The organism is Hymenobacter endophyticus (genome assembly GCF_032464715.1).
GTDB classification, from domain to species: Bacteria; Bacteroidota; Bacteroidia; order Cytophagales; family Hymenobacteraceae; genus Hymenobacter; species Hymenobacter endophyticus.
Genome location: NZ_JAWDJT010000002.1, coordinates 516456 through 631798, shown reverse-complemented (window position 1 = coordinate 631798; position 115343 = coordinate 516456). Strand labels below are relative to the sequence as shown.

The following is a 115343-nucleotide window of genomic DNA, read 5'->3' as shown; positions in this document are numbered from 1 at the left end:
GGGCCAGGTTACTTCCACCTCTTCGGGCTGGGCTACCTGGCGCACGTCGCGGCCCAGCACTTTGCTGAACACGGCCACAATGTCCTGCACGTCCTCGGCTTCGGTGTTCTGGTGCAGGCTGATGCCCACCCGGGCCGAGCCGTGCTCCTCGAAGTAGCGGAAGTTGATGCCGGCCGCTTCGGCCTCCTTGCGGATGGCGTTCTGCAACTCCTGGCTTTCCAGCTTGATGTCGAGGGTATCGAAGTAGAACTGGTTGCGCTGGTCGAGGCCCAGGGCGTGCAGCTCCATTTCCAGGGTGCGGGCCAGGGCGTGGATGTTGCTGGCAATCTGCTTGAGGCGCTTCGGGCCGTGGTACACGGCGTACATGCCGGCCAGCACGCTCAGCAGCACCTGCGCAGTGCAGATGTTACTGGTGGCCTTCTCGCGGCGGATGTGCTGCTCCCGGGTCTGCAGGGCCATGCGGTAGGCCTTGTTACCGGCCGCGTCAATGCTCTGACCAATAATGCGGCCCGGAATTACGCGTTTGAAGGCATCTTTGGTAGCCAGGAAGCCGGCGTGCGGTCCGCCATAACCCATGGGTACGCCAAAGCGCTGGGAGTTGCCCACCACGGCGTCGGCACCCATTTCGCCGGGAGGCGTAAGTAGGGCCAGGGACAGCAAATCGGCGGCCACGGTCACAAACAGGTTGTTGTCGTGGGCTTTGCTGATGAAGTCGGTGTAGTCGTACACGGCACCATCGGCGGCGGGGTACTGCAGCAGGGCCCCGAAGAGGGTTTCGTCGGTGAGGTCGAAGCTGCGGTGGTCCCCGATAACTACCTCAATGCCCAGGGGCTCGGCGCGGGTGCGCACCACGTCGATGGTCTGGGGCAGTACCTGCTCGGAAATGAAGTAGCGGTTGGCGTTTTTCTTCTTGCTCAGGGAGTGGAACATGTGCAGCGTTTCGGCGGCGGCAGTTCCTTCATCGAGCAACGAGGCGTTGGCAATTTCCAGGCCCGTCAGGTCAATTACCATCGTCTGGTAGTTGATGAGGGCTTCGAGACGACCTTGGGCAATTTCGGCCTGGTAGGGCGTGTAGGCAGTGTACCAGCCCGGATTTTCCAGGATGTTGCGCTGAATCACGGCCGGCAGCAGCGTGTCGTGGTAGCCCAGGCCGATGTAGTTCTTGAATAGCTTATTCTGGCCAGCAATGCCCTTGAACTTCGCCAAAAAAGCCCGCTCCGTGAGGGCAGCGGGCAGGTTCAGCGGCTTTTTCAGGCGGATGGCGGCCGGCACAGTTTCGTCGATGAGCTGGTCAATCGACTCCACGCCGATAACGCGTAGCATATCGGCTACGGCAGCTTCGTCGGGGCCGTTGTGACGGTCCACAAACACATCGGCGGGCTTGGTCTTCAGCAACATAAAGGGAAGGGTGAGGGTGGCAATGCAAGCGGCCCCAACGGAGCCCCTACAAAGGTAGCGCGAAAAGGCTTCACCCTTAAACCGATAAGCAGGCAAATGTTTCACCCAAGCCGTTGAAACCTGAACTCAACAATTTTCCGCAGCTTTAGCCCCCGAAACCCACCCGTTCCCACCGCATGCGTCCCATCACCATTGGCCTGATCCGAGAAGGTAAAACTCCGCCCGATAAGCGCGTCCCGCTCACCCCCAAAAAATGCGCTGAGGCTGAAGCCCGCTTCCCTGGCCTGAAAATAGTGGCGCAGGAAAGCTCCATCCGCTGCTTCTCCGACCAGGAATACCGCAACCTAGGCATTGACGTGCGCCCCGATGTGTCGGATTGCGACATTCTGATGGGGGTAAAGGAAGTGCCCGCGCAGCAGCTTATTCCTAACAAAACGTATCTGTTCTTCTCCCACACCGTGAAAAAGCAGCCTGCTAACCGGGAGCTGCTGCGCCAGGTGCTGGCCAAGAACATCACCCTCATCGACTACGAACTACTCACTAACGAACAAGGCGAGCGAATTGTAGCCTTCGGGCGCTGGGCTGGCATTGTGGGTGCCTACAACGGCCTGCTCACCTACGGCCGCAAGCACGGCCTCTACGAGCTAAAGCCGGCCTACGAGTGCGTGGATATGGAGGATATGCAGGAGGAGTTTTTCAAGGTGAAGCGCCTGCCACCCATTAAAATTGCCGTGACCGGCACCGGCCGCGTGGGGCAGGGGGCAGTGGAAGTGCTGGACATGATGGGCATCCGGCGGGTAAGTGTGTACGACTACTTGTACCACGACTTCACGGAGCCCGTGTACACCCAGCTGCGCAGTTCCGACTACAACCGCCGCCGCGACGGCCGCGTGTGGGACACCCCCGATTTCCACCGCAACCCCCACGAGTATGAAAGCACGTTCCAGAACTTTCTGCCCGTAACCAATCTGCTCATTGCCTGCGCCTACTGGCACCCACAAGGCCCCAGGCTGTTCTCGGAACACGATACCCGCCGCTCCCACTTCCGTCTTGATACCATTGCCGACGTGACTTGCGACGTGGACGGCTCCATCCCGACCACCAAGCGCAGCAGCAGCATTCAAGAACCCGCCTTCGATTACAACCCCACTTCCAGTGAGCTGGAGCCCGCCTACGCCCGGCCTGATAACATTACTATTATGGCCGTGGATAACCTGCCCTGCGAACTGCCCCGCAACGCCAGCCGTGACTTTGGCCGTCAGCTCATCGACAACGTGTTGCCCCACCTAATGCACGAGGGCGGCGACGCCGTGATTGAGCGCGCCACCATTGCCCGCAACGGCCAGCTCACCGAGCGGTACCAGTACCTGCAGGATTACGTGGCGTAGATCTGGCCTTTTATCATTAATGGCTCGAAAGCAAACAGCGCGTCCTTCCGCATAAAACTGCGAAAGGACGCGCTGTTTGTTGCTATAAGTGAGCCTATACGCGGGGCAAAACGGGGTATTTAGCTTGCACCAGCATATACAGGCCGTAGCACATTAGCCCCAGAGCTACTATGCCAAGCACTGCCGGGCCCATGGTAGCCAGTAGGTCGAAGGCCTCATCGGTGGTGCCTACGGCGGCGGCCTGATGCTTGCGGCCCGCTTGCAGCAGGAAATAGCCAAGAATAGCCATTACAATACCCCGGGCCGTGTACCCGAGCTGCCCAATACGATACACCGTGTTTTGCTGGCCTGCCGGAATATCGGCGCTGTTCACGTGCTTGTGGAAGGAGCCGGAGTAAGCCTTTACAATCTGATAGATGCCGACGCCGATAGTGATCAGTCCGGCCAGCATAATAATCCATTCGCCGGCGGGCCAGTTGAGGATGCGGGCAACCAGGGTTTGTTGGCTGTTACCTCCCTGGCTGGCGGAGCCATCCAGGGCAAGGTTGGCCGCGTACCAGGCCAAGCTGGCATACAGCAGGCCGCTACCGGCGTAGGCCAGGCGCCGCCCAATGCCTTTAGCTCCGGAGCCTTTATTTTCGGTGTCGCGCAGGGCCTGAGTGAAACGCCACACAATGTAGCCCAGCAGCCCAAAGGCAATAAGGCCCAGCAGAACGGTGCCACCAGGTAAGCTCTGCAGGGTTTGGACAGCTTGCTTTTTATCGGCGGTTTGACCACCCTGCTGGCCGGTAGCTGCCAGCAAGGCCAGCAAGCCCATCAGCAGATATACAATGCCTTTGGCCGCGAAGCCAAAGCGGGCTAGTGCCCGGATACCCGAGGAAGGCGAAGTAGGCAGCGCTGCCTGAACAGAGGAAGAAACAGACATAGTAAGACAGAGTTAGGGGAGAGGAGTTTCTGCCTTACGAAGTTTGGACGCTAAAGGCTGAAGCGTGCCCCACCCAGCAAGCCCGGCGGCCGGTATAAACGGGCTCCCCGACGAATAAATGGCTGATTTTCGGGTAAGTTCAGCATGAGCAGCGGCTTGTTGCGCATGGTGGCATCATCCAGCAACAGCTGCTCCAGGTTGCCGCCGGGGCGCACATAGGGTACGAAAAATCGGTCAGCCAAATCGGCGATAAGCTGGTTGCGGATGTTGGCCGTTTCCTGTGTCACGGTCATAACGTTAGGCTCGAAAGGGGTAATGAAGAGCAGGCGGCCCAACTGTATATCCCGCTCATAGTCCAAGGGCATGGAGGGTTGAATTCCCCGGCCCAGCGCATACACAATGGGCTGCTGCACATCGCGCCGCAGAAACCGGAAAATACTTTGTTCCAGCCGCGAATGAAAACCTGACAGCACGCAGTAGCCCAGCTGCCGCTGTTCCATCGCCCACAGATAGGCTACGCGCTCAATACTAAGCGGGTAGTCCCGGGAGCACAGAAAAGCCGTTTTAGGCAGCCGCAGCAAGGCAGTATTCCCCAATGTGCGAATATCTTCCACTAGAGTAGTCATGACAAACTGAAGTAGCCAAAGCTATAGATAATGCGGAGTGGTGTGCCGGTGGGGGCTGCTAGAGTTGTCATCACTCAGAAAAGGCCTGATACCATGCGGTACCAGGCCTTTTCTGAGTTTTTTTGGACCACTACTTTCTCAAGTAGCGCCTGCGCTTAGAAGGTGCGCTGGAACCAGTGTTTGATATCATCAATGGTTTCGCCAGTCTTCTGCTGCAGGCGACCGAACCACTCGTCCTGCTGGCCTTCCTGATAATCCAGGTCGTCGTCGGTGAGGTTGCCCCACTTCTGCTTGGCTTGGCCTTTAATTTCGTTCCAATTGCCCCGAGCGCGCAGCTCGGTGGCGTCGTTGATGCCGTTGTTGTTAGCGTCCATGGTGGGTAGGGTTTGGTTGAAAGTATACCCCTGTACGGTGCAGCTTAGCGGCAGGTTACCAAAGGCTAATGAAAGTTACATGTGATTCACTCCGCCGTTGATGAAGAATAATGCTACCACTAATGCTACCACGGTACCAACCCCTGCTCCGTATCCACCCGCTGCATTACCAAATTTCTTATTTCTTGCCTGATGCTGGTAGCCCGCTACATAGTTGGGGCTTTTAAGCAGCGCCGGGTCCGGTACCCGCATGTTCTGTTTCTTGGGCGGCGTCAGGCTAATGCCCATTCCTGTGGCAACTCCCCCTATTCCGCCATACGCAATGGTAACTATGGTAGCCCCATACGTGCCCCAGAAAGCCCCCGGCGCTTTAAAATAAGCGCGGGCATCGCGCCGGCCCTGGTCATACGTGGCCTCCTGGGCGAGGCCGGGCAAAGCTGGGGCCGCAGTGGCCTGGCGCTGAAAAACATCCTTGGTGCCGTTGGGGTAGCGGATCAGAAACACCTGCGTGGCGGCTACCCGGAGCGTGTCGGCCGAGGAATTGATATAGGTAACCAGCTCGGGCGTGATGGTCAGCACCTTGCCGGTTAGCTCTTCCCCGTTGCTTAGCAGAATCACGTCCTGGGCGGTGGCGCGCAGGGTTAACAGCAGCCCGCAGAGTACAAGTAGAAGGTGGCGCATAAGATGAAAAATGAGGTGAGAATTGTAGAAAACGCGGCTGCTAACGGGTGCGGGAATTGAAGCCGAACAGCAGACTAAACCGGGCGCCCCCGTCGCCGGGCACCACCGCAAAGTTGACCGGGAAGTTGATGCCGTTGCTGCGGAAGGAAGTGCCCACGGCCAGCGCAATGTGCGCCCCGGCCGGCGACACGTTCGGCCCCAGGCCAAACTCCAGGCCTTTGGGCCCCCGAATACCAATGAGGGCGTTCAGGCTGGGCAGAAATTGGCCCTGCTCCAAGCCCCCGATGAGCGGCACAATCTCCAGCAAGCCCGAGGTGCCGTTGGGCATCCGGAAAATGCGGGTTTCAAACTGCCAGCCGAACTGCGTCAGAAAAGGATTCACATTCAGCTCCCGGTTGGCTTTGTCGGCCACCCCGCCCGCCAGCAGCGTAAAGCCCAGGCGCGGGCCGCTGAGGTGAATATCCTCGTAAGCCGGGGCCTCGTCGCCGGGCACGCTAGCGCCCGTGGCCACACCCGTGCCGGCCGCGGGGCCGGCCGCCGGTGCCGTGGCGGGCACGCCGGAAGGGAGGCTGCCGCCCAGCATTTCCTTGGTGCCATTAGCATAGCGAATCATAAACACGTCGGTGCGGCGCATGGTAATCAGGGGGCCGTCGGGGTTATCGGTGCGCTTGTAGCGTACCTCCGTGGGCGTGATTTCGAGCACTTTCACCTGCACCTCTTCGCCGGTGGTTTTGGTAAGTAAATCCTGGGCATGCGCCGCGAAGCCAGCCAGCAGCAAAATCAGGGACAGGAGTAAACGATTCATATGCATAAAAAGCCGAGTGTTGAAGATGCTCCGAAGGTTGCACGTTCAGCGGCATTACCCTAACCATTTTCTATATAGCTCAGACTATATGGGTGCGGTTATGATAGGTGTAAATAGTTGATTTGTAAAGTAATATAGGATATTATTCAGACTTATGGAGCGCTTGACTTGGGTTCTACAAACAGCCCTTCTATATTACCGCTATGGATGACCTGCGGACTACGCTCAGCACTTTCTCGGCCGATGACCGCAAGGATTTCCGGCAGTTTATTCAGCGGCAGCGCCGCAAGCAGAAGGGCCGCATGGATGTGCGCCTCTGCGACCTGCTGCTGCACCAGAAAGAGTATGCTACCGAGGAGCTACTGGCCCGCCTCTACCCCGAGGAGCCCAATGCTGTGGCCTACTACGCCCTGCGCAAGCGCTTGATGCGCCACCTCACCGATTTTCTGCTGTTGCGCCAGCGCCAGCAAGACCCCACGGCGGCTTCCTCGGTACGGGGGCTACTCACCCTGGCCCAATATCTGTTTGAGGCCGGGGTGGGCCGCTTGGCTTGGAATATGCTGCGCAAAGCCGAGAAGCTGGCCCAGCAGAACGAGCAGTACGAGCTGCTGAACACGGTGTACAACCTGCAGATTGCCCAGGCCGGCAGCAAGCACGCCGACGACCTGCCGGACATTATTCGGCGGCGCAACCTCAACAAGAAAGCCGCCGATGAGGAGGAGCGTGCCAACATTGCCGATAGTCTCATCCGCCAGCGCCTGCGCGAGGCCCGGGTGAAAGGCCGGGCCGGCGAGTCGTTTGATGGGATTCTGGGGGAAGTGCTGCGCGAATACGATTTGCAGGAAGCCTTTGCCCGCCGGCCTGCGTTGCTCTACAGGCTCATGTCCATTGCCCGCGCGGCCATGCTGGTGCGGCGCGACTACCTCACCTTCGCGCCCTTCGTGATACGGTGCTACCGCCTTATGGAAAAGCGCCATGGCTTCTCACCCGCTCACCGGGAGGCGCAACTAGGCCTGCTCTACATGATTGCCCACGCCCTGTACCGAACCCGCCGGTTTCAGGAATCAACGGAGTACCTGGAGCAACTGCGGGTGCTGCTCGATGAGGGTTCCCGACTGCGGGGAGCGGCTTACCGGGCCCGCTACACCTTTCTGCTGGCCGCCAACTACGCCTTCTTGCGCCGCAACGCCGAAAGCATCCGGCTACTGGAAGAAGTGTTGAAAACCACGCTGCCGCCCCGTGAGCAGCTGACGGCCCGGTTGGGCCTGGGCTTCCACTATTTCGCCGAAGGACAATTTCAGAAGGCTAACCAGGTGCTGCTGGCCATTGGCCGCACCGACCATTGGTGTGAGCAGGAAATGGGCGTAGAGTGGGTACTGAACCGCAACATGGGCGAAATGCTGATTCAGTTGGAGCTGGGCAACCCCGATTTGGCCCTGAACCGCCTGCGCGCCATTGAGCGTCTCGTGAAGGAGCGTTTCGGGCCCGATGGGGGCGGCTACGCGGCCGTGCTGGGCTACCTGCAACTGGTACGCGACATCATTGAAAACCCCGATGCGGCCCGCTCCCCGGAGTTGGCAACCCGCGCTACCCAGCTACCCGCCTTCGTGCCGCTGGAGCAGGAAGACTTGCAGGCGCTGAGTTTCTACAGTTGGTTGAAGGCCCGCATTGAGCGGCGGCCCTATTATCAAGTTCTGTTGGAGCTGGCTGGAGCAACCGAAACGCCGGGAGTTGCCTTGGCCTGAGAACACACTACTGCGGCATGAAAAAGCCCCGCCTGTGACCAAGCGGGGCTTTCCTGTGGCCTTGATTTAAGGCCGGATACTTTGCTTACTGCTTTTGAGCAGCATTGATTTCGGCTTTGGCGTCGCCAGCGGCTTCCTCGGTGGCGGCAGCGGCTTTATTAGCGGCCTCTTTGGTTTCGGCGGCAGCCTTGTCGGCGGCGGCTTCGGTGGTGGCGGCGGCCTGCTCACCAGCAGCTTCCATCTTCTGACCGGCGTTTTCTACGGCATTATCGGTAGCCGTGGCAGCGTTGTTGGCCTCAGCAGCAGCGGCATCGGCCGTATTTTCGGCGGCAGCTTCAGCGTTTTGTTTGCCGGGCTCAGTGCAGGAGGCAACCGAGAAGGTGACGGCCACGGCCACGAAGAAGGATTTAAACAGCGTTTTCATGAAACAGCAAAAAAGTAGGTTGTAGATGTGCCACGCTAGCAAGTGGTTCAGAGTTTAATAACCGTTGTGTTTCGAAGGTAACCCGGCCGGATATACAGGATTTTGGCCTGCTTTGGGCGGCTAACTTTGCCGGCCAGCCAGCGTATGCTTGGCTACATTTCTCTGCTTGCTTTCCACTTATTCATGCTGTGTATTCTGCGCCTGGCGCTGTTTTTCCTAACGCTACTGCTCCCTCTAGCCGGATGGGCTCAGGCCAACGACGGCTTCCAGCGCCGCGACGGTGCCATGTATCTGCTGCGCAACGGCCAGGTTCGGCCCATGCCGCAGGATGTGCGCCTGCCCAACGGCCGCTTGGTTACCCGCGACGGATTTGTGGTGCAGCGGGACGGCCGCCGCACTGAGCTGCGCGACGGGCAAGGCTGCACGTTACTGGGTGAGCCCACTGCAGTAAGCCGCACCCCGGCGGGGCAGTTCCAGCTAGTGGGAGCCGCCCCGCCCGTGTCGGCGCGGCAGGTCGTAATGCAATCCAACGGGAGCTGGAAAAGCTGGTGGCGGGGCCGGGGCAAGGGGCATGGCAAGCGCAAAAAGCACAAATAAGCCCGCGACACAGTACGTTAAAGCGTGACTTGGGCACGGTAGAGCACACTACTCTTTTACTTCTTCACCATTACGGTCCAGCCAGAAGGTCCGCCCATTTTGCACTACTCTGGCCCGCCCTTGCTCGTCAAAGTCGGTGGCGCTGGTGTAGCGGCCAAAAGGGGAAGTGCCCTCCGTTGTGTCGGCCAGGTAAGCTGGGGTGATGAAGGTGAACTGGCCGCCGGTTTTCACCCGGGCCAGCTCCTGCTGGAAGGAGTAAGCCTCCTGAAAGATAACTGGTTGCGCCGGCTCCTCGGGCCCGCTGATGTAATGCCAGCCCCGATGGTCGAGCACGGCTGCCCGCCCCTCCGCAAAGTCGCGGGCGGCGTAGTAGTAACTGCTGAACTCCGCTCCTTCCTTGGTTAGAAACGTGTAGAGGCCGCCCATTCGGGCTCGGGCATACCCATCGGCGTAAGGATAGAGGGCATCATAAGCCGGGGGTATTACCTCCGTGCCATCTGCCTGTACAAATCCGAAAACGCCTTCCTTTTCCACTACCGCCCGCTCCTCCTGAAATGCGCCGATGCTGGTGTACCGGGCTGGCAGCAACGTGTCGCCATCGGCGGCCAACAAGCCGGTGAGGCCGTTTTCGGTGAAGGCAACCGGGGCCTCTGAGCGGTTGCAGCGCCATAAAACCAGCATGAGCAGTACCGCAGCGGCAACTCCGCCGGCCAGCACACCCGCACGGGGGCGACCTGCCGCAAAAGCCGGCAGCTTGGTCAGCTGCTGCGAAACCCGCCGCCACAGCACCGGCCACCACCGCAGCCAGCCGGCGAAACTACCAGCCACGGCACTGCTCGGCCGGCCAACCTGGTCGCGCGTTCCGGTACCCTTGGGCCCTGCCGTTGTCGGCTTGGCGGCGGGCGGTGGTGTAGCTGGTTGCCAGGGTGCAGCAAGTGACGCCCTGGGCTGGGGCGGAACACTGGGCTGCACAGCGGGCATGGGTGGAGCCGGCGGAGTAGTAGAAGTTGCCGCCGCCGCCGCAGGATCGGGGATTGTGGTAGCCGCCGCAGGGGGGGCAACTGGTGCGGCAGCCAACCGCTCAATCAGGTTTTCGAGCTGTTGAATTTTCTGTCCCAACTCCTGGTTGCGGGTTTCCAGCTCCTGGCGGTATGTGTGCATGGAAGACTCCAACACATCTTTTTCGCGCTTCTCGGCGGCCAGCTGCGCCTGAATATCGGGGGCTTCGGGGGCTACGGGTGCGGCACTGAGCTGCTGCTGCAGCTGGGTGATGCGCCGCTCCCGCTCCGCTTCCCGCGTAGCTAGGGCACTAAGCTGCTGCTGCAGATCCTGCTGCATCTGAGTCCGCAGGTTTTCCAGCTCCTGCTTTTCCTGATTCCGGGCATCTAAATCAATTTCGTAGCCTGAGGAGGTGCGGTCTAGGTGGTCGAGGTCCTCGGCCCCCAGCCAGCGCCACAGCTGCCCCGCTTTCTGCCGCAGCAATCCACTGGCTCCGGGCTGTTCCGGGGTGCTGGCCGCTGCGGCCGCACCGTCGGCGGGCAGCCATTCCACCTCATGCAGCAAAGGCTCCAGGTCAGCTTCGGTCAGCTCAATTTCCGGGGTGGTCAGGCGGGCCAGGCGGCGGGTAAACTGGGTGGGGTCGGGCAGCAAATGAAACTGGGAAGCAGTAGGCACCGTGGCCATATGATTCTCCACTTCGGGCCCAAACCGGACCGGCGCCCCAAACAGTGCCAGGCCACTGATAAACTGCAGGTTGGCAGCGTCGGCTGGCAAGTACTGGGCAAGCCAGTCGGCCAGAGCGACGCGCTGCCGCTCAAACCGCCCAAACGGGTTTATTGCCCCGTTCGGTAGCTCCAGCGGCGTGCCATCCAGGTACCACATGCCGGCGCGCAGGTCGGTCATGGTCAGCAGGCCTCCTTGCGGTATCAGTTGCACCAGGGTAATGCTGCGCGGCCGCAGAATAAGGGCATCCAGAAAGTCGGGGGTACCCACGTCAACGTTACCAAGCAGCACGGTAAAGGGCGCCGCAGTATCCGTTTGCAGGGCGGCGGCTACGGCTTCAAACTGCTGCCGACGAGTGGGGGAGGTGAACGGTGCCGAAAGGTAGGTGTGTAACATAAGGAGCGGCCCGGGCGGGCAGAAACTGGCCCGGCTGGAATGGACGGGGTTGTACGGAACGCACCGGCACAGGATGTGCCAACTTTTCCGCGCCCAGACAAGTATAGCCGTTTGCGCCTAGTCGTACCTTTTTCGTTACTCCTTGCCTTCATACTCATGGATTCTACTGCCTCCACCCCGCAGCCTACCCCCACCCCCACCATACCGCTTGATGTCACGGATCAGCAAAATTCTGCCCTCCTCGAGGACACGCTGAACCTGCTCAATGCCGGTGCTCCCGACAAAGCTGGGCAGCACGGCCTGGCCGAAATAGACCGGTGGACGGAAGTATTGCGTGCTTCTGAGCGGCCCGGATTGGCCAAAATTATTCAGGAGCTTGTTACCCTGCGCCGTCAGCTCGATGCTGCTGATACTCAATCTCATGATCTGGCGGAAACTCTGGCCACCCTAGGAGCTGAAACCTCGAAAGTAGCCGACGAAACCTCCGATGATTACCGGGGGCCTCTCACGCAACTGGGCAAGCTGCTCATCAAGCTGGGTTCTTCTCTTTCCCGGTAACGTCTCCTGCGGTTCGCACAGCAAGGCCCCGGCTACCAAGCGTAGTCGGGGCCTTGCTGTGCGGGCCAAAAACAAGTAGCGGGTGGTTGAGTATTTATGGCCAGGTTGCGTCGGGCGTTGCTACACGCGCTGCCAGCCCCCTACTTTTGCAGTTCCAGCCCAGCTAGTATGTCCGAAATCCAGCCCCGCGCCGCGCTTACCCTCTACGACCCATTCGAAGGCATGCAGTTCAGTATGCACCGGTGCTTTTTGTGCGGCAACCCCACTACCCCCCCCCAGGACACCGTGCCCGTATTCGCCGATTGGCTGATGACGCGCTACGGCCTGCAGGAGCGGCAGATTAAGCTGCTGGATATGAGTATTGTGCAGTATCAACACCTGCGCATTGCCTGCTGCCCTACCTGTCGTACGCAGCACGTAGAGCCGCTGGAAGCCCGGGTGGAAGCCGCCGCCCAAGAGGGGATCCGGGGTTTCCGGCAACTGGATGATCAGACGCTGTTTCTGTGGCTAGGTAAGATGTTCTATGGCGTGCTGGTAACGGAGCTGCTCACCGAAATGGACCCCCTGGCCAAGCCCCAGTACCCGCTGGCCGAAAATGCCCAGCTGCTTCGGCGCTTCCAGGCATTCTATCAGCCGCTGCAAGCCCTGCGCGTACCTATGGAATACGAAGATTTCGTGCCCGGCTCCCTCTTTATTCTGGAAGCCGACCCCGCCCAGGACGAGATGCCCTTCGAGTACGACGACGACCTGAGCACTATTGCCTTCAGCATTAAGCTTGATGAAACGGTGCTGGTGGCCTGTCTGGTCGATAATGGCATTATCCGGCAAGCCATGGGGCGAGTGTACCAAGATGCCTATCGGCCTTTGCACCCGGTGCAGGTAGCCGAGTTCAAGGCCCGAGTGTACTACGCGGCCTATCTGCTCAATGTGGTGCCCGATTACTACCCCCGCCCGGTAAAGCCCGGCGACGTGGAAGTCATCATGGATACCCTAATTGATGATGTTACCGGGGATATTTTCAACCCCTGGGAAAATAGCGCTTACGCCCAGTCGTTGCTGGAAATGTGGAAGCGGTGGCAAATTCCGCTGGAGGAAATTGTGCGCAATCCGGCCGAGCCCCTCACCTTCCTATATGATGCGGGGGGACAACCACGGGTAATAAAGCATTACCCGGAGGCCAACAAAGCCGGAAATAAGTAAGAAAGCCGCTTGGGTTAACCGGCTTGCCAAACGGGCTCAGGAGCAAGCTTGCTGATCCGGATATCGGGCCAGCGGCCTTCGAGGCCATTTTTGCATTCCCGCTCATTCACCAGCACATCCACGCAGTGGCGGTGGCGGCGGTTCATGGTGTCATGAATAATATAGACACCGTCGAGGTCGTCTGAAATACCGCGTACCTGCACCTTCTCGCCGTAGCGAAAGGGGCCGCCCCACTTATCAAGTAGGTCGCGGGAAACAGCCAGCCAGCGGGTTTTGCTGGAGTGGCGGGTCGGAATGATGGAACCATCGGCGGTTTCCATCGGGGCGTCGTCCGTCTGGCCGACTTCAGGCCAGTAGGTAGTTGCGGTTACCCGGTACGACAGGGTTTTGGGAGCCTTTTTCAGGGCTACTACCGGAATAGCAACGGATACCGGGCGGGGGCTCAGGCTGGCTACCGTGGAAGGTAAGGCCAGGGCGGGAACAGAAATAGTGCGGGGTGGGAAGAGGAAGGTCAGTAAGAATAACGCAATGGACATGACGTTTGGGTTCGTGGACTCTCGCTGATTGTCCGGAGAGAATGGACAGCCGGCCCGACTCGGCTAGTGGGTGTGGGCGCCATCCGCGTTAGCAGACTATTGAGGCCCTTTTAAGTATGGTCAGCGGCGAGAATAGCCGAAAACAGGCGTGAAAAGCAATAAACAATGCTTGAATATAGACATATTATATAATTTATTGCACTTGTAAAATAATGTCGCTTTGAAGGGCTCAAAGGTACAGCTTTTTTTTAAACTGAGTTTTCACGCAATTGCTAATAATTTTAGTTGAATTAGGCGTAGTAATGGCAATAGTTTGGCCCCATACGCAAAGACTGGCTGGGAGGTTTTGGAGGCAGCAATGAGTGGTCAGAACTCTGCATCCGGGTACTCGTATGTCAAGCAAGCAATGCCCGACCGGCTACGCCGTAGTGTTCTGTTTCTCTTGACCGACTCCCCTAATGACTTTTCCTTTCATCAGTCGCAATCTGCCCGCCACTTTGCGCAACTCAGGTTTTGTAGCCACTGTTTTGCTCGCCCAAGCCTGCAACTCGCCCTCTTCCCAGACGGCTTCAACTTCTGAAACCCCGACCGACTCAACTCGGACTGCCGCACCCGTAGCTCCGGCCAACTCGCCGCTGCAGGTAGTAGCCCAGTTTCGGGAGCCGCAGATGGTGGGTGTGGCCGTGCTGCCCGACGGCCGCGTGTTTGCCGACTTTCCGCGCTGGGACAACAACCCAGTGAACCCCGTGGCGGAGGTGATGCCCGACGGCTCGGTGAAAGGCTACCCTGACGCTAATTGGTGCGTCTGGAACGAAACCGTGAAAAACGAGCCCCAGAAGCACTGGATCTGCCCCCAGAGCGTGCACGCCGACAAAACCGGTATGCTGTGGGTGCTGGACCCCGCTTCGCCCGGCATTAAAGGCACCGTGCCCGGCGGCCCCAAGCTGGTCAAGATTGACCCCAAAACCGATAAGGTGGTGCAGAACATCAGCATCCCGGAAAGCGTAGCCGCCCGCAAATCCTACCTCAACGACGTCCGCATCGATACCCAAAACCAGTACGCCTACATCACCGAGTCGGGCGTGGGCAGCTTGGTGGTAGTAGATTTGAAGTCGGGGAAGGCACGGAAGCTACTGGCGGGCCACTCGTCGATGATGGGCGACACCACGCTTAACATCAAGGCCGACGGCAAGGAGCTTATTGATGCTACCGGCAAACGCGCCCAGTTCAACGCCGACGGCATTGCCCTGAGCCAGGATATGCAGTACCTGTACTGGAAGCCCCTGACCAGCTACACCCTGTTCCGCATCAAGACGGAAGCTCTGCGCAACCCGGCCTTGTCGGATACGCAACTGGCCCAGCAGATTGAGGACCTAGGCAAAGTGCCCGCCTCCGACGGCATGGAAATCGACGCGGATAACAACCTGTACCTGAGTGCTTTCGAGGATCATTCCATCAAGCGCCGCACGCGGGCCGGCAAAATCGAAACGGTGGTGCAGGACCCGCGCTTGGAGTGGCCCGACACGTTTGCCTTCTCCGGCGACGGTAAGACGCTGTACGTGACCACCTCAGCCATCCATAAGACGCCTACCTGGAACAAAGGCTTGGGCAAGCAGGATCAGCCCTACTACATCTTCAAGATGGCATTGAAGTAGCACCGCAGGCAGTAGCGCGAACTTTGTAGTTCGCGTCCCCGCGCCGTAACAACGGTAGCCGTTTGGGGGCGCGAACTACAAAGTTCGCGCTACTATTTCACTGAATCCCTTTCTTTTCAACGCGGACGGCCTTTGTATTTATTTGATAGATTGGATATCGGTATCATCTAAAGAAACTTATGATGAGTTATACTGTTGATTAACAAGTTTATTTGCATATGCGCATATCAGTTTTTACTTCCTGATCAGGCTATTTACTTTTACCCCCTGACACTACCAGCTCCCACCGCATGGACGCCAACTCTTATATCGCCAACGCCCACGGCGACTACCTCGACAACCTGTACCAGTCTTATAAGGCCGACCCGCAGTCGGTGGATGCGAGCTGGCAGAAATTCTTTGAAGGCTTCGACTTCGCCCAGCAGTATCCCGAAGGTGGTATTCCGCAGGCCGACGGTGAGGGTGTGCTGACTACGCCCGCCAGCACCAACCAAGCCGGCGCTATCCGGGCCGTGGACACGGTGGCTGCCGACAAGGAAACGCAGGTGCGCAACCTCATTCACGCTTATCGCAGCCGCGGCCACTTGGTGGCTAAAACCAACCCGGTGCGGGAGCGGAAGGACCGTAAGGCCCGCCTGAGCATTGCCGACTTCGGGTTGAGCGACGCTGACCTCAATACCAAGTTTAAGAACGGCGAAGTGCTGGGTCTGGGCTCGGAAGCCACGCTGCGCGAGATTGTGGCCGCCTTGCAAAAGGTGTACACCCGCACCATCGGCTTCGAGTACATGTACATCCGCGACCCGCAGGTGCTCGACTGGTTCCGCGAAAAGGTGGAGAAAGACTCGCTGAGCTTCAACCCCAGCATCGACTACAAAAAGCGCATCCTCAGCAAGCTAAACGAGGCCGTGGTGTTCGAGAACTTCCTGCACACGAAGTTCCTGGGCCAAAAGCGCTTCTCCTTGGAAGGCGGCGAAACCACCATCCCGGCCCTTGACGCTATTATTAATAAGGCCTCGGAGCTGGGCGTGCAGGAGGTGATGATTGGCATGGCCCACCGCGGCCGCCTGAACGTGCTGGCCAACATCATGGGCAAGACCTATGAGCAGATTTTCTCGGAATTCGAGGGAACGGCCGTGCCGGATCTGACTATGGGCGACGGCGACGTGAAGTACCACATGGGCTACTCGTCGGAGGTGGAAACCGAAGGCGGTAAGAAAGTCAACCTGAAGCTGGCCCCCAACCCCTCTCACCTGGAGGCGGTGAACCCCGTGGTGGAAGGCTTCGTGCGCGCCAAGATTGAGCACCAGTACGGCGGCGACTACCACCAGATTCTGCCCATTCTCATCCACGGCGACGCAGCGTTGGCCGGCCAGGGCATCGGCTACGAGCTGACCCAGATGTCGCTGCTGGAAGGCTACCGCACCGGCGGCACGCTGCACTTCGTGATTAACAACCAAGTGGGCTTCACCACCGATTTCGAGGACGCCCGCTCTTCGATTTACAGTACCGACCTCGCCAAGATCATCGACGCGCCGGTGCTGCACGTGAACGGCGACGACCCCGAGGCAGTGGTGTTTGCCGTGCGCCTCGCCACCGAGTACCGCCAGCAGTTCCACGCCGATATCTTCATTGATATGGTGTGCTACCGCCGCCACGGCCACAACGAGTCGGACGAGCCCAAGTTCACCCAGCCCACGCTCTACAACCTCATCAGCAAGCACCAGAACCCCCGCGAGGTGTACAACGCCATGCTGGTGCAGCGCGGCGACGTGGACGCGCAGCTGGCCCAGCAGATGGACAAGGAATTCCGCGACACCTTACAGGCCCGCCTGGATATGGTGAAACAGAAGCCGCTGCCCTACAACTACCAGCCCCTCGAAAACGAGTGGCGCACCCTGCGCCGCAGTAAGCCCGAGGATTTCGAGAAGTCGCCGGAGACGGGCATCAGTGAGGAAGTGGTAGCCAAAGTAGGCAAGGCCCTGACCACGCTGCCCGAAGGCTTCCGCCCCCTGAAGCAGATTGAAAAGCTGATGGAGGAGCGCAAGAAGATGTTCTTCGAGACGCGCGTGCTGAACTGGGCCGCCGGCGAGCTGCTGGCCTACGGTTCCCTGCTCGACGAGAAGCATATTGTGCGCGTGAGCGGCCAGGACGTGCAGCGCGGCACGTTCTCGCACCGCCACGCCGTGTTGCACGACGCCGAAACCTCGGCCCCGTACAACTCGCTGAACTATATCGGCGAAGGCCAGGAGAAGCTGAGCATCTACAACTCGCTGCTGAGCGAGTACGCAGTGCTGGGCTTTGAATTCGGCTACGCCATGGCCAACCCCACGGCCCTGGTGATTTGGGAAGCCCAGTTCGGCGACTTCGCCAACGGTGCCCAGACCATGATTGACCAGTTCATCGTAAGCAGTGAAAGCAAGTGGCAGCGCATGAACGGCGTGGTGCTGCAGCTACCCCACGGTTACGAAGGCCAGGGCCCGGAGCACTCCAACGCCCGCCCTGAGCGGTTCCTGCAGCTGGCCGCCGAAAACAATATCATCGTGGCCAACATGACCACGCCGGCCAACTTCTTCCACGCGCTGCGCCGCCAGCTAACCTGGGAGTTCCGCAAGCCGCTGGTGGTGATGTCGCCCAAGTCGATGCTGCGCCACCCGCTGTGCGTGTCGCCGGTGGAGGAGTTCACCTCCGGCCACTTCCGCGAGGTGCTCGGCGACGTGTACGCCGACGCTAAGAAGGTGAAGCGTGTGCTGCTGTGCTCGGGCAAGGTGTACTTTGATTTGCTGGACGAGCAGCAGCAGTCGGGCCGCACCGACGTGGCCCTGGTGCGCCTGGAGCAGCTGCACCCTTTCCCCAAAAAGCAGCTCGACGCCGAGCTAGCCAAGTACCCCAAGGCCAAGCTGTACTGGGTACAGGAAGAGCCCGAGAACATGGGCTACTGGAACTACCTGCTGCGCTTCATGCGCCGCGAGCTGGAAGATGTTATTTCGCGCAAGCCCTCGGCCTCGCCGGCTACCGGCTACAACAAGGTGCACGTGAAGGAGCAGAAGGACCTCGTGGCCCGCGCCTTCGACAAACCCCGTGAAGCCGTGGCTGACGACAACATCAAAGCTACCAATGAGGTAGCCAAGAAGCAGGACTAGCTTTTGAGTAGCTGTTAGCTAATGGCTGTTGGCTATTAGTTTCACGCAACGGAAAGCTAACAGCCAGTAGCCAACAGCCATCAGCTAAAAAACCACCCTTCAAAACTCCCACCTATGGGTCTGGAAATTAAAATCCCCGCCGTCGGCGAGTCCATCACCGAAGTAACCATTGCCAAGTGGCTCAAAGCCGACGGTGACACCGTGAAGCGCGACGAGATTCTGGCCGAGCTGGAATCCGACAAAGCCACGTTCGAGTTGCCCGCCGAGGCCGACGGCGTGCTGAAAATCCGCGTTGCCGAGGGCGAAACCATCGGCATCGGCACCACCATTGCTGAAATTGACGGCGACGGTGCTGCTGCTGCGCCAGCTGCTTCGGCTCCGGCCGCCGATACCCAAGCTGCTCCCGCTGCCGACCCCGTAAGCAAAGGCGAGGAAAACCCCAAAGCCAGCGACCAAGCCGGCTACGGCGGGCAGCCGGAAGGCGGTGCCGCCTCAGGGGCGCCCGCAGATGCTGCGGCCGCTCCGGCTGCCGGCAACGGCGGTGGTGGAACCGTGGAAATGACCATTCCGGCCGTAGGTGAAAGCATCACGGAAGTAACGGTAGCCAAGTGGCTGAAGGAAGACGGTGCTCAAGTGCAGCGCGACGAAATTATTGCTGAGCTGGAATCCGACAAAGCCACGTTTGAGTTGCCCGCCGAAGGTACCGGCATCCTGCGCCACGCCGCCAAGGAAGGCGAAACCATCGGCATCGGCGCTATTATTGCCCGCATCGAAGGCGGCAGCGGTGCCGCTGCTCCGGCTCCGGCCGCCGAACCAGTTGCTACGCAAGCTGCCCCGGCCGCTGCTGCTCCGGCGGCTTCGGCAACCACCAGCTACGCCACCGGCACGCCTTCGCCGGCTGCCGGCAAAATCCTCGGTGAAAAAGGCATCGACCCCGCCGACGTGCAGGGCTCGGGCCGCGACGGCCGCATCACGAAAGAAGATGCCCAGAACGCCCAGGCTAAGCCCGCCGCGCCGGCTCCGGCCGCAGCTCCTGCTGCCGCTAAACCGGCCGCTGCTCCTGCCACTGGCAACTCGCAACCGGCAACTGGCAACCGCAACCAGCGCCGTGAGCGGATGAGCAATCTGCGCAAGACTATCGCCCGCCGTCTGGTGTCAGTGAAGAACGAAACGGCCATGCTCACCACCTTCAATGAGGTGAACATGCAGCCCATCATGGACCTGCGCAACAAGTTCAAGGACAAGTTCAAGGAGAAGCACAGCGTGGGCCTCGGCTTCATGTCGTTCTTCACCAAGGCCGTGTGCGTGGCTCTGAAAGAGTGGCCCGCCGTGAATGCCCAGATTGATGGTACCGACATCGTATACAACGACTTCTGCGACATCAGCATTGCCGTATCGGCCCCGAAAGGCCTCGTGGTGCCGGTAATCCGCAACGCCGAGGAGCTGTCGTTCGATGGCATCGAGAAGGAAATTCAGCGCCTCGCCGGCCTGGCCCGCGACAACAAGCTCACCATCGAGCAGATGACCGGCGGCACGTTCACCATCACCAACGGCGGCGTGTTCGGCTCCATGATGAGTACCCCAATTATCAACGCGCCACAGTCGGCCATTCTGGGCATGCACAACATCGTGCAGCGCCCGATTGCTGAGAACGGCCAAGTGGTGATTCGCCCCATGATGTACCTGGCCCTGAGCTATGACCACCGCATCATCGACGGCCGCGAGTCGGTGTCGTTCCTGGTGCGCGTGAAGGAGTTGCTTGAAGACCCAACCCGTCTGCTGCTGGGCGTGTAATTGCGGAACTCCGACTACGCGTTTGCCGTCTTTTTTACGTGTGTCTGCACCGTAAAAAGGATGGCAAACGTGTGTTTACACTATCTATTTCTCATAAATATGTACGATCTGACAGAGCTGCAGCAACACTTGCAGAACCACTGGCAAATGGAGGCCAAGCAGATGTTATGGCAAAGTGGGCCTACTGGGAAGCTGGATGCCGCTTTCCGAGTGCTGGAATTTCCGCCCGGTCCAGTGCATGCTATGTGGATATACTCAACTCTCGGTATGTCTCTGAACCGACCGGAGAATCCTGTTGAACTGCACATATTCTCTGACAAGCAGAACGCCACGTTGGTAGAGTTGCTGACAGCTGTAGCCTCCTACCATCGCAACGGTTTACCGTTAGACTTGCACCATACCGTGAATTTTGGCCGACTCTGGCAGGATAACTCTGCTGCTTCTTTCGGCTTCGTTTCGTTGCCTTATCTGGATGGGGAGGGGTTAGAAGTGTTCGAGTGGAAAGATGAACAACTGCATAACCTCTGGCTGATTCCGATAACGGAAGAAGAAAGAGACTATAAAATCAGCAACGGGTGGGATGCTTTAGAAGACGTATTTGAAGCTGCCCAACTACAGTACACTAATCCGTACAGAGCCAGTTGTGTATAAATAAAAAGCCCCCCGGATTCTGGTCCGGGGGGCTTTTTGATATGGGTGGATGGGTGAATGTGAGGAGAACGGGTAGGAATTGGGGGTGGGTGTAGTGGGTTGGTGCTAAGCGCCGATGGAGTTGGAAGCCAGCGTGGCTACCTGGTGCATTGCTTTTTCGGCGTTGGAGCCGGAGAATTTTTCCTGTACGGTACTGGTCAATACTTCCGTCCAGCGCTTGAGGCACTTGGAGGGTAGCGCTGAGTGCAGCGGAATCAGCTGACCTTCCTGATACCGGGTAGTACCCAGCAGGGCGCTGCTCCAGTAATCATAGAGCGAGGTGAGGTGGCGGGGCCAGTGCACCTGCGCTACCGCCTGGCAAACGGGGGCCAGCAGCTCATCGTTTTTTGCCTTGCTGAACGCCGTATCCACCAGCGTCATGATGTCACCTTCAGTGCGCAAATCAGGGAGGGAAGTCAAAGTAGCCATACGGAGGAGGGTAGGACGAGTGGATACGTAGCGAATTTACGCAGGTTTTGAATTTTTCGCCAATAAGCGAAAAATCTTTTTTCTCGTTACCCTTTTAGCTTGGATATAGAGGTGGGGCTTGTACGGCTTGAAACCCTCGAAGGATACCTCGTAAGCGGGTTTTTTACAGGATATGATAAGGGTTGCGGGCCTGCGAAATTCGATGCTCAAATACAGCCGCAATGGTGCCGGCTCGGTAAATTGCCTCGTCGGCGACAGGTCCCTGATACTGAGCCTCCACGTTTTCTACGAACAGCTTGAGCCACTGTTGAAAGTGGCGGCCATCAACAGGTAGCGCCAGGTGCTTGGGAAAAGGGCGGCCTCGGTAGCGGCCAGTATTCAGCAGTAACCCACTCCAGAAATCGTACATCGTGGCCAGGTGCTGGGGCCAGCGGCCTTGCACAACGGCTTCGAAAATGGGGCTTAGCAGCTCATCGGCCTGTACGCGGCGATAAAAGGTGTCTACGAGGCGCTGTATGTCTTCCTCGGAATGGATATCGGGCAGGGAAATGGGTAAGTCAGCCATGAGCAAACCAGAAAAGAAGGTCGTAAGAGCAAGTTGCCGCAATTATTATACCTCCTACGGGGTCTGCCAACGGTGGCAGGGGTTTTACCTCGGTTTCTGGTAGGCTTGGGCTGAGTGAGCTACGCGTTTGCGGAGTATCAACTGAAAAGCCGGTCCTGCCAAACCCGGAGGCGAGGCAAGACCGTCTTTCTGGTGCGGAACACTACTAGAATGGCTTGTCGGGCTGGTATTTGTTGATCAGGTTGAGTAAGACACCATTAGTCCAGCCAAAACCATCTTGAAGCGGATACTCGCCGCCGCCGGCTTTCAGCTTGGTATCTACCACGTTGTACTTCTCCATCAGCTTGCCGGTTTGTTGGAATACCTCCCGGTTCAGGCCTATCCAGCGAGTGGCAATGTTGCGGGCCAAGACCGGCTGCTGGTAGCGCTCCAAGCCGCTGATGGCTATGTACTGCAGCGGGGCCCAGGCATTGGGCGCATCCCACTGCTGCCCGCCCCCGCGGCGGGTGGTGGCCAGGCCCCCAGGCTTAAGGAAGTCGCGTTGCAGGCCCGCGGCTATCAGCTTGCCCTGAGGCGGGGTAGCAATGCCAAACTCCAGGGGAAAAGTGCCTGCCAGGGTTAGTTGAGTGGAACGTTGCCGGAGGCGGAAGTTATAATCGACAAACCAATTGGCTTTGGCATCCCAGCAGTAGGCGAGAATGGCCTTTTTCCGGTTCTGGGCCTTGGTTTGGTAAGCTGTGGCCTGGGCCGAGTTGCCTTGCAGCTGGTAGGTAGTGGCGATGCTGTTTTCGAGGTAGTAGAGCAGGCAATTCAGATCAACGGGCACTAAGTCGGTGGTCTGGATACTGCCCAATTGCCCATCGGGCCCAAACCAGCGGGTGCTGAAGTCCCAGCCGGAAGCGGCGGCCGCCCGGATGTTGCGGTAAAACTGGGCCGGGGGCTGCTTGCTGAGTTTGGCGGCGGCTACATCCTCGGCGTAGGATTCTTCCCGGGGCTGGTCGCTGCTGTCGTAGTAGCGGTTCAGCACCTCGCCGCTGGCCAGGCGCACGGCGCGGTCCTGGGCGGTGCCGGGCTGTAGGGTTTCAGCTCCGGACATCCAGTAGCTGTACTCGCGCAGTAGCTGGGGCTGGTAGCGGAGCAGGGTTTGCTGGTTGCCTTCCTGCTGGGAGAGCAGGTTCACCATCAGGGCAAAAAACGGGGGCTGGGAGCGGGTGAGGTAGTAAGTGCGGTTGCCGTTGGGGATGAACCCGTAGGTATCCAGCAGGTAGGCAAAGTTGTCCACCATGTCCCGGATGACCGTGGTGCGGCGGCTTTCAGCCAGCCCGAGCATGGTGAAGTAGGAGTCCCAGTAATACACCTCCCGGAAACGCCCACCCGGCACAATGTAGGGGCGGGGCAGGGGTAGCAAGGAAGAAGCCCCGGTGGGCACAGTATCGGGGTGGCGCTGGAGCACCGTCCAGAGGGTGTCCAGGTGGTGGCGCAGGCCGGTTTCTACCTGGCTGCGGTACTGGCCGCCCACCGGGGCCGGTGGAATAAAATGCTCCGCCACAAAGGTTTTGAGGTCGAAACCCGGCTGGTCCTTCTGCTGCGCGTAAGCCCGCACGATGTCGGCCGGCGGCTGCTTGGCCACGGCATCCACAAAGGTTTTGTTATCGGGGTACACGCGGCCCAGCTGCACGGCTTCAAACAGGCCCGGGTACAACTGGCGGGGTGAAGAGGGTAGCTGTTGAGCAGTTGCCGTACCGGCCACGGTCAGCAGCACCGCGAAGAAGAGGTTGCGCATGATGGGAAAGGTGAAAGTGGGGGCTTATGTAGAACGTCATGATGAGTCAGCTAACATAAGTTGCAGACTACGATACTACGTCTAGTCCCCTTCCTCGGAAAGGAGGGGTTAGGGGTAGTTGACAATCGTTGAACATCCACTGATGACAAGCTTTAGTAATCCGTTCTGCCGGCTTCAACCACCCCTAACCCCTCCTTTCCAAGGAGGGGAACTAACTTTTAGCTCTAGTCCGCAACTCAGGTCTACTAATCAGGCTCATCAGCACGTGGAAAGTTTTGGCTACGTATTCCCTTTTACGGATTATCTGTCAGCGGCTGACGGAATAGGCTTTACGCTGCACGCCCACGCCCGTTATCTTCACCGACTGCCAACCCGTGGGCAGGGTGGTTTTGCTTTGGGTGATGCCAGTGGGGGTGATGTTCAGGCCTCCGAAACCCATGAGCACCGCTTGCAGAACCCCGCCCGCGCCAGTAGCAAAATAAGGGTTGGTGCCGCCCTTGGTTTCGGCAATGACGCGGAACGGAGGCAGCAGGTTGGGCTCGTAGGCATCCTTGAACCACAGCTGGGCCTTATCGGCGTTGCCGAGGCGGGCGTAGAGCAGGGCGAAGATGGCCTGCGTCATGGCCGGGGTGCCTTCGTTAGGCACGCGGGTTTCGTAGTAGGCCAGGTCTTTTTTGATCTGGGCGGGGTCGGTGATGACGTTCAGGGGGTAGGCCAGCAGGTTCACGTCGCCCTGCTTGATACCTTCGCCTTTGTAGGTGGCGTGCTCCTGGGTGGTGCCGTCGGCCATCTTCAAAATCGGAATGTTCTGGGCTACTAGCAGCCAGTCGGGGTTGGCTTTGAGGCCCAGCAGCCGGGCGGCGGCGGCGGCGTTGCGCAGGTTTACCTGGGCGGCGGCGTTGGTGAAGGCGTTGTTGTCCACGTTTTCTGCCCACTCATCGGCCGCCACCACGTTCTTAATGTCGTAGTGGCCGGGGCCGTTACGCTCCACCCGGCTGGCCCAGAAATCAGCCGTGGCCGACAGGATGGGGTAGCCTTTTTCGCGCAGCCAGTTCCGGTCCTGGGTGACGCAGTAGTACTGCCAGGCCGCCAGGGCCACATCGGCCGAAATGTGGTGCTCAAACGGGCCGCTCAGCGCCCACACGGGCGTTTCTTCCACGCCGGTGTCGGCGCTTTCCCAGGGGTACATGGCGCCCTGGTAGCCGTGGGCGAAGGCGTTGCGCCGGGCCGGCTCCAGCCGCCGGAATCGGTACTCAATCAGTGATTTGGCAATATCGGGCTGGAGCACCAGCAGGGCCGGGAACATCCACAAATCGGTGTCCCAGAATACGTGGCCGTTGTAGCCCAGGCCCGAGAGGCCCATGGGCGAGGGCGAGTAGTCGGTGCCGGCGCGAGAAAAGCTGTACAGGTGGTAGAGCATGCTGTGCACGTCCTGCTGGGCCTGGGCGTCGCCCTGAATCTGAATGTCGCTTTTCCACAACTCGTCCCAGGCTTTGGCGTGGAAATCCAGCAGGCGCTGCTTGCCTTCGAGGCGGGCGAAGATGGTCAGGCGCTCGGCCTCGTTGAGCGGATCCTGGTGGTGGGCGGAGGTGATGGAGGAACCGGCCACGGCGTAGGAGTAGGTCTGCCCGGCCTTCAGGGCCTTCCCGAACTTGATCAGGTGCATGTTGTTGTCCCACATTTCATGAATCACCCGGGGCTCCTGGCCGTGGGGCTCCTCAAACAAAAACGTGTTGGACGCGCACAGCTGCAGCTTGCCGGTGGGGCTTTTAGCCGAGGAGGTGAGCAGGCTCAGCACCACGTGGGGCCGGTCAATTTCGTTGTAGTAGTTCTGAGCGTCGCGCAGGGCGTCGGGAGTTTCCAGCACGCTGGCCGCGCCCAGCTGCAGGTCTTTTTTGGCCGTGATGCTCACATCCATGAGCACCGTAAAAGGCAGGTGGCGCAGGGCGTAGTAGGTGTAGCGGATGGTGGCTTTGTCGGCGTAATCGAAGGTGGTGGTGAGGCTGGCGCGGCGCATATCCAGCTCCTGGCGGAAGTTGCTGGCGTCTTTGCCCGAGAGCCGGCGGCCGTCCACCTCCAGGTACATATTCAGCAGGTTGAAGCTGTTGAGAAAGTTACTCACCCGCCCACGCCCGTACTGGTCGTACGCCCCGGCCAGCACCACGCTCTTCACCTGAAACGGCTCGGGTGCCGATACTACGCCCAGCATCCCGTTGGCCACCGTCACCCCGTAGTAGTTCTTCGGGTCGATGGTGGAGGCCGTAACGCGCCACGGGTCGGACGTCTGTGCGGCGGCGGGGTGGCTCAGCGCCGTGCTCAGCAGCGCCAACGCTCCCAACAGGGTTTTCAGAGCCAGAAAAGGAAAGCGAAACATAGCGGGTGGGGAAGAACGGTGGTAGGAGAGAAGGTAGAAGGAGGAGCGCCGGGCCAGCGTATAAAGCCGTTTAACGAGCGGTGTACCGGTCCGGCGGGCGGAGCCCGTCGGGCCGGTTGCCGTGAGCTGACGCCCGAACGACGACGCAACACCATCAGCTTGCGGCAACCGGCCCGACGGCTTCCAGCCGCCGGACCGGTGGGGAATTTCACCGTGTACAAAACGGCCATCATGATGTGTGGGCAAATAGGAACTCTGCTACTATTCAGGCCGTCATGCAGAGGCGCAGCCGAAGCATCTCGCGTGCTGAGGTTGTGATGCTACTCATACGTCAGCACGCGAGATGCTTCGGCTGCGCCTCTGCATGACGTTCTGGCTGCTAAGTTCTTACTTCAACGGCAGCACCAGCGCCTGCCAGGGTTGCAGGGCCAGCGTAGGGGCGGGGCTGAAGCCGGGGTAGTTGTTGAGCCAGGGCGCGCCGCTCAACGCAAGACCGGCGGGTAACGGCCAGGTGCGGTTTTCGGAGGAGAAGTTGAGCACCACCAGCACCTTCTCGGGGCCCTGGGTGCGGGTGTAGGCGTAGATGTGAGGGTTGGGCGCGTCGAGCAGCTGATAGGCCCCGTACACCAGCACCTTGTGCCGCTGGCGCAGCGCCACGGCCCGCCGGAAGTAGTTCAGTACCGAGTTGGGGTCCCGTTCCTGGGCGGCTTGGTTTACGGTGCGGTAGTTGGGGTTTACTTTCAGCCAGGGCGTGCCGGTGGTGAAGCCCGCGTTGGCCGTGCTGTCCCACTGGAAGGGCGTGCGGCTGTTGTCGCGGGAGAAGCGTTGGAGGTTTTTGAGGTAGGCCGGCAGATTGCCGCCCTGGCTCTTCACCAGGGCGTAGCCGTTCAGGGCCGCCAGGTCGCGGTAGTCGGAAATCTTGTCGAAGCGGATGTTGGTCATGCCCAACTCGTCGCCGTTGTAGCAGTAGGGCGTGCCGCGCATGGTGAGCAGGAAGGTATTGAGCAGCTTGGCCGAGGCCGCCTGGAACGCCGGCCGGTCGTCACCGAACTTGCTGGTCATGCGGGGCTGGTCGTGGTTGCCTAAGTCTATGGCCTGCCAGCCGGTCTGGGCGAAGGCGCTGTCCCACTTCGTAAACACGCGCTTCAGCTCCGTCAGCTGGTAGGTTTCGGAGTTGCTGCCCACGCCGGTACCCTCAAAATGGTAGGTCATGTCCAGCTCCTTACGGTCGGGATCCACGAAGAGGTGGGCTTCCCGGGGGTTGCGGCCCGCGCCTTCAGCCACGCTCATCACGTTATAGCGGCTGAGCACCTCCCGGTTCATTTCCTGCAGGTAGTCGTGCAGGCGGGGGCCGTGGTTGTAGGCGTTGGCGTAGTTCTGCTCCGTGAGGCCGGGCATGGGCGGGAAGCTGGGGTCCTTGGCCACAAACTGGAAGGCATCCATCCGGAACCCATCAATGCCCTTATCCAGCCAGAATTTCATGATGGCGTACACCTCCTGCCGCAGCTTGTGGTTGTTCCAGTTCAGGTCGGGCTGCTTCCGGGAGAAGATGTGCAGGTAGTAGGAGTGGGTGGGCGCGCTGTACTGCCAGGCGTTCTTCTTTACATCGAAGGTGCTGTAACGGGCCGGCGGGGTGCCTTTCTCAGCGGGCCACCAGTAATAGTAGTCCCGGTAGGGGCTGCTGCGGGAGGCGCTGGCCGACTTAAACCAGGCGTGCTCGTCGGAGCTGTGGTTCACTACCAAATCCATCACCAGCTTGAGGCCGCGCCGGTGCATGCCCTGGAGCAGCGCGTCAAAGTCCTGCATGGTCCCGAACTCCGGCATAATCTGGCGGTAGTCGGAAATGTCGTAGCCGTTGTCGTCGTTGGGTGAGGCGTAGATGGGGTTGAGCCACACGGTGCCCACGCCGGTGCTTTTCAGGTAATCGAGGCGGGAGATGATGCCTGTCAGGTCGCCCACACCGTCGCCGTTGCTATCCTGAAAGCTGCGCGGGTAGAGCTGGTACACCACGGTTTCCTTCCACCAGTCCGATTTCCGCGTAGCAGTGCTATCCGGGGCAGAGGCAGCCGTAGTGGCAGTGGTGGCAGTTTCCGTTTTGGGGCTTTGGTTGCAGGCGGCGGCCAGCAGGCTCAACAGCGGAAGCAGGCGGGTAATGCGTCTTGTATGCATCAGGAATAAGATTGCGCAGGGCGAGAGTAAGTAGACGGGGGGCTGGCCAGAAACTAGGCGAGATGCACGCAAACAGGCCGCTGGCTGCCGCCAACGCGGGTAGCAACCAACGGCCTGCTTGTGCGCTGCTGATCAGAAATTAATAACCGGGGTTCTGAGTGATGTTGCGGTTGATATCCACCTGCGTTTGCGGAATGGGGTACACCAGGCAACGGGGGTTACTCTGGGGCTTATCTTTACGAGCCAGCAGGAACTTGCCGAACCGGATCATATCCTGCCGCCGCCACGACTCGCCGTACAGCTCCCGGCCCCGCTCGGCCAGCAGCCCATCCAGGGTGAGGGAGCCTAGGGCGCTGGCCCCGCGGGAGGGGTGCGTGCGCAGGGAGTTGACGATAGCCAGGGCCGTACCGCCGTAGCTGCCGGCAGTAGTGGGCGTACCGCCCCGCAGAATAGCCTCGGCCTTCATCAGCAGCACATCGGCTAGGCGGAAGCTTACGTGGTCATTCTCGCAGCCGTTGCCTCCCTTGGCTTCGCTCACGTAGTCAACGGGGTATTTCAAAGGCCGGATGCCCTTGGCTTCCAGGTCGGAGCCGGTTTCTGAGAGGTTGATGTCCTTGGTGAATACCAGCGGAGCCCCACCCCGCGTAGTCAGCACGGCATCGTTGGTGAGGTTGTACTGCTGGCCAATCAAAAAGCCCACATTGGTGCGCCGGCCAGGGTTGGCCGGGCCGCCCGCCACGTCATACGCTCCGCCCCGGCGCTTGTCGGTGGCCTCAAACAGGTCGTAAAACTCGGCGGTGGTAGCCGGGCCGTTGTAGCCGTCCACGGGGCGCATGTTGTAGTGCGATACAAACTTCCAGAAGTCGCGCGTGGGGCCGCTGTTGCCGAAGGTATTGGCCTGGGTGAAAATGTTCTCGGTGCCAATAGTACCGTTGTTGGGCGCGAAGTTGTCGAAGAAGTTGGCCGTAAAGGAGTACTTGCCGGAGTTGATAACTTCATCGGCCAGCCGAATGATCTGGTTCATGTCGGCGGCGGCGAAGGTGGGGGTTGCGCGGTTGGCGTACACGCCCTTGTTGAGGTAGCACTTCATCAGCAGCACGCGGGCAGCGTCCTTGGTGGCGCGGCTTACGGGGGCGTCGGGCAGGGAGGCCTGCACGGCGGTAAGTTCGCTCACAATAAAATCCAGCGCCTCACTGCCCTTGCGTACCCGCGCCAGCGTGCTCAGGTCTTCGCCCGGGTCCCGGTACAGCACCTGGTCGTACATATCCAGCACCAGGTAGCTGGCCCAGGCCCGCAGAAACCGGGCTTCGGCCCCCTGCTGGGCCGTGGGCGAAAAGCGAAGCAGGTCGGTGGTGGCGTAAATGATACCGTTGAGCTGCGTGTAGGTGTCGCGCACCCGCTCGTTGTTAGCGTCCCAGGTATGGTTGAACAGCTGCCGCCACTTGCCGTTGTCGTCCCAGTCAGGGCCGCGGGTGGGCATAATGCGGGCATCGGTGGATACTTCCTGCAGGGCAAATACGCTTACGCACCCTTGTATAGGGTCGCGCTGGGCGTTGTAGGCACCCGTAAGCAGGGCCGCCGGACCGTCGTTGGAAACCTGGTTTTCGGTTAGCTGGCCTTCCAGCTCTTCGTTCAGCTCGCAGCTGCTGGCTAGTTGCAACCCAGCCAGCAGGGCGGCCGTCCAGGCAAGTTTGGTATATCTCATGGTGGGAAGAGAAGTAGAGGTTAGAGGGAGAAATTGACGCCTAGCGTGAAAGTGCGGGCACTGGGGTAGGGCAGATAGTCAATGCCCACGGAGGGTACCTGGTTGGCCCCGCGCTTCACGGTGTTTACTTCGGGGTCAAACCCATCATAGTCAGTAAACACGAACAGGTTCTGGCCCGTGATGTACACCCGCGCCCCTTTCAGGAAGCTGCCCACGTCGCCCACGCCGTAGGAAAGCGTGAGGTTGGACATCTTCAGGAAGTCGCCTTTTTCCAGGTAGCGGGTAGAAGCCGCCGCCGGGTTGCCAGTCGATTCCTTGGTGCCATTCTCAAACGTGGAGAGGGCAATGTTTTTGCCGGCCCCAATCTGACCCACGTTGCCCACGGCGTTGATGGTGTTGTTGTACACGTACTGGCCGAATACGCCCGTCATGTTGGCAATCAGGGAGAGTTTACCGTAGCGGGCGTTGGCACTTAAGCCCAGCAGCGTGCGGGGGTTGGGACTACCCGAGTAGGCAATGGGCCCCAGCTCGTTGGACAGGCCCTGGTCGTTCAGGCCGGTAAACTGGGGCAGGAAGAAGGCATTGATGGGGTAGCCGTTGCGGATCAGCTGGGAGGTAGACCCCGACAAGCCCTGCCCGTTGATGGCTCCGGTTACAATGGCCGGGCCCACCAGGTCGGACACCTCGTTGCGGATGAACGTGGCATTGGCGTTGAAGCCCACGTCCACTTTGTCTTTGCGCACCAGCACGGTGCCCAGGCTCAGCTCCACGCCTTTGTTCACGATTTTCCCGTCCAGGTTAGCCCAGCGGATGGGGGCGTTAGAGGGCCGGGGCTCCCCGGGCACGGTCGGGAACAGCAGGTCGGTGGTGGTTTTGTAGAAGTAGTCGGCCGTGAAGGTCAGGCGGTTGTCAAACGCCCCAACATCAATACCGGCGTTGAATTGCGCATCCGACTGCCACTTCAAATCATCGTTGCGGGCATTGAGCGGGGAGCGGGCCTCGCCATTCTCGTCCAGCGTATACCGGGCCTGGGCCGAGCCGGCCGGAAACTCCTGGTTGCCAGTGCGTCCGTAGCCAGCGCGTAGTTTCAGCTGGCTGAGCCGCTCAGCCGGGAAAAAAGATTCCTGGCTCAAGTCCCAAGCCACGGCAAACGAGGGGAAGTAGCCCACCCGATTATTGGGTCCGAACTTGGTGCTCTCATCCCGGCGCAGGGTACCGGTAAGCACCACCCGGTCTTTGAAGTTCAGGATAACCCGCCCAAACACCGACTGCAGCTGCGAGGAAGGATCCACGAAGGAAGAAATGCGCCGGTTGCCGGCGGCCGAGTACTGAATGTAGTTGGTGTAATCGAGGCCGAATACTCCGAAGCCCCCGCCAGTGGGGTTACCGAAGGCATTCACGTTGGAGCCCGCATTGGCAAACTTCGTGTACTCGTAGCCCAGCACCGCATTCAGGTTCAGGCTGGTGGCTACGGCCTTATTGAAGTTCAGCGTGTGGGTTATCTGCTGGGTTACCAGCTCATTGTCGCTGATGGAGGCAAAGCCCTTGTCAATCAGGTCGGGGAAGTTGATCAGGCGCTGGTCGATGGAAGTGCGCCGCTGCCCGGTGTTGTAGTTCACGCTGATCAGGGCCCGGTAGTTCAGCCAGGAGGTGAAATTATAGTAGGGCGAGGCGCTGGCCAGAATGGTGGTTACCCGGGAGTTGTCGTTGTAGTACTCCTGGTTTGCCAGCGGGTTCACTACGTCGCCGGCCACCACGTAGAGCGAGCCATCGGGGTTGCGCAGGGGCTGAGTGGGGTTCCACTGCAGAGCCTGCCCAATGAGGGAACCCCGGAAGCCGGCGTCGGTGGTAATGGGGGCCAGCTGCTCGCGGAACTGGCTGGTGGAAATGTTCACATCGAGGCCCAGCTTCTTGCTCTGCAGAAACTGCAGGTTGGTAGAGAGGTTGGCGCTGTACTTCTTGAAGCCAGTTTTGCGCACAATGCCATCCTGGTCGAGGTAGCCGAGGGAGAGGCGGTAGCGGCCGGTTTCACCCCCACCACTCACAGCCACGGTGTAGTTCTGCAGGTAGCCGGTGCGCAGAATCTCATCCAGGGCATTCACGTCGCCGCCCTTGTCGTTGGTAGCCGCTACGCCGTAGTAGGTGAGGGCCTGCCGGTACTGGCTGGCATCCAGAAACTCGGGCCGACGCAGCAGGGTGGAGAAGCCGTTGGAAACCCCCACGCTCAGCGTGGGTGCCCCAGTCTGACCTTTTTTAGTGGTAATGAGCACTACCCCGTAGGCTGCACGGGAGCCGTAAATAGCCGTGGCCGACGCGTCCTTCAGGACCGTAAAGGACTCAATGTCATCGGGGTTGAGGAAGTTGAGCGGGTTGCTGTCGGCCCCCGCCCCAATATCGGCGGAGGCCACCAGGCCCGGCCGGGCTGAGCGCCCATCCAGGGGCACCCCATCCACCACGTACAGGGGCTGGCCGGTACCCGTCACGGCCGAGTTGCCCCGGATGCGGATGGTAGACGGTCCGCCGGGCTGCCCGCTGTTGTTGCTCACCTGCACCCCCGACACGCGGCCCTGCAACAGCTGGTCGGGTGAGGTGAAGGTGCCCCGGTTAAAGTCTTTCTCACCCACTACAGCCACTGCCCCGGTTACGTCCTGCTTGCGCGCCGTGCCGTAGCCTACTACCACCACGTCGCCCAGCACCTGGGTGTCCTCACGCAGCGTTACCTGCACCGTGGTTTTGTCGGTGATGCTGACTTGCTGGGTGGTGAAGCCCACAAAGGAGAATGACAGCGTAGTGGCCGCCGCAGGAACATCCAGCCGGAATGAGCCATCGGGGCCGGTGCTGGTCCCAACGGTGGAGCCGGGTACCACCACCGTTACCCCCGGCAGCCCACCGGAGTTTGCGTCAACCACCCGGCCGCTGATGGCCCGCGTAGCCTGCGCCTGGCTTAGCAGGGGCGTGAGTATGCACAGCCCGCCAAGTGCCAGGGCCTTCAGCCACACGGGCGAGGGTTGAGCACCCAGCCCTGGGGCCAGCTGCTCCTGAAATTTGTACCGTTTGTACCAGTTGTTATTCATGAGTGAGGGAAAAAAGAGTGGGAATTCTACAGGCACTTAGCGCAGCACAAGCCTGCTGCCGCTACTCGGCAGAAAAGCAGGACAACGGACTTGGCTTTGCTACATGCAACTCATTAAAGGGGTTCTGGTGCAACCTGTTAGCCGTTTGGATGGCTCGTTGTGGGACGTGCGCCGTCGGGCTTATCAGGGAGTAAGGGTCAACTAGGGGTTAGGTGAAACAGCATGGCAAAGAGCCCGCCGCGGCTAGGGCGTCGGCTGGCTTAGGTTGGTCAGGCGTAGCTGGGTGAGCTGCACCGGCCCGCCCTCGGCCCGCAGGCTGATGCGGCCCGTGTGCTGGCGCGGAAAAACCAGGTCGGTCAGGGTGGTTTCCCCGTCCTGGGCGAATACCTCCACCACCGACTTGTCCACCAGCACCCGCAGCTTGAGTAGGCCGTTTTGCAAGGGCACCCGCGCCGTTTCCAGGGAGCTGGCAAACATGGGGTGGAAGCTCACGTTGCCGGATTGGGTGCGGTCCAGGGTCAGTTCCTGCCGGGCCACGTCGTAGCGTAGGGTGGTGCGCTCGGCCTCGCTTTCCAGCACGTTCAGCGCAATAGCAGTGGCCGTACCCGGCTTCAAGGTCAGCTCCAGGTCGTAGGATTCACCCCGGAAGGTCACCGGCAAGCCAGTGGCGCCGGGTTTGATAGTCTGGTTTTTCAGGCTGAGGGCCTCTTTGCCCAGGGTGCGCAACTCCGCAATAGGCTGCTGCACAAGGGCCAGGCCGGCGCTGGTCTGGCGCAGGCTCAGCTCCCGGGGCACCGCGAAGTTGCCGCGCCACTCGTCGCCGGTGGGTACGTCGCGGGCGTAGGCCCAGTCGTTGGTCCAGCCCACCAGCAAACGGCGGTTGTTGGGGGCGTTGTTGAAGGTGACGCCGGCGAAGTAGTCCTTGCCAAAGTCCACGTAGGCCGGCTCCTCGTAGGCCTGATCGGGCGTGAACGTCTTGCCATCAAACCGGCCCAGAAAATACTGCTGCCCCCGGAACTGCTCGGTGGGGTTGCCGGCCGAAATCAGCAGCACCCAACGGGTGCCGCCGCCGGGTACGGGCAGCTCAAATAAATCGGGGCACTCCCACTCCCGTACCGTGTTGCCGGCCCGGCCCCAGCGGCTCATAAAGTCCCACTTTTTCAGGTCTTTGGATTCATAGAAGTACACCTGCTGACGGTCGGCCTTTACGGTGGCCATCACCCACTTCTGCTGGGGCGCGTACCAGAATACCTTGGGGTCCCGGAACTCCTTGCTGCCGATGTCGAGTACGGGGTTGCCGGCGTAGCGCTGCCAGGTGCGGCCGCCGTCCTGACTGGTGGCTAGGTTCTGGTGCTGGGCCATTACCAACCCCGGCTTTTCCTGGTGGCCGGTATAAAAGGCTACCAGCCCATCGGTTTTGCCGGCCGCAAACAGGCCCGAGGTATTGTCCCTATCCACCACCGCGCTGCCCGAGAAAATCATGATGTTGCTGCCCTCGGGGCCGGGGTACTCCGTTAGGGCTACGGGCAGGTGGCTCCAGCGTAGCAGGTCGGGGCTGGTAGCGTGGCCCCAGCTCAGGTGGCCCGGCTGCGCTGATTGGGGGTTGTACTGGTAAAACAGGTGGTACTGACCGTTGCTGTACACCAACCCGTTGGCATCGTTAATCCAGTTTTTGGGCGCCGTGAAGTGGTACACCGGCCGGTAGGGGTCGGTGGGCACGGGCGTCTGCGCCGGGCTGGACACAGCACTGAGCAGGGCAGTAGCAGCTAGTGGGAGGTTCTTCATAAAAGCGGAAAAGCAAAGCGGGCAATCAGGTGGCGGAGGTGGCTGCCAGGGCCAGCACCTGAGCCTCTGAAATAGGCGGGGTGGCCCCCTGGCAGCTGGCTACCAAGGAGCCGGCCGCGCAGGCAAAGGCCAGGTAATCGGGGGGCGTTTGCCCGGCCAGCCAGCCCCGGAGCAGCGCCGCCAGAAAGGCATCCCCGCTGCCAATGGTATCCTGCACCTGCACCACCAAGCCGGGGCTGCTGTACAGCTGCTGCTCCACCCACAGCACGGCTCCATCGGCCCCTTTGGTCACGCACACGGCTTGCAGTTGAAACCGCTCGGCCAGCCAGCGCAGGGCCGTAGCCTCATCGGCACTGGCCCCGAACCAGCCCATAATTTCCTCCAGCTCATGGTGGTTGAGCTTGACTATATCGGCCTGGTTGAGCAGGTAGCTCACCACGTCGCGGGAGTAGTGGGGGGGGCGCAGGTTTACATCGAATACCTTGAGCGGAGCCTGTTGGAGCAGACGGTACAGGGTTTCGCGGGAGGGAGCGTGGCGGGCGGCCAGGCTGCCGTACACGAAGGCATCGGCCTGCTGCACCAGCTCGCTCAGGGCGGCATCGTACTGGATATAGTCCCAGGCCACGGGCTTCACAATCTGGTAGGTCACCTCCATGCTGTTGCTCACGTTGGCCTTCACCACGCCCGTCAGGTGGGTTTCGCCCTGCTGCACGTAGCGGGTACTGATGTGCTTGGATTCCACAAACGCCAGCAGCTCGGCCCCTAAATCATCGTGACCTACGCGGCTGATGATGTGGGCCTCCAGTCCGAAGTTGTGCAGGTGCACGGCCACGTTCAGGGGCGCTCCGCCGGGCTGTTTGCCCGTGGGCAGCACGTCCCACAGCATCTCTCCAAAACAAGCAATTGGCATGGGATAGTAGGGAATTAAGTATCTGAAAACACTGGGCTGTGAAACCTGCCGAAGCGGAGAAGCAGGGGTGACCCTGAGGCTGTACTCACCAGCAGCGCCGGGCCTGGGGTGTGCTCGTTGCAGCAAGCAAACGGCCCCCGCTACACCCACTTCGGCAGGAATGACAAGCTGATATGTTGTTGATTGAAGACGGCTCTGTCAGTGCAGTACCAACCGGTTTTCCACCTGCTCCAGGCTACTGCCCTTGGTTTCGGGCATCAGGCGGAGCACAAACAGCAGCTGCAGCACCATCATGGCGCAGAAAAAGGCGAAGGTGTGCCCGCCGCCCAGGCGCTCGGCGAAGTAGGGGAAGGTGAAGGCAATGACGGTAGCCATAACCCAGTGCGTGGAGGAACCCAGGGCCTGGCCCTTGGCCCGCACCGCATTGGGGAAGATTTCGGAAATGAACACCCAGATAACGGCCCCCTGCGAGAAGGCAAAAAAGCCGATGTACACGAACAGCAGCACCGGCACCAGGTAGCCGTTGAACTGCTGAGTGTAGAAGGCCCGCGCCACCAGCCCCAGCGTGGTAATGAGCCCCAGAGAGCCCACCAGCATCAGCTTACGCCGCCCAAACCGGTCGATGACGTTCACGCCGAGCAGGGTGAAGATGAAGTTCACCAGCCCAATGCCCGCCGACGAGAGCAGGGCCGCGCCCTGGCCCAGGCCCGTCATTTCGAAAATGCGTGGGGCGTAGTAGATGATGGCGTTGATGCCCGAAACCTGGTTGAAAAACGCAAAGGCCACGGCCAGCAGCACCGGCGTACGGTACTGCCTAGCCCACAATGACTCGCTCTGGTCCCCGGCTCCCTGCGCCTGAGCCGTGAGGATGGCCGCCACATCGGCGTCCACCGTTTCGGGACCGATGATGCTGAGTACTTCCCGGCCCTCCGCGAGGCGGCCGTGCAGCAACAGCCAGCGGGGGCTTTCAGGCACCTGGTAGAGAAATACCAGAAAAGCCACGGCGGGCACCGCCTGCACCCCCAGCATCAGCCGCCAGGAAAAGTCGCCGGTGTTGGCCAGCAGGTAGTTGGAGAGGTAAGCGGCCAGAATCCCGAACACGATATTGAACTGGAACAGGCCCACCAGCTTACCCCGGGAGTTGGCCGGCGAAATTTCGGAGATATACAGCGGAGCCGTAACCGAGGAAGCCCCCACGCCCAGCCCGCCCAGAAAGCGGAACACCATAAACAGCACCCAGCCCGGCGCCAGCGCCGCCCCCACCGCCGACACTAAGTAGAGCACGGCAATCCAGCGCAGCGTCTGCCGCCGCCCCAGCTTGTCGGAGGGGATGCCCCCGAACATGGCCCCCAGCACCGTCCCAATCAAGGCAATAGAAATGGTGAAGCCGTGCTCAAAAGCACTCAGGCGCCAGAGCTGCTGAATAGCTTTTTCGGCCCCCGAAATTACCGCCGTATCAAACCCGAACAGGAAGCCACCGAGGGCCGTGACGATGGACCAGAAAAAAACTTTGCGGTGAATCATGGGAGACTTGGGCTGAGCGTTTCCCAAATGTTGACTTCCCCGCCGGCTACGGTCTGCTGCATTCTTTCAAATGCGTGCAGAATTCTTGCAATGAATATTTTTACAAAATATATACTTGAAATTCAAGTATTTGCGCTTGATGCTGCGCCTGCTTCACTATACTCATCTTCAGAAATCTGACACGATATGTAGAAATTCTACAGGCAGAAAATTGCGTTTTAGCCGTTGGGTAGAAATAAAAACAGCCCGTCGTGCGAAGCACAACGGGCTGGCAGCTGGGCAGTATCGGCCCGCGCTTACACGGCGGTGTGCAGGGCCTTGAACTCGGAAGGCGAAACCTGGTACTTGGCCTTGAACAACGTGGCGAAATAGGAGGGGGAGGAGAAGCCCGTTTGGTAGGCCACCTGGGCTACGGTGCTGCCCTCCTGGAGTAGCAGCTGCCGGGCCTTGGTGAGGCGCAAGTTCTGGATGCAGTCGGTGACGCCGGTACCCAGCAGGGCCTTCACCTTGCGGTACAGCTGCATTTGCGACACCCCCAGGCTGCGGGCAATATCATCCACGCTCAGGCCGGGCCGGTCCAGGTTGGCTTCAATAATAGCCGTCAGGTCTGCCAGAAATTTCTGATCCACCCGCTGGGGCGCCACCGTGGCCGTATCCACCGACAGCTCCCGGCGGAAATGCTCCCGCTGCTGGTCCCGGTTGCGCAGCAGGGTGCGCAGGCTTTCTACCAGAAAGGTGGGGTTAAAGGGCTTGGTCAGGTAGAGGTCGGCCCCGGCCTGCACGCCTTCAATCTGCTGCTCGGGGGCGTTTTGAGCCGTGAGCAGCACCAGCGGAATGTGGGAGGTGCGCCAGTCGCCCTTGAGGGCCGTTACCACGGCCAGGCCGCTTAGCTCCGGCAGGTTTACGTCGCATACAATTACGTCCGGAATGGTGTCGTGGGCCAGGCGCAGGCCGGTGGCCCCGTCGGCGGCGGTGCTTACCTGGAAGTGGGGCTGCAGCTTCTGCACCAAAAAGGCACGAACCTCCTCATTATCTTCAATAACCAGGGCGGTAGTAGCGGTGCGGGTTACTGCGGTATCCTCCACTGGCAGAGCGGGCTCGGCATCCAGCAGATCGTCGGGCACCAAGGGGAGGTGGGGCAGCGCCTGCTCGGCATCCAGGAAAGTGGCGGGCTTCTCCAGGGGCAGCGTGACCTCAAACGTGCTGCCGTGACCGGGCTGGCTTCTAAACGACAGGGTGCCCTCGTGCAAACGGGTGAGGCCATCGGCCAGGGCCAACCCCAACCCCGAGCCGTTGGCCGAGGGTTGACTGCCCTGGTAAAACCAGCCCAGAATGTGGGGTTGGTCCACTTCGGCAATGCCCCGGCCGTTGTCCTCCACGCTAATGCGCACGGTGTTGGTAGCCGGGTTGCGCTGCATGCTCACTACCACTTGGCCCCCATCGGGCGTGTATTTGAAGGCGTTGGAGAGCAGGTTGGAAAACACTTTGTCCAGAATATCCCCATCGAACCAAAGCGTAATAACGGGCTCGGCCGGCAGAAACCGGAAGGTGATGCCGCGTCGCAGGGCGGTTTTCTCAAACACATCCATCAGCTCCCGCACAAAGGCTACCAGGTTGCCCTGGGTGGCGCGCACGGCCATTTTGCCCACATCAATCTTGCGGAAGTCGAGCAGCTGGTTCACGAGCTGGAGCAGACGCTGAGTGTTGCGGCGCACCAGCTGCAAATCCTGGCGCTGGGCTGCCGATAGCTCGCTGGAGTTGCTCAGCAAGTCCTCCACCGGCCCCAGAATGAGCGTAAGCGGGGTGCGCAGCTCGTGGGAGAAATTGGTGAAAAACCGCAGCTTGGCCTCCGACGACCGACGAGCATCCTCCGCTAGCTCGGCAATCTGGTTGCGCTGGGCGCTGATTTTGGCATTCTGCCCTTCCAGCACTTCCCGGATGCGGCGGTTGATGCGCGAAGAGCGCCAGGCCAGCGCCCCTAGCAGCGTGGCTACGGCCAAACTAGCCAGCAACAGATACACGGTAACTTTCTGGCTGGCATAGCGGCGCATTTGCTCCCGCAGGCGGCGCTGCTGCACCTGCAAATCCTGGCGCTGGGCAGTGAGGGCCTCCGTTTGCAGGCGCATAGTGCCCACATTGGAGGAGTCGATTATCATGGTGCCCAGTACGTTATCCTTGAGGTAGGGCTCGTGGCGCAGAATGCGCAGGGCCGTCCGGATGGCTTCTTCTCCCCCAGTAGGGTAGAGCAGCGTGGCCTGCAGTACCCCATCTTCTACCAGCTGCAAGCCGTTGCCAGGGCCCGAGAGGCCATCTACCCCGATAATACGCACCTGCTCCGTCCGGCCCAACTGCCGCAACACTTGGTGGGCAGCGCGGGCCATGGGGTCGTTGTGGGCAAAAATTAAGTTGATATCAGGATTAGCCCGTAGCACGGCCGGCAGGCGACGGAACACCGAGGCAGGTTGCCAGTTGCCCTCTACCTGCGCTGCCAGCCTCACCTGCGGATGCTCCTGAAGGGCCTGCCGAAAACCCCGGTCCCGGTCGGTGGCGGGAGAGGAGCCGGGCGTACCGGTAATTTCCAGCACTTGCCCGCGCCCGTTCAGCAACTGGGCCGCGTAGCGCCCGGCGGTGCGGCCCACCTCCTGGTTGTTGCCGCCCACGTAAGCCGTGTACAGGCGGGAAGTAGTGCGCCGGTCCAGAATGACCACCGGAATACCTTGGTTATAGGCCGCCTCTGCCAACGCCGTAAGCGGGCCCGATTGGTTGGGCGAAATCAGCAGCAGGTCTACTTTCTGCCGAATCAGCTCCCGTACCTGCCGGCGCTGCAGGTCACTGTCGTTGTTGGCATCCAGCATCTGAAACTGCACGTTCGGGTGGAAGCTGAGCTCCTTTTCCATGCCAGCCAGCATGGCCCGACGCCAGGCGTCGTTGGTGGTACACTGCGAAAAGCCGATGCGGTACACCGGCTCTTTCACCACCGATGCGCAGCCTCCCAGCCAGAAACTCAGCAGGCTGAGCACCAACATCTGAAGCCGCACGGTTTTAATTCCTACAAAGCTCAACGGGTGCAGATTGGTTGAAAGGTGGCGGCTAGGTTGGTACAGTTGCCAGGTGTGGTGCTCAGAGCAGAAAGAACAAGTAAGCGAATGGTAACGGAAGTACGCTGCTTGGTAAGATAATAGTCTGTCGCCTGTTTTTGTTCTGCTTGCTCTGCTGCCAGCCCTTGACTATCAGGTTACAACGCATGCTGTAAGTGGGCGGCGTAGAGCAGTGAGGCTGCTGATATAGGAAGCTATGAAGCCCCAGAGCCTCGGGCGGCAGCCGAGCACCACGGTTCAGCTTGGGAAAAGTAGTAATAAACCCCCATTTCCTGGCCTCAGGCTGCTCTTCATTCTAATACGGTAGCTGGTCTGAAAAACTGCCGCTAGTGCAGCGTTTCGCCCGGGCTGCCGTTCTTTGCTTTGTACCCAACGTGAGTATTGCCGTGCGTTTTCTTCTCAGCGTGATTTTCACCAGCCTGCTAACCACTGCCCAGGCCCAGCTTCTGCAACCCAAAGCCGCTTACTCCCGTGCCGATTCGCTGCGGGGGTATCAGTCGGCCCTGCGCACCTGCTACGACCTGAACTACTACCACCTCGATGTGCAGGTAGACCCCGCCCGCAAGGCCCTGCGCGGCTCCAACGAGTTCCGCTTCACGGCCACTCAGGATTTCAGCCGCCTGCAGTTCGATTTGTTTGCCAATCTGAAAGTGGAGAAGGTGGAGTACCAGAACAAGCCGCTGCCCTTCACCCGCGAGGCCAACGCCGTGTTCGTCACGTTTCCGGCGGTAATTCAGAAGGGCAGCCAATCGGCCTTCACCGTGTTCTACTCCGGCCAGCCCACCGAGGCCAAACAGGCTCCCTGGGATGGGGGCTTGGTGTACGCCCAGGATGTCAAAGGTAAGCCCTGGGTAGCCTCGGCCTGCCAGGGTGTGGGTGCCAGCATCTGGTGGCCTTGCAAAGACCAGCAGGTTGATGAGGTAGATTCTATGCTGATCAGCGTAACGGTACCTAAGGGCCTCAAAGACATATCCAACGGCCGCCTGCGCCGCACCACGGCCCTGAAAGGCGGCGCCACCCGCTTCGACTGGTTTGTGGGCAACCCCATCAATAACTACGATGTGGCCCTGAACGTGGGCGACTTCGTGCACTTCGGTGATGAGTACCAGGGGGAGCAAGGCCGCCTCACGCTGGATTATTGGGTGCTGCCCGAAAACCTGGCCAAAGCCAAAACCCAGTTTGCCGCCAACGTAAAGCCTATGCTCAAAAGCCTGGAGTCGTGGTTTGGTCCTTACCCTTTTTACAAGGATGGCTACAAGCTCATTGACGCGCCTCACTTGGGCATGGAGCACCAGAGTGCCGTGGCCTACGGCAATAAGTACCAGAATGGCTACCTGGGCCGCGACCGGTCGGGCACGGGCTGGGGCGACAAGTGGGACTTCATCATCATTCACGAAAGCGGCCACGAGTGGTTTGGCAACAGCCTCACCAGCCAGGATATTGCCGATATGTGGATTCATGAGTCGTTTACCACCTACTCCGAGGCCCTGTTCGTGGAAAGCCAGTTCGGCAAAGAGGCGGCCCAGCAGTACATCCACGGGCAGCGCCGCAACATCCAGAACGATGCCCCCATCATCGGTACCTACGGCGTAAACCGGGAGGGATCCTCCGATATGTACGACAAAGGCAGTAACCTGCTCAATATGATCCGGACGGCTTATGTGCCCGATGATGCCAAGTGGCGGGAGCTGCTGCGGGGCCTCAACAAGCAGTTCTTCCATCAAACCATTACTACGGAGCAGGTCATTGGCTACTTCAATCAGCAGATCGGCCAGGACCTGACGCCAGTGTTCAACCAGTACCTGCGCTACCCGGGCCTGCCGGTACTGGAGGTGCGCTGGGCAGCTACCGGCCTGGCCCAAGCCCGCTGGATTGCCAGTGAAGCCGGGTTCAGCCTGCCCGTGCGCCTACGAGCCAAAGGTGGTAACTACCAATTAGTGCCCGTGTCAACCAAGTTTCAACCGTTACCTATTCCCAATCTGACACGCGAGAACATGGAAGTGGATACGCAGAATTATTATATTGGGGTGCTGGCTGAATAATAGGCAGAGAATTGTCTTATTTTGCTACTGTATCGTTCATTTTGGGAAATTTAATAGTCGCGACCACCGGGTTGAATTCGTACTCATAAAGAACTTTATAATTACTGAAAGTGTATATTTGATGCGTTTTAATCATTCTTTAATTAGCTGGCTGAATCTAGATGCTTTTCCTGCTGGTGTGAATGGTTTCGTATTGCGTTGAATGAGTTGTGAAGAAAAATGGTATTATTCTACAATAGAGAAGGTGCATTGATAAGCTGTTCAAAGGCTTTGCCAGCTGTGCTTTCTGCAATCCTGTTACAAGTATGGTAGCGCCCTCCGTTCCGCTCACGTGTGAGGCTTGCCCTAACTTTGAACGCTCCCTGCTGGGAGCCTGCCAGCACGCGGAGCTGTCGTTGGTGGCTGGGGGTAAGCTCCACCAGGCGTACAGCAAAGGCCAGGTAATTTTCCAGCAGGGTAGCCGCACCGTGGGGCTGTACTGCGTGTACCAGGGCAAGGTGAAGATTTCCAAGCTAAGCGCCGATGGCAAAGAGCAAATCATCCGGCTGGCCCGCGAGGGTGACGTGCTGTGTTACCGCTCCCTGATGATGGGGCAGGTGTGCACCACTGCCGCTACCGCCCTCACCGACTGCGTGGTGTGCCTGATTCCGCGCCCCGATTTTTTCAGCTTGCTGGAGCAGAACTCGCAGTTCTCAAACTCCCTGCTGCGCCTGATGGCCCGCAACCTGGGCGAGGCCGAGGAGCGCCTGCTGCACGCGGCCTACAAACCCGTGCGGGAGCGGCTGGCCGAGGCTCTGCTGCTCCTGTACCAAGCCTTTCAGCCCAACACCGATACGCCCTTCAGCATTCCGGTTTCGCGCGAGGACTTAGCGGCCCTGACCGGCACTACCAAGGAAACCGCCAGCCGCCTGCTTTCCGAGTTTCGGGATGAAGGCCTGGTAGCCACGCAGGGTAGCCGCATCACGGTACTTTCGCAGCCCAAGCTGAATCAGTTGGCTAGTATGTACAATTAAAAAGCAGCTTCGCCAAAACCGGATTTTGCCCTTCTCCGTACCTCCCCAGGCAGTGAAAACTACCTGGGGAGCTTTGTTTTTACCCAAGTTGTGAGTAAGCTTGCTGAAATAGTATTATTTATATCCCAATATGGGTTCCCGCATGGTGTGAGCTGGGAAAAGTTTGATTACAATCATTTTATTAGTTGATCTGCATCATTTCTTTTCGAGGAGGAATGGAGGAGTTTTGTAGAGCAAGTCAGCTTGTTTTTCAGTCGGTTAACCCGACCGGGCAAGTAGCTGTCTTTTGCGCTTGCACTAACTCTATATCCAGTACCTGAAGGTCAACGCGTGGGCCGGCAGAGCAGGAAGGGTAACAGCAGCGCGGGGCAGTGGTGGCTTTTCACTTCCACACAGTTTCATTTCCCCCCCCCTGTATCATGGCTTACTCTACGAACAACGCCGCTGGCAAAGTAGTACAAGAAATCATCAATGACCTGCCCGGCCTGGTGGCCGTGGCCGTGGTAGACACTACCTCCGGCATGAGCCTGGCTTCGCACACCAACTCGCCCAGCATCAACCCCGATACGGCGGCCGCTTACAACACCGAGGTGGTAAAGCAGAAGCAGAAGGCTATGGCCGCCCTCAAGCTCACCGGCGAAGTAATCGAGGACATTCTGATTACGCTGTCAAATCAGATTCATCTGCTGAAAATCACCGAAAACAACAAGTTCATCTACCTGGTGGTGAACTCACGGGATACCAACCTGGCCATTGCCCGGGAAGTGCTGCGCAGCCACGCGCCGGCTCTGAACTAGTAAGCGGCTGCGGCTCCCTTTACCGGGGCAGCACACCCCCTGGTGGCTGCCCCGGTAGAGCCGGGCCTGGGCTCCCTGGCCCGGGCAGCCGATGCTTCGGCCATACACCGGCTCGGCCGGGAGCGGGCGGCTGGTACGCAACGCTTTTGGTGGCCTTTTTTATGCAGATTCCTTTCCTGAATCAACTTCAAACGCTTACCGGTCCGCCCATCAACAAGATTGTGGGCGTGGCCCCAACCGGGCCCGTACGCGCGGCGGCTGAGCAACTGCTGCAGCACGTACTGCACGGGCTTCCTGAAATGCTGGCCGCTGCCGTGGGTCAGATATCTACGGGCCAGCTGCTGGCTTCTTATACCACGGCCCGGGAGTTTAATCCGGCCAAAATTATTGGGTTCAACGCCGAGGTAATCCGGCAGCAGCAGCAGGCCATGCGGGCCCTGCAACTCCCCCCCGATGAGCAGCTCACGGAACTCCTGATTACCCTGCGTACCCAACTGCACTTGCTGCGGCTCCTGCCCGATGGGCAACGGTTTTTGTACGTGGCCGTGGATTGCCGAGACACCAACTTAGGTATTGCCCGGGAGGTAATGCGCACCTGCGAACCATGATGCGGTAGAGGTGGCACCCGTTCTCAGGCAGTTGTTTCTTTTCTCACCCCTTACCCACTACTGCTTGTATGAAACTTACTGCTTCTCCCTTCAACCCCACTACCGGCGAGCTGCTGCCAGTGTACCGCGACGCCTACCTGCGCGGCGACCTGAGCAAAGCTTCCGCTAAAGCCGTGGAAGCCTACCTGCACCGCGACGCCGGCCAGGCCCACGAAACTCTCACGCGCTGGCAGGACCTGCGCGCTACCGAGGAAGCCGAAACGGCCCCTACCTGGGTGCAGAAACAGTTGTTGTATATCCGCACCGAGCCTGTGCGCTTCCGCCGCCGCGCTACCGGCCTGGTAGCCTCGGCCGTACTGGTGGGTACCATGGTATTTGCCGGTACGCGCCTGCCCTCCGAGCGGACTCCGCTGGCCGATAACACCCCCGTGGAAGCTATAGCCACGCCCGTTGAGCTAGCCGAAGCCACCTTGGCCAGCGCCGAAGCCAGCAGTGCCCGCGCCATGGTTACCGTGCGCGGCCGCATCCTGAACGAAAACGGCGACCCGCTGATTGGGGCTACCGTATTGCAGCCCGGCAGCTACCGGGGCGCCTCTACCAACGCCCAGGGCGAGTACGTGCTGCAGGTTCCGGTGGGTACCACGGCCCTGCACTACGGCTACGCGGGCTACCAGGATGCGCAAGTAGGGGTGAAAACAACCGGTAAAGCCGACGTAACCCTGCACCCGCGCGCCAAAGCCGGCAAACGCCACTGGTGGCAGTTCTAACTAGTATGTGCTCTGGCGGCTTGCCTGTCGGAACGGTGTAGAGAGAAGCGTATCCGCGTCCTGTTGTTGAGCAACGCGGAGCTGTGCGCGCCGCCCAGCTTCAAAACGGCCGCACTGCTTTCCTCCCGTTCCACTGGCCGCCCTCCTGTCAGCGGCGCGTTGTATTCGTTCGTCCTTTTTTTCTCCGCGTGAAGCCCAAATCATACCGAAAGAAAGCTACCCGGCAACCAGCCCTGCATAAGCGCCGCCAGGCGCTGGCCCGGCAAGCAACCGAGCTGGTTAATCAGCTTCGCCTGGAGCTGCCGCTGGCCCTGGCGGTAACGGTAATCGATATGGCTTCGGGCATCAGCCTGGCGGCACATTCAGCCACTCCTGCCCTCGATTGGTCCACGGCAGCCCGGTTTCAGGTAGGCCTGGTGCAGCGCAAGCACGAGGCGCTGGCGGCCCTGGGCCTGGCCGATGAGCAGATGCAGGATATCCTGATTACGCTGTCCAGCCAGCTGCACCTGCTCCGCCTCACCAGCACCGGCGAGCAGCTGATTGCCCTAGTCGTGGATGCCCAAACAACCAACCTGGCGCTGGCGCGGAACATTCTTCGCACGCTGGCCGAGCAGCTGGAAACGGCGCCGGCTCTGCGCGCGGCCTAACGCGAAGTGCTGCTGCAACGCCGCCTGGGTAGCTGCAGGGGAGCCGTTCGGGCGGCCCGGAAGTGAGGCGGCGCTTCGCTCTTTCCCAAAGGCCTCGGCCCCTCGGAAACTCAGACAGAGAGGCCCGGCCTTTGCCCGGGCCTGCTTCCCGGAGCTGCCGGCCCGTACCAGCAGCCCCCCGGTTTGCCCTGTCGTTGTAACGGCTCCCCCGCTGGCAGTGGCCGGCAGGGGAGCCGTTTGGCGTGTATGTGGTTTGAGGAAAAGGAGTCCACGTTGCGAACTAGAGCTATGAGCTAGTTCCCCTCCTTGGAAAGGAGGGGCTAGGGGTGGTTGACAATAGCTGCACGGTTTTTAGAATTAGTTTTTAGTTGACGTTCTCATGCAAGATCAACCACCCCTAGCCCCTCCTTTCCAAGGAGGGGAACTAGCTCATAGCTCTAGTTCGCAACGTGGTTGAAAATGTGCGCCTTCCACCTGTATGGATGTTCGACCAACACAACTTCACAATTTCCCTACTTCACAACTTCACCATCCGTACCTTCGCGCTTAGTTGATTCTCACCGAATTCACCCTAGCATGAACCAATACGACGTTACCGTTATCGGCTCCGGCCCCGGCGGTTATGTAGCGGCCATCCGCTGCTCCCAGCTCGGCCTCAAAACGGCCCTCATCGAGAAGTACGATACCCTGGGCGGCACCTGCCTCAACGTGGGCTGCATCCCCAGCAAGGCCCTGCTCGACTCCACGGAGCACTTCCACAATGCCGGCCACACCTTCAAGGAGCACGGCATTGAGCTGAGCGACCTGCAGATCAACATGAACCAGCTCATCGACCGCAAAAACGGGGTGGTGAAGGCCAATACCGACGGGATTCAGTTCTTGATGAAAAAGAACAAAATCGACGTCATCAAGGGCGTGGGTTCGTTCGTGGATAAAAATCACATCAAAATTCAGCCCACCGGGGGCGGGGAGGAACAGCAGATTGAGACGAAAAACGTCATCATTGCCACCGGTTCCAAGCCCACCGTATTGCCCTTCATCCAGCAGGATAAGCAGCGCATCATCACCAGCACCGAGGCCCTGAACATCCGCGAAGTGCCCAAGCACATGATTGTAATTGGCGGCGGCGTAATCGGGCTGGAAATGGCGTCGGTATACGCCCGCCTCGGCGCGAAAGTATCGGTGGTGGAGTTCATGGACTCACTCATTCCGACTATGGACCGCGGCCTGGGCAAAGAGCTGAAGCGCATTCTGGGCAAAATTGGGATTGAGTTCTTCCTGAGCCACAAAGTAACCGGCGCTACCCGCGAGGGCGACGCTGTGACCGTAACCGCCACCAACCCGAAAGGGGAGGAAGTGAAGTTTGAAGGCGACTACTGCCTGGTAGCCGTGGGCCGCGTGCCCTACACTGCCGGTCTGAACCTGGAAGCGGCTGGTGTGCAGATGGAAGAGCGGGGCCGCATCAAGGTAGACGAGCACCTGCAAACCAACGTGCCCGGCATCTACGCCATCGGCGACGTGGTGCGCGGCGCCATGCTGGCCCATAAGGCGGAGGAAGAAGGCGTGTTCGTGGCTGAAACCATTGTGGGCCAGAAGCCACACATCAATTACCTGCTCATCCCGGGGGTAGTGTACACCTGGCCGGAAGTGGCCGGCGTGGGCTATACCGAAGAGCAGCTGAAGGAGCAGGGTAAGGCTTACAAAACCGGTTCCTTCCCCTTCCGCGCCTCGGGCCGCGCCCGCGCCTCCATGGACCTCGACGGCTTCGTGAAGGTGCTGGCCGACAAGGAAACCGACGAAATCCTGGGCGTGCACATGATTGGCCCGCGCATCGCCGACCTTATTGCCGAAGCCGTAACGGCCATGGAGTTCCGCGCCTCCGCCGAGGATGTAGCCCGCATGAGCCACGCCCACCCCACCTACGCCGAGGCTATGAAGGAAGCGTGCTTAGCGGCTACCGAGAACCGGGCGATTCACATGTAATTCCTGCTTTTAACGGCGCACAAAAAATGGTCAGAGTTGCTTTTAAGCGGCTCTGACCATTTTTTGTAGAAAAGCTGTAGAACAAGAAATGTATTGCATCGGCGTTAATTCGCTAAATAACTTATATACATGGATGTATCGGAACCTGATTAGCTGCTTGGCAATTATTGGATTTGTGGCTTGCCGCCCCGCTCGTCCGCTGATGGTAGAAAATAAGGAGGGCAGATACTACTTCCAAGACCGCCAGACTGGTCGTATAGTAGGTGGACCTTATAAAAGCACATACGAAAACCCAGAACCTGATAGTCCGAAGCCCATGCCCCGAAAGCAACTGGTTGAAGCGCTGGATTCTACTCGGCGGGGGCTGCCGTGGTTGGTAAACGCTTGGGGTCGACAAACGGTGCGCGCATTTTACTTTGATAATGGACCGGATTACGTGCAGCAAGGTTTAATGCGCTACACCAACGATAGTGCACAGGTAGGTTTTGCCAACCGACGAGGCCGAATAAAAATACCTGCCCGATTTACCATTGCTTATCCTTTTAACCATGGGCACAGCATTGTTGGGCAAGGTAGTCACCTCAAACCGCGGTTCCCGGATGAAACCGAGCATATGGTGTGGCGCGGCGGCAAATGGGGAATCATTGACCGGCGGGGAAACACAGTTGTACCGATTCAATACGATGCCCTGAATCTTGTGCGAGAAAATGATAAGTGGTTAGAAGCAGTACGTGGCTCTGAGAAGTTCCTTATTACCTACGCTGGCCGTCGTTTATCCTCTCGTGCGTACTCTATCCATGGTCAGTTGCCAGACTCAACGCAAAGCAAGAGTCAGCTGCAGGTTGATGAACTGAAAGGGTGGGGAGAATAGCAAAGAGTAGCTTAGCTCAATTCTCACGTCTTCTGCATCAGCTTAAACCCGTCCTTCGTCACTTGGTACTGCTGGCCCTGGATGGTGATGGTTTCGCCTTCCAGCAGCTTGCTTAGGTTCTCGATGTCGCCCTCGATGGTGTGGAGGGTGAAGCCGTGCTTGCGGGCTAGGGCGAGGTAGCGCGGGTTGATGTAGTCGCGGACGCCGCAGAGGATGATGCGCACGTGGGCGGTGGTGTTTTTGAGCAGCTTGGCGTCGCGGGGGAAGGTGTAGTTGTCGGCTAGCAGGATGAGCTCGGCCGAGTCGGGGGCGGCGGCCAGCTGTTGGGCGTAGAGCAGGGCCTCAGCGTCGTTTTCGGGCGCGTCGCCGCCCCCACCGGCCTTCATGGTTTCAATGAGCTTGTTCTTGATGGCCTCGTAGCTGTCGGTTTTCACGTGATAGAGGCCGCCGGTTTTGCCCACGCGCTTGTCTTTGTCGGGCTGGTCGTTGCCGTCGTTGAAGAACACAAAGGTTTTCTCGTCTTCGAGGGCGCTGAGCTGCAGCCAAGCCAGCAAATCGTAGGTGTAGGGGAACATGCTGCCGGTTACGTCCGTCACCACCACTTCCTTGCTCCACTCGGGGTGGCGCTGCAGCACCCGGCTCACCACGCCTGCATCGGGCGGCAGGGCCAGCTCCGAGGCGGCGGTGTCGGCGGCGGCCAGCAGCTCGCCTTTTTTGGTGATGCGCGCCTCGCAGTAGTCGTTTTTGTGCTGCTTGTTCTTGTGCTTGAGAAATACCCGGTATAGCCGGGCAGCCGAGTCGGGCAGGGCAAAGTGGGTGAAGCCCATATCGGCCGGGCCCAGCAGCTGCAGCGGCCCAATGGGCAGCCGGATAGCCCCGGTAGCCAGAAACGGAAACATCTTCCTATCAATCGGGAAGCCGGTGGTAAAGGCCACGCTTTGCCGAATGGCGTCTTCCAGCTCGGCCACGCACACGGGCCGGGCGGTGGGCAGGAGTTTCACCTTCTGCACGGTGCCGCGGGCGTCCACTGTCAGCTGAAACTTCACTAGTTGGGCCTCACGCTGGGGGCACTTATACAGGCGGCGCAGGCTGCGGGCCATCTGCCGGTTGGTGTAGCGGGAGCCGGGCAGGTTGCAGGCCACCTTCTTGCCCTGGGACTTCTTACTGGCTTTGGGCCGCTTCTTATCCAGCACCCGTAGCTTGCGGGTGAGGCTGTCGAGGTCGGCGCGGCTGGTGGCGGCGGTGGCGTGCCGGGCCACGTACACCACAAACCCATGAAAAAACGGCTGGCACTCGGTGGGGCTATTGCAGCCGGTCTGCTCCACCAGCGTCCACGTCACCGATTCATCCTGCAACAGCCCCGGCACGGCGGCAGCCAGGTTGCGGATGCGGCTCAGGTTAAGCTGGCGCTGGTTGAAGCTGGGGTTCAGTCGGAAGGCCGTGTATACTAAGTCAATGCGTACAATATGGCGCTCCTGCAGGCGCAGGGCCTTCAGCTCAGCCCCCGAAAAGGTAGCTGGCAGTTGCAGGGCTTCCAGGTCGGGGAGTGGCTGGTAGCGGGCCGTGCGGTAGGCGTTCAACTGGTCGTAAAAGGCGCTGAGGCCGGGCTCGGACGGCGCCGTTTGGGCGTGGGCCACAGCGGATAACAGGCTAAGCAGGAAGCCATAGAGAAACGCCCGGAACGATAGAGGGAGCATGAAATAAACTATTGCATTGCACTAGCACGCAAAATAGGGGTTTGCCAACAACCGGCCCACTGCGCACACGGGCAGCAGCGCAAAACTCAAACAAGCCATGTGCGTCACGCTCAACCGCGGCCTGATAAGGGCGCAAGTCACTGGGCCGGGCACCACCCGCCGCCGCTAAACAAGACGACGGCCCCTCCTTCCGGAGCGGCCGTCGTCTTGCTATACAAGCGGAATGTAGCGGTAGAGCTTATGCGGTAGGAGCTAGTTTCACACCCACGGCGCTAGGGCCTTTCTGACCCATTTCCACCTCAAAAACTACTTTGTCGTTTTCCTTGAGGGGAGCCGAGGTTTGTACCTGGTTCACGTGCACGAATACGCTCTCGCCGGTAGCCTTGTCCTTAATAAAGCCGTAGCCCTTCGATTCGTTGAAGAACGTAACCGTACCAGTCCGGATGGGGTCCTCATCGGACTCCACAACGCGGGCGGCACCCAGCTGAATATCCTCCAGCTTAATCTCCTGCTTTTTCCGGTTCGGATCGGGAGGAGTGGAGCTGATGTTGCCAAACTCATCTACGTAGGCCATCATCTCGTCGAGGCCCTGGCCTTTCTTGGCGTTGGCCTGGCGCTCTTCTTTCTTCTCTTCCTTGTCCTGACGTTTTTTCAGGCGTTTCTTTTCATTTTCCCTCTTGCCGAAGGTGGCTTGTGATCTACCCATTCGAGTGTTTTAGTCAAAGTAAGTGGCCGCCCTAACAAACAGGTGCGGTCAGCGGAGTATAATGAAGCGTAACCAGAATAGGACAATCCGGAGCCCGACAAGGTTCCGGGCGGATACTATTCTGTTGGTACGAGCCGCTGGGTGTAGCGGCCGGGTACTACCAAAGCAGAGAATCGCCGGCTTAGAGAAAGTGCCGGAGTGGGTGGCCGGTGCTGAAAGCAGTAGCAGATGTGCTAAGAAAGGCAGTAAAGGTACTCTAAAAACGGCAATATTTCTGCTTGTTCAGCGCCCATTGTTGGGGGGTTGCTCCGCCGTATTCATTACCGGAAATTCCGCTACCTCTCGCACTTCGCCGGGTTGCATATCCGTGAGCCAGACGTTACCCACCCGCACCCGCACTAAACGTAAGGTAGGGTAGCCCGCGGCAGCCGTCATCTTGCGCACCTGCCGGAATTTGCCCTCCGTTACAATGATGCTGACCCAACTGGTAGGGCCGTGCCGCTCGTCGCGGATTTTCTGGCCCCGGGCCGGTAGGTTTGGGTCAGTGGCCAGCCGCCGCACCCGGGCTGGCAAGGTGTGGTAGAGCACGCTACGGTGCGCAATTTCAATGCCGGCCTCCAGCTGCGTGATGGCCTCGTCGGTGGGAATGCCGTCTACCTGAGCATAGTATTCTTTCTCCACGTCCTTACGGCGAATCTGCTCACTTACCCGGCCATCGGTGGTAAGCAGCAGCAAGCCTTCACTGTGCTCATCGAGGCGACCCACGGCCATGGTTTCCGCCGGAAAATCGTGCAGGGTTCCCAGAAATTTCTTCTTGCGGGCCTCCCGGGCACAGTTGCTCATAAACTGGCTGAGGTAGCCGTAGGGCTTGTATAGCAGGAAGTGGCGGTGCGCAGTCATGGGGGCAAAGGTACCGCGTTCCGGCTGGGCCGCTTCCCTGCTCCCACGAAAAAGGCCCGACAGATCAGTCCGCCGGGCCTTTGCAAGAAGGAAATGGTGACTACCGGGTGAGGCGGGGTTTGCCTTTGTAATGTACGTCGCTGGCACCGGAAGCGCGGCTTTGCAGCTCGTCGGTTACGGCTACGTAGGCATCGGAGGCGCCACTGGCCTGTACGCTGGCCGTGCGGCTCTGCAACTCGTAGCCCTTGTAGTCGCTGCTACCGCTGATGGTAATCTGCTGGCGCTCGGCCTGGCCTGTCAGGCGCAGGTCGCTGGCCCCGCTGGCGGTGGCCGTGAGGGTTTTCACGTTCAGGCGCATGGTCACATCGGAGGCCCCGCTGGCCCGGATGGTGAAGGTATCGGCCGTAAAGGTGGTTTCGCTTTTCACGTCACTAGCCCCGCTTACTTCCACGCCGGTAAGTGTGGGGCAGGTGATATACACGCTTACTTTCTTGTTGGACAGCAACGACGACAGGCCCTGGTCGCGGTACATGAGCAGGGTAGCGCCCTTCACCTCCGTGTGTACGTGCGTAAGCACATCGGGCTCCGCCTCTACCCGTACTTCGGTGGTGCTGCCCTGCTTGATATATACATCAATGGCGCCGCTGGCTTTCAGCTGCTGAAACCCGCTAACCGGGCGCAGCTGCTGGGCCTGGGCCTCCGGGCCGGCTGCCAGGAGGGTAACGGTACTGGCAAAAGCGGAGAGGAAGAACGTTTTCATGGGGAAGATGGGAAGAAGTGGAGGATGAAAGCCCTGATATCGGGCAGATGCCGGGGCTGGACCAACCGTTGCCTGGGCAGCTACTTTTTACAGCCACCTCAGCCGCAACCCCTGCCAAAGCTGCGCCGTATCAGCCCCAACCCTTTGCAATCTGCTATATAGCGCGGGTTGCTGCGTACTTTACTCTGACAAGCACATGAATAAGTCCCTGCTCTTACTTTCTGCCGCCGCTACCCTGGCTGTAGCTTCCTGCACCCAGGATAAGCCCGCCGCTGTAGATGCCGCTACCACCCCCGCCGCCGATACGGCTGTGGTAGTGGACGATGCCAATATGGCCACCGATACGGCTGCCTACCGCACCGAGGCCGACCGCCTTGCCGCCCGCATTGCCGACGACCTGAAACTGACCGATACGGTGGTAGTAACCCAGGTAACCAACACCTACTACACCCGGGGCCGTCGCCTCAACGAAGTAAACACCCGCTACACCACCGACACGACCGGCCGCTACGCCGCCTTGCGCCAGGTGAACGACGAAACCGACCGCCAGGTGAAGACCTACGTATCGGAGCCCCAGTACAACACCTACGCCTCCAACCGCGGCACCTACTACGATGGCACGCCCTACACGGCTACCACGGTAGTTACTACCCGCGAAACCCCGCCCGCCCGCCCTAAAGGCCCGGCCATTGTGAAGTACGACAAGAAGAAAAACGGCGAAACCAAGATTGAGTACGCCAACGGCAAAACCGTAAAAATTGACAAAGACGGCGACACGAAAGTGGAGTACCCCAACGGTACCAAAGTGAAGCGCGACGCCGACGACGGACAGGTGAAAGTGAAGAAATAAGCTTCCTGCCATTGCCACTTACCACAACGGCCCCACCCGGATTTTCCGGGTGGGGCCGTTTGGCATTTTCAGAATGGCTGCTGGCTACTGGCGGGTAAACAGGAAGTGATTGGCTCCCTGATGCAGCATAAAGGTGTGAGCCACCGCATCAAACTCCATCGTAATGCCGGCGGTGCTGTACACGAACGTGGTTTTGGATTTGGCCGTGAGCGGGAAAGGACTCTGGCCGGTAGCCTGGGCCACAAGCGTGTTCTGGGCGGCCATAATGCTGATTTTAAGCGGCATCTGGGAACTGGCATACTCACCCACGAAGCCACTAAGCTCGGCCGCCGTGAGGGTAGGCCCGCTGAAATCGGGTAGGGGGTAGGGCTTGTTGAAGTAGATAGCCAGAGCCCCGATTACCAGATCATTCACGCTATAGCCACTGGCCACTCCGTTCCCGCAGTAGGCAATAGTGAGCTTATCGGCAGGGAAGTAGGTAAGGGCTGAGCGGTACCCGTCGATGCTGCCGAAGTGGCCGAAGCCCTGTTTGCTGCCGAACGGTATCAGGCTCAACCCTTTGCCGTAGCCATCCTGCAGCGTCTGCATGAGCTGTAGGGTGGCCGGCTTCACCAGCTTGCCCGCGTACAGGCCTTCAATGAAGCGCGTGAGGTCGGCGGGGGTGGAGGTAATGGCCCCGGCCCCGCTGGGAATGCTCATATCGGTTTCCCGCTGTACCTGCCAGGTAGCCCCATCCCACATAAACGAGGCAGCTTCGTGCTTTTTGCTGTCGATGCGGCTCCCGTAGTAAGTGTCTTTCAGGCCCAGCTTGTCGGCAATGCGCTTTTGTAGGGCCTGGGCATAGGGCTGCTTGGTGAGTTTCTCTACCAAGTAGCTCAGTACCACATAGTTGGAGTTGTTATACGCGTACTTGGCTCCGGGCGCAAACTCCACGGGCTGGGCACTGATGATGGCCAGCAGCTCGGCCTGGGTTTTGGGCTGGGTCATGTACTGCACATAGGCCGGGTCGTGCGTGAAATCGAAGAGGCCGCTGCGGTGGTGCAGCAGGTGGTCGACGGTGATGGTAGCGGCGTTGGGCAGCGTCGGAAACCAGGTGGCAATAGGGGCATTCAGCTTCAGCTTGCCTTCTTCCACCAGCTGCATCACCATCGTGGCCGTGAACGTTTTGCTGATGCTGCCAATGCGGTAGTGCGTGGCGGTAGTAGCCGGTACGCCCGCCTGCTCGGGTCCAATGGCGCGGCTATACACCACCTGCCCATTCTGGGTCAGCTGCAGGCTACCGGCCAGCTTGTGGTTGGTATCCAGAATGGTAAGCAGGCTGTCGAGCTTGGCCTTGTTGATGGAAGAGGCTGGTGCCGTTTGGGCCAAGGCGGTGCCTGCCCATAGCAGAGGCAGCACCAGCAGAGAGTGGAGTGGACGTAGCATTACAAGTAGGGAATAAGTAGGAGACAATAGGAAAGCAAAAGAGACACTATTTCTTGAAATAGGCCAGCAGCTCGGCTCGGTGCGAGTTGCCGATGGGCAGCAGCGTATTGTCCAGCAGCAGCACGTTATCGGGCTGGAGCATACGGATGTGGGCAGCGGCCACGATGAACGAGCGGTGCACCCGCAGAAACGGCTGGCCCAGTACTTCCACCATTTCCTTCATGGTGTGGTGCAGCAGGTAGCTTTTGGTGGCCGTAGTAATTTTCACGTAATCCTTGCAGCCTTCCACATACACGATGTCGCGGTGCGGGACTTTCAGCAGACCCTGGCGCTCCTTCACCAGCAGGTATTTCTCGGCGGTGCTGTCGGCGGGCGGCGGGGGCTGGGTGGCGGGCAGGCGGGCCACGGCTTTCATAAACCGCTCGTAGCTGAAGGGCTTGAGCAGGTAATCCAGCACATCCAGCTCGTAGCCCTCGTAGGCGTACTCGCGGTAGGCGGTAGTCAGCACGGTTTTGGGCGGGTGGGTGAGGCTTTTCAGGAAGTTCAGACCCGTTACCAGCGGCATCTCAATATCCAGAAACAGCAGGTCCACGGGGTGCTGGGCCAGGTGCTCGTAGGCTTCCATGGCGTTGCGGCACTTACCCGTGAGCGTAAGCCCGGGCGTCTGGCCAATAAACTGAGTGAGCACCTGATGAGCCAGCGGCTCGTCATCCACAATCAGGCAACGAACGGGGGCAGGCGTAGTAGTCATTGGATAGGTGATGGAGTGATGGAGATAATGAGATGATGAAGCAATGAGATAAAACAGAACGTCATGCGGAGCGGAGTCGAAGCAGCTCTACCGTATTAGTAAGCATCTGGTAGTGCAACGAAGCGGTAAAGATGCTTCGACTACGGCTGCGCCTTCGCTCAGCATGACGTTCTGTGCAGCATGACGTTCTTTCTGCGCGGCATGACGGGCGGTTAAATCCGGAGCGTGAGCTCGGCGCGGTAGCGGCCGTTGTGCTCGGTGAGGTGCAGCTCGTGGGCGTTGGGGTAATACAGGTGCAGGCGCTGGCGAATGTTCACCAGGCCAATACCGCCGCTGCGTTTGGCCGAGGCGGCCGGGGCTTCGGGCAGCAGGTCGTTTTCGATGAGGAAGTGTAGGCGGCCGGGCGAGGTGGTGAGGGTTGCCTCCACGGCGGCGGCATCAGTGAAGTGGTGACGGCCGTGCTTGAAGCTGTTTTCCACCAGCGGCAGCAGCAGCAGGGGCGGCACCTGCACGCCCCCGGCCTCGCCCACGGCCCTAAATGTTACCCGGGCTCCGGCGTACTTGCGTTGCTCCAGCTCAAAGTAGTTTTCCAGAAACGCCACCTCCTCGGGCAGCGAAATGCGGGCTTTGCCACTATCATAGAGCACGTAGCGCATCAGCTCCGAGAGCAGCAGAATAAAGCGCGGTGTTTCGGGGGAGCCCGCCAGGCTGAGGCCGTAAATGCTATTAAGGGTGTTGAAGAGAAAGTGGGGCTGCAGCTGGGCCTTGAGCTGCTCCATCTGCAGGGCCAAATGGTCTTTTTCGAGGTGGCGGCGGCGGTATTCCTGCTCAAAAGCGGCCCGCATAAACGCTACGCAGCTAAACGTAAGCAAATCGGTGAACAGCAGGCTGATGTACGGCTGGGCCCGGGTGAGCAGGTTGGTACTGGCCTCCAGGTAGCCCGCGTGATAGTAGGCGGCCAGCTCGGGCGGGCTGGCTATGTGCTGAAACGTGCCGTGGGCCAGGGCCATGTTCAGCTTGACGCCCCACCACAGATATGCCACCGAGCCCAGGGCCAGCAGCAGGTAGCGCCGCCGGCGCAGCAGGGCCGGCACCAGCCCCCGGTAGTAGGGAATGATGTAGAGCGTGGCCGCTACCGCAAATAGCATCAGCTGCGGATGCGGGAAGTTGGATTCGGGGTGGCCCCTGGCCTGCATAGACACCACCATGAACCCATTGTACTTGTACAGGCCCACGTATAGCGCCCACACCAGCCCTTCAAACACGAGTGGGAAGCGGCTGGGCCGGTCGGAGGCCGGTAGGAAGGAGGGGAGTTGCATGGGGCCAAGTTGGCGGATTTTCCGGCCGTCCGCTGCATGCCCGGGTCTGGATTTCGACCAATGGGGGTGTTTTTTTCGACCAAAAAACCGGCCCGCCCGCTTCGTCGCCTCGCGGCCCGCCGTGGTCTAAAAAAGCTTCTTTTCGCCTCGGCAGGGCTATTCCTTTGTGTCGTTGCCAGTCGCTGAACAGCTGGCCTTTCTCTCCCGACACCTTTTCACTTTCCTGCTATGAAAACCCTGTTCCGCTCCCTGTTCGCCGCTGCTTTAGTCACCACTGCTGCCACCGCCGTTTCGGCCCAGGCTGTCCCGGCCGCTCCGGCCGATACGGCCCGCATTGCGTTCAACCCGGCCCTTATCAACGCCGTGAACACCCAGGGCTTTGAGCAGTTCCGCGAAACCGTGCGCCCACTTATTGCCCAAATGGCCGGTAAAAAAGTAGTGGCCCTGGGCGAAGGCACCCACGGCACGGCTGAGTTCTACAAGCTGCGCTTCTGGCTGACGCGCATTCTGATGGAGGAGCACTGCTTTACGCAGGTAGCTTTGGAAACCACTTACGGCGGCGCCCGCCGGGTAGATGAGGCCTTGCACCAGCGTACTGCCCCGGCCCTGAAGCCGCTGATGCAGAAGCACCTGCTGAGCATCTGGCAAAACCAGGAAACCGCCGAAATGCTCACCTGGATGCAGGCTTACAACCGCCGGCACCGGGGCCACCAGGTAAGTCTGGCAGGTATTGATGCTGGTTTTGGGGCCGATAATGCTCAACTAGTGCAGCAGGGCCTCAGCCAACGCAACCCCACCCTGCGCCCGCACATCGAGCAGCTCACTAAAAGCGCGGCCTTCCAGGATGCCATGTGGATGAAGCTGAACGAGAAGTCCTCCAAGTTCGACCAGCCGGCCTGGCTCAGCAACGGCCTGGCCGGCTACGCCGCCGCCGATGCTTTGCTGAAAGCCCTGCCTACGGCCCGCCTGCCCCGCGCCCAGCGGGAAGGGCTGGAGTTGGCCCTGCACAACAGCCGCATGGTGTTCGACTACCCCTATCAGGTGAAATTCAACCGCCGTGAATCCTCCCGCGACAGTCTGTTTGCGGCCATGACCCAGCAGCTGGTACGCAAGCCGGGAAGCAAAATCGTGCTCTGGTCGCACAATGCCCACTTGTCCCGCCAGTCCACCGACCCGGCAGACAACAACGGGGGCGGTGCCGGCAGCTTTCTGGAGCGCATGTTTCCCGGCCAGTACTTTGTGTTAGGCACCAGCACCGCCTTTGGCACCTTCGCAGCCACACCCCAGGTGTTCGTCTCGCCGCTCAGCCCCATGGCGGCCTATCCGCTGCCCGCACCCAAGGCCGGGTCCTGGGAAAATTCCCTGGCTCAGGTAAGCAGCCCGGCCTTCTTCTTCAATACCCATCAGCTGGGCACCCAGGATGTGCAGCGCCCCCAGCGCCTAGTAGGCCAGACGCCCGCCAGCGTGAGCCAGTACGCCGACTTTCAGCTCAGCAAAGCCTACGACGCCCTGCTGTTCGTGCGCACTACTACGGCCGCCACGCCCCTGTAAGAACACCTGGTTTTCCTCCTCAAATTCTACATCTGTTTTATGAAACGTATCGTGCTGACGACCCTATTGGGGCTGGGAATTATGACGGCCGCGCATAGCCAACGGATAAAGCTGGGAATAACGGGTGGCGCCTCCAGCACCCGCCTGGCGGGCCCGCGGGCTACCAGTGCTCCGGTACCCATGTGGCGGTTAGGAGTGCGCGGGGGAGCAGTGGCCCAGGTGCTGCTGAGTTCCAGCGGCCGGCTGGCGGTGCAAACCGAAGTACTATACAGTGGGCAGGGCTGGCGCCTGGATGACGGTAACGGCACTGTGGCGCGGCAGCGGCTGCATTACCTGCAAGTGCCGGTACTGGCGCAGGTAAAGCTGGCTACGGCTATCTGGCTGGAAGCTGGGCCGGAGGTGAGCTACCTGCTGGGCAGCCGTACCACCACCGGGCCCGGCGGACTATTAGGAACCCCCTGGCCCATTGCTACTGATGCAGTTGCTTTTCGCCGTCGGGAAGTGGGCTATGCGCTGGGAGCCGGGTATCAATGCTCCGAGCATCTGCGGCTCGGGCTCCGTTTCACCGGCGGACTCACGCCGGTAATCAAGGCGGCCGCTTCGGGGAAAATGACCGCCAAAAAAAATCGGGTTATGAGCTTGCAGGCTACTTATCTGCTTGGACAATAACGCCCCCGCTTAGCGGAGGGCTGCCGCCAGCTCCGCGTCGATGCGGCGATTCCAGCGCTGCTGGGCGGCGGCATCGGTGCCGCCGTGGGTTTCCTGGTCGTACTGGTCCTGCAGGTGATTCATCTCGGTGAAGGACTTGAGGTATTGCCAGCCCAGAATACTGTTGAAATCATCCACGGTGAGGCTGTCGGGCGTGGCCTTGCGCCGGTACCGCTCCACTATCAACCGGGTAATATCGAAGTGCCGTTGCTCGTGGTTGAGGTTGTAGGCCGTACGCTGCTCTGGCGCCACCCAGGACGAGCTGCGCACCATAAATACCTTCAGCCGAATATTCAGGTCGATTACTCCGTTGTTAAGCCGAGGCCAGCCCTGGTACGCAAAGCTAGAATACACGGCCGCCGCGTATTTGCCCTTCGAGCGGGGTGACCCGGTAAAGTCGGCCCAAGTAAGTGGGCGGTTTGGGTCGTAGAAAACCGTATCCTGCTCCGTCTGGTGTATGTCATAGCTGAAAGTGGGACGCACGGCCGTAGCCAGCCGGGCATCCTGCTTCACGGCCTTCGTCAGCCACTGCTGCAGATACCTCAATGCGCCCTGCAGATTTTGCTGCAGAGCGGCCTCCACGGCAGTGCGGTCGGTGAGGGGACGCTGGTAACGTGCCCCGCTTCGGTACTCGGTAAGCGTGTGGGTGCGGCCTTCCGGGTTCTGCCAGTCGAAGGCCAGCCGCACGGTGAGCTGCCCGGCCGCCTGCCGGTTGGCGGCCGCCACTTCCTGCACCCGGCATTCCAGCACCCGCACCGTTACGCGGTACCGTGCCGACGCCGCAGGTAAGCTGCGCGCCGCAAACTGCCGCAGCGCCGCTTCCGTGCCGCCCTGCAGCTCCACTGGCTGCACCATAGCGGAGGTGGGCGTCAGCAGCCAGGCTACCGCCGGCCGCCCCGGCCGCTCGTCGCGCACGGCCCCCACCGAAAATAGCGGGTTAGCCACCGGAAGTGGGGCAGCTTGCAGCACCAACGGCTTTTCGGGCGCGGCCGTCAGCAGCCGTTGCAGGGAGAAAAAGAACGTGAACAGGAAAGCCAGCATCTACCCGAGTAGACACCGACCTGCCGTTGCTTGTTCCCGGGAGGGTAGGAGGGTGTGAGAGGGTGTGAGGGTGTGAGAGGGTGTGAGAGGGTGTGAGGGTGTGAGGGTAAGAGGGTAAGAGGGTAGGAGGGTAGGAGGGTAGGAGGGTGTGAGGGTAGGAGGGTAGGAGTTTTCGACGAAGTACGATATTGCGGAAAACACATACTGCCTAACTCCTACCCTCACACCCTCCTACCCTCTCACACCCTCCTACTTGCCCATGCGCTGGCGGCGGTACTCGGTGGGGCTTTGGCCGGTAAACTTGCGGAAGGTTTTGTTGAAGTGGGACAGGTTGTTGAAGCCGCAGGAATAGCACACTTCCGTTACCGCCAAATCATCATCCAGGAGCAGGCGGCAGGCCTGGCCCACGCGGTACTCCTGCAGAAAATCGGTGAGCGTATGGCGGGTCATCTTCTTGAAGTAGCGGCAGAAGGCCGGCACCGAGAGGTAGGCCACATCGGCTACTTCCTGCACCGAGAGATTGGCGCGCTGGTAGTGCTGCTCCACAAACTGATACACCCGGCTCAGGCGCTGCTGCTCCTTGCCACTCAGGCCCTGCCCCCCCGCGCCGGCGTGCAGCGGCTGAATATCGGCGGCTGGGGCCTGGGCCAGCTGCTGCAGCACTTGCAGCAGCAGCAGCAGCCGCATGAATGGCGGCGCGCCCAGCAGCTGCCGCAACGTGGGCCCCACGGCCGTGCGCGTGTCGCCCCCAAACGAGAGGCCCTCGTGGGAGCGGGCCAGCAGCTGCCGGATGGCGGCCAGCTCCGGCTTCTCCCAGAAATCGGGCCCCAGAAAGTCGCCGCGCAGCTGCACCACAATTTCCTCGAACGGGGCCCCTACCGGCTGGCCATAGCTGAAGGTAAGGTGGGGCAAATCGGGCCCGATGAGTACCAGCTCGCCCTCCTCAAAGCGGGAAATGTGCTGGCCGATGTGGCGGCGGCCGTGCCCCTGCGGAATGTACACCAGCTCATACTCAGGGTGATAATGCCAGAGCAGCTCGGCCTTGCTGACCTCAGTATAGTGCAGGAGCGTAAAGGAGCTGTCAACCGTTGGGTGGATGGGTTCAAATTGGAGTTTCACGGAGCGGTAATGCCTCAATGGCTTGGTGGGAACGTGAAATTAACACATTTGGTCAATAAGGCATTAAAAAAGGCGAACCGGGCAGTGGTTTTTCGCGTATTTCAGCCTGACCTTTGAAAAACTGAATCACGCTGCCCATATGAAACTTCTAACCACTTGCCTGCTGACCCTTACGCTGTTGGCCTTGCTGGTAGTTGGCTCCCATGTGGCCAAAGCCCAAACGGCTGCCGGCACCCCGGCCACCGTGCAGGTTCGCAGCAAGCAGGTGGCACGCTATCTGGCCTCCGCGCTGCAGCTCTCAAGCAAGCAGCAAAGAGTTGTGGAGCGTAGCAGCCGCACCTATCTTCAGCAACTGAGTACCCTGGGTGAAAGCCCGGAACGGCCCGGGCTGGTAGCCGCCTCCACGGCTGAGCGTACCTTACCCAGCCCGGCTGCCTTGCAGGCTGAGCAAACCTATGAACAAACGCTGGCGCGGATTTTTACGCCCGGTCAGTACAATGCATATAGCTGGCTTACCCGCCAGCCCGTAACCAGCCGCTAGGCCGGTTTTTCGGAACAGACATCCAGCGGCTTTGGGTGGGAATTTTAGCCGCTGGCCGTTTCCTGAGGGCTTTTGGCACTCGGTAAACGCTAAAGAGGTTGAGGCTGTGGGAGCTTCAGCCTCTTTTTTTTGTTTCGGTACGTATGATAGGTCGCGTCTCCCGCCCGAATCCTGTATACTAGAAGCTCCAAGCTGTACTTATGCGTCTCTTTTTGCTCGGTTGTCTGATGCTCTTCGCCCTTACGGCGCAGGCGCAGCAGCCCGATACTGCCCGCTCCTCCCGCCAAATTGACCTTTCTAACGTGGACGTAGCGCCGGCTGCCGTTGACATTTCGGGCTGGCTGCTGCTGGATAAGGATATTCAGACGGAGCTGGAAGGAGCAGTATTCAACATCTACAACTTCAAGCATGACCGGGCCGAGCGGCAGTTCCGCAGCTTGCGCCGCCGCTATTCCAGCCACCCCATGCCCTACTTTTTGCTGGGCCTGACTACGTGGTGGAAAATCATGCCCAGCAACCTCACCAACGAGCAGTACGACAAGGTATTCCTGGCTTACATGGATACGGCCATTACCAAAGGTGAGGCCCTGTACAAGGCGGATAAAAAGAACTATGAAGCCTGCTTTTTCCTGTCGGCGGCCTATGGGTTTTCGGCCCGCCTGCACTCCGAGCGGCACAACTGGCGTAAGGCCACTTTTGCCAGCAAAAATGCCCTCGACTACCTGGATAAAAGCAAGGAAGCCAACGGCCTGAGTCCGGAATTTCTGTTTGGCCAGGCCCTGATCAACTATTACGCTCCCTGGATTTCCGAGAACTATCCGCTGCTGAAACCGGTGCTCATTTTCTTCCCCAAAGGCAATAAAAAGCTGGGGTTAAGCCAGCTGCGCGGCGTGGCAGCCAATGGCTTCTACACTGCGCCGGAGGCCAAGGTGTTTCTGATGAAGATTTTGCAAAATCAGGAAAACAAGCCCCAGGAGGCCTTGCCGCTGGCCCAGGCCATGGCCACCACTTACCCCGACAACGGGTACTTGCAGCGCTTCTATGCCCTGATGAGCTACCAGGTAGGCGACCTGCGCGAGTGTGAGCGGACCAGCCGCGACATTCTGGACAAAATTAACCGGGGGCTGCCGGGCTACGAGGGTATTAGCGGGCGTTACGCTACGTTCTTTCTGGGTAGCCTGATGCAGAACCAGTACAAGGACCTGGGGAAGGCCAAGGAGTATTACCAACGGTGCGTGGTGTTTTCGGAGAGTACCGGCGACACCAAGCAGGGCTTCTACTTATACGCTTTGCTCAACCTGGCCCGCATAGCCGATAAGCAGCAAGTACCGGCCGAGGCTAGCCGCTACTACAAAGAAGTGCAGCAGAAAGCAGAGCGCAAATCGGAAGCGTACAACGAGGCGCAAGCGTACTTCAGGAAGAAAAAGAAGAAGTAGGAACTGTTGCTCAAGCCGGCAATCTGCGGCGGTTACGGGGTGCGCAGGGCACTTGGTCGACAAATGGCCCCGGCTAAGCCTAGGAGCTAACTAGCTGACGGGAAGAAGTGTATCTTCGGGTATCCGTACATTTTCGATCTGCCCATGAAAACGGCTCAGATGCATGCTACCCGCGCCGTTGTCCGCTACAACAGCCGGCACCGCTTGCTGCGGCTGTGGCGCCCGGCTGGGGTGGAGGGCGCGCATCTGGCGGCTACATTGGAGGGGTTGCTGGTGGCAGTAAGCAGATATCAGGCCCGGCAGCTGCTCCTCAATATGCAGCAACTGCCCCCCATCAGCCCCGACCTGCAAACCTGGCTTCAAACCAACTGGTTGCCCCGCCTGCGCCAGACGGAAGTGCGGCGGCTGGCAGTGCTGCTGCCCACTGAGGTGTACAACCGCATGGTGGTGGAGGGCCTGCTGCTGGCTTCTGCCCACCGGGTGCTGCCCTATGAAGTGCAGTACTTTTCGGAATTGTCGGCCACGTTGGATTGGCTGATGAACGCCGAGCTGCCCAGTAAGGAGCAAGATTGGCGCTTGTTCCGGCACACGCCCGCGTTGGTGCGCTGCCACCGGTTGCGCTGGAGCCAACAGCCTGCTTAGGTACTTCCGCCCCACTTGCTGTGGCAGAGCGGAAGTGCCGGGGCTGCTGCCTACTGCTGCTCGTAGAATACGGTATCAATGGCTAGGCCGGCAGCCAGCAGCAACGCATTAGAGGCCGCCTGCTGTTCTCCCATATCCTGGATGGAAATGAGGTAGTTGTCGGCGGTGGTGAATAGCTCCCGACCCAGGCCCGCCCATTTCTTGGTTACCACCCCAAGTTCCTGACCCGAGGTGCTCAGAAATTTGAAGTCCCAGTTTTTCCAGCTGCCCTTGACTTCAGCAACCTGCTCATCCTGGGCATTGAAGACGTAGAATCCTCCGTTAAACGAAAATAGCTTGCTTTTGAAGTAGCCAATGGGCTGGCCGTGGGCATCAATGATAGCCACTTTGGAGCGTAGCAGCGTCCAGCCCCGCTGAATCCGGATCAGCGGGACCGATTCCGGCTGCTCACGCACGGCAATGGTTAGGGGTAGCATGCGCTTCTTTACCAGTAGCCGCAGCCATAGGGCCCAGGCTGGGGTAGTTTCCGAGGCGTAGCCGATCTGCTGCTGCGTTTCGGGGTCGAGGATATCATACGTGTCTTTGAGCTTGAACACGCCTGCATGTTCCCGAATGAAGTAAGTGCGCCGGTTGAGCATGTGGTATAGGGAAAGGAGAGAAAGAAGGGCGCAAGCTACAGGCTTCCTGCTTTCCCGCCCAGCATAAAACCCCGGTCGGCCTCAGCGCCGTCCGGTTGCAGCGGCCGGCCCTGGTACCGGGGCCGGCTTGTGGTAAACGGGGACCTTAAGCTGTTGCTGCGTGCGTTCTAGCAAAGCTAGGCTGCCCACCGGACCGTGGGCTGGTACCACCACGCGGGCCCGCTGGTAGCGCCCCGCTAGGTTGCGGAGGGTAGCCGCCCATTGCTTGCGGGTGGCTGGGTTGGTGGGCAATGGAGTTGCGGGTGGCTGCGCCAGTACCAGTTCGCCGCCGTACAGCACTTTATACTTCGGTAGCCAGGCCACTACATTATCGGGGCTGAAGCCGGGACCGGGGAAGAACAGTTCCAGCCGGGTGCGCCCCGCCCGGATAACGGTGTACGGCTGCAGGGCCGGGGTGAGTGCGGGCGCCTGCGGATGCCCCAGTTGCCAGCGCTGGGCCGTGAGCGGACTACTGTACACCCGCACCCGGTGCTGCCGGAACACGGCCAGGGCCTCGGGGGTGGCGGCCTGAGCATGGGTAAGCACCAGTAGGCGTATGCGTTGGTGCAGGCTGTCAGTAGCCCACCGAATGAGCTGCTCGGCCTGTCCGGCGCTGCTGGCCGCATCTACGGCCAGCACGCCTTGGGGCGTTTGCACCAGCAGGCCATTGCTGGACCCCTGGCCGCCAGGGGTGCAGGATACAAACACATGGGGCGCTACCGGGCGTACGCGCAGGTGGGGGTGAAGCGGGGTGAGGGCAACCGGCAAACCATGGCCCGGTAAATTCAGCAGAACAAGGCCAATAACCAGCGTATAATGCCGCTGGACACTACTCAGGGGTACTTTCAACATGCACACTTCAAACGACGAAGCTCCCCTAACGAGCTACCGCCCCAAAATAGTGCCCGCTCTAGCGCAGTGTCCGGGCCAGAAGCTGCTGCACATGGTGCTCCAGATGCACCGTGTAATCTTCCATCAGCCAGCGCAGTGTTACGGTGTAGCCACTTTCGTACGTGCACCGGAACGCGTGGGCCTCAGGCGGAACCCGCGCAATCAGCCGAATCAGTTGTTGGTTGTAAACCGTCCAGAGAGTTAGCAAATCAGCCAGCGGCGTATGCTGGTAATGGGCACAGCGCACCCAGGCATCTTGGTCGTAGGGCGTAATGAGCAGCGGCTCCGGCTGTGTGAGGGCCAGCACGAAGCGCCGGTGGTTGTTGGCGGCTGAGTCGATGAGGTGCCCCAGAATCTCGTGGCGCGACCATTTTCCCGGGGCCGAGGGCTCCAAAAGCTCCGCGCTGGAAAAAGTGGGCAACACTTCATTCAGTAGCTGGAGCAGCTCCTGCACCCGGTGACACACCTGTAGCATAGCAGAAGTTCAAAAAGGAGACGTTGGCAGTAAGGGAGGTAATTGCCAAACAAGTGGACAAAGATGGTGGTATGCGGTTGGAACTCGGCAGCCGTGTGGTACTTTTTATCCGGTTTTCTTCCCCCTGTTCAGCTTGTTACCCATGTCCGATACCCTGGTTTCTGCCCCTTCCTCCACTCAGGCCCCCGTTGCGGAGCTGTTCCGCCACCAGCAGGGCCGGGCCGAAGCCCTGCGCCAGCAACCCGTGGAAAGCCGCGCCGCCCGCCTGCGCAAGCTCAGCGCCTGGATTGCCGACAACCGCGCCGCCATTCAGCAGGCCCTGTACGCCGACTTTCGCAAGCCCACCGCCGAAACGGACGTGACCGAAATCTGGTCTTCGCAAACGGAGCTCAAGCATACGTTGCGCCACCTCAAGCAATGGGCTGCCCCGCGCAAAGTAGGCACGCCCCTGGCTTTGGTGGGTACGCGCGGCTGGGTGCAGGTCGAGCCCAAGGGCGTCTGCCTCATTATTGCGCCCTGGAACTACCCGTTTTATCTGGCTATCGACCCGCTGATTTCGGCGTTGGCGGCTGGCAACTGCGTCATCATCAAACCCTCCGAGATGACGCCCACGGTGGCCGGCCTGCTCAGCCGCATGTGCCAGGAGGTGTTCGACCCCGCCGAGGTAACGGTGGTGGAAGGCGACAAGGAGGTAGCTACCCAGTTGCTGGCTTTGCCCTTCGACCACATTTTCTTTACGGGCAGCCCTCAGGTGGGTAAAGTGGTGATGCGCGCCGCCGCCGAGCACCTCACCAGCGTAACCCTGGAGCTGGGCGGCAAAAGCCCCGTTGTGGTAGACGACAGCGCCGACCTGCGCGACGCGGCCGAGAAGATTGTGTGGGGCAAGGGCATCAACGCCGGCCAAACCTGCGTGGCCCCCGATTATGTGCTGGTGCAGGAACAGGTGCGCGACCAGCTGGTGGAGGAAATCCGCCAGGTTATCGGGCGGTTTTACGCTCCTGGCGGGCAGCCGGTAGCGGACTCAACCTCGTTTGCGCGCATCGTGAACGACGGCCATTTTGCCCGCCTGGCTGGCCTGCTGGCTGAGGCTCGGGAAAAGGGAGCCACCGTGGCCGTGGGTGGCGCCACGGACGCCGAAGCGCGTTTCCTGGAGCCTACCGTGCTGGTAGATGTGCCCCTGGAAAGCCGGCTGATGCAGGAGGAAATCTTCGGGCCGCTGCTGCCCATTCGCACGTTCCGCACGCTCATGCAGGCCGTGGACGAGGTGAACTCCCGGCCCCGGCCTCTGGCACTCTACGTCTTCACCCAAAGCCAGGAAAACCAGCAGTACCTGTTGCAGCACATTCCGGCCGGCGGGGCCTGCGTCAACGAAACCATCCTGCACCTGGGCCACCCCGATTTGCCCTTCGGTGGCTTCGGCAACAGCGGCCTGGGCCGGGCCCACGGCCACGCGGGCTTCCTGGCGTTCAGCAACGAAAAATCGGTGCTGAAACAGCGCGTGGGCCGCACCGCCCTCAAGCCCATCTACCCGCCCTACACGCCCCAGGTGAAGAAGATGATCAACTGGCTGGTGAAATGGCTGTAAATGGTGAGTTTGTGAAGTGGTGAGTTTGTGCGGCATTCAGCTATCCTGAGTGCATAATGACGATTTTCTTACACAGAATTACATCGTCATTATGCACATCATGCGCTGGACAAAAAGTGCTGCGGCTGCGCTTATAGATGACGACCAGACGCTAAACGCACAAATTCACCACTTCACAAATTCGCCATTTCGTATGCAAGCCGAATACTTTCGGGAAAAATGCCGAACTTTTAGAGCCCGGTTTCCCGCCGGGGCTGCCCGCCAGTCTGCCGTTCTATTTCCCGCCCGCTATGCAGTTCACTGCCGCCCAATGCGCCACCCTGCGCGCCCTCGCCGACACGTTCATCCCAGGCCTGCCCCCGCTCCCCGATGCCGCTGACGCGGCGTACTGGGCCCGGCGCGGTTCCGAGGGCGTAAACCTGGACAAGCTGGCGGCGGCCATTGCCGCGCAGCCGGCCGGGGCGCAGCGGGAGTTCCGGCAGCTGCTGCACCTGCTCGAAACGCCGGTGCTGGGGCTGGCCTGGTTTGGCCCGCTGCGGCCGTTTGCGCGCCTGGAGCCCGGGCAGCGCGAAAAGCTGCTGCAAAGCTGGGCGGCTTCGCCGCTGCCCCAGCTGCGCAAGGGGTTTCAGGCCCTGCGCAAGCTGTGCATGTTTCTGTACTACGGCGGCTCCACGCCCGGGCAGGGCCGGTTTGTGTGGGAGCACATCGGCTACCCCGGCCCCCAGGCCACCGATGAGCCGGTAGCAACCGAAAAACCTCTGCACGTGCTGCGCCCCACCCAGGATGTGCGCTACGACTGCGACGTGCTGGTAATTGGCAGCGGGGCGGGTGGCGGCGTGGTAGCCGGGGAGCTGGCGGCGGCCGGCCACAATGTGCTGGTGCTGGAAAAAGGCCCTTACTTCCACGGCCCCGATTTCACCCAGAGTGAGGTGGATATGCTGGGCGCTTTGTATGATGCCCGCGGTACCCTCACCACCCAGGATGGCAGCATTGGCCTGCTGGCCGGCTCTTGCTTAGGCGGGGGCACCACCGTGAACTGGGCCGGCTCCTTTCGCACCCCCGAGTATGTGCTGGAAGAATGGGCCGGGGAGCATCAGGTACCGCACTTTATGGCGGCCTCGTTCCGGGCCAGTCTGGATGCGGTGAGCACCCGGCTGGGCGTGAACACCGACTACCCCCGCCACAACGGTCAGAACCAGGCGTTGCTGGAAGGCTCCCGGCGGCTGGGGCAGGAGGTCAAGCTGATTCCGCGCAATGAGCGCCACCCCGCCGACTCCGAACAGCACTTCCGGGGCATGGGGTACAGCTGCTTCGGTGACCGATACGGCGTGAAGCAGGGCACGCTCAACACCTATCTGCAAACGGCTTTTGAGCATGGGGCCCGCATTCTGTGCGATACGCAGGTGGAGCGCGTGACCATCGCGCAGGGCCAGGCCACCGGGGCCGAAGCCGTGTACACCGGCCCCGATGGCCGCCGGGTGCGGGTAACGGTGCGGGCCCGGCGGGTGGTGGTGGCGGGCGGAGCCGTGCAGACGCCGGCCCTGCTGCTGCGCAGCGGGCTGCGGCACCCGCACCTGGGCCAGCACCTGCATCTGCACCCCACGGTAGTGGTTTCGGGCCTGTACCGGCAGCCGATTGAGCCCTGGCACGGACCCATGATGTCGGTGGTGAATGATGCGTTTACCCGGCTGGATGGCTCCAACTTCGGCGTGAAGCTGGAAACTCCCCCCGCTCACCCCGGCCTGATGAGCATGGTGCTGCCCTGGCGCTCGGGGCGGCAGCACAAGGAGCTGATGCGCCAGGCCGCGCACATGGGCTCCTTTATTGTGCTCACCCGCGACCGGGACGGGGGCCGCGTAACCACTGACCGCCAGGGTGACCCCATCATCCATTACACCCTCAGCGACTTTGACCGCCGCCACCTGCTGCGGGGCGTAGCCGCCGCCGCCGATGTGCATGTGGCCGCCGGAGCGCATACTGTGTTGCTGCCCCACGGCTCCTTACCCATCGTGCGGGCCGAAAACGGCCAGGTGCTGAACCCGGAAGTGCTCAACAGCCTGCCCCATCTCAGCTGGAAAGCCAACCAGTTTGGGCTGTACAGCGCCCACCAGATGAGCACCTGCCGCATGGGCGGCCACGCGGCCACGCACCCAACCAGCCCCACCGGCGAGCTGTACGAGGTGCGCAACCTGTTCGTGGCGGATGCCTCCGCGTTTCCGGCTTGCAGCGGCGTGAACCCGATGCTTACGATTATGGCCCTGGCCCACCACACGGCCCAGTATCTGAAAAGCAGTATGCTGACTGGGGCCAGAGCCGTGGCGGCGGTAAACTAAGCGCCGGCCTGCACCCGTTGGCCGGGTTTTCGCGTAGGGGAGGGCACACCGCTTTCCTCTACGCCCATGTACACCTCCCGCTTTCCCCTGGCCCTGTTGCTGGCCGCCAGTCTGCTGGCCGGCTGCGCCCGCCGTAACAAGGCCAACATTCCGGTGGCCGCAACGCCGGCCCCGGCCCCCGTGGTGGCCCCCACCGCCGCCCGCGACCTGACCGACGTGCTAACGGAAGAGCTAAACCTCACCACCGAGCAGCGCACCAAAGTGCGGGCCGTATTCACGAGTACTACCGAACAGGCCAACGCCGCCAAGCAGCGCCTGGGCAGCAACCGGCCGGCGCTGCTGGCGGAACTCAAGCGCATCAACGCCTCCTCCGAGCAGGAGCTGAAAACCATCCTGACGCCCACGCAGTACCAGCAGCTCAAAACCAAGCAGCGCCAGGTACAGGCCCAGATGCAGGCGCGCCGCGCCCAGTAGCGCAACCCCAGGCAACCCTTTCAGCACAAGCACCATCTGCCCCGACAAGGCCCGCCGAAAGACGGCGGGCCGAGTTGGCCTTTTTATTTCGGACGCAGATGAAAACCAGTGTACTTGCCCTGCTGATGGGCCTGCCTGCCGTGGGCTGGGCGCAGTCGGCCACCTCCCCGGCCGCGTTGGCCCAGCGCATCAACCAGCTCATGCGCGACCCTGAGGAGCCGGATACGGAAGTGCGGGTGGCGTTTTCCGACTGCCACTTCACCCAGACCATCCGCAAATACCGCCCCCAGCCGGCCAACAGCGCCACCACGGTGCAGGTAAGCCACCGGAAAAACGGCGGCGAGTGGGCCGTGCGCTCGGATGAGAAAGTGGAGTTTGAGCTGAAGCTGGGCTCCGACTGGCAGCAGATAACGGAGCTGACCTACGCGCCCGCCCACCGCGAGAAAACCGGGGGGCTGTACTACCAGCTTAAACTCAAGCGGGAGCGGAAGGAAAAGGGTAGCTCCAACACCACCAACTTCGAGCTGCCTCTGTACACCACCAATGAGGCCACGGTGCAAACCCTGGTGCGCCAGCTAAACCAGCTGCGGCGCAACTGCGGCGGGCAGTAGCCCCAACTTTTTGCGGGGTGCTGCGTTGCGGGCTACACTAACTTTTACCTGCATATCCCGCCATGCGTACCCAACCCTATACCCTCCGCTTCAACCCCAAGCTTAGCCTGAACGAAGCGGGCAAGCACGTGCGCGACGGCCTTTCCACCGTGCTGCGCACTGGCGACAACCTGTGGCTCAGCTGCGACGAGCGGACGTCCATTGAGCGGCTGCGCCTTACGGGTACCCACGAGTTCGGGGAGCATTGCCGCTACCAGCTGGCCGATTTGCTGGACCTGACCAACGAGGCCGCCGACGTGGAAATTGACATTGAGGGCCTGGGCGAAAGTGACCATTACCTCTGGATTATCGGTTCCCACAGCCTCAAGCGCAAACAGCCCAAACCCGATGATGCCGACGTAGCCAAGCAGATTGCCCGGCTGGCCAAGGTGGAGGAGGAGCCCAGCCGCTACCTGCTGGCGCGGGTGCCTCTGCTGCTCAACCCCACCACCGGCGACTATGAGCTGCACAAGGAAGCGCCCCACCCCACGCAGGTGGGCCAGGTGCTGCGGGCCGCCCAGCTTCGCGCCTCCGATACCACCAATGACCTGCTGGACCTGCTGGCCCAGGATGTGCACCTGAAGCTGTTTATGCAGATTCCGGGCAAAGACAACGGATTCGATATTGAGGGCTTGGCCGTAGCGCCCGATGGGCGGCTGTTCATTGGCCTGCGCGGGCCGGTGCTGCGGGGGTGGGCCGTGGTGCTGGAGGTGCTGCCCCGCGAAGACAAGCACGGCCGCCTGCGGCTGGCGGAGCTGGAAGGCGCTACCGAGAAGTTCTACAAAAAGCACTTCCTTGACCTGGGCGGCATGGGCCTGCGCGAGCTGCGCCAGCAGGGCCCCGACCTGCTGCTGCTGGCCGGCCCCACCATGGACCTGGATGGCACCATTGCCGTGTACCGTTGGCCCGATGCGCTCCGTTGCCCCCAGGACAGCCTCATCGGCCCCGATACGCTGCAACGGCTGTTTGATGTGCCCCACGGCAGCGGCCCCACCGCCGGCCAGGACAAGGCCGAAGGCATGGCCCTGCTCGATGCGGAGCACGTGCTGCTGGTGTTCGACAGCCCCACCGATGCCCGCAAGCCCGCCCCCCACCAGGTAACGGCCGATGCCGTGAAGCTGCCGCCTTCGCAACCATAGCGCTACCTTGGCGGTTGACGTTTTTTCTTTTCGCCCGACCTTTCTGCCACACCTATGGCTGCTCCTTTGTTAAGAACTCCTGAAACGCTGCACCGCATCCGGTTTCAGGAATGTGATATGCTGGGCCACCTCAACAACGCCCGCTACCTCGATTATTTTCTGAATGCCCGCGAAGAGCACGCCCTCCAGCACTACGCCTTCAACATCGGGGCTTTGTCGCGGGAGGCTGGGGCCACCTGGGTGATTACCAAGCACCAGCTGGCGTATCTGCGGCCGGCCAACCACGGCGAGCAGGTGCGCATTCGTACCCAGATCATCCACTTCGATAACTCCAACCTGGTAGTGGAGATGCTGATGCTGAGCGAGGACGGCCTGCGCCTGAAGGCGCTGCTGTGGTCGGAAATGGCGTTTGTGAAAGTGCCCGGCGGCACCCGCACCGAGCACTCCGATGCCCTGATGGATTTGTTGGAACAGCTGGACGTGGAGGAAGTGGACTACGACCCCGATGGCTTCGATGAGCGGGTGAAGCGCCTGCGCAAGGAGATGAAGCGGGAACGGCACGAACAGGACTAGCGCGGCCGGAATGCCAAAATTCTGCGCCAACCGCCCTGCCCAAACCCCGTTAGAGAAGAACCGGAAGCGCCCCTGGCCTTCCGGTTTTTTTATTCCCGACCCGCTACATCCTAATTCCCTGAACACATGAGTATTTTTGGCAGCAACGACCTGAAAGGCAAGAAAATAGCTATTGTAGCCACCGACGGCTTCGAGCAGTCGGAGCTGGAGAAACCCAAGAAGTACCTGGAAGACGAGGGCGCCGAAACCCACGTAATTTCCCTGAAAAGCGGCTCCATCAAGGGCTGGGACGAGAAAGACTGGGGCGACAAAGTAGACGTGGACAAGGTAATCGGCGACGTGAAAGTGGCCGACTACGACGCCTTGGTACTGCCCGGCGGCCAGATGAACCCCGACGTGCTGCGCACCAAGCCCGAGGTAGTAAGCTTCGTGAGTGAGTTTGCGCGCTCGGGTAAGCCCGTGGCCGCCATCTGCCACGGCCCCTGGGTACTTATTGAAGCCGGTGCCGTAAGCGGCAAGCAGGTAACCAGCTGGCCCAGCCTGCAAACTGACGTGAAAAACGCCGGGGGCCGCTGGATCGACGAAACCGTGGTAGTGGATGGCAACATCATCACCAGCCGCAACCCCCAGGATATTCCCAACTTCAACGAGAAGATTAAGGAAGCCTTAGTAGGCAAAAAATAAGTCCTGAGCTGCTCCCGTGGGCAGCCCCTGGCAAAGCGGCCCCACCGACCTTGGTTGTCGGTGGGGCCGCTTTTTGCGTTCCGGCCGGTATGTTGGTCAGGTGCCCAGGGCCAGCAGCCGGGCCGCGTACTGGTGATACACGGCGTAAAAGGATAGGTCGAAAACCAGCAGGAAGCCACCTTGCAGCAGTACCGAGCGGCCGTAGCCTTCCATCCGCTCGGGGCGGGCAGCCGTAGCGGCCCGGCCCCGCAGCCACTGCCCGATGCCCACGTACCCCACGTCCAGGGCCGCGTTCAGCAACAGCACGTTTTCAAAGTGGGTTTGGGCGGCCAGGCTTTCCGGGAGGGTGAGGCCGGCTACCTGCTGAGGGTGGGCGCTGAGGATGCCCCACACGGCCAGCAGGGCATTCACCACGTTCCAGGCCACGTTCATCAGATGGAAATGGTGCGCTACCGTCCGCGTATCGGTGCGGGCTACGTGGTAGCCGCTCACTACCAGGTTCAGCAGCGCCCAGGCTCCCAGCACGCCCATGCCCCGCTCGGCCAGCAGCTCACGGGCGTGGTTGATGAGGGGCAGGTCGGCGGGAGTCAGCATAAATAATAGGAGCAAGAATGTGGGCACACAAAAAAAGGAAGCCCCGGGAGGCTTCCTTCTTTGTAACCCACAAACAGCTGCTTAGTTGGATATGCCCAACCCCAGGTACACCTGGAACATGCCGTTTTTGATGTTGCTGATGGTCGTCTGGCCCGTCCGCGACAGGTTCTGGTCCTTAATAATATCGGCGAAGCCGGCGGTGTAGCGGCCGCCCAAGCGGGCCGGACCGATACGCGCCTCCAAGCCAGCGGCCAGTCCGTAGTCGAGGCTGCTGTAGCTGTACCCGTACACGTTGTTTTCGTCGGCAATCTTGCGCTCCGTGCCTCCTTCCTTCACTTTCGTGAGCAAGGAAACCTGCGGGCCCACGTGCACGCTCACGTTATCGAGGAAGTTGTACACGAGCAGTACGGGCACCTGCACGTAATCGAGGCGGGTGGTATAGGTGCCGCTGGGAGCCGTGGAGGCCGGGCTGTCGCCCTTGAAGCCCTGGCGGCTATACAGCACTTCCGGCTGCACCGAGAATTTCTCCGTAACGCCAAACTGCGCGTATGCGCCGGCGTGGAAGGTGTTGTAAATGGCTTCGTTACCGAAATTCTTCTTATCGTCGCCGCGGAAGTTGGAGGCCGTAAAGCCGCCTTTGATGCCGAAACCGTTGTTGCGGGAGTCGGAGGTGCCGGGCGAGTAGTCGGTGGACGAGCGGACGCCGCTGGGGCCGTTGGTTTGGGCCATAGCCGTAGCGCTGAGCGCGCACCCGGCCAACAGGAGTGCAAAGTGTTTCATAAGGGTGGAAACGGTGGTTCGGGAGGAGAGAAAGTCAGTGCCAACCAACAAACCCGGCAGCATCTGTAAGGCGCTATACTTACCCGCGCTCAGAAGGTTACAGGCGCTTCCGGGTAAAAGCCAAAATTTTGTGAGGCCGGCAGCGCGCTTATCAATCCCGAAAAAGTATCTTTGGCCCTTTACGGCCGCCGCCAGCCGGTTTTGTGCGGGGTGTTAGCTCAGTTGGTTCAGAGCACTACCTCGACAAGGTAGGGGTCATCGGTTCGAGCCCGATACGCCCCACCAGCAAAACCACCCGAATCCGAAGATAACCGCCCCCACGGCGGTTATTTTTGTGTGGGGCCGGCCGCCGCCCTCGGGCTTGCGTAGGTGTGTGCCGTATGCTCTCCATTGCCTGGGCCTCCCTGTATGCCCACCCGCTGCCCGACAACCACCGCTTCCCCATGCTCAAGTATGAGTTGCTGCCCGAGCAGCTGCTCCGGGAAGGTATAGTGCCGGAAAGCGCCTTTTTTACCCCGGTTTCGCCCCCGGCTGAGGACGTGCTGCGCGTGCACGAGGCCGACTACTACCGCCGCCTGCACACCGGGCAACTAACTAGGCAGGAGGAGCGGGCCACGGGTTTCCCGTGGAGTCCGGAGCTGATTGCGCGCGAAACCACCATCCTGGGCGGCACGCTGGAGTGCGCCCGCCGGGCTTTGCAGGGCGGGGTGGCCCTGAACATTGCGGGCGGCACCCACCACGCTTTCCGGGACCGGGGCGAGGGGTTTTGTCTGCTGAACGACCAGGCCGCGGCGGCGGCCTACCTGCTGGCCCACCCCGCGCTGGGCGTGCGCCGGGTGCTGATTGTGGACCTGGATGTGCACCAAGGCAACGGTACGGCCAGCATTTTTGCCCAGGAGCCGCGCGTGTTCACCTTTAGCATGCACGGGGCCCGCAACTACCCCCACCGCAAGGAGTACTCCGACCTAGACCTGGCACTGCCCGACGGCACCGACGATGCCGCCTACTTGGCCTTACTGCGAACTACCCTGCCCCGCCTGCTCGAGGAGCACCAGCCCGACTTTGTATTTTACCTAAGTGGCGTGGATGTACTGGCTACCGATAAGCTGGGCCACCTGAGCCTGAGCCCTGAGGGCTGCCGCCAGCGCGACGCTTACGTGCTGGGCCTGTGCCACCAGCACGGGCTGCCGGTAGTGGTGTGCATGGGTGGTGGCTACTCCCCCCGCATTGCCGATATCGTGAATGCTCACGCCGCCACCTTCCGTGTAGCCGCCGACCTGTGGCTTTGAAGGTGAAGGGGTAGGGAGCGGTTTGTACTTTGGCTACGCTACGGCTCAGCATGACGTTCTTTTGCTTGCTGTGCACACAGTTTAGGTAAAGTCCGCACAGGCTTTAAGCTACTGCCCGCACAACGCACAGGATGGCTGGCCGACAAACTAACTGAGTGGCCGAATCACCACCTGCCAGCGGAACGCCCAGCGCCAGCGCAGTTCGTAGCGCGTGATGCCGGCTACTGCTAATAGCTGCTGCCAGTCAGTGCGGGTGAAGGCGCGAGCAACGGACAGAGGCGCATCGTGGCGTACAAGGCGGGAGCCGCCCAGCAGCCGCGTAAGGGCCTGTATGCTGTAGTAGGCTAGCGGGTGGCGGTGCAAATCGTTGATGATAACGGCCAGACCGGCCTGCCGCTGCCACTGCGCCAGCATACGGGCTAGTTCCCCATCCGAGAAATGGTGGCAGAACAGGCTGGCTGTCATGATATCAAATGGCTGCTGTTGAAATTCCGGCGAGAAAATATCGGCCTGCACAAACCGGATTTCGGGATAGTTCTGGCATTTCTGGCGGGCGTATTCCAGCATGAAAGCGTTGGCATCAACTCCCGTCAGCTCCACGGCAACGCCCTGCTGCCGCGCCCAGCGCGCAATCTGGCGCAGGGTGTCGCCGCCGCCGCTGCCCAGGTCGGCAATGCGCAGGGGGCGGCTTGGCGGGAACTGGAGCCGCAACCGTTGCAGGGCGTTCAGAACCGGCGCGTAGCCTCCCAGCCAGGTGTTAATGGTTTCCAGCTCATCCAGGTTTTGCCGGAGTTCATCCGAGGCCAACGTCAGATCATCCATCAGCTCCAGCTGGGTGGCACGCCGGCTAAAATCGGGCATGGGGCGAGTGTGAAAGATGTGAAGGATGAGGAAACCGGGGCGGCTATTTTAAGCCCGTCGGGCATTACGCTCGGAGGAAGGATGTTAGCTGTAATGATAACCCCGCTAGTGCATCGGTGTGCTGTTAGAAGATCATGCGTTTACACTCAATGCCTGCCAAACTCAGGATGATGGTACCGCTACATCTTTTACCTTTTCTACACTCACTATACCATCCACATTCTTCGCGTTTACCTCATAGGCCACCGTAAGCAGCATGGCTTCCAATGTAAGGCCTGGTCCAAAAGCAAAGCTGAGCACTGGCTCCCCAGCGTCGGCGGGCGTGAGGGTACGCATCAACTCCCGCAGTACATACAGCACCGTAGCCGACGACATATTGCCATACTCGCGCAACACGTGGTAGGCAAAGCGGTTGTCGTGGGCGGTAAGGCCCAGCGCCTGCTCAATGGCCTCCAGAATTTTGCGCCCGCCGGGGTGGATGGCGAACGAGCGGATATCCGCAAGCTGCACTGGCAAATCCTGCAGCAGTTGGCGAGTAAGCTGCCCGATACCCTGCTGAATCATGCGGGGCACGTACGAGGACAGCGTCATTTCAAACCCGAAGTCATTGATGTGCCAGGCCATATCGGTGTGGCCTTCGGGCTCCAAACCGCAATGAAATCCTGCCAGAGCCAAGCTGGGCCCCGTGGTAGCGGGCTGGCTCTGCACCAGCACGGCCGCCGCGCCATCCCCAAACAGGGCGTTAGATACTAAGTGGTCATCCTCGTGGCTTTTCTGGAAATGCAGGGTGCAGAGCTCAGTGCAGACTACCAGTACCCGCGCCCCAGGTGTGGAACGGCAAAAGGCATCGGCCAGCTTGAGGGCATTCACGGCCGCGTAGCACCCCATAAAGTTCACGCAGGTACGCTGCACGTTGCCTGGCAAGCCCAGCGCCGCCACCAGCTCAATATCGAGGCCCGGCGCGTACATGCCCGTGCAGCTCACCGTAATCAGGTGGGTAATGGAGGCTATTTCTACTTCGGGAAGCTGCGCCAAACAGTTCTTCACGGCCTGCACCGACAGGGGCAACGCGTGCTGGCGGTACTGGGTCATGCGCTGGCCTACTCCCGGAAATGGCTCCAGGCCGGGGGTATTTGGGAAAAACTCAAACTCACCGGGAGGCCGCCCATAATCCGGCAACACCGTGTAACGCTGCCCAATGCCCGATACCCGATATAGTGCCCGCAGCTTGCGCGTGCCGGCCTCGTCCAGCTCCAGGGCGCTGGCCATAAAATCGGCAATTTGCAATTGAGGAATACGGTGGGGCGGATTGGCGGTGCCAATGGCACACAGGTAGCTACTCATCAGGGGCAGTTTACGTAAAAAAGCACGGGGCAGGGTTACAGGTTTTCGGGTTGGGCAAAAAAGGGCCAAAGTGCGGCGACAAGCGCATGGAAAGTACGTTCAGCCCGCCTTCGCCTCAAGCTGGAGCTCAACTGCCTGTTAGGTCTAAAACGGGTTGCCATGCGTGCGCTTAATTAGCTGGCGCACGGCTCCGGGCCACAGGCGCAACCCGTTCACTACCAGCTCACTCAATAAAGGCTGGCCAAACAAGTGCTGCACGGCCCGGCCGGTTTGCAGGCGGCCGGCAAAATGTTGCTGCCAGTCAGCGGAATAGGCGGTTTCCAGCTGGGGGCGAGTTACCTGGCCCTGCAAAAAAGTGTGGGTGCGGGCTGCGGCCAGGCTGGCCCCGTGCATGGCCATGGCCATACCGTTGCCGCAGAGAGGCGTAATCAGGCCGGCCGCGTCCCCGCACAGCAGCACGTGGTCTTCCACGCAGGATTTGGGGGCAAAGGATATTTCGTTGATGACTTCGGGCTGGGGATACAGCACTTCGGCGTGCTCCAGTATGTGCCGCAGCCGGGGGTTACGGGCCAGTACCTGCTGCTCCAATTGGGCAATGGTGCCGTGGGCTTTTAGATTACGACGGGTAGTGAGGTAGCAGAGGCAGTACTTATCTTCCTCAATAGCCGAAATGCCCGCGTAGCCATCCGCGAAGTTGTGCAGGGCAATCAGATGGCGGGGCATGCTGGGGTAGCGCACGTGGTATTTTACGCCGATGTAAGGGGAGCGGCGCGAGAAAAACGGGCGGTTAAACTGCCGGTCCAGGGCGCTGCGCTTGCCGTAGGCTCCCAGCACCACCCGCGCCGCCAGCTGCCGCCCATCGGCCAGCGTGAGGTGATGCTGATTGCTAGCCGCGTCAAACGCTACCGTGGCAACCGTGGCATTCTGCCACACTGTTACGCCCGCCTCCACGGCCCGCCCACACAGAAATTCATCCAGCAGGTAGCGGCTCACCCCAAAGCCGCCCAGCGTCAGTGGGGCCCGCAGCGTGCGCCCGGCCGGGGAGCTTACCTGCAACTCCCGGATATCGGCGGGCTGCAGCACTGCCGGGTCGGCCTGAAGCCGCCGCAGGTAGGGTACTACTTCGTTGGATATGTACTCACCGCACACCCGATGAAACGGATAGTGCTGCCGCTCTACCAGCGTAACGGCGTAGCCCCGCTGCCGCAAATCCAGGGCCGCGCACAATCCGCCCAATCCGCCTCCAATAATGACAACGTCCAACTTATTTTACCGGCTAAAATGGTGAGACAGAAGATAAAATGCGTTGTTTCATCGAAGATGAATTATATTCCGCTGGTCAACTCAATTACCAGTGTATTTTTGCAAACCTAAATCATGGCCTGCCGTTAGCACATATTCCGTTCGGGCAGATTTTTTCCTCCTTGTTTATTCTATGATGCAACGCTTACGCATTTTTTCTTTATTGCTGTTACTCGTTACCGGCTTGCACGGCAGCCCCCGGTTAGCTACTGCGCAGGTGGCCGTGGCTCGTCCGGTAGGCAAGCCAGCCGGCGAGGAACGGGCTTTATTGGTGTACCCCAACCCCAGTACGGGCATTGTGCATGTAGCCATTAATGGCTTTGAGGGGCGCCGGATTGAATTGAGTGTGCTAAACGTAATCGGGACGGTAATGTACCGCGAAACCATGTCGGAACTCAACGACCGATATACGCGCACATTGGACCTGAGCAAATTCGCTAACGGGTTGTATTACGTAAAACTGGAGTCTGAAAACTCCAGTGAGATGCGCAAACTGGTTATCCGTTAGTTAGTACCTGAATTATACGTAAAAAGAGCAATCCGCAAGGGTTGCTCTTTTTTTTATGAGCCTACTTCGTTGCCTATTGAAAAAAGCGCCTGAACCGTTGCTGGTTCAGGCGCTGAAATTTCGAGGAGGAGCAACAATTAGCGGCTGTTGCGGGCCCGAACGGGAATTGGCTTGAGCGTGGCATTGAGGTTGCGCACTGAATCAATTACCAACAAGGCAGTTGCTAAAGCAATTCCGGAAAAGATGAGCAGTGTCATACGAAAGGAAATAAAAAATGAAAAGCGGTGTGCCTGCAACCCTAACGTGCCGAAGGCTGAAAACCGTATGTACTGAGTAAACCGCCAGAGCCCCACCGAAGTTGCAGTATAATTATGTTGTTTCGGCTGAGGTTGGAAAACGTGCCGGCTTTAGGCTGCTGGAAACTCAACCCGAAGCTGCCGGATAGCCTCTTCTATCAACTGCCGAACTTGCTCTACCTGTTGAGTCAGGACTGCCCAGTCGGCGGTGGCGGGGGCGTAGGCAGCGGCCTCCATTTCGCGCAGGACCGGGCGTAGCGCCTGCACCTGCAAGCCATCAATGGAGCTTTTAAGGTGGTGGGCCGCCGCCCCTAAAGGCTCCAATTCCCGCTGAGCCAAATGCTGCTCCATTTCGGCAACCACTGGTGGCGTTGTACTGATGAATAAATTGACCAGACGCCGGACAAACGCATCGTCGTTGTTGGTCATGTGCCGCAGGGAAGTCAAATCGTAAAGCTGAGCAGTGCTACTAACGGGCGAGGCCGGGGTAGATGGAGCCGGTTCAGGGGTGGGCGCTGGGTTTGTGCGTACTAGGTCAGCAATGGCGCGTAGCAGCTCCTCCTGGCGGAAGGGCTTGGACACGTACCCATCTAGGCCAGCTTGGCGGTAACGTTCGGCCTCACCCTGCATGGCGTGGGCCGTAAGGGCTATAACGGGCGTGGCCGCCCGCTGGGCGTCCGGGTGCTCACGTAGCAGGTGCGTGGTAGCCACCCCATCCATGCCGGGCATCTGAATATCCATCAGTACTACGTCATACTTATGCTGGCGAAATAAGGTAAGGGCTTCCTGACCCGAGGAGGCGGTATCTACCTCCAGGCCGGCTCCTTTCAGCATTACCTGTACCAGCAGCTGGTTTACGGGGTTGTCTTCGGTAAGCAGTACTCGCCGCCCCTGCAGCTGGTGGTAGGTGGGCACCGGTGCGGCGTGCAAACTAGGCGCCAGCGCCGAGGCCAGCGTGAGCGTAAAGCGGAAGGTACTGCCGTGGTGCAGGCGGCTCTCGGCCGTGAGCTTGCCGCCCAGCAGCTCTACCAACTCCCGTGAAATGCTCAGGCCCAGGCCCGAGCCCCCGTACTCGCGGGCCGTGCTGGCCGAAGCCTGCATGAAGGGCTCAAACAACTGCTGCAGCTGCCCACTGGAAATTCCTATGCCGGTGTCCATTACCGAAAACTGGTATTTGCGGCTGGTTTCAGTGGTGGCTACTTGGCGGCACACCAGCAGCACTTGGCCCTTATCGGTGAATTTAATAGCGTTGCTCAACAAGTTCAGCAGTACCTGGCGCAGGCGGTACGGGTCACCCAGTACCCAAATAGGCTCAGTTTCGGGGGGGAGCTGCAGGCGCAGGCTGATGCCCTTTTCGGTAGCCTTGGGTATGAGGGCCTGGCAGCTGGCCTTCAGCACTTCCTGCAGCTCAAAGGGAACCGCCTCCAGCCGCACGCGCCCGGCCCCCAGCTGGGCCATGTCCAGAATATCGTTGATTACCACCAGCAGGTTATCAGCCGAGTAGCGGATATGGTGCAAATACTGCTGTTGCTCCTCAGAGAGAGGGGTTTTAGCCAGGAGTTCGGCCAGCCCCATGATGCCATTCATGGGCGTCCGGATTTCGTGGCTCATGTTGGTCAGGAAGGTTTGGCGGGCCTGGGCATTCTGCTCAGCTACCTCCTTGGCCTGCTGCAGAGCCTGCTCGGTTTGTTTGAGCTCAGTAATATCGTTGTCAACGCCCAATACCTGCACGGTTCCATCGGCCAGAATAAACGGGCGCTTCACCGTCCGGAACCAGCGCAGCCGGTGCTGGGCATCCGTGAAGGTATCTTCTAGGTCTATTTCCTGCCGTGTCTGCAGCACCTCTTCATCCTTGAGGTTGTGGCGCTCCAAATCCGGAAAATGCTCCAACAGCTCACTCACCGGAGTTTGCAGCAGCGCCTCATTAGACAGGTTGTAGAGCTGGGCCGTGGCCTGGTTGGCCAAAATGTAATTACCCGCCGCATCCTTTAAGTAGATGAGGTTGGGCACGGTGTTAATTACCTGCCGGAACAGGCGGTTTTGCTCGGCCAAACGGCGGTTGGCGGACCGGCGCTGCTCATCGGCAATTTTCCAGCGGGTAATATCCTCCGCCGAGCCCACTATTTGCGTAACCCGGCCCTGCTCGTCGCGGGCAAAGGGGGTGTTGCTCACGCGCAGCCACCGGCTGGAGCCATTGCGGTGATAAACGCAGTACTCCAGATGGAGAACTTCCCCTTCTTGGCAGCGCGTTACATCCTCGAAATGACGAACCAGCCGCTGCGCTTCCTGCTCCGAGGTCAGAGTGGATATCATACCACTGCCCATGTGCTGCAATTCCTGCTCCGTGTAGCCCAGCATGGTTTCCACAAAGCGGTTGCAGTACACATTCGACTGGGTAGCCACGTCGAAGATGTAAATCAGGTTAGGCGTCGTGTCGGTTACACGTTCCACAAACAGCCGGCTTTTACGCAGCTGCTCATCCGTTTCGCGCCGCTCGGTTACATCCGTGGCGGAACCCACCAGCTGCCGTACCTGGCCATCGGCTTGCCGGGTAAAGCTGGTGCTTTTCAGGCTGAGCCACCGCCACGAGCCGTTGCGGTGCCGGAACCGGTATTCTGAACTCAGTACCTCCCCATCACGCATGAGTAAGCGCCGGGTGCTCTTCTCCTTGGAAAGCAATACGTCTTCAGGGTGAACCAGCTCGGTGGCCATGCTTCTGCCCATTGAAACCACCTCCTCGGAGGTGTAGCCTAAAATACTCTCAATCTGTTTATTGCAGTATTGTAAGCTGTCCGAAATCAGATCATAAATGAAAACAATGTTCGGTACGGTTTCATTGATGCGAGCCGTAAAGAGCTGGTTTTGCAGCAGCTCCGCCTCCGCGCGGCGCCGCTCCGTAATGGTGGTCAGGTACAGGTTTGCTTCGGCTTCGGCTGGCAGCGGGGCCACCGTCCAAAGGTAAAACTCCGCGCCTAATGGTTGTTCTATCGTGCGGGGGGTACCGGTTTGCAGGGCACAGGTAATTTCCTGCTGTATCCGGCTGCGGCAGGCGGCTTCGGTGGGGTCGGCCAGCTGCGCCAGCACCGGGGCTGCCGCCGGGTTAGCGTACAATGCCTCCGCCTGCCGGTTGAAGCGAATGATGGGCTGGGGGCACTGCTCTGCCAGCTGGCTGAACTCCTGCACCCGGCGCAAGGCCTGTTGCTGCTGGGTTACGTCCTCATAGCTCCAGATGTGCAGTACGGTAAGGTCGTTCTGCACCACGGGCAGGTAATCTTGCTGCACCAGCCGGCCGTCGCGCAGTGCCACCAGCACCCCGCTGCTACGTTGCTGGTCCTCTACCAGCTGCTTGTTCTGCTCCCGTATCCCATCTGATTCCATTACCGACCCGTACCCATCCTGCAGAATGTGCTGGATAGGCTGGCCCATATAGGCGCTGGGCGTTTTGGGCAGATTAAACAGGTCACACATGCGCTGGTTGATCAGCGTAATGATATGGTCCTGGTTTTCGGCCAGAATAGCCGTTGACATGGTGTGGAGCAAGGTGCTGGCTTGCGCGGCCGATGCCTGGGCCCGGGCGCGCAGCTCTGCCAGCTGCCCTTCGGCTTCGGTACAAGCAGCTTGCGCCTGCTGCCACATCCGCTGGGCATGGCGCATCTGCCGCTGCCAGTGGCGCTCAGAACTAGAACTCATCCCCTGACTATATAAATATGATACTGATTAACGAATCCGGATTTCGTTGTTCTGAACCATACGATAAATAGTAGACTTCCCGATTTGCAGCTTGGCTGCTACCTGCAAAATATTGCCATTGTGCGCGTCGAGGTAGCGCTGCACAATGGAGGCTGTTTGCGTGCGCAATGATTCGTTGCCCACGGTGGCCGTGTCGGTGGTAGGGGCCTGGGGGTGGCGCAGGGGCAGGTCGGCGGGCTGAATAGTGTCATTTTCGGCCAGCACAGCGGCCAGTTCTATCACGGCCTTCAACTCCCGCACGTTGCCCGGGAAGGCGTAATGCAGCAGCTTTTGCCGGGCCGGCTCCGAGAGAATACAGGTAACCATGTTGTTCTGGGTGCAGAACTCCTGCAAAAAGGCGTCGGCCAGCAATAGCACATCTTGGCCCCGCTCCCGCAACGGCGGCAGCAGAATGGGCAGGCCCAGCAGGCGGTAGTATAAATCTTCGCGGAAACGCCCTTCCTTTACCTCCTGGCCTAAGTCGCGGTGGGTGGCTACCATCAGGCGGGCATCAAACGGAATGCGGGAGTTGCCGCCCAGCCGCACCACTTCCCGCTCCTGCAGCACCCGCAGCAGCTTTGCCTGCAGGCTCAGGTCCAGTTCCGAAATTTCATCCAGGAACAAGGTGCCTTTGTGAGCTTCCTCAAACCGGCCGATACGCCGGCCCACGGCCCCCGTAAAAGCCCCTTTCTCGTGCCCGAACAACTCACTTTCCAGCAAGTCGCGCGGAATGGCCGCTACGTTCACCGCCACGAAAGCCGCTTCGCGCCGGTCCGAGCGGAAATGGATGGCCTTGGCTACCAGTTCTTTGCCGGTGCCCGTTTCTCCGCTGATGGAAACGGTAATGTTGGTACGGGCGGCTTTGTCAATGAGGGTGTACAGCTGCTGAATCTGGGGGCTGTTGCCGAGGATGGCGCGCTGCGGGTCGAACTTGCGCCCAATCTGCTCCTTCAAGCGAGTATTCTCCTGGCGCAGTGCCAACTGCTTGCGGATGTTGCCAACCGTATTCCAGAGCCGGTCGGCGGTTTCCTCATCCTTCACCAAGTAGTCGTAGGCACCTTGGCGGAGCAGGCCAATAGCTGTGCGCACATCCTCCTGCCCCGAAATGACAATTACGGCTACATCAGGCAGCCGCTCCTTTATCTGCTGCAATACCTGGTCGCCCTTGCCATCGGGCAGGGAGTAGTCCAGGGTAATAATATCGGGCCGCTCCGAAAGGCTCTCCAAACAGGCCTGAGCCGTGGTGAACCGCCGGAGCGAGTACTCCGGGTTTTGGGCCAGTTTGTATTCCAAAAGCTCGCCGTACCAGGCGTTGTCTTCCACAATGAAAATGGTAATGGGTAAGGAGGCACTCATAGCTCAAGCAGAAAGGAAAAAGCAGGACAGGAAGCAGAACAGTATACTTAACGGGGCGGATAAGAACCGCGTTGTGTTCTTTACCAGCTAAAAACCCCGTAATCTGCGAGTATACAGGGCTTTTTTCAGGGATGCTACTAATTCTCTATTTAGGAACGGTTGTTTCTATTTGAGACTATATAGTAAATTTATATTTAAGTTAAATAATTGATTGTCAAGTATTTGATATAATAAAGAGGAAATGGCCGTCTTCTTGCCAATCAGATGGCTGGCAGTCAGCAAGTTGTCGTCTCGTTTTCCCCTAATACTTATTGCACATGAGTCATTTCTACTTTTTTGCCTCACGGCGTGTATTTTCCGCCATGTTCGTGGCACTTTGTGCCAGTGCCCAGGCTCTGGGGCAAGGCACTACCCCGCCCATCTATTCCAATTCCGGGACATCGGGCGCTACCGCTATTCGGGACTGCAATACCGTCCTGAATGTAACGACGTGTTTCGGCTCGGTAAGCAACCCGGAATATGCCACGGATGCCAGCTTTACCACGGCGGCTACTATGAACGTGCCGGCCAGCGTGCTGGTAACCAAAACCCTGAAGCTGCGCATGGATATGGACGGCCTGGTGCCGGTTGGCCACCGTGCTGGCATAATGGTCTCGCGCAGCAGCGGACTGTTGAACCTGCTGGGCGTAGATCTGGTTTCGGCTATTCGTATCCGGACTTACCTGAGCACCAACGGCGGCGCCTCGCAGTTGCAGGAAACGAAGGTGGTTGATGCAAAAGTGGTGGCTCTGCTGCTGGGCTCCGACACGGGCCCCATGCCGCTGGAATTCACGGCCGGCAAAACATTCGACCAGATTGAAATTGAAGCGTCCTCGCTCGTCTCATTGGGCTACCAGTTGAATGTGCACTACGCCTATGGTTTGGGTACTAACACCATCACTACGGCCAAAGGATACGTGTCGCGGTTTGCAACGCCGGGCACCGGCAATTACAGCACCACCGCCGTGGATAATGGCCTCACGGTGTGCGTGAACTCCAACGTGAGCAACCCCCTGAACGCGGTAGATACTGACCTGACCAACTTCGCCACCATGGGCGCGCTGGTTGATCTGAGCTGCCCAACCTCCCTGCAAACGCAACTGGAAGGCACCGCCCCCGCTGGCTACTACGCGGGCTTTTTGCTGGGAAGCCGGGGCGTACTGGACGCCTCCGTGCTATCAGGGCTGCGCCTGACTACTTACTTGGGCAACACCGTGCAGGAAACGGGTGCTGGTGCCGGGCTGCTGAGTGTCAGTGCACTACCATCCGGTAAGTACAATGTGCACATGCGTACCACGCTGCCTTTCGACCGGGTTGAAATTCGGCGGGTTAGCCTGCTGGGTGTGCTGGATAACCTGCAGGTATATTACGGCTTCGGCCTGGAGCCCCGTGTATTCCGCGACCAGAATACGCGCGTTTCCAGCTTTGCCAGCACCGCCGGCAACTTTCAGCTAAACGGTAGCAGCATAGTGTGCGCAAACTGCGGCGTTACCGCCCCTGAGCGCGCCGTTGATCAGGATTTGACCAATAACTATGCTTCCATCAACTCATTGTTGGCATTAGGAGGCAGCACCCGCCTGAAAATGAAGCTTAACAGCGCGGGCCTGGGTGGCAACCGGGCTGGGGTAGTGCTGGGCCTAGGTACCGGACTACTGGATGCGCAGTTGCTCGCCAACGTTCGGGTAAAAACATACGCTGGCGCTACCGGCAGCGAGTTGGTAGAAACAGTTACTGATCAGAGCTTGGTTGCGCTTGAGCTGCTTTCCGGCGGTAAGGGGGAATTGTCCTTCCGTACTACCCGCAACTTTGACTGGGTGGAGTTGGAGGTACCCAATGGCGTCTCTGCGCTGGCCGATACCCGCGTGTACTACGCTTTTGCTGATGATGCACCCAGCGGCTTTCCTTCCACTATCACCATGCCGGTGTCCTCGCCGGTTACCCTACAGAACCTGCGCGCCACCAACAGCGACGGGTCGGTGGATGTGAGCTGGCAGACTACGGCCGAGGCCAACAGCAGCCATTTCATTGTGGAGCGCTCCTTATCGGCCACCGGTGGTTTCCAGGCCCTGGGCCGGGTAAATGCAGCCGGTAACTCTACCGTAACCCGCCAGTACCTCTACCGCGACTTCGACGGCATCTCGCAAAACTCAGCCTCCTTGTACTACCGCCTGCGCGTCGTGGATTTGAACGGGCAGGAAAGTTATTCCAGCGTAGTATCGGTTTCGGTACGTCCGCCGGTGGTTGTGTTTGAACTCTACCCCAACCCTGCATCTTCCTCGCAACAGGTGCGGATGCAAATGCCAGACGCCAAAGCCGGGACCAAATACGATGTGGCCGTGTATGACCAGCTGGGCACTGAGGTAGGACGGCACACTATAAGCAACACTGGCCGTTCGGCAATGCCTACTTCCTCGCTGCGCCCCGGCCTCTACCAAGTGGCCCTGTTCGATAAAACCGGGAAACGAGTGGCTACTCGCCGTCTGGTAATTCAGCACTAAGGCCCCACCGCTTTATTTATCCTATCCACCCTACTTTTATCTTTCGTGAAACAAGCCCTCGTCGTTGCAGGTCGGCGGGGGCTTTTTCGTGCCCTGAGAAACCGGGCTGAACCAAGGGCGAACAAGGGGATAGATATTGGTTATGTACAGAGCTGCGGCAAAGTTGCGGAGAGAACAGAATAATGGGAATATAGAAATAGGTAGATAGTAGAAAATGCAGCTTATCAGGCAAGTGTCAGAGTGGGAAAGAAGAAAAGTATCATCTGGGTAGTGTTGCTGCATCCTCGCAAAATGATAATCATTCGGTAACATCCAATCCGAAGTGAACCGTCATTTTTGCGGCAGTTAAGTACTTTTCCTTCCCAACCAAAACACCCTACTTGCACCATGCAGCGTACCATTGCCCGCCTGCTAAGCCTGGCCCTCCTTGCCAGCATTGCCGTTTCCTGCTCCAAAGATGCTGTGGCACCCGTGAGCAGCCCCAGTGCCACCCAAAGCGCCGATGCCACCGCCACCCGCGACGGTAACCTAGCCATGGGTAACCCCAGCGGTGCTACTACCAGCACCACCAATTACACCAATTACCTCATGAACAAAACCCAGTTCTCCATGTCGTATCACCGCGACCGGGGCATTCCGAACTGGGTGAGCTGGCACCTGAGCAGTGCCTGGTTGGGAAGCACTGCCCGCCAGGATAACTTTGCCGCCGATGCGGCGTTGCCCTCCGGCTGGTACCGCCCCGGTAGCACCAGCTACAGCGGTTCAGGCTTCGACCGGGGCCATAACTGCCCTTCCGCCGACCGCACTGGCTCGGTGGCCGATAATTCGGCTACGTTTCTGATGAGCAACATGATGCCGCAGGCTCCTAACAACAACCAGCGTACCTGGGCTAACCTGGAAAATTACTGCCGCACCCTGGTAAATGCCGGTAATGAGCTGTACATCATCTGCGGTAGCTACGGCAAAGGCGGCACCGGGGCTAACGGCTACTACACCACCCTGGATGCTGGCCGCGTAACCGTACCGGCCCGCTGCTGGAAAGTAATTGTGGTGTTGCCCGTAGGCACCGGCGACGCTGCCCGCGTAACCTCAGCCACCCGGGTCATTGCCATCAATACTCCCAACGACAACTCCCTGAGCACTACCTGGGGCTCTTATCGCACTACCGTAGATGCCATTGAATCGGCTACGGGATACGACCTGCTGTCCAGCGTATCATCGTCGGTGCAGGCTGTTGTAGAAGCCCGCGTCGACAACGGCCCAACCAGCTGATTTGGCGGTTACGTGAACGTAGAAAAAGGCCCGGCTCGTCCGGGCCTTTTTGTGTTTTGCCGCCTGTTGGTGGGGCAGATTTTGCGTTGGTCGACAATATGCGTATGCTCAACTTTACTTTTCTGTTACTTAGTAGAATAGATCCGTAGAGGCTATTGAAACCGAGTAGTTTTGCACTGTGAGTGATGTGAAAAAGAATTTGAGGTGAGAAGTAAAAAAGCCGCGCTGCAACGCGGCTTTTTTTGTGCTACTGGGAGCAATAGCCACCTACCAGGTACAAGGCGTAACAGTTTCATAATTACTGCTTAACCACGGGCTAATATTTGTTTGGGAAGTTTGGTATGACAGGACCTGCCCTGATGATGCGGCCCTGCCCGCTGTATATGGCACTACTTTCTAGCTCTATTCCCTGGTCTGCCACACGTGCTGGTTCCCGGACCTGGCCCTCACTGCGCCCCGTGTGGCAGTGGCTAACGCAGCTGCGGGAATTGCAACAGCTGTATGAGCGGCACTGTCATCTGACCGGGCGGGAGTTTATTGGGCAACTGTTGCGCGACCTGCAGATTACCGTAGAGTATGAGCCAGCGGACCTGCAGCGGATTCCGGTACGTGGTGCTTTCGTGGCGCTGGCCAACCACCCTTGCGGTATGCTGGATGGCCTTGTGTTGCTGTATGTGTTGGGCGAAGTACGGCCGGACTTTGTGGCCGTAGCTAATGAAATTCTGGCTCCACTATTACCGAACCTGCCTACTCAGCTTACGCTGGTAAGCCCCGAGCGCAAGGATGCTGGCCGCAATACGCCCAAAGTGCGGCAACTGCTGCGCTACCTGCACAACGATGTACCGCTGGGCTTCTTTCCGGCGGGCGTAGTGGCCCACCGCTCCGCTTCCCTGCGGCCCACCGTCGACTCGGAATGGCACCCCACGGTAGGGCGGCTGCTGGACGCTGCCCGCGTACCCGTGCTGCCAGTGTGGCTAAGTGGGCAGAATAGCTTAGCGTTTAGCCTGCTGGGTGTAGTACATCCTCTGCTGCGCACAGCCCGCTTACCCGCCGAGCTGCTGAATAAACGGGGCCAAACGGTGCGTGTACGCATTGGGCAAATGGTGCCAGCCGCCGAGCTAGGGCAACTCCCCGCCCCCGACCGCCTGGCGTACCTGCGGGCCCGGGTGTATGCTCTTGGCTCCGCGTGGCAAGCGGCTGCCAGTCAAATTTTTCCGGTATTGCCGCCTACACCCGTAGTGGCGCCCGGCTGCTCCAGCCACGTGTTGGCTGATATTGAGGCACTGCGCCCCGCCAACTGCCTACTACGCTACCAAAACTGGGAGGTGTATGTGGCCAAAAAAACCGAACTGCCCCATGTTTTGCCCGAAATAGGCCGACTGCGGGAGTTGACGTTTCGCAAAGTGGGAGAGGGAACGGGTCAGGAAACCGACCTTGACCAGTACGATGAGTATTACCGCCATTTGTTTCTGTATGACCGTGCCGCCCAGAAGCTGGTGGGGGCCTACCGCATTGGGCGGGGGCGCAGTATCGTCCGGGAGTTTGGCAAGCGGGGCTTCTACCTGCACTCTTTATTCCGCCTGAACAAAGCGCTGTTGCCAGTGTTGCGCGAATCATTGGAGCTAGGCCGCTCCTTTGTGCGGCCAGAGTATCAAAAACAGCCTTTACCGCTGCTGCTGCTCTGGAAGGGCATTGCCGAGTACATTGCCCGCCACCCCGAGTACCGCTACCTCATTGGCCCAGTTAGCATCAGCAGCCATTTTACCGGCGCCTCCAAGCAGGTAATGATGGGCTTCCTGCAGCAGCATTTCTCCGATGCAACCCTGGCCCCCTTGGTGAAGCCGCGCAAGCAGTATCGGTACCGCCCTTTGCCCGCCCCCGATTCCGCAGCGCTGCAGCATAGCCTCCATACCCTACAGGATCTGCAGAAGCTGGTGGCCGAGCTGGAGCCTACTGGTACGGGCATACCGGTGTTGCTGCGGCACTATTTGCGGCAGAACGCCCGTATTATCGGCTTCAACCTGGACCCCGGCTTCAATAATACCCTGGACGGATTTATGGTATTGGACGCCAGGGAGTTGCCGGCCCGCACTCACCAATTGCTGACCCGCTACCAGCGTTGATATGCCCCACCAAACTCACCGAAGCCGGCCTGCTTGGTAGTGTAGACACCAAGCAGGCCGGCTTCGGCAGGTAAGATGCAGTGAAAAAAGTACGCTAGTTTTCGCCAGCTAGGCCCACGTGGCCCTCCGCAGGCTGGCTGTTCATGTAGGAGCGGAACGACATGGCGGCTTCACTGGCCATGGAGTTGGCCTGAGCCGTTAACCGACGGTCGTTGTGGGTTTTTTCGTTGTTGCGGTCAGCTTGCAGCTCGGTCCGATACTCATCAAACCCTACAATCTGGGAAGGCTGCTTGGCATCGGGAATTGCCCGGAATGTGCCTACCGTGTAGGTGTAGCCGTTGTCGGTGGCCTGAAACGTGAAATCAAACAACACCGTGACCGGCTGGTCCTTGCCTTTCCCATCCACCTGCTTCAGCGTGCCCGTGCCCGTAATGCGCAGTGTGCCGGCGGCTTCGGTTGCCTTTAGGCTGGAAGTAGGCTTGTACGCAAATTTGTTCTGGGCCCAGTCGAGGGCACGGTTATACAAGGCCGTACGACCTGCACCTTCCGTAGGCACCCGTTCTGTGTATTCTACCGGTGCTGGCGCCCCCGATTGGGCCCACGCTGCCGGAGCCAGTGCCAGCATTCCACTCACACACAAACCTAGTAGCACTTTTTTCATGGTAAAAACTGAAAAAGAAGGAAAAGCCAATGAGAAAGTCCTGAAAAGCAAAGGTACTGGTAAACCTATGGTTTGAATAAAAATAAGGGTATTATGAATATGTTAAGACGTGCAGTGCCCTAGAGAGCTTATACACGAAAAATGCACCAACAGTAGATTGCCAGAAGAAGATGAATTTTACCAATGCGGTGTACTTGTTACCTAATATACTTATAGAAGGATTCTATTTTTTTGGATATTTCTAATAAAAGGCTATGTTAGGGAGCCGTGAACTAGCTCCTGGTCCTGTGTGCTGTTATTCCTCTATGCATAACATATACAAAGATAATTAGATTTGTGAAACGGTGCAGATTATTGATTAACAGACGTATAAGCGTTTTTGTAAAATGGCCGAGCAGTGAATGGTGCTAAAATCACGTAACATTTTGGTAACATAAAGTTAACGCGGTGTCTATTGCATGCCTCGGGTGAAGTAGTACTTTTGCGACGTGCTTCACCTTAATCAACATACTCTGATGGAGCGCGGGACTCTTTGCCAGAGCGTCCTGCGAAATGGCCGGGAGGTCGTTTCTCCTTTTGATTCTTTGGTTTCGATGGTTTTGTCCCTTTCGCCGCTCCGGTTTCCGAAGCGGCTTTTTTGTGCCCAATCGGTCCGGCTGGCTCAGCCGTAACCAGTGGCCGCCCACGCACTTGCTAGCCTCTTTCCAACCCACTCCGATACTCGCCATGAACGACCCCTCCACCCTGGCCCAGCACACGGCACCCGCCACACAAATCTGAGCATGAATCCCAAGCGGATGGTCATTATCAACATGGGGAATACCATGTTCTGCGGTGCCCGCAACAGCATTGGGCTGGAAAGCTTCAGCGCGATTTAGTTAGGCGTTTAGCTTTCAAATAGTATTCACTTTCAAGTAGCAACCAAGCGCGAGTGTTTAACGCCTGGTTAACCACTGGCACTTACGACTAACTCAACGACGAGCAACCCGTTCCCACTCGATACGGTAACGGGGCGGGGTGGTGCAAGGAGCGGGGTGATAGAAATCAGGGGGGATTCTGACACATATGTCGGTCCGCAAATTGTCCACCCCGCGTTTTCGAGCGGGTTGATTTTTTAGTTGCTACATAAAGTGACCACACTCATCTGATTTTCTGCCGGCAGGCTTCGGCCAACTGCCTAACTGCAGCCGGCAGGAAATCATAGATTTTAGAACCTATGCAACTTGGCAAACTCACGCTGCAAAATCCGGTGTGCCTTGCGGCCGCCTCTTGGCAGCTAGAAGGTGCGGGATACGAGCGGCTGGGGGCCATTTTCACCCGCACCGTTACCATGGAGCCCAAGCCTGGGCTGTACGAGGAAGGTATCTGGCAGGTGAACGAGCAAACCCTGCTCAATGCCACCCACATGCGCACCGAAAGCGCCGAGATTCTGGTGCAGGAGCACTTGCCCAACCTGCGCCGCTACGGGGTACCGGTATTTGTGAGCATCACGGCCCCCGGCATTCCGGGCTTCCGCAAAATTGCGCGCTTCCTGGCCCGCGAGGCCAGCGACCTGATTGCGGGCGTGGAAGTGTACATAGCCCAGCCGGATAGCGGCCACGGTGAAGAGCTTAACGCCAAATTTGTGCGCGAAGTCACCCAAGCCGTGCGCAATGAATTGGGCCCCGAGGCGGCGCTGGTAGTGAAACTGCCCCCGTGGCCCGAACACATTCGGGGGCTGGCCCAGGGGGCGCAAGCCGGCGGTGCCGATGCCCTGGCAGCCACTAATCTGCTTAAAGCCCTGCACCTGCCCACCAACACTACCGCTGCCCCTATGGTCGGGGGCCTGTCGGGGGAAGCCCTGCGGCCAGTGGCCCTGCGCTGCGTGTGGGAACTGGCCCACGATCAACAACTCACCCTGCCTATCTTCGGTACCGGCGGCGTGTTTACCGCCAGCCACGTCACGGATTACTTGCGGTGCGGGGCTTCAGCCGTGCAAATTGCCAGCGGCGAATGGTTGGAACCAGGCCTGACAGCCCGCTTGGCTGCGGAGTGCGCTTATCTTACACCCGAAACTGTTTCATCCTCTGAATGGAAAAGCTAACTCAACGCGTACAGGCGGCCAACTCCCTGCTCTGCGTCGGCCTTGACCCAGTAGGCGATGATGCGCAAGTTGCGCGCCGCCTGGCTGAGGTTATTGACCAAACCAGCCAGTATGCCGCCGCTTTTAAACCCAACTTAGCCTTTTTCCTGAGTCGGGAGGATGGCGTGAAACTGCTGCGTGAAACCGTGCAGCGCATCCCGGAAAGTATCCCGGTGATTCTGGACGGCAAGTTCGGCGACATTGCCAACACCGCCGACCACTACGCCAAGTTCGCCTACGACGTAATAGGGGCCGATGGCGTGACGGTGAACCCCTACATGGGCGACGACGCCATTGTGCCCTTCGCCCGGCCCGGCAAGCTGGTGTTCGTGCTGGCCAAAACCTCCAACAAGCCGGTTCATTCCCTGCAGGATGTGGCCCTCACCCGCGGCGGCTCCCTCTCCGATTGTGCCGCCAGCGTAGCCCGCAAGCTCGATGAGCAGCACGGCGGCATCGGCCTGGTAGTAGGTGCCACCAACGCCGAAGCCGTAGCCCGCATGCGCCGCCTCACCCCGGAACAGTGGTTCCTGGTACCCGGCGTAGGTGCCCAGGGTGGCGACCTGCAAGCCACGCTACGTGCCGGCCTACGCCCTGATGGCTCCGGCCTGCTTATCAACACCTCACGCGCGTTGTGGCAAGCTGCTGATGCTGGGGCCGCTGCGCGGGAGTTGGTGGAGCAAATCAACCAGTTCCGGCCGGTAGCGGTGTAGAGACGCAATATTTTGCGTCTCGTCGTTGAACGACTGGCCTAGAACAGTTCCATCATAACAACATCAGCAACTAGGAGACGCAAAATGTTGCATCTCTACATCGTTCATTTTCTTCTCCTTACATAATCACGCCTTGCCTTCCCCCCAAACCACCCTCACCTCCGAAACCTTAGAGCAGCAACTGCTCCAAGAAGACGCGCTGCTGCGCGGGCACTTCCGCCTGTCATCGGGCCTGCACTCCGATACCTATGTGCAGTGCGCCCGTTTCCTGCGCCGGCCCGACCTGGCGGGACCCGCCGCCGCCGAACTGGCCCGCCGGATTCAGGAGGCCGGGTTGCAGCCCGATGTGGTGGTAGGTCCGGCCATGGGTGGCGTGGTGATTGGCTACGAGCTGGCCCGGCAGCTGGGTGTGCCCGGCATCTTCACGGAGCGCGACGAAACCGGCCAAATGACGCTGCGGCGCGGCTTTACCATCGAGCCGGGCCAGACAATTGTTATTGCCGAAGACGTAGTGACTACCGGCAAGAGCACCAACGAAGTAGCGCGGGTGCTGGAGGGGCTGGGCGCAAAAGTTTTGGCCGTGGCGAGTTTAATTGACCGCACGGGTGGGAAAGCTGAGCTAAGTTTTCCGAACTTTGCCCTGCTGCCGGTAACGGCGGCCACCTACGCACCCGATGATTGTCCGCTTTGCCGGGCAGGTATTCCGGTGGTGAAACCCGGCAGTCGGCCGGAAAAAGCGTTTTCTTAAACCTACTGCGGCGCAACCGGCGCTTCAGCAAGGCATTTTCGGCGTACCCTGCGCGGGTATGCTTCCTCACGTGGGCATCTTCGCCTGAGCGTGGGAAACCCGAAAAATAGACAAACCTCCCTCTTTTGGACTCTACCCAAAGAACCATACAGCTTCTGCTCAAGCCCGGCCAACACGATGGCGAGGGCCAACGCGTAGCCGAAGCTGCCCAACGCCACCTGGGCCTCACTACGGGCCGGGTGCAAAGCACCGCCCTCTACACGGTGCGCTACCCCGTGAGCGACGAGCAACTGCGCGACTTCGCCACCCACTGCCTTCAGGACCCGGTGCTGCACGACGTGGCCCTCGACGAGTTCCGCCACGGCGCCGACTACAAAAGCTACATCCTGGTGGCCAAGCTGCCCGGCGTGACGGACGACGAAGGCATATCGGCCCAGAACGCCCTCAGCGACTTTCTGAACCAGCCGCTGGACACGCATACCCAGCACATCTTCAGCAAACGGCTCTACTTCCTGGAGCAGGAGCTGCCCGAGAGTAGTCTGCGCCGCCTGGCCGAAGACCTGCTCGGCAACAAAATGATTAACCGCTTCGAGGTCGGCCCCATAGCCCAGATTCGCGACTACACGCCGCGGCCGGGCGGTGGGGCCGAATCTATTACGGATACCGTGCGCCTCGTAGGCCTGTCGGATGAGGAGCTGGTCAAGCTGTCAAAAGACAACCTCTACGCCCTGAACTTGGAGGAAATGCGCGTCGTGCGCGACCATTACACCAGTATATCCGAAGCGCGCCAGGCCGCCGGTCTGCCCCAGGACCCGACGGACTGCGAGCTGGAAATCATTGCCCAGACCTGGTCGGAGCACTGCAAGCACAAGGAGTTTTCGGCCGTTATCAAGTATCGGGATGCGGACACGGGCGAGGAGCAGGAAATCGACGGGCTGTTTAAGACCTACATCAAAAACGCTACCGCCGAGGTAGACCGCCAACTCCGGGCCAACGGCAACGACTGGCTGATTAAGGTGTTCAGCGACAACGCCGGGGCCGTGCGCATCAACCCGGAGTCGCTATTTGTGTGGAAGGTGGAGACGCACAATTCGCCATCGGCCATCGACCCCTACGGCGGAGCTATTACCGGTATTCTGGGCAACAACCGCGACCCGCTGGCGACTGGCATCGGGGGCGCGCGGCTGCTGTTCAATACCAACGTGCTGTGCTTCGGCAACCCGGAGTTTTCGGGCACGTTGCTGAGCAATCAGCTGCACCCGCGCCGCATTTTCGAAGGCGTGCGCAAGGGCATTGAAGACGGCGGCAACAAGTCGGGCGTACCAACGGTGAACGGCGCCATTGTATTCGATGACCGGTACGCCGGTAAGCCGCTGGTGTACTGCGGCACCGGCGCCGTGATGCCCATGCAGCTCGCCGGACTCGACTCGTGGGAGAAGAACATCGACGCCCAGGACCGCATCATCATGGCCGGTGGCCGGGTGGGCAAAGACGGTATCCACGGCGCTACTTTCTCCAGCATTGAGCTGGACGAAACCTCGCCCGCCACGGCCGTGCAAATCGGCTCGCCCATCACGCAGAAGCTGGCCATGGACTTTCTGATCCTGGCTACCCGTCGCGGCCTCATCAAGTGCAGCACCGACAACGGTGCGGGTGGCTTGTCTTCGTCCATCGGTGAGCTGGCTACTATCAGCGGTGGCGCTGTGGTAGAACTGGAGAAAGTGCCTCTGAAGTACCCTGGCCTACGGCCGTGGGAAATCTTCGTATCGGAGTCGCAGGAGCGTTTCTCGCTGGCCGTGGAACCGAGCAAGCTCAATGAGCTGATGGATCTAGGCCAGGAGATGGAAGTGGAGCTGACGGATATCGGCTACTTCACCTCGGATGGCAGCCTAGATGTGCGCTTCGACGGCGAATCGGTGGCCCGCATCGATATGGAATTCCTGCACAACGGCGTGCCGCGCAAGGTGCTGGAAGCCGAATGGACCAAGCCCACGGCCCAGGAACCCGCCCTACCCACTGACCTCGACTATACCAACGTGCTGAGCCGCTTGCTGGGCTCGCTCAATATCTGCTCCCGCGAGTCGGTGATTCGGCAGTACGACCACGAGGTGAAGGGCCGCACGATTATCAAGCCGCTGATGGGCGCTACCAGGCAGGCTCCACAGGATGCCGCCGTGGTGCGCTTCAACTTTGAATCGTGGGAAGGCGTGGCCGTGAGCAACGGTATTCTGCCCCGCTTTGGTGATTTGGACGCCTACCACATGTCGGCCGGCGCGTTTGACGAGGCCGTGCGCCAGATTGTGGCGGTAGGAGGGAAGCTGCCCAACCTGAGCTACGGCGACGGTAACTTCTGGTCCGTGAACGACAACTTCTGCGTGCCCGACTCGGTGTACGATCCCGCCACCAACCCCGATGGCAAGCACAAGCTGGCCAAGCTGGTGCGCATGTGCCAGGCCCTGCGCGACGCCACGGCGGCCTACTGCATCCCGCTCACGAGCGGTAAGGACTCGATGAAGAACGACTTCAAGGCCGATGGCGTGAAGATTTCCGTTCCGCCCACGGTGCTGTATTCGATGACCGCCAAAATTGAGGACGTGCGCCGCACCATCACCTCCGACTTCAAGCAAGCCGACGACGTGGTGTATCTGCTGGGCGAAACCTACGACGAGCTGGGCGGCTCAGAGTTTTATCAGCTCTTCGGCGAGCTAGGCGCCAACGTGCCTAAAGTTCGGTTTGAAGAAGCCAAAGCCCTCTACACCTTGATGGGCGCGGCCAACGAGAAAGGCCTCATCCAGTCCTGCCACGACTTGTCGGATGGTGGCCTGGCGGTGGCCTTGGCGGAAGCTACGTTTGGTCATGGCTTTGGCGCTGATGTGGAGCTGCCCGCTACTGGCCTAGGCCTGTCGGCGCAGCTTTTCTCGGAGTCGCACTCCCGCTTCGTGGCCACGGTGGCTCCCGAAGATGTGGTGGCTTTCGAGCAGCACTTCGGCGCCCGCGCTACCCGCCTGGGTGTGGTGACACAGGACGGCCAGCTCACAGTGCGCCACAGTGGCCAGACGGTCATTTCGGCCAGCACGGCGGCCCTGCGCCACGAGTGGACGAATGGCCCAGTGAATCGAATTATCGGCTTCGGCCAGCACGAAGCGGCTCAGTAAGCATGAACGACAACGAGCAACCCAACCTGCCGGATTTGAACACGCCCCCGCGCCCCCAGCACGATGACCCCGGCCACGAAATCGTGAACCGCGAAGGTCAGATTGTGCTGCCCGGCTACAAAAGCGTGGACCCCGGCCACGAATCGGCCGAACCATTGAAAGGCGTGGAAGAGCAGTCAACCGGCCAACAACCAACAACCAGCAACCAACAACTGGTACAGGCCCTCATCCTGACGGGCTTCGGTATCAACTGCGAAGAGGAGTTTGCCGCCGCTTACAAGCTGGCCGGTGCCGAGCCCACCATCGTGCACCTGAACCAGGTGCTGCACGGCCACGTGAGCATCCACGACTACGACATCCTGAACTTCCCCGGTGGCTTTAGCTTCGGCGACGACCTGGGCTCGGGCGTGGTGCTGGCCAACAAGCTGCGCTACCGCAAAAATGCCGAGGGCCGCACCCTGCTCGACGACATTAAGCAGTTCATTGCCAACGGCAAGTTTGTGATGGGCATCTGCAACGGCTTCCAGGTGCTGGTGAAGCTAGGCCTGCTCCCCAACCTGAGCGGCAACGTAACGCCCGAAGTAACCCTGACGCACAACGCCTCCGGCCGCTACGAGGACCGGTGGGTGCGCCTGAAAGTCAATCCCAAGTCGAACTCGCCCTTCCTGAAAGGCATCGACACGCTGGAAGTGCCCGTGCGCCACGGCGAAGGCCGCTTGATCATCAAGGGCGAAGAAACCCTAGCCGAAATCGAAGCTCGCGCCCTGAACTGCTTGGCCTACACGGATTTCGACGGCTCGCCCACCGACGTGTACCCGCATAATCCCAATGGCGCCGACCTGAACTGCGCCGGCCTGACCGACACCACCGGCCAGGTTTTCGGGCTGATGCCCCACCCCGAGGCCTTCCTCTCGCTCTACAACCACCCCGACTGGGCCCGGCGCAAGCGCCAAAACCCCGGCCTGAGTGAGGAAGGGGATGGGTTGCGGTTGTTCCGCAACATTGTGGAGCACGTGGCGTCGTTGCCTCACCCCCCGGCCCCCTCTCCTTCAGAGAGGGGGAGCCACGGCGGCAACCAGGAGCAGCCTTTGCATTTGACTGCCAATAAAAAAGCGTGGTTTAAGGGGCTGAAGGAGCACGGTGCAGAAATGCGTAAGCAGGCTACTGAAGCCGAGGATTTTTTGTGGGAGCAACTGCGCAATCGGCAGTTAGACGGCTATAAATTTCGTCGGCAGCACACAATTGAGAATTTCATTGTGGATTTCGTCTGCCTGGAAAAGCACTTGGTTATAGAGGTAGATGGCGGTGTGCATGGAGAAGCAGATCAGGCGGAATACGATACCGGCCGCACGCACACGCTGGAAGCATTGGGATACAGAGTAATCCGCTTTCAGAATGAGCAAGTGCTGACGCAAACCAGCCAAGTGCTCCAGGAAATCTATCAGACTCTCGAACAAAGCGTCTAACGCATACACTACGCCGCCTCGGCTCCCCCTCTCTGAAGGAGAGGGGGCCGGGGGGTGAGGCACCAACCCTATGAACACCCTCAACCACTTCGATACCCCGCAACTCGAGCTCCTGCACCGCGGCAAAGTCCGCGACTCGTACCGTGCCCCTTCCGGTGAGCGGCTCATCGTGGTAACCGACCGGCTGTCGGCCTTCGACTCGGTGCTGGAAACGCCGGTGGCGCACAAAGGTGCGGTGCTGAACGGGCTGGCGGCTTTCTGGTTCGACAAAACCCAGCACATCATCCCAAACCACGTGATTTCGCTGCTCGACCCGAACGTGACGCTGGCCAAGGAGGCCGAGCCGATTCGGGTGGAGATGGTGGTGCGGAACTACCTCACGGGTTCTATGCTGCGCGGCTACCAGAGCGGCCAGCGGACCTTCTCGGGCGTAACGGTGCCGGACGGTTTGACTAAACATCAGAAGTTCCCCGAGCCCGTTGTGACCCCGACCACCAAGGAGGAATCGGACCGCGAGATTACACCGGAGAACCTAGTGTCGGAAGGCTGGGTGTCGGCGGAGTTGTATGAGAAGATGCGGGTGAAGGCGCTGGAGTTGTTCAACTTCGCTTCGCAGTGGATGGCGGAGCGCGGCATCATCCTGGTGGACACCAAGTATGAGTTTGGCCTGCTCGATGGACAGCTGATGCTAATTGACGAAATCCACACGCCCGACTCCTCGCGGTTCTGGAGCGCCGAAGACTACGCCCGTAATCCCGAGGGTGTGGAGCAGATTGATAAGGAATACGTGCGCCAATGGCTGATTGCCAACAAGCAGAACGGCCAGTACCCCCGCGCCCTCACCCCCGAAGTTTCCGCCGAAGCCACCCGCCGCTACCTCGATATCTACGAGCGTATCACGGGCAGCCCACTGGTTACCGGCAATGAGGCTGGCGGCGACGTGCGGGCCCGCCTTGTAAGCAACTTGGTGCGCGCCGGTATTATGAAGGAAGCCTAAACTGCTGGCGCTGTAAGACAAAGCCCATGGACGTTGCGAAACAGAAACAACTCGTGCAAGACTACATCCAAGCGTACAACCGCTTGGATGTGGACGGTATGCTGCGCCATTTGCACGAGGAAGTGGTGTTTCGCAACATCTCCAACGGCGAAGCAAACCTGACCCTAACCGGCAAAGAAGCCTTCCGCCAGCAGGCGCAGCAAGCCTTGCAGTACTTCTCCCAGCGGGAGCAGCGCATCACGGAGTGGCAAGTAGCCGACAGCCGCGTGGAAGTGCTGCTTGATTACTCCGCCGTTGCCGCTATGGACTTTCCGAATGGCTTGAAGGCTGGCGACACGTTGCAGCTACAAGGCAAGTCCGTTTTTCAGTTTGCTGATGAATCGATTGTTTCCATTGACGACATCAGCTAGCCGCATCCTACGCCTAACCACTTATTCCTTTGAGCAACAGTAATAAAACCATAGTACTCCTCGGCGGCGGGGCCCGTGAACATGCCATGGCGTGGAAGCTGACCCGCGACGGGGCCACCGTGCACGTGCTGCCCGGCAACGCCGGCATTCTGAATAGTTACCCCAACATCAGCGCCACTGACTTTCCGGCCATCCAGAGCTTCTGCGAAGAAAATGGCGTGAAGCTGATTGTAGTGGGCCCCGAGGCTCCGCTAGCAGCCGGCGTGACGGATTACTTTGCGGGTTCTGATATCCGGGTGTTTGGGCCGGGCCGGGCGGGTGCTACGCTGGAAAGCTCCAAGGTGTGGAGCAAGGACTTTATGCGCCGCCACGGGGTGGCTACGGCCATGTCCTGGCAGTTTCGGAGCGACAAAATGGACGCCGCCCGCGCTAAAGCCGCCGAACTGAACGGCGACGTGGTGGTGAAATTCGACGGGCTGGCCGCTGGCAAAGGTGTGTACGTGTGCTCCTCGGTGGAGGAAGCCCACGCCGCGCTGGACGATTTGGCCCGCCTGCACTCCGGCTGGTTCAGCTTTCTGCTCGAAGAAAAGCTGAGCGGACCCGAAATCAGCATCATTGGCATCACCGACGGCAACCGCATCCGGCTGCTGACCCCGTCTCAGGACCACAAGCAGTTGCTGGCCGGCGACCAGGGCCCCAACACCGGCGGCATGGGCGCCTACTGCCCCGTCCCGTTCTGCGACGACAACGTGCTAGCCGCCATCCGCACCGACATCGTGGACCCCACGCTGCGCGGCCTGCAAAATGAGCAGTTCGACTTCAACGGCTTCCTGTACTTCGGCATCATGCTCACGCCGCAAGGCCCCAAGCTGCTGGAATACAACACCCGCCTCGGAGACCCGGAGGCCGAAGTGTTGCTGCCCGCCCTGGAAAGTAGCCTGCTGGAACTCATTGAAGCCACCCTCGACGGTACGCTGCAGCAAACGGTGGTGCGCCAGCGCCGCGGCTACTACGTGGGGGTGGTGCTGGCCTCGGGTGGATACCCCGCTGCCGATTTTCCTACCGGCTTCCCCATCACCGGCCTCGACCAGCTGCATCCCAGTATCCTGGCCTTCCACGGCGCCACCAAGCGCACCGAAACCGGCGAGTTGGTGACTAACGGCGGCCGGGTGCTGGTACTGGTGGGGCACGGTGAGGAGCTGGAAGATGCTGTAAATCACGTGTATCGGGAAGCAGAAAAGGTTAACTTCAAGGATGCCTACATCCGCACTGACATCGGCCAGCGGCCGGAACCAACTCTTGCAGGAAACTGGTAAGCATAGCACCCGGAAAGCGCGCCTGGCCATTTTGCTGTCGGGCCGGGGCTCCAACATGGTGGCCCTGGTGCAGGCTGTGCAAAGCGGGGTGCTTAGTGGCCTGGCTGAGGTAGCAGTAGTCTTCAGCAACAAGCCCGATGCGCCCGGCTTGGAAACGGCTGCCGCCATGGGTTGCCCCACCGCCAGCCGTAGCAGCCAAGGCTGCAAGCGGGCCGAATTTGATGCCGATGTGGTGGAGGTGCTGCAACAATATCAGCCCGATTATGTGGTGCTGGCGGGTTACATGCGCATTCTGTCGCCCACGTTTATCCGGGCGTTTGCGGGCCGCATCCTCAATATTCACCCCGCCGATACCCACCAGCATCAGGGCCTGCACGCCTACGAATGGGCGTTTGAAAACCAGCTGCCGGAAACCAAAATTACCGTGCATCTGGTTGACGAAGGCCTAGACACCGGCCCCATTCTGGCCCAGCACCCGGTTGATTTGCGGGGCACCGACACCTTAGCTGAAGTGGAGCGCCGCGGCCTGGCCGTGGAGCACCGCGTGTACGCCGAAACGTTGGCCCACTTAATCAAACAAGCACAGCCCGTTGAACACGGGTTGCACTAATACCACCCACCACCCCACCGCAGCGGCCTGACAACGGGCAACTGGCAACTGACAACTGAAATGTGCGGAATAGTAGGTTTTTACGGTCCCGATGACGTTGCCCACGACATCGTATTTGGCTTGACGGCGCTGCAGCACCGGGGCCAGGATGCGGCCGGCATAGCCACCTTCGACGACAACTTCCACCTGTGCAAAGGCAACGGCCTGATTTCCGACGTGTTCCGCAAGAAGGAGCTCAAAAAGCTGAAAGGCAACATCGGTATCGGGCACGCGCGCTACACCACCCAGGGCTCCGGCGACGCCGAGCTGGCCCAGCCGTTTACCACCAGCTACCCCTTCGGGCTGGCCATGGTGCACAACGGCAACGTCATCAACTTCCGCTCGGCCGCCAAGCGCCTGCACGAGAAGTATCACGTGCTGCCCAAAACCAGCAACGACCTGGAGCTGATCATGTACACTTTTGCCTCGGAGCTGCGCCTGAAAAACCTGGATGCGCTGTCGGTGGTGGATATTTTTGATGCCGTAGAAACCACCCAGGAGCTGGTGAAGGGCGCTTACGCCACCGTCACCATCATTGCCGGGCACGGGCTGCTGGCCTTCAATGACCCGCTGGGCATCCGGCCGCTGGTGCTGGGCCGCCGCGAAACGGAGCGCGGCCCCGTGTACGCCTTTGCTTCGGAAAGTACCTGCTTTGATTACCTGGGCTTCGAGTTTGTGGAAAACGTGGGCCCGGGCCAGGCGGTGTTTATCGACAAGGACTTCAAGGTGCACCACAAAAACCAGCAGGAGAAGCCCAAAAACTTCTGCGTGTTCGAGCACATCTACTTCGCCCGCGAAGATTCCGCCATTCACGGCCGCTTGGTGGCCCGGGAGCGGGTGCGGCTGGGCAAGATGCTGGCCCGCAAAGTGATTGAGTCGGGGATTCAGCCGGATATGGTGATTGATGTGCCGTCGTCGGGCTACTTCTCGGCCTCGGGTTTGGCCGAGGCCATTGGCGTGCCCTACCGCCGGGCGCTGGTGAAAAACAACCACATGGGCCGCTCCTTCATCGTGAGCAGCCAGGCCGGGCGCGAGGACATCGTGAAGAAGAAGCTCAACCCCATCCGGGAGTTCGTGGAAGGCAAAAAGGTGGCCGTGGTGGACGACAGCATCGTGCGCGGTACCACCTCGCGGCGCATTGTGCGGATTCTGCGCGAGGCCGGGGCCGCTGAGGTGTACTTCATCAGCAGCGCCCCGCCCATCATTGCGCCCTGCATCTACGGTATTGACATGGCCATGAGCACCGAGCTGATTGCCGCCAACTACACGGAGGAGGAAATCTGCCGCTACATCGAGGCCGACAAGGTCATCTACCAGTCAATTGAGGATTTGCAGGCGCTGTTTTCGGAGGAGAAGGGCCACGGCGGCAGCTGCTTTGCCTGCTTCACCGGCAACTACCCCACCGGCGACGTAACCAAGTACCTGCGCCATATTCAGGAAGAGCGCCAGAGCCACCGCTCCGACAAAGACAAAAAAGGTCAGCCCACGTCCGTCAGCGCCAAAGCCCCCGCGCCCACCGAGCATTAATGGTGATGACCCTAGAGCTAAGCAGTAGAAACTAGTTCCCCTCCTCAGTTGAGGAGGGGCTAGGGGTGGTTGACAATCGTTGAACATCCGCTAGCTTCCATCTTGAGCATCGTTCTACTATCACCAACCACCCCTAGCCCCTCCTCAGCTGAGGAGGGGAACTAGCTTCTAGTATTAATCTAGTTTCCTGCATGTCCACCGATACCAATTTCAAAGCCACCGCCGGCTACTCCATCGAAGAAGGCAACGCCGCCTCCAAGAACGCCTACCACTGGGCCCAGAAAACCTTCTCGACCCGCAAGGGCAAGCCTGGGGAGCCGGCGCAGGATTTGGCCGGAGGCTTCTCCAACGAAATCCGCTTCGGCGCGGAGCGGCTGGGCATCGGCTCGGATGGCATCGGGACCAAGATTGAGGTGGCGGAGCGTCTGGACCGCTACGACACGCTGGGCCACGACCTGATTGCCATGGTGGCCGACGACCTGATTGTGGCCGGTTTCGTGCCTACCAACCTCTCCAACATCATCGACGTGAACACCCTCAACTACGAGGTGGTGGACGAGCTGATGCGCGGCCTGCACGACGCGGCGCAGTTCAGCCAGATTGCCGTAACGGGCGGGGAAATTGCCGAGCTGGGCAACCGTATCGGCGGCTACCCTGGCGCCAAAATGAACTTCAACTGGTGCTCCACGGCCGTGGGCGTGCTGCATCCCCGCCTGGAGCGGCCCCTAAGTGGGGCCAACGTGCGCGCCGGACAAGCCGTCGTGGCGCTGCACTCGCCTTCCTTCCGCTCCAACGGCTACTCCCTGGCCCGCCGCGCCCTCACCAAAGCCTTTGGGGAAAAGTGGCACGAAGCGCCTTATCAGGAAGTAAGAATTAAAAATGAAGAAGTAGGAATTAGTGGTTCGGGAACGAACAGCGAGTGGCCGACTACCAGCAACCAACAACCAGCAACCAGCAACCAACAACCAGCAACCAGCAACCAGCAACTAACAACGAGCAACGCCACCACTTGGGGGGAGGTAATGCTGGCGCCTTCGCTCATCTTCTCGCCCGGCGTGGCGGCGGTGCTGGATGCTGGCCTGCCCCTGCACGCGGCGGCGCACATCACCGGCGGCGGCATTGCTGATAACTTCAAGCGCGTACTCAAAAACGGGGTAGGGGCCGAGCTGGACAACCTGTTCGAGCCCCTGCCAGCCATGCAGCAGCTGGCCGAGCTGGCCGGCATCACGCCCCAGGAAGCCTACCTCTACTGGAACATGGGCAACGGCATGCTGCTGGTAACCGATGAAGCCCAAGCCGAAGCCGTAGCCGAAACCCTGCGCCACCGCGGCTACAAGGCCCGGGTAGCCGGCCGTATCACCCCGGAGCCCGGCGTGACGCTCCGCGTAGGAGCCGGCGAGCTGCGCTACGAGGGGTAGCAGCAGTAAATCATATAGTAGAAAGAGCCCTACTTGTCAGCTATGGTAGGGAGGGCTCTTTCTATTGCATGGAGCTATTCAGGGCCGGAAACCAGTAAGACAACCACCATACTCGGTGCTGTCAGGATAGCTCAAGTGGAAATTTTTGACTTGGGTTGGCTGGTCCTTCGTAATAAAAACCTCTTCTACTACTGCTTCGCAATTTCGAGCAATATACACTAGGCTAGCATAATACGTTTTTCCAGCTGCTAACTGTACTCGATAACGTCCTGTCTTCTGTGATGTATTATCAGCAATGACTTCAGCACGTTGGTCCTTATCCTGTCGTCTGAATTCAACTCGAAAGCCGAGTGAAGTTTTGCTAGAGTTATGAGGTGGAAGTATTTTTCCCTCTAGCAGCACAGTGTTGGTGTTACTATGCCGTCTGGCATTTGCTCTATCAGAAGGCATAGCAATTTGCTGGCACGCTACGCATAGCTGCATTGTAAGTATAATGCCACTATATCGTAACCACATGATGACTAAGCAGGCTCAATATCAAACCCGGCTTGCGACACAGATTTCATAATCAGCTCGGGTATGGGGTTTGCGCCTTCCACCGTCAGGATTTTGTCGGGGTTGTTGGTGTCTACGCTCCACTTGTCCACGCTGGCTTCGGCGTCGAGAAAGGGCGTGACAGCGCGGATGCAGTTGGCGCAGTTGATGCTGGTTTTGAATTTCAGGGTAGGCATAAGAGGGAAGGGTTGGGCCGCTAATGGCTAGCGGTGGATGCAATAGACTGGTAACAACGAAACAGCAACAAAAGTAGCGACGGCCTGAGGGCCACGAAGTATAGGCTTTGGCTTCAAGAGTGCGAAGTTTTGCCGTATTTCGAAGCGCAAGTTCCTTCCTCACGTATCATGGATAACACCGCATTCTGGCAGATTATTGACACTGCAAAAGCAGCCGCGCAAGGTAACCAACAGGTACAGGAAGAAACGCTGATCAATCAGTTGGCACAGCTGGAGCCGGAGCATATAATTGAGTTTGAATGCATCCTGCGGAAACACCTGCTAGAAGCTGACCATTTCAACATTATAGCGGCTCAGAAAATCATCGACGGCTACGTGTCCGACGACCCCTATCTGTACTTCCGGTGCTGGCTGGTAGGACAGGGTGAAGCCGTGTTTACAGCGGCTATTGATAAACCCGACACGCTGGCAGCGGTGCTGGACGCCCCGTACCAGGATTTCGAAGAGCTGCTGTACGTGGCTACTGCTGCCTTCGAGAAACGTACCGGCAAAACGGAGGAAGATGATTCCTTCCCCCGGGGAGTAGCCTTGGCCCGCGGCCTAGATTATGACTTCGGCTCCGAAACCAAAGGCGAGGACTGGACCGAAAATCAGCTGCCCAAGATGCTGCCGAAGCTGTGGAAGAAGTTTGGGGTAGCATAACATGTCAGCGTCTTATCAACTGGAAAAATGGGTTTGGACCGAAGCTGACTTTGAGCAGATGGGTTGGCATGACGCCCGCATTTACGCCGTGCAGTTTGGGCAGGAAATCAGTTTCGATATTGACTATATTTTTCAGTGGGTTCAGTCAGATGAAGATGATTACTTCTCCTTCTGGGTAGCACCAGCAACGCTGATATTTCCTGAGGCAGTGCACGTTGCTTGGGCTATTGATTTTCGGCCGAATCAAGAACTGGAAATAGAACACATTAGCCGGCAGACTTCTGCAATCGGTGCTACCGTATGGTGTATTGAAACCCACCAGGGAGATATACGAATTACAGCAGAGGGCTTTCGGCAGATCATTCGGCGCCCGCCAACGCTGCAAGTTGGCCAGCAGATTACCCCGGAGGAACGAGGTGCTTCCAATTTCGACGTGACGCCGGATACAGCTTTCACGGAATCTGAGGAAGTCAGATTGTTGAAAAAAGCCGATTTCGCTTTGCGCCAAAAGGCAACAGAGGTACGGCGGATACGTCGGCAGTTGGAAGCATTACTGGAGCAACGAAGTGCCGGTGTGCTGGAAGTGAAACGATATCTGCAGGAGAAGCGCAGCTTGGAAGAAAAAATCAAGCAACTGCGGAATGAGCTGGATTCTACCGACTGGGCAAGGGAGATATAGCAAAAGCCCCGGCTGCATCAGTAGCCGGGGCTTTTGTTGTGTTGCTTAAACTATGCGGGCCGCACCGGACGCTTTTCCAGAATAAGCTGGGTACGAAAGGTGTTGAGCGACTCTTCCAGGCCCACGGGGTAGGTGTGGGGGTTGAGGAAGCGGCGGATGCTGGGGTCGAGGCTGAGTACTTCGCGGTGGGCGCGGGCCCGGCTTTCCTGGAGGGTGGGCAGCTCGTGAACCAGGTTGCCCCGGCGGAAAATGGGCTCTAGTAGTTCCCGGAAGGGGGCATCGGCGCGCACGGCGCGGCGGCGGGTGGCATCCAGCGGGTCTACGAGGGTCAGGGTGTCGGGCAGGGGCTCGGCTACGTTATAGAGCATGTCGGCGCGGGGCTGGCCTTTGTCGGTTTCGTAGCGGCGCACCTGCAAAATGCCGGGGATGCTGGTTTTGGCCAGCTGCTCGGAGAGCTTGATGGTAAAGTCCCAGCCAGAATCATCGGATTTGCGCAGAGCGGCCAGTTTGTACACACCGCCGAGGGCCGGTTGGTCGTAGGCCGTTACCAGTTGGGTGCCGATGCCCCAGGTGTCGATGCGGGCGCCCTGCTGCTTGAGGCTGGTGATGAGGTTTTCCTCCAGGTCGTTGCTGGCCACAATGCGTACATTCTCAAACCCCGCCTCATTCAGCAGGGCCCGGGCCTCGCGGCTGAGATAGGCCAGGTCGCCGGAATCCAGACGGATGCCGCCTAGCTCGTGGCCGTTGGCGCGCATCTGGCGGGCTACTTTAATGGCATGGCCCACGCCTTCCAGCGTATCGTAGGTATCTACCAGAAACACCGAGTCGTCGGGGAAGGCCTTGGCGTAGGCAGTAAAGGCTTCGGGCTCATCCTCGAAGGCCATCACCCAACTGTGGGCGTGGGTACCTTTCACCGGAATACCAAACCGCTGGCCGGCCAGCACATTGCTGGTAGCATCTACCCCGCCCAGGTAGGCGGCGCGGCTGGCTCCCAGCCCACCGTCGGGGCCCTGGGCGCGGCGCAACCCAAACTCCAGCACGGTATCAGCGCCGGCGGCCTCCCGAATGCGGGACGCTTTGGTGGCAATCAGGGTTTGAAAGTTTACCAGCGTAAGCAGGGCCGTTTCCACCAACTGGGCCTGGAGCAGCGGCCCCTGCACCCGAATCAGCGGCTCGTTGCCGAACACTACGGTACCTTCCGCAATAGCATCCACGTCGCAGGTAAATTCCATTTCCCGCAGATACTGCAGAAACTCCACCGGGAACATGGCCGCGCCCTTGCTGCTTTTCAGGCTGCCCAGGTAAGCCAAGTCATCCTCCGAGAAGCGCAGGTTCTGCAAGTAATCGACGGCGTATGCCAGACCTGCCGCCACGGCGTAGCCACCCTGAAACGGGGCCCGGCGGAAATACAGGTGAAATACGGCCTCCCGATCCTGCAAGCCCTGCTGCCAGTAGCCGTAGGCCATGGTAACCTGGTAGAGGTCGGTGAGGAGGCTGAGGGAAGGCGCGTACAGGCCGGAAAGCGGAGCTGAATTCATGTAAGCAACGGTTGAGATGCCGTAGCTTACGCAGAATATTTCAATCCGTCGGCCTCACTGCGTTTCTGTGTCTGCTCGTCAGCTTCCATTTTTCCAGCGGTTGGCGCTACTGCCCGCGTGGTTACGCCTTTCCGCCGGGCTGCTGCCGGCGGGGCTGTTGTACGGGGTGGCGCCGGCTACTTGGCCACCTATGCTGGGGCTGCTTACGGCCTGGAGCGGGTTTGCCGGCACCACGCTGCTCATTGCCTGGGCTATAATTCTTACGGCTCAGGCAGGCCATATCCGCCGCATTGCCACCCGCGAAGACCCCGGCCGGGTACTGTCATTCGGGTTTGTGCTCACGGCAGCGGTGGCCAGTCTGCTGGCGGTGGTACTGCTACTCTCTTCTATGCACACCAGGCCTGCACCCTTGCTGGCGGCGCATGTGGCCGTGGGGGGGGCGGGGGTACTGCTGGCTTGGCTGCTGGTGCACACCTTGTTCACGCTGCGCTACGCCCACTTGTACTATACCACTGATAATGGCCGGCCAGAAGGTGGGCTGGAGTTTCCTGGTAATGAATCCGAGCCCGATTACCTGGATTTTGCCTACTTCTCCTTCGTAATTGGAATGACGGCCCAAACCGCCGACGTGGGCATATCCGACCGGGTTATCCGGCGGTTGGCGCTGGTGCACGGGCTGCTTTCGTTCGGGTTCAACACGGCCGTGGTAGCGCTTACCATCAACGGGCTGGCGGGCCTGCTATGAGGCCATAGCAATTGGCCGCTGCGCCAGCGGGTGAGTGTGCTGGCAGTAGCGTTCCGCATCCAGCAAGGAGGGGACTACCGGCGGGCACAGGGCGGTAGGCAGCTTGGCCACCAGCTGGTGGGCAGCGTCACCGAGGTGACAGAGCACGAGCTGTACCTGTCGGCGCCGCAGCCGCCGGTAGTAGCGGGCCAGTACTCGCAACGCCCCGAACGAGAGGGCCGGCAGTTGGCTGCAATCAACCCAGATGCTGGGCTTCCCGCTTCGGCTGGCCAGGCGCAGAGCGTAAGAAAGCTGGGCCTCGGCAGCGGGAGCCTGTCCGTTGGTCAAAATCAGCAGGTAGCTGTTGGGCAGGATTTCACGATAGACTTCCATGGGAATTAGACGGCTAAAGAACGAGCGGAAATGCCTAGGCAAAGGGGAATTGCGGGCGGAGCAGAACCAGGGTAGCAGGCTAGTATACGTAGCAAGCTGCGCAGGGTAACTGCGTGAACTACTGATTTATAAATAAGTAATTATCCGGGAGATTTACGTAATTATCTAGCGTGCTTTTGCGGGAAACCCATTGGCCTGAAGCTGCGCTGTTACGTACTATTGTTGGCAGGCAGTAAGGCCCGCGGCGCAAACAGCGCCAGGCAGTAGCTGCTTGCGTCATAGCCTTATGATTAGAATTTTGCTGACCGATGACCATGCCATTCTGCGTGATGGAATTCGGGCATTGCTGGCCCGGGAGCCCGATATGGAGGTAGTGGGTGAAGCCACCAATGGCCAGGCCATGCTGGAGCTGCTGGCCTATACGCCCACCGATGTGGTGCTGATGGATGTAAATATGCCCGTGCTGGATGGCTTTGCGGCCATGCCCGCGCTACGGGAGCAGTTTCCGCAGGTACGGGTCTTGGCGCTTTCCATGCTCGACCACGAAAACTACGTACATCGGATGATGGAGGCCGGGGCCCTGGGGTACGTGCTGAAAAACGCCGACATCAACGAAATAACCTACGCCATTCGCACGGTAGCCGCCGGCCGGGAGTTTCTGTGCACTGAAATCGGCCTGAACCTGCTGCGCCGGGTGGTGCAGCGCCCCGCCGAAACCACCCTCGGTACTCTGCCCGTTAGCAAGCGTCCGGACACTGCCGTGGAACTGTCGGGCCGGGAGCTGGAGGTACTGCGGCTGATTGCCGAGGGCTTCACCAACCAGGAAATTGCCGATCAGCTGTTCACCAGCAAGCGCACCATTGAAACCCACCGCCAGAACATCATCGAGAAAACCCAGGCCAAAAACACGGCGGCCCTCATCCGCTACGCCATGACGCAGGGACTCATTGAGTAGGTATTCAGCGCAAAGCCCCGTGTCTACAAGCACCCGTCTGCCACGGCTGCCACAGCCCGTCCGCTCCCGGCGCTCCGCCTACTCAGGAAATTCATATCGGCATAAATAAAGCCCGTTTCTAGCAAGGAAACGGGCTTTTTGTGGCCGCGGCGGGAATCGAACCCACATCTAAAGTTTAGGAAACCCTCATTCTATCCGTTGAACTACGCAGCCGGCTACTCTGGCCACAAAGCTACGCTGAAAGCAGCGGCTGCCCAAACCGGCCGGCTCTGGTGCGGCGTATAGGAAGCCGGGCGGCGGCCGGGTATCTTCGTGCGGCCATTATTGATTTCGCTTTTTCGGGTATATGGGTGTTTTGGATGAATTGCGGAACCAGCGCCGGGCGGCCGGTTCGGCCTCGGGCTCTGCCGCCGATGGGCAGCAACCAGCCCTGCTCCTCATTCCCGACATCAGCGGCTTTACGCGCTTCATTGAGGAGTCGGGCAACCCCCAGGCCCCGTTTCTGGTGGCTGATTTGTTGGAAATTCTCATCGAAGCCAATATTCTGGATCTGGAGGTCAACGAAATTCAGGGTGACGCGGTGCTGTTTTACCGCCTGGGGCCGCCGCCTACGGCCGAGGAGCTGGTGCGCCAGTGCCGCCGGATTTACCTTGATTTTCAAAACTACCTGCGCTTGGTGGAGCGGGATACGGGCTCGGCCCTGGCGGCCTCTTTGCATGAGCTAGCCCTGACACTCAAAATAGTGGTGCACTACGGCCGCGTGAGTGTGGCCCGTATACGGGAGCACACCAAGCTCATGGGCCGCGACGTGATAGTGGTGCACCGCCTGCTGAAAAACAACGTGGCCGGGGCCGAGTACATTCTGCTCTCGGAGGGCTACACCAGCACCCAGCCTGCTCCCGAACTGGCCCGGGCCTTCTCCTGGACGCGCCTGCTGCCCGGGGCCACCTACTACGAGCACATCGGCGAAACGCCCTACCACTACGCCCACCTCTCGCCGCTGCGGCTGCTGCTGGCCGCCTCCAGCGCCGCCGAGCAGGAGGCCCGGCCCGGCTGCGCCCTCAAAGTCCGGCGCGTACTGCCCGTGCCGGCTCCGTACGCGCTGCGCGTTATCAGCAACTTTCGGCTGCGCCCCCGCTGGATGCAGGGCGCTACCGCAGTGCACTATGATGTGAGCAAGGCCGGCCGCCTGGGCACCAGCTACAAAGCCGACGTATTCAGCGGGCAGATTGATTTTCAGACGGTGCAGTGCCTGGAGGACGAAGACGGCCGCATTACCTACGTGGAAAAGATTTCCCACTTCCGCCTCTTTCCCAACGCCCTGCTGTTCTACTGCCTCGAAGCCGTGGACCTGGATAGCTGCCTGCTCACGCTGGAGCTGCGCTATGGTCACGTAGCCAGCACCCACCGGCTCATTCGCTTTGGGCAGCTGCGCCGCCTGCACCGCTTCCTGGGAGGCTCAGTGCAACAGTTGGCCAGGCTGGTAGGGGAGAGGGGGTAGGAAGGTGTGCGGGTAGGAGGGTAAGAGGGTGTGCGGGTAGGAGGGTGTGCGGGTAAGAGGGTGTGCGGGTAAGAGGGTGTGCGGGAATAGGAAAGATGTCATCCTGAGCGCAGCGAAGGACCTTGCCACGTCTGAACGAAACCGTTGTTACGTGATAAGGTCCTTCGCTGCGCTCAGGATGACATCTTTCCTATTCCCGCACACCCTCTTACCCTAGACTTACGCCTTATACAGCAGGGCAATGCCGAAGGACAGGGCCGTAAGAATGAGGCCTACCATGAAAATGGTGTAGCTCAGGCGCAGCAGCCGGTACTTCTTGGTCAGCACGTCGCCGAGGTAGTAAATGTCCGTTACCATGTTGGTATACAAGGCATCCTTCTGGCCCATGATTTCCGTCATGCCCTGCTGGAAGTTGTCGAGGCTGAGCTTGCTGAAATTGCCAAAGAACAGCAGGTTTACGCGGCGGTTGGTGGCAATTTCCGGGCTTTTCTTCAGCCATTTAAAGCTGGTAACATCGGGCTGGGCGCAGAGAATGGCGGTAATGACTGAGCCCAGAGCCGTAGCCAGCAAAATGCCCATCGGTACCGAAATAACCGGGTTCCGGATGATGCCCACGTTGCTCAGGGCGGCCGTTTTACTGCCCAGCTTCGCCCCAAAGTAGGTAATGATGAGCGACATGAGCACCGCGTTCAATGAAATCATCATGTTGGCCTTTTTATCAGCCATGTCCGAGAGTTTCATGTGGTTGCTGTACATCGTCCGGAACATGGTTTCGATGCCGCGCTTGGGCTCGGCGAAGGTGCCGTTGGCTTCTTCGTCCTTCTTCTTTTTCTTCTTTTCCGCCTTCTTCAGCTGCTTGCGCTGCTCCTTGATATTTTCCTTGAGCTGCTCCTCGTACCGTTCCCGGGCCACTTTGGTGTAGTACTTGCCGCCCAGCAGGAAGGCCAGCTGGTTTTCGGCCCAGTCGGAGTTGGAATAGGCCTTGCCTTGGGTGGCCTCCCACTCAGCTCGCAGCAGCTCCCCGTTGGAAAAAAAGTCGTCGCGGCCCATGTTGCTCATGTCGGCATCCACCAGCAACTGTTCCAACTCGGTTTTTCGGTCTGAGTCGCGGTGCGTGGCCTTAATGAGCTGCTGCACCAAGGCGGTGCGCTCAGCGGGGTAGCCCTGCTGGCTCAGCCACTCGCCGGCCAGCTCCGCGCTCCGGAACTCGTGCCCATCGTAGGTA

95 protein-coding genes and 2 tRNA genes (2 of these 97 cut by a window edge) are annotated in these 115343 nt (G+C 59.7%); 52 read left to right on the top strand and 45 right to left on the bottom strand.

Annotated features, from left to right (window positions below; translation table 11 throughout):
* Window positions 1-1398: the start of an aminomethyl-transferring glycine dehydrogenase gene (gene gcvP / locus ROI90_RS05055; protein ID WP_315997246.1), read on the bottom strand. The gene continues 1527 nt to the left of window position 1, outside the view; the window shows 1398 of its 2925 coding nt (coding positions 1-1398); it begins with the start codon at window positions 1396-1398; its stop codon lies off the left edge, out of view.
* A 176-nt stretch (window positions 1399-1574) separates the two neighbouring features.
* Between gcvP and ROI90_RS05050 the strand changes: the two genes are divergently transcribed.
* Window positions 1575-2786: an NAD(P)-dependent oxidoreductase gene (locus ROI90_RS05050; protein WP_315997245.1), complete on the top strand. Its 1212-nt coding sequence runs from the start codon at window positions 1575-1577 to the stop codon at window positions 2784-2786.
* 94 nt (window positions 2787-2880) lie between these two features.
* Here the strand turns inward: ROI90_RS05050 and ROI90_RS05045 are convergent, their stop codons facing one another.
* The 5 genes from ROI90_RS05045 to ROI90_RS05025 all read right to left on the bottom strand — a co-directional run bounded on the left by ROI90_RS05045 (window position 2881) and on the right by ROI90_RS05025 (window position 6197).
* Window positions 2881-3711, bottom strand: a complete 831-nt coding sequence (locus tag ROI90_RS05045) for a DUF1206 domain-containing protein (RefSeq protein WP_315997244.1) — start codon at window positions 3709-3711, stop codon at window positions 2881-2883.
* Between the two features lie 50 nt (window positions 3712-3761).
* Window positions 3762-4337 (bottom strand): hypothetical protein, encoded by a 576-nt coding sequence (locus ROI90_RS05040; protein WP_315997243.1) that lies wholly within the window; start codon window positions 4335-4337, stop codon window positions 3762-3764.
* A gap of 155 nt (window positions 4338-4492) precedes the next feature.
* Entirely contained in the window at window positions 4493-4711 is a 219-nt protein-coding gene (locus ROI90_RS05035) for a CsbD family protein (protein ID WP_315997242.1), read from the bottom strand.
* Between the two features lie 75 nt (window positions 4712-4786).
* Window positions 4787-5392 carry a hypothetical protein gene (locus tag ROI90_RS05030; protein ID WP_315997241.1) on the bottom strand — a complete coding sequence of 202 codons (606 nt, stop codon included), beginning with the start codon at window positions 5390-5392 and terminating at the stop codon, window positions 4787-4789.
* 40 nt (window positions 5393-5432) lie between these two features.
* Window positions 5433-6197 carry a hypothetical protein gene (locus tag ROI90_RS05025; RefSeq protein ID WP_315997240.1) on the bottom strand — a complete coding sequence of 255 codons (765 nt, stop codon included), beginning with the start codon at window positions 6195-6197 and terminating at the stop codon, window positions 5433-5435.
* A gap of 203 nt (window positions 6198-6400) precedes the next feature.
* Here ROI90_RS05025 and ROI90_RS05020 point away from each other — a divergent pair, with 203 nt between their 5' ends.
* Window positions 6401-7942, top strand: a complete 1542-nt coding sequence (locus ROI90_RS05020) for a hypothetical protein (RefSeq protein ID WP_315997239.1) — start codon at window positions 6401-6403, stop codon at window positions 7940-7942.
* An 85-nt stretch (window positions 7943-8027) separates the two neighbouring features.
* On the opposite strand, the gene ROI90_RS05015 is transcribed toward ROI90_RS05020, so the two are convergent.
* On the bottom strand, window positions 8028-8366 hold the full coding sequence (locus ROI90_RS05015) for a hypothetical protein (protein WP_315997238.1): 339 nt from the start codon (window positions 8364-8366) through the stop codon (window positions 8028-8030).
* A 183-nt stretch (window positions 8367-8549) separates the two neighbouring features.
* Between ROI90_RS05015 and ROI90_RS05010 the strand changes: the two genes are divergently transcribed.
* On the top strand, window positions 8550-8963 hold the full coding sequence (locus ROI90_RS05010) for a DUF6799 domain-containing protein (protein ID WP_315997237.1): 414 nt from the start codon (window positions 8550-8552) through the stop codon (window positions 8961-8963).
* A 48-nt stretch (window positions 8964-9011) separates the two neighbouring features.
* Here the strand turns inward: ROI90_RS05010 and ROI90_RS05005 are convergent, their stop codons facing one another.
* Window positions 9012-11081, bottom strand: a complete 2070-nt coding sequence (locus ROI90_RS05005) for a WG repeat-containing protein (protein WP_315997236.1) — start codon at window positions 11079-11081, stop codon at window positions 9012-9014.
* A gap of 156 nt (window positions 11082-11237) precedes the next feature.
* Between ROI90_RS05005 and ROI90_RS05000 the strand changes: the two genes are divergently transcribed.
* Together ROI90_RS05000 and ROI90_RS04995 are read left to right on the top strand one after the other, a co-directional pair.
* A complete protein-coding gene (locus ROI90_RS05000; protein ID WP_315997235.1) occupies window positions 11238-11639 on the top strand; it encodes a hypothetical protein in 402 nt (133 codons plus the stop codon).
* A 168-nt stretch (window positions 11640-11807) separates the two neighbouring features.
* The gene (locus tag ROI90_RS04995; RefSeq protein ID WP_315997234.1) at window positions 11808-12839 is read left to right on the top strand and encodes a hypothetical protein; all 1032 of its coding nucleotides are present in this window, start codon (window positions 11808-11810) and stop codon (window positions 12837-12839) included.
* Between the two features lie 14 nt (window positions 12840-12853).
* On the opposite strand, the gene ROI90_RS04990 is transcribed toward ROI90_RS04995, so the two are convergent.
* Complete coding sequence (locus tag ROI90_RS04990) at window positions 12854-13375, bottom strand: RlpA-like double-psi beta-barrel domain-containing protein (protein ID WP_315997233.1); 522 nt, start codon at window positions 13373-13375, stop codon at window positions 12854-12856.
* A gap of 458 nt (window positions 13376-13833) precedes the next feature.
* Between ROI90_RS04990 and ROI90_RS04985 the strand changes: the two genes are divergently transcribed.
* The 4 genes from ROI90_RS04985 (at window position 13834) to ROI90_RS04970 (ending at window position 20615) form a co-directional block, all read left to right on the top strand.
* Complete coding sequence (locus ROI90_RS04985) at window positions 13834-15030, top strand: SMP-30/gluconolactonase/LRE family protein (protein ID WP_315997232.1); 1197 nt, start codon at window positions 13834-13836, stop codon at window positions 15028-15030.
* A 290-nt stretch (window positions 15031-15320) separates the two neighbouring features.
* Window positions 15321-18170: a 2-oxoglutarate dehydrogenase E1 component gene (locus ROI90_RS04980; protein WP_315997231.1), complete on the top strand. Its 2850-nt coding sequence runs from the start codon at window positions 15321-15323 to the stop codon at window positions 18168-18170.
* 114 nt (window positions 18171-18284) lie between these two features.
* Window positions 18285-19964: a 2-oxoglutarate dehydrogenase complex dihydrolipoyllysine-residue succinyltransferase gene (gene odhB, locus ROI90_RS04975; RefSeq protein ID WP_315997230.1), complete on the top strand. Its 1680-nt coding sequence runs from the start codon at window positions 18285-18287 to the stop codon at window positions 19962-19964.
* 99 nt (window positions 19965-20063) lie between these two features.
* Window positions 20064-20615 carry a suppressor of fused domain protein gene (locus ROI90_RS04970; RefSeq protein ID WP_315997229.1) on the top strand — a complete coding sequence of 184 codons (552 nt, stop codon included), beginning with the start codon at window positions 20064-20066 and terminating at the stop codon, window positions 20613-20615.
* A gap of 105 nt (window positions 20616-20720) precedes the next feature.
* On the opposite strand, the gene ROI90_RS04965 is transcribed toward ROI90_RS04970, so the two are convergent.
* The 11 genes from ROI90_RS04965 to ROI90_RS04915 all read right to left on the bottom strand — a co-directional run bounded on the left by ROI90_RS04965 (window position 20721) and on the right by ROI90_RS04915 (window position 40034).
* Window positions 20721-21083: a group III truncated hemoglobin gene (locus ROI90_RS04965; RefSeq protein ID WP_315997228.1), complete on the bottom strand. Its 363-nt coding sequence runs from the start codon at window positions 21081-21083 to the stop codon at window positions 20721-20723.
* A gap of 163 nt (window positions 21084-21246) precedes the next feature.
* Window positions 21247-21648, bottom strand: coding sequence for a group III truncated hemoglobin (locus tag ROI90_RS04960; protein ID WP_315997227.1), 402 nt, complete (start codon window positions 21646-21648; stop codon window positions 21247-21249).
* Window positions 21649-21853: 205 nt separating this feature from the next.
* Window positions 21854-23431 (bottom strand): alpha,alpha-trehalase TreA, encoded by a 1578-nt coding sequence (gene treA, locus ROI90_RS04955; RefSeq protein WP_315997226.1) that lies wholly within the window; start codon window positions 23429-23431, stop codon window positions 21854-21856.
* Between the two features lie 307 nt (window positions 23432-23738).
* The gene (locus tag ROI90_RS04950) at window positions 23739-25805 is read right to left on the bottom strand and encodes a glycoside hydrolase family 65 protein (protein WP_315997225.1); all 2067 of its coding nucleotides are present in this window, start codon (window positions 25803-25805) and stop codon (window positions 23739-23741) included.
* Between the two features lie 387 nt (window positions 25806-26192).
* Complete coding sequence (locus ROI90_RS04945; protein WP_315997224.1) at window positions 26193-27974, bottom strand: glycoside hydrolase family 13 protein; 1782 nt, start codon at window positions 27972-27974, stop codon at window positions 26193-26195.
* 139 nt (window positions 27975-28113) lie between these two features.
* Window positions 28114-29679, bottom strand: a complete 1566-nt coding sequence (locus tag ROI90_RS04940) for a RagB/SusD family nutrient uptake outer membrane protein (protein ID WP_315997223.1) — start codon at window positions 29677-29679, stop codon at window positions 28114-28116.
* A 20-nt stretch (window positions 29680-29699) separates the two neighbouring features.
* On the bottom strand, window positions 29700-32753 hold the full coding sequence (locus ROI90_RS04935) for a SusC/RagA family TonB-linked outer membrane protein (RefSeq protein WP_315997222.1): 3054 nt from the start codon (window positions 32751-32753) through the stop codon (window positions 29700-29702).
* A gap of 243 nt (window positions 32754-32996) precedes the next feature.
* Window positions 32997-34538 (bottom strand): glycoside hydrolase family 32 protein, encoded by a 1542-nt coding sequence (locus ROI90_RS04930; protein ID WP_315997221.1) that lies wholly within the window; start codon window positions 34536-34538, stop codon window positions 32997-32999.
* 25 nt (window positions 34539-34563) lie between these two features.
* Window positions 34564-35448: a carbohydrate kinase family protein gene (locus tag ROI90_RS04925; protein ID WP_315997220.1), complete on the bottom strand. Its 885-nt coding sequence runs from the start codon at window positions 35446-35448 to the stop codon at window positions 34564-34566.
* A 198-nt stretch (window positions 35449-35646) separates the two neighbouring features.
* Window positions 35647-36972: a sugar porter family MFS transporter gene (locus ROI90_RS04920; protein WP_315997219.1), complete on the bottom strand. Its 1326-nt coding sequence runs from the start codon at window positions 36970-36972 to the stop codon at window positions 35647-35649.
* 296 nt (window positions 36973-37268) lie between these two features.
* Window positions 37269-40034 (bottom strand): substrate-binding domain-containing protein, encoded by a 2766-nt coding sequence (locus ROI90_RS04915; protein WP_315997218.1) that lies wholly within the window; start codon window positions 40032-40034, stop codon window positions 37269-37271.
* Window positions 40035-40456: 422 nt separating this feature from the next.
* Here ROI90_RS04915 and ROI90_RS04910 point away from each other — a divergent pair, with 422 nt between their 5' ends.
* The 8 genes from ROI90_RS04910 (at window position 40457) to ROI90_RS04875 (ending at window position 48798) form a co-directional block, all read left to right on the top strand.
* A complete protein-coding gene (locus ROI90_RS04910; RefSeq protein WP_315997217.1) occupies window positions 40457-42112 on the top strand; it encodes a M1 family metallopeptidase in 1656 nt (551 codons plus the stop codon).
* A gap of 305 nt (window positions 42113-42417) precedes the next feature.
* Window positions 42418-43125, top strand: coding sequence for a Crp/Fnr family transcriptional regulator (locus ROI90_RS04905; RefSeq protein ID WP_315997216.1), 708 nt, complete (start codon window positions 42418-42420; stop codon window positions 43123-43125).
* Window positions 43126-43544: 419 nt separating this feature from the next.
* Complete coding sequence (locus tag ROI90_RS04900) at window positions 43545-43922, top strand: hypothetical protein (protein ID WP_315997215.1); 378 nt, start codon at window positions 43545-43547, stop codon at window positions 43920-43922.
* 161 nt (window positions 43923-44083) lie between these two features.
* Window positions 44084-44530 (top strand): hypothetical protein, encoded by a 447-nt coding sequence (locus ROI90_RS04895; RefSeq protein WP_315997214.1) that lies wholly within the window; start codon window positions 44084-44086, stop codon window positions 44528-44530.
* A 68-nt stretch (window positions 44531-44598) separates the two neighbouring features.
* Window positions 44599-45297 (top strand): carboxypeptidase-like regulatory domain-containing protein, encoded by a 699-nt coding sequence (locus tag ROI90_RS04890; RefSeq protein ID WP_315997213.1) that lies wholly within the window; start codon window positions 44599-44601, stop codon window positions 45295-45297.
* A 188-nt stretch (window positions 45298-45485) separates the two neighbouring features.
* The gene (locus ROI90_RS04885) at window positions 45486-45944 is read left to right on the top strand and encodes a hypothetical protein (RefSeq protein ID WP_315997212.1); all 459 of its coding nucleotides are present in this window, start codon (window positions 45486-45488) and stop codon (window positions 45942-45944) included.
* 576 nt (window positions 45945-46520) lie between these two features.
* Window positions 46521-47927, top strand: a complete 1407-nt coding sequence (gene lpdA, locus ROI90_RS04880; RefSeq protein WP_315997211.1) for a dihydrolipoyl dehydrogenase — start codon at window positions 46521-46523, stop codon at window positions 47925-47927.
* A gap of 316 nt (window positions 47928-48243) precedes the next feature.
* A complete protein-coding gene (locus ROI90_RS04875) occupies window positions 48244-48798 on the top strand; it encodes a WG repeat-containing protein (RefSeq protein ID WP_315997210.1) in 555 nt (184 codons plus the stop codon).
* A 23-nt stretch (window positions 48799-48821) separates the two neighbouring features.
* On the opposite strand, the gene ROI90_RS04870 is transcribed toward ROI90_RS04875, so the two are convergent.
* The 4 genes from ROI90_RS04870 to ROI90_RS04855 form a co-directional block, all read right to left on the bottom strand.
* Window positions 48822-50495 carry a hypothetical protein gene (locus tag ROI90_RS04870; RefSeq protein ID WP_315997209.1) on the bottom strand — a complete coding sequence of 558 codons (1674 nt, stop codon included), beginning with the start codon at window positions 50493-50495 and terminating at the stop codon, window positions 48822-48824.
* Between the two features lie 238 nt (window positions 50496-50733).
* Entirely contained in the window at window positions 50734-51201 is a 468-nt protein-coding gene (locus ROI90_RS04865) for a cold-shock protein (RefSeq protein ID WP_315997208.1), read from the bottom strand.
* Window positions 51202-51483: 282 nt separating this feature from the next.
* Window positions 51484-52101 (bottom strand): pseudouridine synthase, encoded by a 618-nt coding sequence (locus ROI90_RS04860; RefSeq protein WP_315997207.1) that lies wholly within the window; start codon window positions 52099-52101, stop codon window positions 51484-51486.
* A gap of 100 nt (window positions 52102-52201) precedes the next feature.
* On the bottom strand, window positions 52202-52861 hold the full coding sequence (locus tag ROI90_RS04855) for a head GIN domain-containing protein (RefSeq protein ID WP_315997206.1): 660 nt from the start codon (window positions 52859-52861) through the stop codon (window positions 52202-52204).
* A gap of 196 nt (window positions 52862-53057) precedes the next feature.
* On the opposite strand from ROI90_RS04855, the gene ROI90_RS04850 reads away from it, so the two are divergent.
* Window positions 53058-53711: a T-complex 10 C-terminal domain-containing protein gene (locus ROI90_RS04850; RefSeq protein WP_315997205.1), complete on the top strand. Its 654-nt coding sequence runs from the start codon at window positions 53058-53060 to the stop codon at window positions 53709-53711.
* Window positions 53712-53795: 84 nt separating this feature from the next.
* On the opposite strand, the gene ROI90_RS04845 is transcribed toward ROI90_RS04850, so the two are convergent.
* The 3 genes from ROI90_RS04845 to ROI90_RS04835 form a co-directional block, all read right to left on the bottom strand.
* Window positions 53796-55136, bottom strand: coding sequence for a serine hydrolase domain-containing protein (locus ROI90_RS04845; RefSeq protein WP_315997204.1), 1341 nt, complete (start codon window positions 55134-55136; stop codon window positions 53796-53798).
* A 46-nt stretch (window positions 55137-55182) separates the two neighbouring features.
* A complete protein-coding gene (locus tag ROI90_RS04840; protein WP_315997203.1) occupies window positions 55183-55887 on the bottom strand; it encodes a LytR/AlgR family response regulator transcription factor in 705 nt (234 codons plus the stop codon).
* A gap of 212 nt (window positions 55888-56099) precedes the next feature.
* Window positions 56100-57206 (bottom strand): sensor histidine kinase, encoded by a 1107-nt coding sequence (locus ROI90_RS04835; protein ID WP_315997202.1) that lies wholly within the window; start codon window positions 57204-57206, stop codon window positions 56100-56102.
* A gap of 228 nt (window positions 57207-57434) precedes the next feature.
* Here ROI90_RS04835 and ROI90_RS04830 point away from each other — a divergent pair, with 228 nt between their 5' ends.
* Together ROI90_RS04830 and ROI90_RS04825 are read left to right on the top strand one after the other, a co-directional pair.
* Entirely contained in the window at window positions 57435-58757 is a 1323-nt protein-coding gene (locus ROI90_RS04830; RefSeq protein WP_315997201.1) for an erythromycin esterase family protein, read from the top strand.
* A gap of 39 nt (window positions 58758-58796) precedes the next feature.
* On the top strand, window positions 58797-59426 hold the full coding sequence (locus tag ROI90_RS04825; RefSeq protein ID WP_315997200.1) for a porin family protein: 630 nt from the start codon (window positions 58797-58799) through the stop codon (window positions 59424-59426).
* Between the two features lie 9 nt (window positions 59427-59435).
* Here the strand turns inward: ROI90_RS04825 and ROI90_RS04820 are convergent, their stop codons facing one another.
* Both ROI90_RS04820 and ROI90_RS04815 read right to left on the bottom strand, forming a co-directional pair.
* Window positions 59436-60506 (bottom strand): hypothetical protein, encoded by a 1071-nt coding sequence (locus ROI90_RS04820; RefSeq protein ID WP_315997199.1) that lies wholly within the window; start codon window positions 60504-60506, stop codon window positions 59436-59438.
* A 249-nt stretch (window positions 60507-60755) separates the two neighbouring features.
* Window positions 60756-61625 carry an AraC family transcriptional regulator gene (locus ROI90_RS04815; RefSeq protein ID WP_315997198.1) on the bottom strand — a complete coding sequence of 290 codons (870 nt, stop codon included), beginning with the start codon at window positions 61623-61625 and terminating at the stop codon, window positions 60756-60758.
* Between the two features lie 139 nt (window positions 61626-61764).
* On the opposite strand from ROI90_RS04815, the gene ROI90_RS04810 reads away from it, so the two are divergent.
* The 3 genes from ROI90_RS04810 to ROI90_RS04800 all read left to right on the top strand — a co-directional run bounded on the left by ROI90_RS04810 (window position 61765) and on the right by ROI90_RS04800 (window position 64244).
* Window positions 61765-62166, top strand: coding sequence for a hypothetical protein (locus ROI90_RS04810; protein ID WP_315997197.1), 402 nt, complete (start codon window positions 61765-61767; stop codon window positions 62164-62166).
* Between the two features lie 200 nt (window positions 62167-62366).
* Window positions 62367-63602, top strand: coding sequence for a tetratricopeptide repeat protein (locus tag ROI90_RS04805; RefSeq protein WP_315997196.1), 1236 nt, complete (start codon window positions 62367-62369; stop codon window positions 63600-63602).
* A 144-nt stretch (window positions 63603-63746) separates the two neighbouring features.
* The gene (locus ROI90_RS04800) at window positions 63747-64244 is read left to right on the top strand and encodes a hypothetical protein (RefSeq protein WP_315997195.1); all 498 of its coding nucleotides are present in this window, start codon (window positions 63747-63749) and stop codon (window positions 64242-64244) included.
* Between the two features lie 50 nt (window positions 64245-64294).
* Here ROI90_RS04800 and ROI90_RS04795 read toward each other — a convergent pair whose 3' ends face one another.
* The 3 genes from ROI90_RS04795 to ROI90_RS04785 form a co-directional block, all read right to left on the bottom strand.
* Window positions 64295-64882 (bottom strand): phospholipid scramblase-related protein, encoded by a 588-nt coding sequence (locus tag ROI90_RS04795; protein WP_315997194.1) that lies wholly within the window; start codon window positions 64880-64882, stop codon window positions 64295-64297.
* Window positions 64883-64963: 81 nt separating this feature from the next.
* Window positions 64964-65773, bottom strand: a complete 810-nt coding sequence (locus ROI90_RS04790; protein ID WP_315997193.1) for an MBL fold metallo-hydrolase — start codon at window positions 65771-65773, stop codon at window positions 64964-64966.
* A 58-nt stretch (window positions 65774-65831) separates the two neighbouring features.
* The gene (locus ROI90_RS04785) at window positions 65832-66287 is read right to left on the bottom strand and encodes a DinB family protein (RefSeq protein WP_315997192.1); all 456 of its coding nucleotides are present in this window, start codon (window positions 66285-66287) and stop codon (window positions 65832-65834) included.
* A 142-nt stretch (window positions 66288-66429) separates the two neighbouring features.
* Here ROI90_RS04785 and ROI90_RS04780 point away from each other — a divergent pair, with 142 nt between their 5' ends.
* The 7 genes from ROI90_RS04780 to ROI90_RS04750 all read left to right on the top strand — a co-directional run bounded on the left by ROI90_RS04780 (window position 66430) and on the right by ROI90_RS04750 (window position 73725).
* Window positions 66430-67872, top strand: a complete 1443-nt coding sequence (locus ROI90_RS04780) for an aldehyde dehydrogenase family protein (RefSeq protein WP_315997191.1) — start codon at window positions 66430-66432, stop codon at window positions 67870-67872.
* A gap of 290 nt (window positions 67873-68162) precedes the next feature.
* Window positions 68163-70205 (top strand): FAD-dependent oxidoreductase, encoded by a 2043-nt coding sequence (locus ROI90_RS04775; protein WP_315997190.1) that lies wholly within the window; start codon window positions 68163-68165, stop codon window positions 70203-70205.
* Between the two features lie 66 nt (window positions 70206-70271).
* Complete coding sequence (locus tag ROI90_RS04770) at window positions 70272-70679, top strand: hypothetical protein (RefSeq protein ID WP_315997189.1); 408 nt, start codon at window positions 70272-70274, stop codon at window positions 70677-70679.
* A gap of 98 nt (window positions 70680-70777) precedes the next feature.
* Window positions 70778-71290 carry a hypothetical protein gene (locus ROI90_RS04765; protein WP_315997188.1) on the top strand — a complete coding sequence of 171 codons (513 nt, stop codon included), beginning with the start codon at window positions 70778-70780 and terminating at the stop codon, window positions 71288-71290.
* A 62-nt stretch (window positions 71291-71352) separates the two neighbouring features.
* Complete coding sequence (locus ROI90_RS04760; RefSeq protein ID WP_315997187.1) at window positions 71353-72468, top strand: DUF3616 domain-containing protein; 1116 nt, start codon at window positions 71353-71355, stop codon at window positions 72466-72468.
* A 54-nt stretch (window positions 72469-72522) separates the two neighbouring features.
* Window positions 72523-73041, top strand: coding sequence for an acyl-CoA thioesterase (locus tag ROI90_RS04755; protein WP_315997186.1), 519 nt, complete (start codon window positions 72523-72525; stop codon window positions 73039-73041).
* A 126-nt stretch (window positions 73042-73167) separates the two neighbouring features.
* Complete coding sequence (locus tag ROI90_RS04750; protein WP_315997185.1) at window positions 73168-73725, top strand: type 1 glutamine amidotransferase domain-containing protein; 558 nt, start codon at window positions 73168-73170, stop codon at window positions 73723-73725.
* Window positions 73726-73821: 96 nt separating this feature from the next.
* Here ROI90_RS04750 and ROI90_RS04745 read toward each other — a convergent pair whose 3' ends face one another.
* Together ROI90_RS04745 and ROI90_RS04740 are read right to left on the bottom strand one after the other, a co-directional pair.
* The gene (locus tag ROI90_RS04745; protein WP_315997184.1) at window positions 73822-74319 is read right to left on the bottom strand and encodes a DUF6992 family protein; all 498 of its coding nucleotides are present in this window, start codon (window positions 74317-74319) and stop codon (window positions 73822-73824) included.
* 81 nt (window positions 74320-74400) lie between these two features.
* Window positions 74401-75099: a porin family protein gene (locus ROI90_RS04740; RefSeq protein WP_315997183.1), complete on the bottom strand. Its 699-nt coding sequence runs from the start codon at window positions 75097-75099 to the stop codon at window positions 74401-74403.
* A gap of 207 nt (window positions 75100-75306) precedes the next feature.
* On the opposite strand from ROI90_RS04740, the gene ROI90_RS04735 reads away from it, so the two are divergent.
* Window positions 75307-75384 (top strand) — tRNA-Val (locus ROI90_RS04735).
* Window positions 75385-75479: 95 nt separating this feature from the next.
* On the top strand, window positions 75480-76388 hold the full coding sequence (locus ROI90_RS04730; protein ID WP_315997182.1) for a histone deacetylase family protein: 909 nt from the start codon (window positions 75480-75482) through the stop codon (window positions 76386-76388).
* Window positions 76389-76535: 147 nt separating this feature from the next.
* Here the strand turns inward: ROI90_RS04730 and ROI90_RS04725 are convergent, their stop codons facing one another.
* The 3 genes from ROI90_RS04725 to ROI90_RS04715 form a co-directional block, all read right to left on the bottom strand.
* Window positions 76536-77249, bottom strand: a complete 714-nt coding sequence (locus ROI90_RS04725) for a methyltransferase domain-containing protein (RefSeq protein WP_315997181.1) — start codon at window positions 77247-77249, stop codon at window positions 76536-76538.
* Between the two features lie 162 nt (window positions 77250-77411).
* Entirely contained in the window at window positions 77412-78593 is a 1182-nt protein-coding gene (locus ROI90_RS04720; RefSeq protein WP_315997180.1) for a type III polyketide synthase, read from the bottom strand.
* 144 nt (window positions 78594-78737) lie between these two features.
* A complete protein-coding gene (locus ROI90_RS04715; protein WP_315997179.1) occupies window positions 78738-79856 on the bottom strand; it encodes an NAD(P)/FAD-dependent oxidoreductase in 1119 nt (372 codons plus the stop codon).
* 172 nt (window positions 79857-80028) lie between these two features.
* On the opposite strand from ROI90_RS04715, the gene ROI90_RS04710 reads away from it, so the two are divergent.
* Window positions 80029-80403, top strand: a complete 375-nt coding sequence (locus ROI90_RS04710; RefSeq protein ID WP_315997178.1) for a T9SS type A sorting domain-containing protein — start codon at window positions 80029-80031, stop codon at window positions 80401-80403.
* A 407-nt stretch (window positions 80404-80810) separates the two neighbouring features.
* Here ROI90_RS04710 and ROI90_RS04705 read toward each other — a convergent pair whose 3' ends face one another.
* Entirely contained in the window at window positions 80811-84389 is a 3579-nt protein-coding gene (locus tag ROI90_RS04705; RefSeq protein WP_315997177.1) for a PAS domain S-box protein, read from the bottom strand.
* A 27-nt stretch (window positions 84390-84416) separates the two neighbouring features.
* Window positions 84417-85784, bottom strand: a complete 1368-nt coding sequence (locus ROI90_RS04700; RefSeq protein ID WP_315997176.1) for a sigma-54-dependent transcriptional regulator — start codon at window positions 85782-85784, stop codon at window positions 84417-84419.
* Between the two features lie 317 nt (window positions 85785-86101).
* On the opposite strand from ROI90_RS04700, the gene ROI90_RS04695 reads away from it, so the two are divergent.
* The 3 genes from ROI90_RS04695 to ROI90_RS04685 all read left to right on the top strand — a co-directional run bounded on the left by ROI90_RS04695 (window position 86102) and on the right by ROI90_RS04685 (window position 91716).
* On the top strand, window positions 86102-88321 hold the full coding sequence (locus ROI90_RS04695; protein WP_315997175.1) for a T9SS type A sorting domain-containing protein: 2220 nt from the start codon (window positions 86102-86104) through the stop codon (window positions 88319-88321).
* A 387-nt stretch (window positions 88322-88708) separates the two neighbouring features.
* A complete protein-coding gene (locus tag ROI90_RS04690) occupies window positions 88709-89593 on the top strand; it encodes a DNA/RNA non-specific endonuclease (RefSeq protein ID WP_315997174.1) in 885 nt (294 codons plus the stop codon).
* Between the two features lie 383 nt (window positions 89594-89976).
* Complete coding sequence (locus tag ROI90_RS04685; RefSeq protein ID WP_315997173.1) at window positions 89977-91716, top strand: lysophospholipid acyltransferase family protein; 1740 nt, start codon at window positions 89977-89979, stop codon at window positions 91714-91716.
* A gap of 94 nt (window positions 91717-91810) precedes the next feature.
* Here ROI90_RS04685 and ROI90_RS04680 read toward each other — a convergent pair whose 3' ends face one another.
* Window positions 91811-92377, bottom strand: coding sequence for a DUF4468 domain-containing protein (locus tag ROI90_RS04680; RefSeq protein WP_315997172.1), 567 nt, complete (start codon window positions 92375-92377; stop codon window positions 91811-91813).
* Window positions 92378-93593: 1216 nt separating this feature from the next.
* Here ROI90_RS04680 and ROI90_RS04675 point away from each other — a divergent pair.
* The 11 genes from ROI90_RS04675 to ROI90_RS04625 all read left to right on the top strand — a co-directional run bounded on the left by ROI90_RS04675 (window position 93594) and on the right by ROI90_RS04625 (window position 106895).
* Window positions 93594-94460: a dihydroorotate dehydrogenase gene (locus ROI90_RS04675; RefSeq protein WP_315997171.1), complete on the top strand. Its 867-nt coding sequence runs from the start codon at window positions 93594-93596 to the stop codon at window positions 94458-94460.
* Window positions 94448-95209, top strand: coding sequence for an orotidine-5'-phosphate decarboxylase (pyrF, locus tag ROI90_RS04670; RefSeq protein WP_315997170.1), 762 nt, complete (start codon window positions 94448-94450; stop codon window positions 95207-95209). Before ROI90_RS04675 ends, pyrF begins: the two co-directional genes overlap by 13 nt.
* Before the next feature lie 133 nt (window positions 95210-95342).
* Window positions 95343-95957, top strand: coding sequence for an orotate phosphoribosyltransferase (gene pyrE, locus ROI90_RS04665; RefSeq protein WP_315997169.1), 615 nt, complete (start codon window positions 95343-95345; stop codon window positions 95955-95957).
* Window positions 95958-96082: 125 nt separating this feature from the next.
* Entirely contained in the window at window positions 96083-99112 is a 3030-nt protein-coding gene (locus tag ROI90_RS04660) for a phosphoribosylformylglycinamidine synthase subunit PurL (RefSeq protein ID WP_315997168.1), read from the top strand.
* 2 nt (window positions 99113-99114) lie between these two features.
* Window positions 99115-100578, top strand: coding sequence for a phosphoribosylformylglycinamidine synthase subunit PurQ (locus ROI90_RS04655; RefSeq protein ID WP_315997167.1), 1464 nt, complete (start codon window positions 99115-99117; stop codon window positions 100576-100578).
* A gap of 70 nt (window positions 100579-100648) precedes the next feature.
* Entirely contained in the window at window positions 100649-101575 is a 927-nt protein-coding gene (locus tag ROI90_RS04650; protein ID WP_315997166.1) for a phosphoribosylaminoimidazolesuccinocarboxamide synthase, read from the top strand.
* Between the two features lie 26 nt (window positions 101576-101601).
* Complete coding sequence (locus ROI90_RS04645; protein ID WP_315997165.1) at window positions 101602-101985, top strand: nuclear transport factor 2 family protein; 384 nt, start codon at window positions 101602-101604, stop codon at window positions 101983-101985.
* A 29-nt stretch (window positions 101986-102014) separates the two neighbouring features.
* Window positions 102015-103301 (top strand): phosphoribosylamine--glycine ligase, encoded by a 1287-nt coding sequence (gene purD / locus ROI90_RS04640; RefSeq protein ID WP_315997164.1) that lies wholly within the window; start codon window positions 102015-102017, stop codon window positions 103299-103301.
* On the top strand, window positions 103240-103911 hold the full coding sequence (gene purN, locus ROI90_RS04635) for a phosphoribosylglycinamide formyltransferase (RefSeq protein ID WP_315997163.1): 672 nt from the start codon (window positions 103240-103242) through the stop codon (window positions 103909-103911). Before purD ends, purN begins: the two co-directional genes overlap by 62 nt.
* 60 nt (window positions 103912-103971) lie before the next feature.
* Window positions 103972-105477: an amidophosphoribosyltransferase gene (gene purF, locus ROI90_RS04630; RefSeq protein ID WP_315997162.1), complete on the top strand. Its 1506-nt coding sequence runs from the start codon at window positions 103972-103974 to the stop codon at window positions 105475-105477.
* A 191-nt stretch (window positions 105478-105668) separates the two neighbouring features.
* A complete protein-coding gene (locus tag ROI90_RS04625) occupies window positions 105669-106895 on the top strand; it encodes an AIR synthase-related protein (RefSeq protein ID WP_315997161.1) in 1227 nt (408 codons plus the stop codon).
* Between the two features lie 521 nt (window positions 106896-107416).
* Here the strand turns inward: ROI90_RS04625 and ROI90_RS04620 are convergent.
* Window positions 107417-107626 (bottom strand): heavy-metal-associated domain-containing protein, encoded by a 210-nt coding sequence (locus tag ROI90_RS04620; protein WP_315997160.1) that lies wholly within the window; start codon window positions 107624-107626, stop codon window positions 107417-107419.
* A gap of 168 nt (window positions 107627-107794) precedes the next feature.
* Between ROI90_RS04620 and ROI90_RS04615 the strand changes: the two genes are divergently transcribed.
* Window positions 107795-108328 carry a DUF4240 domain-containing protein gene (locus ROI90_RS04615; protein ID WP_315997159.1) on the top strand — a complete coding sequence of 178 codons (534 nt, stop codon included), beginning with the start codon at window positions 107795-107797 and terminating at the stop codon, window positions 108326-108328.
* A 1-nt stretch (window position 108329) separates the two neighbouring features.
* Window positions 108330-109007, top strand: a complete 678-nt coding sequence (locus tag ROI90_RS04610; protein ID WP_315997158.1) for a hypothetical protein — start codon at window positions 108330-108332, stop codon at window positions 109005-109007.
* A 50-nt stretch (window positions 109008-109057) separates the two neighbouring features.
* Here ROI90_RS04610 and ROI90_RS04605 read toward each other — a convergent pair whose 3' ends face one another.
* The gene (locus ROI90_RS04605) at window positions 109058-110545 is read right to left on the bottom strand and encodes a nicotinate phosphoribosyltransferase (RefSeq protein ID WP_315997157.1); all 1488 of its coding nucleotides are present in this window, start codon (window positions 110543-110545) and stop codon (window positions 109058-109060) included.
* A gap of 67 nt (window positions 110546-110612) precedes the next feature.
* Here ROI90_RS04605 and ROI90_RS04600 point away from each other — a divergent pair, with 67 nt between their 5' ends.
* Complete coding sequence (locus ROI90_RS04600) at window positions 110613-111290, top strand: DUF1345 domain-containing protein (RefSeq protein WP_315997156.1); 678 nt, start codon at window positions 110613-110615, stop codon at window positions 111288-111290.
* Here ROI90_RS04600 and ROI90_RS04595 read toward each other — a convergent pair.
* Window positions 111285-111662 carry an STAS domain-containing protein gene (locus ROI90_RS04595; protein ID WP_315997155.1) on the bottom strand — a complete coding sequence of 126 codons (378 nt, stop codon included), beginning with the start codon at window positions 111660-111662 and terminating at the stop codon, window positions 111285-111287. The genes ROI90_RS04600 and ROI90_RS04595 overlap by 6 nt on opposite strands.
* A gap of 286 nt (window positions 111663-111948) precedes the next feature.
* Between ROI90_RS04595 and ROI90_RS04590 the strand changes: the two genes are divergently transcribed.
* Window positions 111949-112617 (top strand): response regulator transcription factor, encoded by a 669-nt coding sequence (locus tag ROI90_RS04590; RefSeq protein WP_315997154.1) that lies wholly within the window; start codon window positions 111949-111951, stop codon window positions 112615-112617.
* 141 nt (window positions 112618-112758) lie between these two features.
* On the opposite strand, the gene ROI90_RS04585 is transcribed toward ROI90_RS04590, so the two are convergent.
* Window positions 112759-112830, bottom strand: a tRNA-Arg gene (locus ROI90_RS04585).
* A 133-nt stretch (window positions 112831-112963) separates the two neighbouring features.
* Between ROI90_RS04585 and ROI90_RS04580 the strand changes: the two genes are divergently transcribed.
* Complete coding sequence (locus tag ROI90_RS04580; RefSeq protein WP_315997153.1) at window positions 112964-114118, top strand: DUF2652 domain-containing protein; 1155 nt, start codon at window positions 112964-112966, stop codon at window positions 114116-114118.
* Window positions 114119-114337: 219 nt separating this feature from the next.
* On the opposite strand, the gene ROI90_RS04575 is transcribed toward ROI90_RS04580, so the two are convergent.
* On the bottom strand, window positions 114338-115343 hold the 3' portion of the coding sequence (locus ROI90_RS04575; RefSeq protein ID WP_315997152.1) for a Pycsar system effector family protein. 236 nt of this gene lie beyond the right edge of the window; the window shows 1006 of its 1242 coding nt (coding positions 237-1242); the start codon falls outside the window, past its right edge — the gene reads right to left on this strand; its stop codon occupies window positions 114338-114340.

What these genes read in the sequence shown, in the direction of transcription:
- odhB (WP_315997230.1), top strand. Translation starts at nt 18,285, where the DNA reads ATGGGTCTGGAAATTAAAATCCCCGCCGTCGGCGAGTCCATCACCGAA.
- ROI90_RS05005 (WP_315997236.1), bottom strand. Translation starts at nt 11,081, where the DNA reads ATGTTACACACCTACCTTTCGGCACCGTTCACCTCCCCCACTCGTCGG.
- ROI90_RS05020 (WP_315997239.1), top strand. Translation starts at nt 6,401, where the DNA reads ATGGATGACCTGCGGACTACGCTCAGCACTTTCTCGGCCGATGACCGC.
- ROI90_RS04890 (WP_315997213.1), top strand. Translation starts at nt 44,599, where the DNA reads ATGAAACTTACTGCTTCTCCCTTCAACCCCACTACCGGCGAGCTGCTG.
- ROI90_RS04625 (WP_315997161.1), top strand. Translation starts at nt 105,669, where the DNA reads ATGTCCACCGATACCAATTTCAAAGCCACCGCCGGCTACTCCATCGAA.
- ROI90_RS04800 (WP_315997195.1), top strand. Translation starts at nt 63,747, where the DNA reads ATGAAAACGGCTCAGATGCATGCTACCCGCGCCGTTGTCCGCTACAAC.
- ROI90_RS04760 (WP_315997187.1), top strand. Translation starts at nt 71,353, where the DNA reads ATGCGTACCCAACCCTATACCCTCCGCTTCAACCCCAAGCTTAGCCTG.
- ROI90_RS04795 (WP_315997194.1), bottom strand. Translation starts at nt 64,882, where the DNA reads ATGCTCAACCGGCGCACTTACTTCATTCGGGAACATGCAGGCGTGTTC.
- ROI90_RS04995 (WP_315997234.1), top strand. Translation starts at nt 11,808, where the DNA reads ATGTCCGAAATCCAGCCCCGCGCCGCGCTTACCCTCTACGACCCATTC.
- ROI90_RS05010 (WP_315997237.1), top strand. Translation starts at nt 8,550, where the DNA reads ATGCTGTGTATTCTGCGCCTGGCGCTGTTTTTCCTAACGCTACTGCTC.
- ROI90_RS04870 (WP_315997209.1), bottom strand. Translation starts at nt 50,495, where the DNA reads ATGCTCCCTCTATCGTTCCGGGCGTTTCTCTATGGCTTCCTGCTTAGC.
- ROI90_RS04895 (WP_315997214.1), top strand. Translation starts at nt 44,084, where the DNA reads ATGCAGATTCCTTTCCTGAATCAACTTCAAACGCTTACCGGTCCGCCC.
- ROI90_RS04805 (WP_315997196.1), top strand. Translation starts at nt 62,367, where the DNA reads ATGCGTCTCTTTTTGCTCGGTTGTCTGATGCTCTTCGCCCTTACGGCG.
- ROI90_RS04620 (WP_315997160.1), bottom strand. Translation starts at nt 107,626, where the DNA reads ATGCCTACCCTGAAATTCAAAACCAGCATCAACTGCGCCAACTGCATC.
- ROI90_RS04865 (WP_315997208.1), bottom strand. Translation starts at nt 51,201, where the DNA reads ATGGGTAGATCACAAGCCACCTTCGGCAAGAGGGAAAATGAAAAGAAA.
- ROI90_RS04700 (WP_315997176.1), bottom strand. Translation starts at nt 85,784, where the DNA reads ATGAGTGCCTCCTTACCCATTACCATTTTCATTGTGGAAGACAACGCC.
- ROI90_RS04755 (WP_315997186.1), top strand. Translation starts at nt 72,523, where the DNA reads ATGGCTGCTCCTTTGTTAAGAACTCCTGAAACGCTGCACCGCATCCGG.
- ROI90_RS04610 (WP_315997158.1), top strand. Translation starts at nt 108,330, where the DNA reads ATGTCAGCGTCTTATCAACTGGAAAAATGGGTTTGGACCGAAGCTGAC.
- lpdA (WP_315997211.1), top strand. Translation starts at nt 46,521, where the DNA reads ATGAACCAATACGACGTTACCGTTATCGGCTCCGGCCCCGGCGGTTAT.
- ROI90_RS04720 (WP_315997180.1), bottom strand. Translation starts at nt 78,593, where the DNA reads ATGAGTAGCTACCTGTGTGCCATTGGCACCGCCAATCCGCCCCACCGT.
- ROI90_RS04695 (WP_315997175.1), top strand. Translation starts at nt 86,102, where the DNA reads ATGAGTCATTTCTACTTTTTTGCCTCACGGCGTGTATTTTCCGCCATG.
- ROI90_RS04775 (WP_315997190.1), top strand. Translation starts at nt 68,163, where the DNA reads ATGCAGTTCACTGCCGCCCAATGCGCCACCCTGCGCGCCCTCGCCGAC.
- ROI90_RS04990 (WP_315997233.1), bottom strand. Translation starts at nt 13,375, where the DNA reads ATGTCCATTGCGTTATTCTTACTGACCTTCCTCTTCCCACCCCGCACT.
- ROI90_RS04595 (WP_315997155.1), bottom strand. Translation starts at nt 111,662, where the DNA reads ATGGAAGTCTATCGTGAAATCCTGCCCAACAGCTACCTGCTGATTTTG.
- ROI90_RS04830 (WP_315997201.1), top strand. Translation starts at nt 57,435, where the DNA reads ATGAAAACCCTGTTCCGCTCCCTGTTCGCCGCTGCTTTAGTCACCACT.
- ROI90_RS04960 (WP_315997227.1), bottom strand. Translation starts at nt 21,648, where the DNA reads ATGGCTGACTTACCCATTTCCCTGCCCGATATCCATTCCGAGGAAGAC.
- purN (WP_315997163.1), top strand. Translation starts at nt 103,240, where the DNA reads ATGCCTACATCCGCACTGACATCGGCCAGCGGCCGGAACCAACTCTTG.
- ROI90_RS04675 (WP_315997171.1), top strand. Translation starts at nt 93,594, where the DNA reads ATGCAACTTGGCAAACTCACGCTGCAAAATCCGGTGTGCCTTGCGGCC.
- ROI90_RS05040 (WP_315997243.1), bottom strand. Translation starts at nt 4,337, where the DNA reads ATGACTACTCTAGTGGAAGATATTCGCACATTGGGGAATACTGCCTTG.
- ROI90_RS04840 (WP_315997203.1), bottom strand. Translation starts at nt 55,887, where the DNA reads ATGACTACTACGCCTGCCCCCGTTCGTTGCCTGATTGTGGATGACGAG.
- ROI90_RS04780 (WP_315997191.1), top strand. Translation starts at nt 66,430, where the DNA reads ATGTCCGATACCCTGGTTTCTGCCCCTTCCTCCACTCAGGCCCCCGTT.
- ROI90_RS04750 (WP_315997185.1), top strand. Translation starts at nt 73,168, where the DNA reads ATGAGTATTTTTGGCAGCAACGACCTGAAAGGCAAGAAAATAGCTATT.
- ROI90_RS04930 (WP_315997221.1), bottom strand. Translation starts at nt 34,538, where the DNA reads ATGAAGAACCTCCCACTAGCTGCTACTGCCCTGCTCAGTGCTGTGTCC.
- purF (WP_315997162.1), top strand. Translation starts at nt 103,972, where the DNA reads ATGTGCGGAATAGTAGGTTTTTACGGTCCCGATGACGTTGCCCACGAC.
- ROI90_RS04940 (WP_315997223.1), bottom strand. Translation starts at nt 29,679, where the DNA reads ATGAGATATACCAAACTTGCCTGGACGGCCGCCCTGCTGGCTGGGTTG.
- ROI90_RS05030 (WP_315997241.1), bottom strand. Translation starts at nt 5,392, where the DNA reads ATGCGCCACCTTCTACTTGTACTCTGCGGGCTGCTGTTAACCCTGCGC.
- ROI90_RS04935 (WP_315997222.1), bottom strand. Translation starts at nt 32,753, where the DNA reads ATGAATAACAACTGGTACAAACGGTACAAATTTCAGGAGCAGCTGGCC.
- ROI90_RS04970 (WP_315997229.1), top strand. Translation starts at nt 20,064, where the DNA reads ATGTACGATCTGACAGAGCTGCAGCAACACTTGCAGAACCACTGGCAA.
- ROI90_RS04965 (WP_315997228.1), bottom strand. Translation starts at nt 21,083, where the DNA reads ATGGCTACTTTGACTTCCCTCCCTGATTTGCGCACTGAAGGTGACATC.
- ROI90_RS05025 (WP_315997240.1), bottom strand. Translation starts at nt 6,197, where the DNA reads ATGAATCGTTTACTCCTGTCCCTGATTTTGCTGCTGGCTGGCTTCGCG.
- ROI90_RS04645 (WP_315997165.1), top strand. Translation starts at nt 101,602, where the DNA reads ATGGACGTTGCGAAACAGAAACAACTCGTGCAAGACTACATCCAAGCG.
- ROI90_RS04835 (WP_315997202.1), bottom strand. Translation starts at nt 57,206, where the DNA reads ATGCAACTCCCCTCCTTCCTACCGGCCTCCGACCGGCCCAGCCGCTTC.
- ROI90_RS04770 (WP_315997189.1), top strand. Translation starts at nt 70,272, where the DNA reads ATGTACACCTCCCGCTTTCCCCTGGCCCTGTTGCTGGCCGCCAGTCTG.
- ROI90_RS05050 (WP_315997245.1), top strand. Translation starts at nt 1,575, where the DNA reads ATGCGTCCCATCACCATTGGCCTGATCCGAGAAGGTAAAACTCCGCCC.
- ROI90_RS04825 (WP_315997200.1), top strand. Translation starts at nt 58,797, where the DNA reads ATGAAACGTATCGTGCTGACGACCCTATTGGGGCTGGGAATTATGACG.
- ROI90_RS04905 (WP_315997216.1), top strand. Translation starts at nt 42,418, where the DNA reads ATGGTAGCGCCCTCCGTTCCGCTCACGTGTGAGGCTTGCCCTAACTTT.
- ROI90_RS04705 (WP_315997177.1), bottom strand. Translation starts at nt 84,389, where the DNA reads ATGAGTTCTAGTTCTGAGCGCCACTGGCAGCGGCAGATGCGCCATGCC.
- ROI90_RS04710 (WP_315997178.1), top strand. Translation starts at nt 80,029, where the DNA reads ATGATGCAACGCTTACGCATTTTTTCTTTATTGCTGTTACTCGTTACC.
- pyrF (WP_315997170.1), top strand. Translation starts at nt 94,448, where the DNA reads ATGGAAAAGCTAACTCAACGCGTACAGGCGGCCAACTCCCTGCTCTGC.
- ROI90_RS04730 (WP_315997182.1), top strand. Translation starts at nt 75,480, where the DNA reads ATGCTCTCCATTGCCTGGGCCTCCCTGTATGCCCACCCGCTGCCCGAC.
- ROI90_RS04820 (WP_315997199.1), bottom strand. Translation starts at nt 60,506, where the DNA reads ATGCTGGCTTTCCTGTTCACGTTCTTTTTCTCCCTGCAACGGCTGCTG.
- ROI90_RS05000 (WP_315997235.1), top strand. Translation starts at nt 11,238, where the DNA reads ATGGATTCTACTGCCTCCACCCCGCAGCCTACCCCCACCCCCACCATA.
- ROI90_RS04615 (WP_315997159.1), top strand. Translation starts at nt 107,795, where the DNA reads ATGGATAACACCGCATTCTGGCAGATTATTGACACTGCAAAAGCAGCC.
- ROI90_RS04685 (WP_315997173.1), top strand. Translation starts at nt 89,977, where the DNA reads ATGGCACTACTTTCTAGCTCTATTCCCTGGTCTGCCACACGTGCTGGT.
- ROI90_RS04920 (WP_315997219.1), bottom strand. Translation starts at nt 36,972, where the DNA reads ATGATTCACCGCAAAGTTTTTTTCTGGTCCATCGTCACGGCCCTCGGT.
- ROI90_RS04850 (WP_315997205.1), top strand. Translation starts at nt 53,058, where the DNA reads ATGAATAAGTCCCTGCTCTTACTTTCTGCCGCCGCTACCCTGGCTGTA.
- ROI90_RS04855 (WP_315997206.1), bottom strand. Translation starts at nt 52,861, where the DNA reads ATGAAAACGTTCTTCCTCTCCGCTTTTGCCAGTACCGTTACCCTCCTG.
- ROI90_RS04650 (WP_315997166.1), top strand. Translation starts at nt 100,649, where the DNA reads ATGAACACCCTCAACCACTTCGATACCCCGCAACTCGAGCTCCTGCAC.
- ROI90_RS04605 (WP_315997157.1), bottom strand. Translation starts at nt 110,545, where the DNA reads ATGAATTCAGCTCCGCTTTCCGGCCTGTACGCGCCTTCCCTCAGCCTC.
- ROI90_RS04860 (WP_315997207.1), bottom strand. Translation starts at nt 52,101, where the DNA reads ATGACTGCGCACCGCCACTTCCTGCTATACAAGCCCTACGGCTACCTC.
- ROI90_RS04790 (WP_315997193.1), bottom strand. Translation starts at nt 65,773, where the DNA reads ATGTTGAAAGTACCCCTGAGTAGTGTCCAGCGGCATTATACGCTGGTT.
- ROI90_RS04785 (WP_315997192.1), bottom strand. Translation starts at nt 66,287, where the DNA reads ATGCTACAGGTGTGTCACCGGGTGCAGGAGCTGCTCCAGCTACTGAAT.
- ROI90_RS04745 (WP_315997184.1), bottom strand. Translation starts at nt 74,319, where the DNA reads ATGCTGACTCCCGCCGACCTGCCCCTCATCAACCACGCCCGTGAGCTG.
- ROI90_RS04845 (WP_315997204.1), bottom strand. Translation starts at nt 55,136, where the DNA reads ATGCTACGTCCACTCCACTCTCTGCTGGTGCTGCCTCTGCTATGGGCA.
- ROI90_RS05035 (WP_315997242.1), bottom strand. Translation starts at nt 4,711, where the DNA reads ATGGACGCTAACAACAACGGCATCAACGACGCCACCGAGCTGCGCGCT.
- ROI90_RS05015 (WP_315997238.1), bottom strand. Translation starts at nt 8,366, where the DNA reads ATGAAAACGCTGTTTAAATCCTTCTTCGTGGCCGTGGCCGTCACCTTC.
- ROI90_RS04950 (WP_315997225.1), bottom strand. Translation starts at nt 25,805, where the DNA reads ATGTTTCGCTTTCCTTTTCTGGCTCTGAAAACCCTGTTGGGAGCGTTG.
- ROI90_RS04925 (WP_315997220.1), bottom strand. Translation starts at nt 35,448, where the DNA reads ATGCCAATTGCTTGTTTTGGAGAGATGCTGTGGGACGTGCTGCCCACG.
- ROI90_RS04725 (WP_315997181.1), bottom strand. Translation starts at nt 77,249, where the DNA reads ATGCCCGATTTTAGCCGGCGTGCCACCCAGCTGGAGCTGATGGATGAT.
- ROI90_RS04945 (WP_315997224.1), bottom strand. Translation starts at nt 27,974, where the DNA reads ATGCATACAAGACGCATTACCCGCCTGCTTCCGCTGTTGAGCCTGCTG.
- ROI90_RS04690 (WP_315997174.1), top strand. Translation starts at nt 88,709, where the DNA reads ATGCAGCGTACCATTGCCCGCCTGCTAAGCCTGGCCCTCCTTGCCAGC.
- ROI90_RS04580 (WP_315997153.1), top strand. Translation starts at nt 112,964, where the DNA reads ATGGGTGTTTTGGATGAATTGCGGAACCAGCGCCGGGCGGCCGGTTCG.
- ROI90_RS04875 (WP_315997210.1), top strand. Translation starts at nt 48,244, where the DNA reads ATGCCCCGAAAGCAACTGGTTGAAGCGCTGGATTCTACTCGGCGGGGG.
- ROI90_RS04985 (WP_315997232.1), top strand. Translation starts at nt 13,834, where the DNA reads ATGACTTTTCCTTTCATCAGTCGCAATCTGCCCGCCACTTTGCGCAAC.
- ROI90_RS04900 (WP_315997215.1), top strand. Translation starts at nt 43,545, where the DNA reads ATGGCTTACTCTACGAACAACGCCGCTGGCAAAGTAGTACAAGAAATC.
- ROI90_RS04810 (WP_315997197.1), top strand. Translation starts at nt 61,765, where the DNA reads ATGAAACTTCTAACCACTTGCCTGCTGACCCTTACGCTGTTGGCCTTG.
- treA (WP_315997226.1), bottom strand. Translation starts at nt 23,431, where the DNA reads ATGCGCAACCTCTTCTTCGCGGTGCTGCTGACCGTGGCCGGTACGGCA.
- ROI90_RS04590 (WP_315997154.1), top strand. Translation starts at nt 111,949, where the DNA reads ATGATTAGAATTTTGCTGACCGATGACCATGCCATTCTGCGTGATGGA.
- ROI90_RS04655 (WP_315997167.1), top strand. Translation starts at nt 99,115, where the DNA reads ATGAACGACAACGAGCAACCCAACCTGCCGGATTTGAACACGCCCCCG.
- ROI90_RS04980 (WP_315997231.1), top strand. Translation starts at nt 15,321, where the DNA reads ATGGACGCCAACTCTTATATCGCCAACGCCCACGGCGACTACCTCGAC.
- ROI90_RS04680 (WP_315997172.1), bottom strand. Translation starts at nt 92,377, where the DNA reads ATGAAAAAAGTGCTACTAGGTTTGTGTGTGAGTGGAATGCTGGCACTG.
- ROI90_RS04765 (WP_315997188.1), top strand. Translation starts at nt 70,778, where the DNA reads ATGAAAACCAGTGTACTTGCCCTGCTGATGGGCCTGCCTGCCGTGGGC.
- ROI90_RS04740 (WP_315997183.1), bottom strand. Translation starts at nt 75,099, where the DNA reads ATGAAACACTTTGCACTCCTGTTGGCCGGGTGCGCGCTCAGCGCTACG.
- ROI90_RS05045 (WP_315997244.1), bottom strand. Translation starts at nt 3,711, where the DNA reads ATGTCTGTTTCTTCCTCTGTTCAGGCAGCGCTGCCTACTTCGCCTTCC.